General features: G+C 70.5%; 95 protein-coding genes, 1 other RNA gene and 2 pseudogenes (2 of these 98 only partly in view). 37 read left to right on the top strand and 61 right to left on the bottom strand.

Annotated elements, in window-relative coordinates; genetic code table 11:
- Positions 1 to 8, bottom strand: the start of a protein-coding gene (locus T336_RS0102535) for a class I SAM-dependent rRNA methyltransferase (RefSeq protein WP_026431380.1). Its footprint begins 1,180 nt before the window's first position; the window shows 8 of its 1,188 coding nt (coding positions 1-8); it begins with the start codon at positions 6 to 8; the stop codon falls past the left edge of the window.
- Positions 9 to 64: 56 nt separating this feature from the next.
- On the bottom strand, positions 65 to 2,512 hold the full coding sequence (locus T336_RS0102530) for a hypothetical protein (RefSeq protein WP_051647035.1): 2,448 nt from the start codon (positions 2,510 to 2,512) through the stop codon (positions 65 to 67).
- A 262-nt stretch (positions 2,513 to 2,774) separates the two neighbouring features.
- On the opposite strand from T336_RS0102530, the gene T336_RS0102525 reads away from it, so the two are divergent.
- Positions 2,775 to 4,400, top strand: coding sequence for a methyl-accepting chemotaxis protein (locus T336_RS0102525; protein ID WP_026431378.1), 1,626 nt, complete (start codon positions 2,775 to 2,777; stop codon positions 4,398 to 4,400).
- Between the two features lie 18 nt (positions 4,401 to 4,418).
- Here T336_RS0102525 and T336_RS0102520 read toward each other — a convergent pair whose 3' ends face one another.
- The 4 genes from T336_RS0102520 to dapF all read right to left on the bottom strand — a co-directional run bounded on the left by T336_RS0102520 (position 4,419) and on the right by dapF (position 8,405).
- Positions 4,419 to 5,762 carry a glycoside hydrolase family 10-like protein gene (locus T336_RS0102520; RefSeq protein WP_026431377.1) on the bottom strand — a complete coding sequence of 448 codons (1,344 nt, stop codon included), beginning with the start codon at positions 5,760 to 5,762 and terminating at the stop codon, positions 4,419 to 4,421.
- Between the two features lie 75 nt (positions 5,763 to 5,837).
- Complete coding sequence (locus tag T336_RS0102515; protein WP_026431376.1) at positions 5,838 to 6,821, bottom strand: tyrosine-type recombinase/integrase; 984 nt, start codon at positions 6,819 to 6,821, stop codon at positions 5,838 to 5,840.
- A 7-nt stretch (positions 6,822 to 6,828) separates the two neighbouring features.
- Entirely contained in the window at positions 6,829 to 7,530 is a 702-nt protein-coding gene (locus T336_RS0102510; RefSeq protein ID WP_026431375.1) for a DUF484 family protein, read from the bottom strand.
- Positions 7,527 to 8,405 (bottom strand): diaminopimelate epimerase, encoded by an 879-nt coding sequence (gene dapF, locus T336_RS0102505; protein ID WP_019700854.1) that lies wholly within the window; start codon positions 8,403 to 8,405, stop codon positions 7,527 to 7,529. The genes T336_RS0102510 and dapF overlap by 4 nt, the downstream gene beginning before the upstream one ends.
- Positions 8,406 to 8,527: 122 nt before the next feature.
- Between dapF and T336_RS0102500 the strand changes: the two genes are divergently transcribed.
- On the top strand, positions 8,528 to 9,247 hold the full coding sequence (locus T336_RS0102500; RefSeq protein ID WP_026431374.1) for a glutathione S-transferase N-terminal domain-containing protein: 720 nt from the start codon (positions 8,528 to 8,530) through the stop codon (positions 9,245 to 9,247).
- Positions 9,248 to 9,281: 34 nt separating this feature from the next.
- On the opposite strand, the gene chrA is transcribed toward T336_RS0102500, so the two are convergent.
- The 3 genes from chrA to T336_RS0102485 all read right to left on the bottom strand — a co-directional run bounded on the left by chrA (position 9,282) and on the right by T336_RS0102485 (position 12,329).
- Entirely contained in the window at positions 9,282 to 10,640 is a 1,359-nt protein-coding gene (chrA, locus tag T336_RS0102495; RefSeq protein WP_026431373.1) for a chromate efflux transporter, read from the bottom strand.
- A 58-nt stretch (positions 10,641 to 10,698) separates the two neighbouring features.
- Positions 10,699 to 11,721, bottom strand: coding sequence for a Bug family tripartite tricarboxylate transporter substrate binding protein (locus T336_RS0102490; RefSeq protein ID WP_026431372.1), 1,023 nt, complete (start codon positions 11,719 to 11,721; stop codon positions 10,699 to 10,701).
- A 68-nt stretch (positions 11,722 to 11,789) separates the two neighbouring features.
- Positions 11,790 to 12,329: a MarR family winged helix-turn-helix transcriptional regulator gene (locus T336_RS0102485; protein ID WP_026431371.1), complete on the bottom strand. Its 540-nt coding sequence runs from the start codon at positions 12,327 to 12,329 to the stop codon at positions 11,790 to 11,792.
- Positions 12,330 to 12,393: 64 nt separating this feature from the next.
- Between T336_RS0102485 and T336_RS0102480 the strand changes: the two genes are divergently transcribed.
- The 5 genes from T336_RS0102480 to T336_RS0102460 all read left to right on the top strand — a co-directional run bounded on the left by T336_RS0102480 (position 12,394) and on the right by T336_RS0102460 (position 18,884).
- Positions 12,394 to 13,704, top strand: coding sequence for a flavin-dependent oxidoreductase (locus T336_RS0102480; protein ID WP_026431370.1), 1,311 nt, complete (start codon positions 12,394 to 12,396; stop codon positions 13,702 to 13,704).
- Positions 13,705 to 13,777: 73 nt separating this feature from the next.
- Positions 13,778 to 15,448, top strand: coding sequence for an MBL fold metallo-hydrolase (locus tag T336_RS0102475; RefSeq protein WP_026431369.1), 1,671 nt, complete (start codon positions 13,778 to 13,780; stop codon positions 15,446 to 15,448).
- Entirely contained in the window at positions 15,441 to 16,241 is an 801-nt protein-coding gene (locus tag T336_RS0102470) for an rRNA pseudouridine synthase (protein ID WP_026431368.1), read from the top strand. The genes T336_RS0102475 and T336_RS0102470 overlap by 8 nt, the downstream gene beginning before the upstream one ends.
- 50 nt (positions 16,242 to 16,291) lie before the next feature.
- Positions 16,292 to 17,533, top strand: a complete 1,242-nt coding sequence (locus T336_RS0102465; RefSeq protein WP_026431367.1) for a YjgN family protein — start codon at positions 16,292 to 16,294, stop codon at positions 17,531 to 17,533.
- A 16-nt stretch (positions 17,534 to 17,549) separates the two neighbouring features.
- The gene (locus T336_RS0102460; protein WP_026431366.1) at positions 17,550 to 18,884 is read left to right on the top strand and encodes a M48 family metallopeptidase; all 1,335 of its coding nucleotides are present in this window, start codon (positions 17,550 to 17,552) and stop codon (positions 18,882 to 18,884) included.
- Positions 18,885 to 18,982: 98 nt separating this feature from the next.
- On the opposite strand, the gene rnpB is transcribed toward T336_RS0102460, so the two are convergent.
- The 3 genes from rnpB to T336_RS0102450 all read right to left on the bottom strand — a co-directional run bounded on the left by rnpB (position 18,983) and on the right by T336_RS0102450 (position 21,935).
- Positions 18,983 to 19,320, bottom strand: an RNA gene (gene rnpB / locus T336_RS25705) — RNase P RNA component class A.
- 92 nt (positions 19,321 to 19,412) lie between these two features.
- The gene (locus T336_RS24705) at positions 19,413 to 20,213 is read right to left on the bottom strand and encodes a general secretion pathway protein GspB (RefSeq protein WP_035225194.1); all 801 of its coding nucleotides are present in this window, start codon (positions 20,211 to 20,213) and stop codon (positions 19,413 to 19,415) included.
- Between the two features lie 18 nt (positions 20,214 to 20,231).
- Entirely contained in the window at positions 20,232 to 21,935 is a 1,704-nt protein-coding gene (locus tag T336_RS0102450; RefSeq protein ID WP_026431365.1) for an ExeA family protein, read from the bottom strand.
- 216 nt (positions 21,936 to 22,151) lie between these two features.
- Here T336_RS0102450 and T336_RS0102445 point away from each other — a divergent pair, with 216 nt between their 5' ends.
- The 8 genes from T336_RS0102445 to T336_RS0102410 all read left to right on the top strand — a co-directional run bounded on the left by T336_RS0102445 (position 22,152) and on the right by T336_RS0102410 (position 32,088).
- Positions 22,152 to 24,098 (top strand): AMP-dependent synthetase/ligase, encoded by a 1,947-nt coding sequence (locus T336_RS0102445; protein ID WP_026431364.1) that lies wholly within the window; start codon positions 22,152 to 22,154, stop codon positions 24,096 to 24,098.
- 29 nt (positions 24,099 to 24,127) lie between these two features.
- Complete coding sequence (locus T336_RS0102440; protein ID WP_026431363.1) at positions 24,128 to 24,919, top strand: ABC transporter ATP-binding protein; 792 nt, start codon at positions 24,128 to 24,130, stop codon at positions 24,917 to 24,919.
- Positions 24,920 to 24,946: 27 nt separating this feature from the next.
- On the top strand, positions 24,947 to 25,876 hold the full coding sequence (locus T336_RS0102435; protein WP_011793943.1) for a branched-chain amino acid ABC transporter permease: 930 nt from the start codon (positions 24,947 to 24,949) through the stop codon (positions 25,874 to 25,876).
- Between the two features lie 22 nt (positions 25,877 to 25,898).
- Positions 25,899 to 26,963, top strand: coding sequence for a branched-chain amino acid ABC transporter permease (locus tag T336_RS0102430; protein ID WP_026431362.1), 1,065 nt, complete (start codon positions 25,899 to 25,901; stop codon positions 26,961 to 26,963).
- Positions 26,964 to 27,031: 68 nt separating this feature from the next.
- Entirely contained in the window at positions 27,032 to 28,354 is a 1,323-nt protein-coding gene (locus tag T336_RS0102425; RefSeq protein ID WP_026431361.1) for an ABC transporter substrate-binding protein, read from the top strand.
- A gap of 196 nt (positions 28,355 to 28,550) precedes the next feature.
- Entirely contained in the window at positions 28,551 to 29,375 is an 825-nt protein-coding gene (locus T336_RS0102420) for an ABC transporter ATP-binding protein (RefSeq protein ID WP_026431360.1), read from the top strand.
- A gap of 265 nt (positions 29,376 to 29,640) precedes the next feature.
- Positions 29,641 to 30,888, top strand: a complete 1,248-nt coding sequence (locus tag T336_RS0102415) for a phenylacetate--CoA ligase family protein (RefSeq protein ID WP_026431359.1) — start codon at positions 29,641 to 29,643, stop codon at positions 30,886 to 30,888.
- A 207-nt stretch (positions 30,889 to 31,095) separates the two neighbouring features.
- Complete coding sequence (locus T336_RS0102410) at positions 31,096 to 32,088, top strand: tripartite tricarboxylate transporter substrate-binding protein (protein WP_019700155.1); 993 nt, start codon at positions 31,096 to 31,098, stop codon at positions 32,086 to 32,088.
- Between the two features lie 6 nt (positions 32,089 to 32,094).
- Here the strand turns inward: T336_RS0102410 and T336_RS24700 are convergent, their stop codons facing one another.
- Positions 32,095 to 34,545, bottom strand: coding sequence for a PAS domain-containing hybrid sensor histidine kinase/response regulator family protein (locus T336_RS24700; RefSeq protein ID WP_051647034.1), 2,451 nt, complete (start codon positions 34,543 to 34,545; stop codon positions 32,095 to 32,097).
- Between the two features lie 189 nt (positions 34,546 to 34,734).
- Here T336_RS24700 and T336_RS0102400 point away from each other — a divergent pair, with 189 nt between their 5' ends.
- Positions 34,735 to 35,817: a Bug family tripartite tricarboxylate transporter substrate binding protein gene (locus T336_RS0102400; protein ID WP_026431358.1), complete on the top strand. Its 1,083-nt coding sequence runs from the start codon at positions 34,735 to 34,737 to the stop codon at positions 35,815 to 35,817.
- A 12-nt stretch (positions 35,818 to 35,829) separates the two neighbouring features.
- On the opposite strand, the gene T336_RS0102395 is transcribed toward T336_RS0102400, so the two are convergent.
- Both T336_RS0102395 and T336_RS0102390 read right to left on the bottom strand, forming a co-directional pair.
- Positions 35,830 to 36,165 (bottom strand): DUF1840 domain-containing protein, encoded by a 336-nt coding sequence (locus T336_RS0102395; protein WP_019700152.1) that lies wholly within the window; start codon positions 36,163 to 36,165, stop codon positions 35,830 to 35,832.
- Positions 36,166 to 36,202: 37 nt separating this feature from the next.
- The gene (locus T336_RS0102390) at positions 36,203 to 37,489 is read right to left on the bottom strand and encodes a class I SAM-dependent methyltransferase (RefSeq protein ID WP_026431357.1); all 1,287 of its coding nucleotides are present in this window, start codon (positions 37,487 to 37,489) and stop codon (positions 36,203 to 36,205) included.
- A gap of 135 nt (positions 37,490 to 37,624) precedes the next feature.
- Here T336_RS0102390 and T336_RS27090 point away from each other — a divergent pair, with 135 nt between their 5' ends.
- Entirely contained in the window at positions 37,625 to 37,795 is a 171-nt protein-coding gene (locus T336_RS27090) for a hypothetical protein (protein WP_011793934.1), read from the top strand.
- Positions 37,796 to 37,883: 88 nt separating this feature from the next.
- Here T336_RS27090 and T336_RS0102380 read toward each other — a convergent pair whose 3' ends face one another.
- Entirely contained in the window at positions 37,884 to 38,591 is a 708-nt protein-coding gene (locus T336_RS0102380; RefSeq protein WP_026431356.1) for a DNA-3-methyladenine glycosylase I, read from the bottom strand.
- A 103-nt stretch (positions 38,592 to 38,694) separates the two neighbouring features.
- Here T336_RS0102380 and T336_RS0102375 point away from each other — a divergent pair, with 103 nt between their 5' ends.
- Positions 38,695 to 39,852, top strand: a complete 1,158-nt coding sequence (locus T336_RS0102375; protein WP_026431355.1) for an aminopeptidase — start codon at positions 38,695 to 38,697, stop codon at positions 39,850 to 39,852.
- Between the two features lie 27 nt (positions 39,853 to 39,879).
- Here T336_RS0102375 and T336_RS0102370 read toward each other — a convergent pair whose 3' ends face one another.
- The 4 genes from T336_RS0102370 to T336_RS0102355 form a co-directional block, all read right to left on the bottom strand.
- Positions 39,880 to 40,134, bottom strand: coding sequence for an acyl-CoA-binding protein (locus tag T336_RS0102370; RefSeq protein WP_019700148.1), 255 nt, complete (start codon positions 40,132 to 40,134; stop codon positions 39,880 to 39,882).
- Positions 40,135 to 40,183: 49 nt separating this feature from the next.
- On the bottom strand, positions 40,184 to 42,010 hold the full coding sequence (locus T336_RS0102365; protein WP_026431354.1) for a methyl-accepting chemotaxis protein: 1,827 nt from the start codon (positions 42,008 to 42,010) through the stop codon (positions 40,184 to 40,186).
- Positions 42,011 to 42,222: 212 nt separating this feature from the next.
- Positions 42,223 to 43,326: a M14 family metallopeptidase gene (locus T336_RS0102360; protein ID WP_026431353.1), complete on the bottom strand. Its 1,104-nt coding sequence runs from the start codon at positions 43,324 to 43,326 to the stop codon at positions 42,223 to 42,225.
- Positions 43,327 to 43,489: 163 nt separating this feature from the next.
- Positions 43,490 to 44,701 carry a M20 aminoacylase family protein gene (locus tag T336_RS0102355; protein ID WP_019699944.1) on the bottom strand — a complete coding sequence of 404 codons (1,212 nt, stop codon included), beginning with the start codon at positions 44,699 to 44,701 and terminating at the stop codon, positions 43,490 to 43,492.
- Positions 44,702 to 44,779: 78 nt separating this feature from the next.
- Between T336_RS0102355 and argE the strand changes: the two genes are divergently transcribed.
- A complete protein-coding gene (gene argE, locus T336_RS0102350; protein ID WP_019699943.1) occupies positions 44,780 to 45,943 on the top strand; it encodes an acetylornithine deacetylase in 1,164 nt (387 codons plus the stop codon).
- 7 nt (positions 45,944 to 45,950) lie between these two features.
- On the opposite strand, the gene T336_RS0102345 is transcribed toward argE, so the two are convergent.
- A complete protein-coding gene (locus T336_RS0102345; RefSeq protein WP_026431352.1) occupies positions 45,951 to 47,093 on the bottom strand; it encodes an ABC transporter substrate-binding protein in 1,143 nt (380 codons plus the stop codon).
- A 141-nt stretch (positions 47,094 to 47,234) separates the two neighbouring features.
- On the opposite strand from T336_RS0102345, the gene T336_RS0102340 reads away from it, so the two are divergent.
- The gene (locus tag T336_RS0102340) at positions 47,235 to 49,313 is read left to right on the top strand and encodes a molybdopterin-containing oxidoreductase family protein (protein ID WP_026431351.1); all 2,079 of its coding nucleotides are present in this window, start codon (positions 47,235 to 47,237) and stop codon (positions 49,311 to 49,313) included.
- 7 nt (positions 49,314 to 49,320) lie between these two features.
- Here T336_RS0102340 and T336_RS0102335 read toward each other — a convergent pair whose 3' ends face one another.
- The 22 genes from T336_RS0102335 to T336_RS0102230 form a co-directional block, all read right to left on the bottom strand.
- Positions 49,321 to 50,043 (bottom strand): type II secretion system protein, encoded by a 723-nt coding sequence (locus tag T336_RS0102335; protein ID WP_019699940.1) that lies wholly within the window; start codon positions 50,041 to 50,043, stop codon positions 49,321 to 49,323.
- A 3-nt stretch (positions 50,044 to 50,046) separates the two neighbouring features.
- Positions 50,047 to 51,255, bottom strand: coding sequence for a prepilin-type N-terminal cleavage/methylation domain-containing protein (locus T336_RS0102330; RefSeq protein ID WP_035225189.1), 1,209 nt, complete (start codon positions 51,253 to 51,255; stop codon positions 50,047 to 50,049).
- Positions 51,252 to 52,346, bottom strand: a complete 1,095-nt coding sequence (locus T336_RS0102325; protein ID WP_026431350.1) for a hypothetical protein — start codon at positions 52,344 to 52,346, stop codon at positions 51,252 to 51,254. The genes T336_RS0102330 and T336_RS0102325 overlap by 4 nt, the downstream gene beginning before the upstream one ends.
- On the bottom strand, positions 52,343 to 54,640 hold the full coding sequence (locus T336_RS0102320; RefSeq protein ID WP_026431349.1) for a GumC domain-containing protein: 2,298 nt from the start codon (positions 54,638 to 54,640) through the stop codon (positions 52,343 to 52,345). The genes T336_RS0102325 and T336_RS0102320 overlap by 4 nt, the downstream gene beginning before the upstream one ends.
- Entirely contained in the window at positions 54,640 to 55,911 is a 1,272-nt protein-coding gene (locus T336_RS0102315; protein ID WP_244883860.1) for a type II secretion system F family protein, read from the bottom strand. Before T336_RS0102315 ends, T336_RS0102320 begins: the two co-directional genes overlap by 1 nt.
- Before the next feature lie 11 nt (positions 55,912 to 55,922).
- Entirely contained in the window at positions 55,923 to 57,620 is a 1,698-nt protein-coding gene (locus T336_RS0102310; protein ID WP_084151353.1) for a GspE/PulE family protein, read from the bottom strand.
- Positions 57,586 to 59,193, bottom strand: a complete 1,608-nt coding sequence (locus T336_RS25700; protein ID WP_051647033.1) for an ExeA family protein — start codon at positions 59,191 to 59,193, stop codon at positions 57,586 to 57,588. Before T336_RS25700 ends, T336_RS0102310 begins: the two co-directional genes overlap by 35 nt.
- Positions 59,193 to 60,071: a tetratricopeptide repeat protein gene (locus T336_RS25695; RefSeq protein ID WP_167333632.1), complete on the bottom strand. Its 879-nt coding sequence runs from the start codon at positions 60,069 to 60,071 to the stop codon at positions 59,193 to 59,195. The genes T336_RS25700 and T336_RS25695 overlap by 1 nt, the downstream gene beginning before the upstream one ends.
- Positions 60,072 to 60,097: 26 nt before the next feature.
- A complete protein-coding gene (mshL, locus tag T336_RS0102295; RefSeq protein ID WP_035225228.1) occupies positions 60,098 to 61,846 on the bottom strand; it encodes a pilus (MSHA type) biogenesis protein MshL in 1,749 nt (582 codons plus the stop codon).
- Positions 61,847 to 61,865: 19 nt separating this feature from the next.
- Positions 61,866 to 62,627 carry a prepilin-type N-terminal cleavage/methylation domain-containing protein gene (locus tag T336_RS0102290; RefSeq protein WP_035225185.1) on the bottom strand — a complete coding sequence of 254 codons (762 nt, stop codon included), beginning with the start codon at positions 62,625 to 62,627 and terminating at the stop codon, positions 61,866 to 61,868.
- The gene (locus T336_RS0102285; protein WP_026431344.1) at positions 62,627 to 63,268 is read right to left on the bottom strand and encodes a hypothetical protein; all 642 of its coding nucleotides are present in this window, start codon (positions 63,266 to 63,268) and stop codon (positions 62,627 to 62,629) included. The genes T336_RS0102290 and T336_RS0102285 overlap by 1 nt, the downstream gene beginning before the upstream one ends.
- Positions 63,265 to 63,831, bottom strand: coding sequence for a hypothetical protein (locus tag T336_RS26475; RefSeq protein WP_156957780.1), 567 nt, complete (start codon positions 63,829 to 63,831; stop codon positions 63,265 to 63,267). Before T336_RS26475 ends, T336_RS0102285 begins: the two co-directional genes overlap by 4 nt.
- Positions 63,832 to 63,851: 20 nt before the next feature.
- On the bottom strand, positions 63,852 to 65,132 hold the full coding sequence (locus T336_RS0102275) for a hypothetical protein (protein ID WP_026431343.1): 1,281 nt from the start codon (positions 65,130 to 65,132) through the stop codon (positions 63,852 to 63,854).
- Positions 65,129 to 65,614 carry a hypothetical protein gene (locus tag T336_RS0102270; protein ID WP_035225225.1) on the bottom strand — a complete coding sequence of 162 codons (486 nt, stop codon included), beginning with the start codon at positions 65,612 to 65,614 and terminating at the stop codon, positions 65,129 to 65,131. The genes T336_RS0102275 and T336_RS0102270 overlap by 4 nt, the downstream gene beginning before the upstream one ends.
- 2 nt (positions 65,615 to 65,616) lie before the next feature.
- Positions 65,617 to 66,501 carry a prepilin-type N-terminal cleavage/methylation domain-containing protein gene (locus T336_RS0102265; RefSeq protein WP_026431341.1) on the bottom strand — a complete coding sequence of 295 codons (885 nt, stop codon included), beginning with the start codon at positions 66,499 to 66,501 and terminating at the stop codon, positions 65,617 to 65,619.
- 26 nt (positions 66,502 to 66,527) lie between these two features.
- Positions 66,528 to 67,385 (bottom strand): prepilin-type N-terminal cleavage/methylation domain-containing protein, encoded by an 858-nt coding sequence (locus T336_RS24675; RefSeq protein WP_084151350.1) that lies wholly within the window; start codon positions 67,383 to 67,385, stop codon positions 66,528 to 66,530.
- A gap of 179 nt (positions 67,386 to 67,564) precedes the next feature.
- A complete protein-coding gene (locus T336_RS27085; protein ID WP_167333631.1) occupies positions 67,565 to 70,870 on the bottom strand; it encodes an AAA family ATPase in 3,306 nt (1,101 codons plus the stop codon).
- A gap of 235 nt (positions 70,871 to 71,105) precedes the next feature.
- The gene (locus T336_RS24670; protein WP_035225180.1) at positions 71,106 to 72,782 is read right to left on the bottom strand and encodes an MFS transporter; all 1,677 of its coding nucleotides are present in this window, start codon (positions 72,780 to 72,782) and stop codon (positions 71,106 to 71,108) included.
- Positions 72,772 to 73,173, bottom strand: a complete 402-nt coding sequence (locus tag T336_RS0102245) for a DoxX family membrane protein (RefSeq protein WP_026431339.1) — start codon at positions 73,171 to 73,173, stop codon at positions 72,772 to 72,774. Before T336_RS0102245 ends, T336_RS24670 begins: the two co-directional genes overlap by 11 nt.
- A gap of 10 nt (positions 73,174 to 73,183) precedes the next feature.
- Positions 73,184 to 75,076, bottom strand: coding sequence for an amidohydrolase (locus T336_RS0102240; RefSeq protein WP_026431338.1), 1,893 nt, complete (start codon positions 75,074 to 75,076; stop codon positions 73,184 to 73,186).
- A 48-nt stretch (positions 75,077 to 75,124) separates the two neighbouring features.
- The gene (locus T336_RS0102235) at positions 75,125 to 75,802 is read right to left on the bottom strand and encodes an isochorismatase family protein (protein WP_026431337.1); all 678 of its coding nucleotides are present in this window, start codon (positions 75,800 to 75,802) and stop codon (positions 75,125 to 75,127) included.
- Positions 75,803 to 75,869: 67 nt separating this feature from the next.
- Positions 75,870 to 76,595, bottom strand: coding sequence for a pirin family protein (locus tag T336_RS0102230; protein WP_026431336.1), 726 nt, complete (start codon positions 76,593 to 76,595; stop codon positions 75,870 to 75,872).
- 182 nt (positions 76,596 to 76,777) lie between these two features.
- Between T336_RS0102230 and T336_RS0102220 the strand changes: the two genes are divergently transcribed.
- On the top strand, positions 76,778 to 77,680 hold the full coding sequence (locus T336_RS0102220) for a LysR family transcriptional regulator (protein ID WP_026431335.1): 903 nt from the start codon (positions 76,778 to 76,780) through the stop codon (positions 77,678 to 77,680).
- A gap of 28 nt (positions 77,681 to 77,708) precedes the next feature.
- On the opposite strand, the gene T336_RS0102215 is transcribed toward T336_RS0102220, so the two are convergent.
- A complete protein-coding gene (locus T336_RS0102215) occupies positions 77,709 to 78,668 on the bottom strand; it encodes a LysR substrate-binding domain-containing protein (RefSeq protein WP_026431334.1) in 960 nt (319 codons plus the stop codon).
- 122 nt (positions 78,669 to 78,790) lie between these two features.
- On the opposite strand from T336_RS0102215, the gene T336_RS0102210 reads away from it, so the two are divergent.
- From T336_RS0102210 to T336_RS0102190, 5 genes are read left to right on the top strand one after another with little or no spacing between them, the layout of a single operon-like run.
- The gene (locus T336_RS0102210; protein WP_026431333.1) at positions 78,791 to 79,807 is read left to right on the top strand and encodes a TRAP transporter substrate-binding protein; all 1,017 of its coding nucleotides are present in this window, start codon (positions 78,791 to 78,793) and stop codon (positions 79,805 to 79,807) included.
- An 11-nt stretch (positions 79,808 to 79,818) separates the two neighbouring features.
- A complete protein-coding gene (locus T336_RS0102205; RefSeq protein WP_026431332.1) occupies positions 79,819 to 81,603 on the top strand; it encodes an IlvD/Edd family dehydratase in 1,785 nt (594 codons plus the stop codon).
- A gap of 51 nt (positions 81,604 to 81,654) precedes the next feature.
- On the top strand, positions 81,655 to 82,842 hold the full coding sequence (locus T336_RS0102200; RefSeq protein ID WP_026431331.1) for a fumarylacetoacetate hydrolase family protein: 1,188 nt from the start codon (positions 81,655 to 81,657) through the stop codon (positions 82,840 to 82,842).
- A gap of 60 nt (positions 82,843 to 82,902) precedes the next feature.
- Positions 82,903 to 83,517, top strand: a complete 615-nt coding sequence (locus T336_RS0102195; RefSeq protein ID WP_019702414.1) for a TRAP transporter small permease — start codon at positions 82,903 to 82,905, stop codon at positions 83,515 to 83,517.
- Between the two features lie 13 nt (positions 83,518 to 83,530).
- Positions 83,531 to 84,811, top strand: coding sequence for a TRAP transporter large permease subunit (locus tag T336_RS0102190; RefSeq protein ID WP_026431330.1), 1,281 nt, complete (start codon positions 83,531 to 83,533; stop codon positions 84,809 to 84,811).
- 110 nt (positions 84,812 to 84,921) lie between these two features.
- Here T336_RS0102190 and T336_RS0102185 read toward each other — a convergent pair whose 3' ends face one another.
- From T336_RS0102185 to T336_RS26460, 3 genes and pseudogenes are all read right to left on the bottom strand, one after another.
- A complete protein-coding gene (locus T336_RS0102185) occupies positions 84,922 to 85,533 on the bottom strand; it encodes a hypothetical protein (RefSeq protein WP_026431329.1) in 612 nt (203 codons plus the stop codon).
- A gap of 588 nt (positions 85,534 to 86,121) precedes the next feature.
- Positions 86,122 to 86,373 carry a hypothetical protein gene (locus T336_RS0102180; RefSeq protein WP_156957778.1) on the bottom strand — a complete coding sequence of 84 codons (252 nt, stop codon included), beginning with the start codon at positions 86,371 to 86,373 and terminating at the stop codon, positions 86,122 to 86,124.
- 464 nt (positions 86,374 to 86,837) lie between these two features.
- Positions 86,838 to 87,224: pseudogene (locus T336_RS26460) on the bottom strand (type 1 glutamine amidotransferase domain-containing protein); the annotation flags it as partial.
- Here T336_RS26460 and T336_RS26455 point away from each other — a divergent pair.
- Both T336_RS26455 and trhA read left to right on the top strand, forming a co-directional pair.
- Positions 87,223 to 87,447: pseudogene (locus T336_RS26455) on the top strand (TRAP transporter large permease subunit); the annotation flags it as partial. The pseudogenes T336_RS26460 and T336_RS26455 sit on opposite strands and share 2 nt — an antisense overlap.
- A gap of 122 nt (positions 87,448 to 87,569) precedes the next feature.
- Entirely contained in the window at positions 87,570 to 88,181 is a 612-nt protein-coding gene (trhA, locus tag T336_RS0102165; protein ID WP_026431326.1) for a PAQR family membrane homeostasis protein TrhA, read from the top strand.
- A gap of 34 nt (positions 88,182 to 88,215) precedes the next feature.
- Here trhA and T336_RS0102160 read toward each other — a convergent pair whose 3' ends face one another.
- Positions 88,216 to 88,785: a helix-turn-helix domain-containing protein gene (locus T336_RS0102160; protein WP_026431325.1), complete on the bottom strand. Its 570-nt coding sequence runs from the start codon at positions 88,783 to 88,785 to the stop codon at positions 88,216 to 88,218.
- Positions 88,786 to 88,800: 15 nt separating this feature from the next.
- On the opposite strand from T336_RS0102160, the gene T336_RS0102155 reads away from it, so the two are divergent.
- On the top strand, positions 88,801 to 89,691 hold the full coding sequence (locus T336_RS0102155) for a DMT family transporter (protein WP_035225223.1): 891 nt from the start codon (positions 88,801 to 88,803) through the stop codon (positions 89,689 to 89,691).
- A gap of 505 nt (positions 89,692 to 90,196) precedes the next feature.
- On the opposite strand, the gene T336_RS0102145 is transcribed toward T336_RS0102155, so the two are convergent.
- The 5 genes from T336_RS0102145 to T336_RS0102125 form a co-directional block, all read right to left on the bottom strand.
- On the bottom strand, positions 90,197 to 90,877 hold the full coding sequence (locus tag T336_RS0102145) for a type 1 glutamine amidotransferase domain-containing protein (protein ID WP_026431323.1): 681 nt from the start codon (positions 90,875 to 90,877) through the stop codon (positions 90,197 to 90,199).
- A 161-nt stretch (positions 90,878 to 91,038) separates the two neighbouring features.
- Entirely contained in the window at positions 91,039 to 91,683 is a 645-nt protein-coding gene (locus T336_RS0102140; RefSeq protein ID WP_026431322.1) for a LysE family translocator, read from the bottom strand.
- A 99-nt stretch (positions 91,684 to 91,782) separates the two neighbouring features.
- Entirely contained in the window at positions 91,783 to 92,760 is a 978-nt protein-coding gene (locus tag T336_RS0102135; RefSeq protein WP_026431321.1) for a Bug family tripartite tricarboxylate transporter substrate binding protein, read from the bottom strand.
- Between the two features lie 30 nt (positions 92,761 to 92,790).
- A complete protein-coding gene (locus tag T336_RS0102130) occupies positions 92,791 to 93,882 on the bottom strand; it encodes a TraB/GumN family protein (RefSeq protein ID WP_026431320.1) in 1,092 nt (363 codons plus the stop codon).
- Positions 93,883 to 93,886: 4 nt separating this feature from the next.
- Positions 93,887 to 94,897: a fumarylacetoacetate hydrolase family protein gene (locus T336_RS0102125; protein ID WP_019700213.1), complete on the bottom strand. Its 1,011-nt coding sequence runs from the start codon at positions 94,895 to 94,897 to the stop codon at positions 93,887 to 93,889.
- A gap of 107 nt (positions 94,898 to 95,004) precedes the next feature.
- Between T336_RS0102125 and T336_RS0102120 the strand changes: the two genes are divergently transcribed.
- The 3 genes from T336_RS0102120 (at position 95,005) to T336_RS0102110 (ending at position 97,664) form a co-directional block, all read left to right on the top strand.
- Positions 95,005 to 95,787, top strand: coding sequence for an IclR family transcriptional regulator (locus tag T336_RS0102120; RefSeq protein WP_019700212.1), 783 nt, complete (start codon positions 95,005 to 95,007; stop codon positions 95,785 to 95,787).
- A gap of 37 nt (positions 95,788 to 95,824) precedes the next feature.
- Entirely contained in the window at positions 95,825 to 97,090 is a 1,266-nt protein-coding gene (locus tag T336_RS0102115) for a DUF3108 domain-containing protein (RefSeq protein ID WP_026431319.1), read from the top strand.
- Positions 97,091 to 97,376: 286 nt separating this feature from the next.
- Positions 97,377 to 97,664 (top strand): BTH_I0359 family protein, encoded by a 288-nt coding sequence (locus tag T336_RS0102110; RefSeq protein WP_026431318.1) that lies wholly within the window; start codon positions 97,377 to 97,379, stop codon positions 97,662 to 97,664.
- Between the two features lie 66 nt (positions 97,665 to 97,730).
- On the opposite strand, the gene T336_RS0102105 is transcribed toward T336_RS0102110, so the two are convergent.
- The 3 genes from T336_RS0102105 to T336_RS0102095 all read right to left on the bottom strand — a co-directional run bounded on the left by T336_RS0102105 (position 97,731) and on the right by T336_RS0102095 (position 100,628).
- Complete coding sequence (locus tag T336_RS0102105) at positions 97,731 to 99,197, bottom strand: MFS transporter (RefSeq protein WP_026431317.1); 1,467 nt, start codon at positions 99,195 to 99,197, stop codon at positions 97,731 to 97,733.
- 78 nt (positions 99,198 to 99,275) lie between these two features.
- A complete protein-coding gene (locus tag T336_RS0102100; RefSeq protein WP_026431316.1) occupies positions 99,276 to 99,899 on the bottom strand; it encodes a cupin domain-containing protein in 624 nt (207 codons plus the stop codon).
- Positions 99,900 to 100,112: 213 nt separating this feature from the next.
- The gene (locus T336_RS0102095) at positions 100,113 to 100,628 is read right to left on the bottom strand and encodes a hypothetical protein (RefSeq protein ID WP_035225174.1); all 516 of its coding nucleotides are present in this window, start codon (positions 100,626 to 100,628) and stop codon (positions 100,113 to 100,115) included.
- Between the two features lie 96 nt (positions 100,629 to 100,724).
- On the opposite strand from T336_RS0102095, the gene T336_RS24660 reads away from it, so the two are divergent.
- Together T336_RS24660 and T336_RS24655 are read left to right on the top strand one after the other, a co-directional pair.
- Positions 100,725 to 101,642 (top strand): LysR family transcriptional regulator, encoded by a 918-nt coding sequence (locus T336_RS24660; RefSeq protein ID WP_035225171.1) that lies wholly within the window; start codon positions 100,725 to 100,727, stop codon positions 101,640 to 101,642.
- 1 nt (position 101,643) lies between these two features.
- Positions 101,644 to 102,228: an RNA 2'-phosphotransferase gene (locus tag T336_RS24655; RefSeq protein WP_051647029.1), complete on the top strand. Its 585-nt coding sequence runs from the start codon at positions 101,644 to 101,646 to the stop codon at positions 102,226 to 102,228.
- Positions 102,229 to 102,268: 40 nt separating this feature from the next.
- Here T336_RS24655 and T336_RS0102080 read toward each other — a convergent pair whose 3' ends face one another.
- From T336_RS0102080 to T336_RS0102070, 3 genes are read right to left on the bottom strand one after another with little or no spacing between them, the layout of a single operon-like run.
- Positions 102,269 to 102,865, bottom strand: coding sequence for a hemerythrin domain-containing protein (locus T336_RS0102080; protein ID WP_051647028.1), 597 nt, complete (start codon positions 102,863 to 102,865; stop codon positions 102,269 to 102,271).
- Entirely contained in the window at positions 102,862 to 104,427 is a 1,566-nt protein-coding gene (locus T336_RS24650; protein WP_084151349.1) for a TIGR01777 family oxidoreductase, read from the bottom strand. Before T336_RS24650 ends, T336_RS0102080 begins: the two co-directional genes overlap by 4 nt.
- Positions 104,424 to 105,071, bottom strand: a complete 648-nt coding sequence (locus tag T336_RS0102070; protein WP_026431313.1) for a DUF4166 domain-containing protein — start codon at positions 105,069 to 105,071, stop codon at positions 104,424 to 104,426. The genes T336_RS24650 and T336_RS0102070 overlap by 4 nt, the downstream gene beginning before the upstream one ends.
- Before the next feature lie 127 nt (positions 105,072 to 105,198).
- Between T336_RS0102070 and T336_RS0102065 the strand changes: the two genes are divergently transcribed.
- The 3 genes from T336_RS0102065 to T336_RS0102055 are packed head-to-tail and all read left to right on the top strand — an operon-like array spanning position 105,199 to position 108,802.
- A complete protein-coding gene (locus T336_RS0102065; protein WP_026431312.1) occupies positions 105,199 to 107,004 on the top strand; it encodes a sensor histidine kinase in 1,806 nt (601 codons plus the stop codon).
- Entirely contained in the window at positions 107,001 to 108,416 is a 1,416-nt protein-coding gene (locus T336_RS0102060) for a sigma-54-dependent transcriptional regulator (RefSeq protein ID WP_026431311.1), read from the top strand. Before T336_RS0102065 ends, T336_RS0102060 begins: the two co-directional genes overlap by 4 nt.
- Positions 108,413 to 108,802 (top strand): VOC family protein, encoded by a 390-nt coding sequence (locus T336_RS0102055; protein WP_026431310.1) that lies wholly within the window; start codon positions 108,413 to 108,415, stop codon positions 108,800 to 108,802. The genes T336_RS0102060 and T336_RS0102055 overlap by 4 nt, the downstream gene beginning before the upstream one ends.
- 39 nt (positions 108,803 to 108,841) lie before the next feature.
- On the opposite strand, the gene T336_RS0102050 is transcribed toward T336_RS0102055, so the two are convergent.
- Positions 108,842 to 111,301 carry a hypothetical protein gene (locus T336_RS0102050; protein WP_026431309.1) on the bottom strand — a complete coding sequence of 820 codons (2,460 nt, stop codon included), beginning with the start codon at positions 111,299 to 111,301 and terminating at the stop codon, positions 108,842 to 108,844.
- Between the two features lie 848 nt (positions 111,302 to 112,149).
- A protein-coding gene (locus T336_RS24645; RefSeq protein ID WP_035225165.1) for a ribonucleotide reductase barrel domain-containing protein crosses the window boundary here: on the bottom strand, positions 112,150 to 113,621 show its end. Its footprint extends 2,164 nt past the window's final position; 1,472 of the gene's 3,636 nt are visible here — the last part of the coding sequence; its start codon lies beyond the right edge, outside the window; its stop codon occupies positions 112,150 to 112,152.

Genomic DNA, 113,621 nt, shown 5'->3' with positions numbered 1-113,621 from the left:
GTTTTCATGGAGCGTATTGTCCTTCCGCCAGCCGCGAGGGCGCCCGGACCGGCGCCGCGGCGTCTCAGCGGACGGCGGGCTCCACGGCGGCCACGCGCGGCGCCGGGTAGAGCGCCACGAGGGCGAGGTCCACGGCGGCGCCGGGCCGGCCATGCCAGACGAGCCGCAGCCGGTCGAAAGCCACCGCATCCGGGGCGGCAGCCACCGGCAGCGGGATGCGGAATCCCGCGCTGCGCCGCTCGCGCTGCCGCAGGGGGGCCTCGGCCACCAGCGGCTGCCAGGCGCCGCCTGCGGCCTGCACGTCCACCGCCAGCCTCAGGTCTTCGCCGCCGCCGTCGGCCTGCACGACCAGTGCGTCGAACGCGCCGGGGCGGACCGCCAGTTCCGCGGGCGACACCACGCTGGCGCGGCCCTGGCCATCCAGCACCACGCGCAGCCCCTTCGGGGTGGCTGCGATCCGGGAGCCGCCCTCGGCCTGCCACTGGTCCGTGTCGTCATGGGTGCCGGCACCGAACGTCCACAGCCGCGCACTGCGGGGCAGGTCGTAGCGGACCATCATGAATTGCATGATGGCCTGCTCCAGGGGCGCGCGGCGCAGCGAGGTGTAGCCGACGTAGTCCCGGGTGCCCGCAGCCTCCCCCGGACTGCCGTTCCAGGCCATCGGGGAGACGAAGCGCGCGCCATAGTTCGCGATATCGCGCAGCGAGCGATAGGCCTGGCCGTATCCCGCCATCTTCGCAGGCGTGTTCAGATCGGCCGTGTTGTATTCCACCACCGCCCATTCCGGGCTGTAGCGGCGGAACTCGTCGAACAGCGAGGCATGGCCTTCCATGCGGATCGCGTTGATGGCGCTGTCGCCATAGATGATCGCGCCCAGGCGCCCCTCGACCGGCACCGAGCCTTCGATCGACATGCCGCCGGAGTCATAGTTCTTGGCGGGGCTGTCCAGACGCACGGCGAAGGGATCAATCAGTTTCCCGGGCGGCATGAAGCCTTGCGACGAATAGATGCGGCTGGCCGGTATGCCCGTCTGGGCGACCCACTGCGAAAGTTCGTCGTAATGCAGTTTGACCAGGTGGCGGCGGAAGTGCTCCCACTCCTGGGTCCAGGGGTCCTTCCAGAACTGCGAGATCTGCGTGGGAAACTCCCGTGGCGGATCGACTTCCTCCCAGTTGGCATGGCGCCTGCCGGTCAGCCGGTCCACGTCTGCCAGGGTGAGGACGCGCGCGCGGCGATAGGCGGAGAGATCGGGAACGCCGGCCCCCCCGGCATTCGCATAGGGCCCGGTGCCGCGCAGCCAGTCCCTGAACTGGCGCAAGGTCTGAGGGTTGTAGTCGTACCACTGCTTGCCCTCGAAGAACGGGTTGACGTAGACGTCCGGATCGAGGTTGATCCCGATGAAGAGATCAGGATGCTCCGACGCGAAACGCCGGATCAGGGCCGACGCCTGCTGGAGGTTGCGCCTCTTGTAGAAGCGGGCGCGTTCGGCGAACACGTTGAGGCTCAGGGAGCGGCCCAGTTCCGGCGATTCGAACGACCCGGGCTGTCCCGATAGGGCCGCGTCGGGCATGACCTGGTTCTTCTCGTTCCACTGACACAGTCCTTCATCCTTCTCCAGGACGTCGTTGATGTCCCATTGGGGCGCATCGCAGGGCGCGTCGGCCCATATGCCGCCATTGAGCGTGAACAGGACCGGGACATTCTTTTCGATGGCGTAGCGCATCACGCGGTTCAAGCTGTCTTCCGCGATGAACCGCTGCCCGCATTTCTTGTCCGGTACGAAATCCGGGTCGAAGGCATAGTCGCCCCGTGCCCCCACGGTCGTGCGCATGTAGAGGATCTGGACCCGGATTCCGGCCTTCACGGTACGGCTCTCGTACGAGGCGAACGTTTCACGGATGCCGTCCGCCCCCCCTTCGCCCACGTGGCTCGTGGCGATCGGGAAATAGAACACTTCGTCCGGGGCCACCCCACGCTCCGGCAGGTAGCTGCTCCAGCGGCTTTTGTAGTCGTCCGGATACAACACCTGCTGCTGCAAGATGGTCTTCTGCCCCTTTCGGTCTATGGCCACTACCTCGACGGAGCTGATCCGGCGGTCAAGGGATCCCAGCGCCACCCGCCCCTCGAACCCCGCGTTCGAAGCCCCAGGCAACCCGGGATGCTCGGCATGCACGTCCGGCCTCTGGAGCCCGTAGGGCAGCACTGCCTCGGTACGGCCGTTGACCAGAACCTCGACGCTCCCGATCTCGTCCGGACTGAGCGTCCACCCCCGTATGTGGAGCATGCTTCCGGGGGTCTGCGCGAAGTCTTCCACATAACCGATGGCGCGCCCCGGCGTTGCAACCTGTGCCTTGGTCTGGGGCGCCGGATTCGCGGCAGCCACCGAATGCAACTGGCCGCGGGCCCACATCCCGCCGCCGCCTGCGAGACACGCCAGCAGCGCCAGAGCCAAAGCCCCCGTCGCGCGGGCCACGCTCGATTCCATACGCCCACGCTGGTGTCTCTGGGTCATGCGTCCTGGCGTACTCGGACGCCCCTTGTGATATTCAACAGCCATTCTCGACGATCGCGCGCCCTCCCACGGGCAAATCCCGGGGGCCGCAATGCACGAAAGAGCGGGATTGTCCAGTTCACAACAGAAGTGCCGTGTCAGACAAAGAAGATTTGAGGATTGTTGAGAAAGCCGGCGCCGGGCTTTCCTAGGATCCGTTCCTGCAGTTGCCCGTGCGGCCCGCACAAGAACAGATCCACCATCCACTACAGAGGGAATTTCCATGCACTACCTACACCGGCTCAAGGTCTCGACCCGTCTCGGCTGGCTCCTGGCCGCCCTTTGCCTGCTGGCTGCCGGTGTCGGCGCCGCCGGGCTGCTGGGCATGGCCCGCTCCAATGCCGGCCTGGTATCCGTCTACCACGACCGGGTGGTGCCGCTGCAGCAGATCAAGCGGGTGGCCGACGCCTACGCGGTGAACATCGTGGACACCGCCCACAAGGTGCGCGACGGCGCGCTGACGCCGCAACAGGGCCTGGAGTCGGTCAATGCGGCGCGCAAGGAGGTGCACGAGCAGTGGGCCGCCTACCTGGCGACCGGCCTGCATGCCGAGGAGCACCGGCTGCTCGAGGAATTCGGGCCGCTGCAGGCGCGTGCCGACGCCGCCGTGCAGGCCCTGGAGGAACTGCTGCGCGCCCGGGACATCCCCGGCCTGACGGCATTCGCCGCCCGTGAGATGTATCCGGCCCTCGACCCGCTGCAGGCCGTGCTCGCCGCCCTCACGCAGGTGCAGCTGGATACCGCGCGCAGCACCTACGAGGCGGCCGAGACCCGCTACGCCGAGACCCGCGCGGGCGTCATCGCGGCGGTGCTGGCGGGCATGGCGTTCGCCATCGGCTTCGGCGCCCTGGTGGTGCGCGGCATCCTGCGGGAGCTCGGCGCGGAACCCGGCGCCGCCGCGGCCGTGGCACGCAGCGTGGCGCAGGGCGACCTCACCATCGAGATTCCCGCGCGCCAGGGCGACGCGACGAGCCTGATGGCCCAGCTCCGAAGCATGCGCGACCAGCTCGCCGCCATGGTGGCGGCCATCCACGAGAGCGCCGAGAGCGTGTCTTCTGCCGCGCTGCAGATCGCCCAGGGCAACAGCGACCTCTCTGCGCGTACCGAAGGCCAGGCGGGCGCGCTGCAGCAGACGGCGGCCTCCATGGAGCAATTGAACGGCACCGTGCGGCAGAACGCGGGCAATGCGCTGGAGGCCGACCGCGTGGCGCAGGCCGCGTCCCGCGTGGCCGCCCAGGGTGGCGCGGTGGTGACCGAGGTGGTGGACACCATGCAGCAGATCCAGGACAGCAGCCGGCGCATCGCGGACATCACCGGCATCATCGACAGCATCGCCTTCCAGACCAACCTGCTCGCGCTCAACGCCGCGGTGGAGGCCGCCCGCGCGGGCGAACAGGGCCGGGGTTTCGCGGTGGTCGCGGGAGAGGTACGCCAGCTCGCCCAACGCGCGGGCCAGGCGGCCGGCGAGATCAAGGGCCTGGTCGGCGCCAGCATGGACCGCGTGGCCGCGGGCACCGCGCTGGCGGGCCGCGCCGGCCAGACCATGTCGAGCGTGGTGCAGTCGATCCAGGGACTGTCGCAGCTGGTGGGGGAAATCACCGCCGCCAGCCAGGAGCAGAGCCAGGGCGTGGACCAGATCAACGACGCGGTGAACGACATGGACCGCTCCACCCAGCACAACGCGGCGCTGGTCGAGGAGATGGCCGCCGCTGCCGCCGCGCTGAGCCAGCGCGCCCGGGAACTGGTCGGCACGGTGGCCAGTTTCCGGCTGCCCGTCGAAAGATTCGCCCTGGCCGGAGCGGCGCTGCCTCCCGCCTCCGCTCCCCGGGCACTGCTGCGGCACGGGTGAGCCAACGGGGAGACTGCCTCAGGGCGCGGGCGCCCACCGCTGCCGCAGCCAGGCCGCGACGGCCGCTGCCGCAGGGTCCCGCAGGAAGGCGTGGCGGAACAGCACACTGCCGTGGATGCCGGGCGTGGATTCGTTGAGGTCGATCTGGCGGCGGATTTCCGGCACGCCGCCCTCCACGCCCCAGTCGGGCTCCTGGGCCGTGGGCCGGCCTGCCTTGTAGAGCGCCATGCCGATGTGGACCTGCACGCCGGGAGAGGCCAGCGCCACGTCCGCCCACCAGCGCGCGATGGTGCCGTAGCCCACCGCCTGCCGCGCGAAGGGCCAGTACACCTGGGGCACGAGGTCGTCCACCAGGCCATCGAGCACCCACTGGCGCGTATCGGCGAAGGCCGCGTCGTAGCTGGGCGCCCCGGCCTGCGTGTCCGAGCCGCGCGGATCATCGGCCCGGTTGCGCCAGACACCCGCGGGGCTGACCCCGAAACGCACCCCGGGGCTGGTGGCGCGCAGTTGCTCCGACAGCCCCTGCACCAGCAGCCGGGTGCTGTGGCGGCGCCAGTCGCCCTTGTCCGCGAAGCCCTGGCCGTAGGTGGCGAAGGTCTGTGCGTCGTCCAGGCGCGAGTCGGCGGTTTCGTAATAGAAGTAGTCGTCGAAGTGGATGGCATCCACGGCATAGCGCGACGTGATCTCGGCCACCACGCTGCCCAGCCAGGCCCGCACCTCGGGCAGCCCCGGGTCCAGCACGAAGCGCCGGGCGGCCGTGCGGATCCAGCCGGGCCGGGTGCGGTAGATGCTGGGCGGGCCGTCGGCGGGCGCGCTGTCCAGCATGCGCACCGTGTCCGCGCCCACGTCCATCGACACGCGGTACGGATTGAGCCAGGCGTGCAGCTCCAGCCCCCTCGCATGCGCCTGCTCCACGGCGAAGGCCAGGGGGTCGAATCCGGGATGCCGGCCCAGCGTGCCGGTCAGGTAGGGCGACCAGGGCAGGAGGTCGGAGGCATAGAGCGCATCCGCGCACGGCTTGGCCTGGAAGATCACCGCGTTGAGGCCGGTGGCCACCGCCTCGTCCAGGATGCGCAGCAGTTCCGCCTGCTGCACGGCGACGCGCTGCGCATCGTCGGCGATCCGGGCGGACTCCGCGGAGGGCCAGTCCAGGTTCAGGACCGTGGAGACCCAGCTGGCCCGCAGGGGCCGGGCCCGCGTGAAGGACGGCTCCGGGCCGGCACCCGCGCTGGCCCCTCCGCCACAGCCTTCCAGCAGGAGCGGCGCTGCCAGCAGGGACGACAGCCCGGCCGCCTGGGCGAGCAGGCGCCGGCGGCGTGGATCGGTGGGGAAGGAAAACAACGTGGCATGGGGAGAAGGCATGGGCCGGATTCTGCAGCACGGAAATTCCCTGCCGCCATGGAAGGACGGGCCCCCGCGAATGCCTGCGACCGGCCGTCAGCCGCCAGGCTTGCGGCGCGCCCGCGGATGGGCGGCGTCGTACACCTTGGCGAGGTGCTGGAAATCCAGGCGCGTATAGACCTGGGTGGTGGTGATGTTGGCATGGCCCAGCAGCTCCTGCACCGCCCGCAGGTCGCCGCTGGACTGCAGCAGGTGGCTGGCGAAGGAGTGCCGCAGCATGTGCGGGTGCACCGGCGTGGACAGCCCGGCGAGCTGGCTGCGCTGCCGCAGGCGCGACCAGATGGACTGCCCCGTGAGCCGTGCGCCGCGCCGGCCCAGGAAAAGCGCAGCATCCGCGCGGCCGGAGGCCGCGCTGCCGAAGGGCTGCAGCCGCACCTCCAGCCAGGCGCGCAGGGCCGCCAGCGCGGCCGATCCGACCGGCACGCTGCGCCGCTTCGAACCCTTGCCGAAGACGTGCGCCTCGGCGGCATCGAGGTCGATCCAGCCCCGGCCCTGGCGCTGCGTGTCCGGCCCCGGCACGGCGTCCAGGCCGGCCAGTTCCCCCACGCGCAGGCCGCAGCCGTAGAGCAGCTCGACCATCGCCGCATCGCGCGCTTCCAGCCACGGGTCGCTGCCCGAGGAGCCCTCGAACTCCGCGAGCCGCACCGCGTCGTCCACGCCCAGCGCCTTGGGCAGCGGCTTGGGCGCGCGCGGCGCGCGCACGCCCTGCACGGGGTTGTGGGGCACGAGTCCCTGCCGTGCCGCCCAGGTGAAGAAGCCGCGCCAGCCCGACAGGATCAGCGCGATGCCCCGCCCGCCGCGCCCGCCCGCGTGCATCTGCGCCACGAAGCGGCGGATGTGCGCGGCCTGCAGTTGCAGCAGCGGCACGCCCGCGTCGCGCGCGCTGGCGGCCAGCTTCGCCAGGTCGAGCGTGTAGAGCGTGACGGTGCGCTGCGCCAGGCGCTTTTCCACGCGCACGTGCTCCAGGTAGCGCAGCACGTCGGGATCGGTGGGCACCACCGGCTGCGGGCCGTCCGCCATGGCCGGGTCAGCGCAGGCGCGAGAGCGCCGAGCTGGCCAGTTCGGCCATGCGCACGAGGAAGTCGGTGCCCATGTCGGCGCCGAAGCGCTGCGGGTCGGGCGAGCCCAGCACCAGCAGGCCGAAAGCCGGCGCGTCGTCATCGAGCGCCCCCTGGCGCAGCGGCAGCAGGGCGATCGACTGCACCGAGGCAGGCTCGGGCAGCCAGCCCGCGGGCTCGAAGCCGAGGTTGGGGCCGCAGAACGGCTGCGTGAGCGAGGTGGCGAACGAGCGCGCATCGGCGCTCGCGCCCTGCGCGAAGGCGGCACCCGCGTACGGGCCGCCCACGTCCCAGAGGCGCAGCGCCGCCTGCGGCACGTCGAACAGCCGGCGGATGCCCTGCTCCACCAGGCCCGGCAGCAGCGCCGGGTCGCCGGCCTGCGCCAGCTCGCGCGTCCACTGGTGGATCTTCTGCGCGATGGCGGTGTTCTCGTGGCTGTGGCGCACCATTTCCATGATGCGCTGCTCCAGGCCCTTGATCTTCTCGCGCAGCATCTCGGCCTGGCGCTCCTGCAGGCTGACGGCGCGCTGCCCGTGCGGGCTGGTGAGGACCACGCCGGTCAGCAGCTCGGCGTGGCGCTCGAAGAAGCCCGGTGTGTTGGCGAGGAATTCGGCGATGTCTTCTTCCGTGATGGGAGGCACGGCCTGGGCGGGGGTATGCGGATGGGTCATGGTGCGTCGGGAATGTCGATCTGGCCTTCGAAGACGGTGGTCGCCGGTCCGGTCATGAAGACGGACTCGGACGGGTCGCCGCTCCAGGCGATGGTGAGCAGGCCGCCGCGCGTGCGGACATCGACGCGCGTGTCCAGCAGGCCCAGGCGGATGCCCGCGGCCACGGCGGCGCAGGCGCCCGTGCCGCAGGCCAGGGTTTCGCCGGCGCCGCGTTCATGCACGCGCAGGCGCACGTGGGCACGGTCCTCGATCTGCAGGTAGCCCGCGTTCACGCGCTGCGGAAAGCGCGCGTGGCCTTCGATGAGCGGACCGGTGCGCGCCACCGGCGCCGCGTCCACGTCCTCGACCAGTTGCACGGCATGCGGGTTGCCCATGGAGACCACCGCCACGTCGACCACCTGCGCGTCGGCGCCGGCGCCGAGAGGCAGCGGCCACGTCTGTCCCGCCCCGCGGGCCGCGGGTGCGAGGCCAGAGGCATCGAAAGGCACCTCGGCAGGGTCGAAGCGCGGGCGGCCCATGTCCACGGTGACGCGGCCGTCCGGCGTCAGGCGCGGGGCGATCACGCCGGCCAGGGTCTGAACGCGGATGGTGTCCCGGTCGGTGAGGCCCTTGTCGCGCACGTAGCGGGCGAAGCAGCGCGCGCCGTTGCCGCACTGCTCGACCTCGCCGCCGTCGGCGTTGTGGATGACGTATTCGAAATCGATGCCGTCGGCCGGCGACGGACGCACGGTGAGGATCTGGTCGGCGCCGACCCCGAAGTGGCGGTCGGCGAGGTAGCGGTACTGCGCGGGCGTGAGGCCCAGGCGCCCCTGCGTTTCGTCGAGCACGACGAAATCGTTGCCGGCACCCTGCATTTTGGTGAAGCGGATCTGCATCCGCAGGATTATCGTTGCCCGGCAGGCGCGGCATGGCCCCTCGCCGGCAGGGGCCGGCCGGGCGCGCGATGATGGCCCCCTCCGTCCCTAGCGCCCATCCCTTAGCCCCGAGAGGAATTCCGATGACCGACGACGTGCTCGCCGCCTTCCCCATCACGCGCAAATGGCCCGCCCGCCATCCCGACCGGCTGCAGCTTTATTCGCTGCCCACGCCCAACGGCGTGAAGGCCTCCATCATGCTCGAGGAGACCGGCCTGCCCTACGAGCCGCACCTCGTGCGCTTCGACCAGGACGACCAGACCTCGCCGGAGTTCCTCTCGCTCAACCCCAACAACAAGATCCCGGCCATCCTGGATCCCAACGGCCCGGGCGGCCAGCCCCTGGCGCTGTTCGAGTCCGGCGCCATCCTGGTCTACCTGGCCGACAAGACGGGCCGCTTCCTGGCCCCCGCGGGCGCGCAGCGCTATGCGGCGCTGCAGTGGCTGATGTGGCAGATGGGCGGCGTCGGCCCCATGTTCGGCCAGCTCGGCTTCTTCCACAAGTTCGCCGGCAGGGACTACGAGGACAAGCGCCCGCGCGACCGCTACGTGGCCGAGTGCTGCCGCCTGCTGGGCGTGCTGGACCGGCACCTGGCCGACGGCCGCCCCTGGATGGTGGGCGAGGACTACACCATCGCCGACATCGCGGTGTTCCCCTGGGTGCGCAACCTCGTGGGCTTCTACGAGGCAGGCGAACTGGTGGAGTTCGACCGGTTCACCCACGTGCGGCGGGTGCTGGACGCCTTCGTGGCCCGGCCCGCGGTGGCGCGCGGGCTGGAGATTCCCGCGAGGAACCCGGACTGACGGTCTTTAGTGCGGGCCCCTGCCCTCGCTCGGCTCACAGCCCCATCGCGAGCCCGGCAAGCCCCGCGGCGATGATGACGGGGATGACACCCACCCGCCAGCGCATCAGCGCCACCGCCGATGCCGCCCCGATGACCAGCATGCGCACATCGGGGCCTGCGTGCAGGCCCTGCGGCCAGAACACGTGGAGGGCGAAGAACACCGCCAGGTTGGCGATCACCCCGACCACGGCCGCCGCGATGCCCGCCAGCGGCGCCGCGAGCCGGAGGTTGCCGCGCGTGGACTCGATGAACGGGCCGCCCAGCAGGATGAAGACGAAGGACGGCAGGAAGGTGAAGAACGTCACCACGGCCGCGGCCGTGGCGCCCGCGAGCGGCAGCGCGTCCGGCCCGAAGAGCGCCCGCGCCCATCCGCCCACGAAGGCGACGAACGACACCACCATGATGAGCGGCCCCGGCGTGGTTTCGCCCAGCGCCAGGCCGTCCATCATCTGCGCCGGGGTCATCCACTGGAAGTGCTCGACCGCGCCCTGGTACACATAGGGCAGCACCGCGTACGCGCCCCCGAAGGTCATCAGCGCCGCCTTGGTGAAGAACCAGGCCATGTGCACCAGGACGGCATCGCGGCCGAACGCGGCCCACAGCGCGCCCATGGCCAGCAGCCAGAGGGCCGTGCCGGCCAGCAGCACGGCGCACGCGCGCCGCCAGGAAAAGCGCGCATGGGCGGGCACCGGCGTGTCGTCGTCGATGAGCGCACGGCCCTGTGCCCGGGACATTTCCGCTGGAGGGGCAGTGGCCGCCGCGGCGCCGAACGCCGCCGGGCGCAGCCTGCCGCCGACATGCCCCGCCACCGCCGCAGCCGCCACGATGGCCGGGAACGGAGCATCGAAGGCGAAGAGCGCGACGAACGCCGCGATGGCGATGGACCACAGCCAGCCGCTGCGCAGCGACCGGCCCCCGATCCGCAGGGCGGCCTGCGCCACGATGGCCGTCACGGCCGGCTTGATGCCGTGGAAGACGCCCGCCACCGCGGGCGCATCGCCGTGCGCCATGTACAGCCAGGCCAGGGCCACCAGGATGAACAGCGACGGCAGCACGAAAAGCACGCCCGCCAGGATGCCGCCCCACGTGCGGTGCAGCAGCCATCCGAGGTAGGTGGCGAGCTGCTGCGCCTCGGGACCGGGCAGCAGCATGCAGTAGTTCAGCGCATGCAGGAAGCGCTTTTCGGAGATCCAGCGGCGCCGGTCCACCAGCTCGTCGTGCATGAGCGCGATCTGCCCGGCGGGCCCGCCGAACCCGATGAAGCCGAGCTTCAGCCAGAAGCGCAGGGCCTGCGCGAGGGACACGGTGGACGGGCGAACGCCCTCGGCGGCGGGAGTTGGCATGGGGTCCATCGCGAGGAAAGGTGCGTGATTTTCCTCGGATTCCGTGGCTGCCGCGTGCCCTTCGCCGCTACTCCTCCGACGAGAAACCCGAGGCGGCGACCACCGGTGCCCAGCGATCGCGCTCCTGGGCGAGCTGGCGGGCGTACTCTTCGGGCGTTCCCGACGCGGGCTCGAAGCCGAGCTTGGCCAGTGCCTCCACGACCGCCGGCTCGCCCACGGCCTGGCGGGCAGCCTCGGCCCAGCGCTCGGCCACCGCCGCGGGCGCGCGGGCGGGCAGGTAGAGCCCGTAGCTCTCCACGCCCTGGATGCCCGCGAAGCCCTGCTCGGCGAAGGTGGGCACGTCGGGCAGGAAGCGCGACCGCTGTCTGTCGCTTACCGCGAGCACGCGCACGCGGCCGGTGGGCACGTGCGGCAGGCAGTCGCCGACGCTGAAGCAGCCCGAGGCCACCTGCCCACCCATGAGGTCCTGCAGGCCGGGCGCCGCGCCACGGTAGGGCACGTGCGTGAGCGAGATGCCCGCGGCGCGCGCGAACTGGTTGCCGAGGAAGTGCGGCATGGCGCCCGCGGCGGGTGAGGCATAGCCCTCGGGCTCGGGCCTGCCCTTGGCCCACTCCGCGAACTGCTTGAGCGTCTTCACCGAATCGGGCACCTTGGGCCCCACCATGAAGCCGCAGGTGGACAGCGCCACCGGCGCCACGGCGATGAAATCCGTGGCGGGCCTGTACTGCAGCCGCTTGTACACGTGCGGATAGATCGTGAGCATGGACGAGGGGCTGAGCACCATGGTGAGCCCGTCGGGCGGCGCGTCCTTCAGCGCCGTGAGCGCGATGCGCCCGCCCGCGCCGGAGCGGGATTCGACCACCACGGTCGTGCCGCTGCGTGCGCGCCAGCTCTCGGCCAGGCGCCGCGCCACCACATCGACCGAGCCCCCCGCGGGAAAACCCACCAGGATGCGCTGCACGCTTTGCTGCGCCGCCGCGGGCCCGCCGGCACCGAAGCACAGCGCGGCCAGGGCCAGGCCGGCATCGCGCCGGCGGATACCCTGCGGCGCAAGAGCGCGGGAGGTGCCCCGCGGGATGAAATGGGTCATGGTGCTTGTCTCCTGGAAGGGTTCGAATCATGCCGGACTGCGTCGCCCGTACCGGCGGGGGCGTATCTTCACTCGGGGCCGGGCGCCATGCGGGCCAGGCGCTCCAGCAGCGGATGCAGGGTTTCGCCGCCGGGCCCCAGGGAGGCGACCAGCGCGGCATCGTGCGCCCGCACCCGGGCCGACAGCGCCTCCAGCGCGGCGCGGCCCTGCGGGGTGGGATGGAGCAGCCAGGAACGCCGGTCCTGCGGATCGGCCTCGCGCAGCACCCAGCCCTGGGCGTGCAGCCAGTCCACCAGGCGCATGCCGCCGCTGCGGTGCAGGCCCATCGCCTCGGCCAGCAGGCCCTGGCGCAGGCCCGGATTGCCCACCACCAGCACCAGGGCGGCGAAGCGCTGCGGGCTCACGTCATCGCCCACGGCGCGCTGGAAATCGAGGTAGAGCGCGTTCTGCGCACGGCGCAGCGCATAGCCCATGAGCTGGTCGAGCACGCCGTAGCGCAGCCCGGGCAGCGGCCGCAGGGGGCCCTCGGGCGCATCGGACGCCCGGGCGGCCGCAGGGGTGCGTGCGCCGGGACTGCGGGTTTCTGCGGAGCGCTCTTTTTGTTGCATGGCGCAACAATAGGGGGGCACATTGATCCGCGTCAAGCGGCATTAACCCGGAGAACGCACAGCCATGACCTCGCCCTCCCCCGCCTCCCTGCAGCCCACGCCGCGACCGCTGGACATCGTGATCGCCGGCGGCGGCATCGGCGGCCTCGCCGCCGCGCTCGCCCTCTGCGCCCAGGGGCACCGCGTCACCGTCTGCGAGGCCGCGGCGCGGCCCCAGCCGCTGGGCGTGGGCATCAACCTGCTGCCGCACGCGGTGGAGGTGCTGGACGGCCTGGGCCTGCTGCCCGCGCTCGACGCCATGGGCGTGCGCACGCGCGCCCTGGTGTTCGCCAACCGGCACGGCCAGCCGATCTACGAAGACCTGCGCGGCACCGAGGCGGGCTACAGCCACCCGCAATACAGCGTGCACCGCGGCGAGCTGCAGATGCTGCTGTGGAACACCTGCCTGCAGCGCCTGGGCGAGGACCGGGTGCGCGCCGGCACCCGCATCACCGGCTGCACCGAGGAAGCCGGCGGCCGGGTGCTGGCGCAGGCCGAGCTCGCCGACGGGGGCACCGCCACGCTGCGCTGCGACCTGCTCATCGGGGCGGACGGCATCCATTCGGCGCTGCGGCGCCAGTTCCATCCCCATGAGGGCGCGCCCCGCTGGAACGGCATGATGATGTGGCGCGGCACCACCTGGGCGAAGCCCTTCATGGACGGCCGCACCATGGTGCAGGCCGGCCACCGCCGCGCGAAATTCGTCGTCTATCCCATCGCACCGCCGCGCGCGGACGGGCTGCAGCTGGTCAACTGGGTGGCCGACCGCCGGCTGCGCGAGGACGGCTTCGGCGGCGGCCTCACGGCCCCGGGCCGGGAGGACTGGAGCCGCCCGGGCTCGGTGGACGACCTGCTGCCCACCTTCGGCACCTGGCGCTTCGGCTTCGTGGACGTGCCGGGCCTGATCGCGCAGGCCACGCAGATCCTCGAATGGCCCATGGTGGACCGCGATCCGCTGCCGCGCTGGCGCCAGGGCCGCGGCGTGACGCTGCTGGGCGATGCGGCCCATCCCATGTACCCGATCGGCTCCAACGGCGCGACCCAGGCGCTGCTGGACGCGCGCGCCATCGCCGACGCGCTGGCCGCCCGCCCGCACGACCTGCCCGCTGCGCTCGATGCCTATGAGGACGGCCGCCGGCCCATGACCGCGCGCATCGTGGAACTCAACCGCGCGGAGGGCCTGGACGCCATCCTCGACATGGTGGAAGAGCGCGCGCCCGATGGTTTCGAGCGCATCGGCGACGTGCTCGATCCCGCGCTGCTGGCCGACTGGGTGCGCACCTACAAGACCGCGGCGGGCCACCGGCAGTCGGTGCCGGTGGTGCCCGCGGCCTGAACCGGGGCCGGCCGCGGCAAGCGCGGGAAGCCCCTCTGCCGGCAGGCAGGGGGGCGCTGCCGATAATCCCCGGATGCCCCGCCCTTCCCAACAACTCCATCCCCACCGCGAGCCCGCCGCCACGCGCGCGGCCGCCACCGTGCTGCTGCTGCGCGACGCGCCCGGCGGCGGACTCGAAGTGCTCATGACGCGGCGCTCGCCCCAGGCCAGCTTCGCGCCGGGGGCCTACGTCTTCCCCGGCGGCGCCATCGACCCGCAGGACGCCGAACCCGCCACCCATGCGCAGGCCGACCGGCGCCCCGCGCAGGCGCCGGACCGCGTCACCCAGGCCGTCGCCGCCATCCGCGAAAGCTTCGAGGAACTGGGCGTGCTGCTCGCGCGGCGCCCGGACGGCCGCTTCGCCACCGCAGAAGACATCGCCGCGCTCGACCGTGGCGCGCCCTTCATCGCCCAGTGCGCCGCGCGCGGCCTGCGCCTGGCGGCCGACGCGGTCTTCCTGCTCGCGCACTGGACGGCCGACCGCGACCTGCCCAGGCGCTTCGACGTGCCCTTCCTGGTCGCGCGCATGCCACAGGGGCAGGAGCCGGTGGCCGACGAGACCGAGCAGTTCGAGCCCGTCTGGGTGCGCCCGCGGGACGCGCTGGACCGGCATGCGGCCGGCCAGTTCTTCATGATCTTCCCGACCATCCGCACGCTGGAGCGCCTGGCGGAATTCGCCAGCGCCGACGCGGTGCTCGCCGCCGTGGCCCACGAGCAGCCGCTGTGGACCAGTTGCCCGCGCGCCGGCTTGCTCGCGGGCCGCGAGGCGCGCTACATGGAGCACGAGGCCCCCTACGGCGAACTGGCCCTGGTCTGCCCCGACGGGCAGATCGTGCATCCGCTCGACTGGCAGCCCGAGCGGCCCGTGCCGCTGCTGCGCAACCTGCAGCGGCTCACCGCGGCCAACCCCGGCGCCATGACCGGCCCGGGCACCAACAGCTACCTGGTGGGCGACCCGTCCACCGGCTACGTCGCCATCGACCCCGGCCCGGCCGACGAGGCGCATCTCGAACGGCTCTGGCATGCGGCGGGCGGCGACATCCGCGCCATCGTGTGCACGCACTCCCATGCCGACCACGCGCCGGGCGCCGCCCCGCTGGCCGCACGCGTGGCTGCGGCCGGCCGCCCGCGCCCGCCCGTGCTGGGCCTGCCCTCCGCACCCACGGCACGCGCGGCCAGCCGGTTCACGCCCGACCGGGCATTGGCCGACGGCGAACGCATCACCTTGAGCGGCCGGCAATTGGAAGGCGACGTCACCCACACCCTCGAAGTGGTCCACACCCCGGGCCATGCCGCGAACCACCTGTGCCTGCTGCTGCGCGAGGACGGCCTGCTGTTCAGTGGCGACCACATCCTCAACGGCAGCACCACCGTGATCGACCCGCCGGACGGCAACATGGACGACTACCTCGCCTCGCTCGACCGGCTGGACGCGCTGTGCGAACGCCACGGCGTGGAATTCATCCTGCCCGCCCACGGCCACGCGATCGCCGGTGCGCGCGGGGCGATCGCCCGGCTGAAGGCGCACCGGCTCGCGCGCGAGGCCAAAGTGCTCGCGGCCATGCAGGCCCTGCCGGACGGCAGCATGGACGACTGGGTGCGCCACGCCTATGCCGACGTGCCCGAGCGGCTGTGGCCCGTGGCGCAGCGCTCCCTGCTCGCCCACGTCGAACGCCTGCGCGCGCTGGAGGCCGGCCATGCATGATCTTTCCCAAAACGCCGGTGCGGCAGACACCGGCCACATCCGCCTGTCGAAGCGCGTGGCGGACATGCGCGGCTGCTCCCGCCGCGAGGCCGAGTGGCTCATCGAAGGCGGCTGGGTGCAGGTGGACGGCCGGATGACCGAAGCGCCGGGCGCCCGTGTCCGCCCGGACCAGGACGTCGTGGTCGCGCAGAACGCGAAGGCCGAGGAGGCACCGCCCGTCACCCTCCTGCTGCACAAGCCCGCCGGCTGGGAGGCCGGCATCGGCCAGGGCCCCGCCGGCGATCCGCGCCAGGCGCGCAGCGGCGGGGCACCCGACGCCGGCACGCTGCTGGAGCCCGGCAACCGGTACGTGGGCGACAGCCCGCCCGTGCGGGTGCTGCAGCGGCATTTCCGGCAGCAGGAGTGCTTCACGCCGCTGGCCGACGCGGCCAGCGGGCTCGTGGTCTATACGCAGGACCGCCGCATGGCGCGCCGCCTGGCCGAAGACATCGAGCTGCTCGAGCAGGAATGCATCGCCACCGTGGAAGGGCGCATCGCCGAGGGCGGCCTCGAGCGCCTCTGCCGGGGCCTGGAGTTCAACGGCCGGCCGCTGCCGCCCGCCAAGGTGAGCTGGCAGAGCGAAACGCGGCTGCGCTTCGCGCTCAAGGGCATCCGCCCCGGGCAGATTCCCGCGATGTGCGAGGCCGTGGGACTGCAGGTGACGGCGCTCAAGCGGCTGCGCATCGGCCGCGTCTCGCTCGCCAGGGTGCCCGAAGGCCAGTGGCGCTACCTGCTGCCCTGGGAGCGCTTCTGATCCCCGCGCCGCCGCGATAAACTGCCGGGCTCTTCGAGGGAGGCACATCCATGGATCAGCGCGTCGAGCCCCACGTGGCACGCATGGCATCGTCGTTCACGTCGCACGGCATCGAGCCGCATCCGCTGGAGTTCACCGGCAGCGGCGGCGAGTATTTCCGCGTCTGGATCGTCAACGTGCTGCTGGGCATCCTGACGCTGGGCCTCTACACGCCCTGGGCGCGCCGCCGCACCGTGCAGTACTTCTACGGCCACACGCTCGTGGCCGGCAGCCCGCTCGAATTCACCGCGCAGCAGCGCCGCATGGTCTTCGGCTTCATCGTGCTGCTGGTGCTCACCGCCGCCTACCAGATCGCCGTGCGCACCGGGCAGGACACCGCGGTGGGCCTCTTCATCCTCGCGGGCGCGGCGCTCGCCCCGCTCATCTGGGGCAGCGCCATGCGCTTCCGGCTCGGCAACACGCGCTGGCGCGGGCTGCGGCTGCAGTTCACCGCCGGCTGGCGGCAGGTCTATGCGGCGAGCTGGCCCGTGTTCGCCATCGCCGCCCTGTGGCTGGCCGCGTTCTACGGGCTGCAGGCGCTGGCGCCGGAACCCGTGGCCGGCGCCTCCGGACGGAAGCTGCCACAGGTCACGGGGGCCATGTGGGGGCTGCTCGCGCTGACGTTCGTGCTCACCGTGCTGTGCGCCATCCGCCTCGAATACAACTACCGCAGCATGTTGGTGCTCCATTCGCGCCTGGGCACCGAGCCCGGCCGCTGGAAGCCCGTGTACTCGGACTTCGTGAAGGTGTGGCTCGCCACCCTGGGCGTATTCCTGCTCACCGTGGCGGTCATGGGCGCCATCGTGGGCGCCGCCTTCGGCGGATCGCTGGCGCTGCTGTCCGGCAAGATGCAGCACATGGGGATGTGGCTGGCCCTGCTCTTCATCGTGGGCATCGTCTTCTTCGGCTTCATGGCGCTGCTGGTCTCGGCACCGGCGCGCGCCTACCGCGAGGCACGCATGTTCCAGATCACCTGGAACCAGATCGGCGTGAGCCACATGGCCCGCTTCAAATGCCACTTGCGCGCGAGCCGCTTCGTCGGCCTGCGCATCAGGAACCTGCTGCTCACCCTGCTCACGCTGGGCTTCTACCGCCCGTTCGCCCGCGTGAACGAATACCGCATGAAGCTGGAATCCGTGACCCTGCACGTCAAGGGTGGTGTGGACCAGCTGGCGGGGCAGCTCCAGCGGCAGCAGCAGAACGGCGTGGGCGACGCCCTGGCGGATGCCGCAGGGCTCGACCTGATCGGCTGAACGGCACCCGTCCGCCATGACCTCCACCGCGGCGTCGCCACCGCTACCGGACTCCCCGCCCCGCACGGCCCCGCAGCCCGTACCCGCGCGCTGGTTCGACGGGCGCAGCAGCCAGGGCCGGGCCGTGCTCGCGGCCATCGCCCCCGGCCCCCGCGGCCCCGAACTCACGCTGCACCCCGTGGGCGCCGAGGGCGGGGCCCCCGAGCACTTCGCGCACGATGCGGTGGACTGGCCCGAGGCCTGGAACCCGCGCCGCCCTCCCCCGCGGCTGGCGGTGGACCTGGGCGAGAGCGGCAGCCTGGAGATCGCGGGCGATGGCATCGCGCGCTGGCACGCCGCGCTGCAGGCGGCCGGCCACCGCGCCGGCATCGCCCAGCGCATGCAGACCCGCTGGGGCGTGCTGGCGGCCGTGCTGCTCGCCTCCGTGCTGGTGCTGGCGCTCTTCTACCGTTACGGCACGCCCTGGCTGGCCACCCAGCTGACCCGGGCCGTGCCCCTGGGGTGGGAGACCTCCCTCGCGCGGGAAACGCTGGAGCGCATGGACGGCGACCTGCTGCGCCCCTCGCGCCTCGCGCCCGAGCGCCAGCAGCAACTGCGCGCCCGCTTCGACACCCTCGTGCAGGGCATGCCGTCGGCACCGCAGCGCTATGCGGGCTACGCGCCCGCGCTGCGCCTGGAGTTCCGGCGCGGCATGGGCGCCAATGCCTTCGCCCTGCCGGGCGGCACCGTGGTCATCACCGACGGCCTCGCGGAAACCGCGTCCCGCCGCGGCCTGGGCGACGATGCGCTGGTCGGCGTGATCGCGCACGAGATCGGCCACGTCGTGTACCGCCACACCACGCGCACCGTGGTCGAACAGGGCGTGCTCAACATCGGCCTGGGCCTGGCGCTGGGGGATGTCTCCAGCCTGCTGTCCACCGGCGGCGCCCTCGTCACCGGCCTGGCCTACAGCCGTGCGCACGAGCGCGAGGCCGACTGCTACGCCCTCGCGCTCATGGGCCATGCGCGCCTGCCCACCGCGCCCATGGCCGACCTGCTGCTGGCCATCGCGCAGGAGCAGCGGGAGGCGCCACGCCGCGGCAAGGCGCCCGCAGGCGACCGCACGAAGGATGGCCGCGAGGGAAAAGACGATGCGGATGGAGCCGCGAACCAGGGCGGCGAAGCCGGCACGGCTGCGAAGCCTCCCGAAGCCCGGGGCAGCAGCCCGGCTGCGCGCGGGACAAGCGAGGAGCCCCCGCACAAGGGAAGCGGCGACAGCGCATGGATGGGCCTGCTCGCCACCCACCCCGGCACGGAACAGCGCGCCGCGGAACTGCGCGCCGGCCATGCGCCGCACTGCGCGCGGCCTTGAATGCAATGCAATGCGATGCGATGCGATGCGATGAAGGATGCGGGTGCCGCCAGGCGTGCGGCGGCGCCTCCAGGACGCAGGCGCACGAAAAAACAAAAGTGTGAAGCGCGCCGATAAGCCGGATTCTGTGCATGCGGTTGCCCGCATGTGACCGCCATTACTCTGGGCCGGGGGTCGCCCACCCGGCTCGATGCTACCTACCCGCCAGCTCCGCGGAACCACGTCAACGCTGGCCTACTTGGTATTGCTGCGCGTAGAGATTGCCCGTTTCACCCCGGCTGGTCTGCCTTGCGGCACTCCTTCCGGACTCGTCTCTGTTGCTCTGATCCTCACCTCGCGGTGGACAGCCGTTAGCTGCTACGCCGTCCTGTGCAGTCCGGACGTTCCTCCAGTGCGGCCTTTCGGCACTTGCACCAGCGGCGGTCTGGCGCGCTTCACGGGGGGATTATCGCCGAGCGCGGTCCGGGCCTCGGCCCGGGCCATCGAAACCCGGTCCTTCGCACACCCTCGCGCCCAGCCCTGCTCCCGCTACCTCGCCGGCTGCGCAATCCGGTAGTCACGGAACTTCCACACCACGCGCTCGGGCTCGATCACCTCCAGCACCACCCCCTGCGCGGCCGCATCGCCTTCGTGCAGCACCTGTCCGTTGACGATGGCCATGCGGTAGAGGGGGTTGGACGAGTACGTGACTCCGCTGACCTGCAGCGCAGGAAACTGGGCGCGCACGCTGTCCGGCAAGTCCCGCAGGGCCACAGCCGCGGGGGCCGGGGGGCGCGGGGCAGACGCCGCCGTCTCGTGCCGCGCGGGGGCGACCGCTGCGACCGGGGCCGGGGCGGAAGCCAGACGCGCCGGGGTCTGTGCCGGTGCTGGTGCCGACGCAGGGGTCCGGGGTGTTGCCGGGGGAGCGCGATGCGGTGCAGGCGCAGGCGCAGGCGCAGGCGCAGGCGCAGGCGCAGGTGCAGGTGCAGGTGCAGGTGCAGGTGCCTGTGTCGCAGTCACCGTGGATGGCGGGGCGGGAACGGCAGGTGGCACCGGCACGGGCGTGGCACGTTCCGCCTGTGCCACGGCGACCGCGGCCGCCGCGGTGCCGGTGCCAGCCGCCGAAACGTCGGGCACCGCCCGCGAGGACGCGGCCCACCAGGCCAGTGCGGCCGCGCCCGCGGCGAACAGCAGGGCGGCGGCCAGGGCCACCGGCGCGCGGCGCGCGCCACCGGGCTGCATAGGCGTGGGCCCCGGGGACGGGGACGGGCCGGGCGTGTGCAGGCCGGGAACGGCGCCGCGGCCGCGCTCGGCTTCGGCGCGCCGCAGGGCATCGAGGATGTAGGACATACGGGAAAGGGTTCCGGGTCAGGAAGTCTTCAGGCGGGGCTCGTCCACGCCCGCGGCGCGGTTGAGCAGCATGAGCGTGAGCGGGCCGGCCACGCCATCGGGCACCAGGCCCTGGGCCACCTGGAAGCGGTAGATGCGGGCGCGCCGCTGCGCGGCCGTGGCGGGGGTGGTCGCCGCCTGCCCGGCCGCCGGGGAAGCGCCCGCGCCGGCACGCGCGAGCTGGGCATCCAGCCAGGCCTGGGCCTGGGGAGGGCCGGACTCCATCCGCCCGCCAACGGGCCATTCCGCGGGGGCGCGCCACAGGGTCGCGAATTCGCCGCGCCAGGCCTGGGCGAGGTCCGCCGCGGTCACCTCCAGGCGCCGGCCGCCGGACCCTTCCAGCAGCGCCGTCTGCCGCACGGGATCGAAGCCGGCCAGGAGCACCGGGACCGGCGCATCCGCGGACGGATAGAGGGTCAGCCAGCCGGGGCGGTCCAGCTGGCGCACCAGGGCCAGGCTGGCGCGCCGCTGGCGGTAGCAGCGCAGGCCCTGGCGCTGCAGGGCGTCGCAGGCGTCGCCGCCTTCCAGCCCGCCCTTCACGCCCCAGGCGGCGGCCAGCGCACGCCAGGCGGCGTCCTCGCCGGAGGGCTGTGCGGCCAGGAAATCCTGCAGGGCCGAATGCACGGGCTGCGGAGCCGCCGCCGCGCTGGCGGCCGATGCGGCCATGGCCGGCACCGGCGCCACAGCCGCCGCCACGGTTCCGGGGACGTGCGGCGCCGCCGGTGACCCAGGGGGTGGGCGGGAGGCCGGCCCCCATCCCAGGCCCCAGCCCGCGGCGGCGATGGCCGCGGCGCCCACCAGCGCTCCGGCGCCCGCGGCGGCCCAGCGCGGCCGGCGGGCCGTGGGTGCCGGGCCTGCGGCCCCGGGGCCAAACACTTCTGCCGCTGCCCGCTCCACGATGGCCTCGTCCACCGCGTGCAGCCCGCCGGCATAGGCGCCCAGCAGCGCGCGGTCGCACAGCAGGTTGATGCGCCGCGGGATGCCCCGCGCGCGCTGGTGGATGCGCACCAGCGCGCGCGCGGTGAACGGCAGCGGTCCTTTCAGGCCCGCCACGGCCATGCGGTGCGCGACGTACTGGCGGGTTTCCTCGGGCGTGAGCGCATCCAGGTGGTAGCGCGCGATCACGCGCTGCGCCAGCTGCTCCAGCGCCGGGTCGGCCACCATGGCGCGCAGCTCGGGCTGGCCGATGAGCACGATCTGCAGCAGCTTGCGCTCGCTGGTCTCCAGGTTGGTGAGCAGGCGCAGCTGCTCCAGCACCTCGGGCGCGAGGCTCTGGGCCTCGTCGATGATGAGCACGTTGTTGCGGCCCGCGGCATGCTCGCGCAGCAGGAAGGCGTTGAGCGGATCGAGGCAGTCCTTGACGGTCTCCGCGCCCGGCACGGCGGGCGCATGGACCACGCCGAACTCGTCGCAGATGGAGCGCAGCAGCTCGCCCACGGTGAGCTTGGGGTTGAACACGTAGGCCACGTTGCAGTGCGACGGGATCTGCTCCAGGAAGCAGCGGCACACCGTGGTCTTGCCGGTGCCGATCTCGCCGGTGAGCAGCACGAAGCCGCCGCCGGCCTCCAGCCCGTAGAGCAGGTGCGCGAGCGCCTCGCGGTGGCGATCGCTCATGAACAGGTAGCGCGGGTCGGGAGCGATGGAAAACGGCGCGTGCTCGAGGCCGAAGAACGGGGCGTACATGGCGCGAGGATACCGCCCGGGCATGGCCGGCTCCGTGCGGGGGCCGGCGGGGCGGCACGCAGGGTTACACCCGTCAGGAGTTTCCCCGAAATTGTCGTCGGCAAGACAGGATGGCGTCAAAGCGGTTCCTACCATCCGGTGCATTCCCGCGGATGGCGCGCCTGCCGACAGGCTCCGCCCCCTCCCGCTTCCTCCACCCTTCGGCAGGAACCCGGCATGAGCGATACCTTTCCCCGACTGCTGTTGCGCCACGCGGCCGAGCGCCCCCAGGCCGCCGCGCTGCGCGAGAAGGAATACGGCATCTGGCAGACCACCACCTGGGCGCGCCTCGCGCAGCTGGTGGAGCGCCTCGCCGCGGGCCTGGACGCCGCGGGCCTCGCGCGCGGCGAGCACCTGGTGGTGATCGGCGCGAACCGCCCGCGGCTCTATGCCACGATGCTCGCGGCGCAGTCGCTGGGCGCCATTCCCGTCCCGCTCTACCAGGACGCCGTGGCGGCCGAATGCGTCTATCCTCTGAACAACGCCGAGGTGCGCTTCTGCGTGGTGGAAGACCAGGAGCAGGTGGACAAGCTGCTGGAGATCCGCGCTGACTGCCCCGCCATCGCCGGCATCTTCTATGACGACCCGCGCGGCCTGCGCAACTACGCCGAGCCGGGCCTGCAATCGATCGACACGCTGCTGGAAGACGGCGAGCGCATCGTGGGTGCCGCGCCGGGCTGGCTCGCCGCACGTGCCGGATCCGTGCAACCCGATGACGTGGCCGCGATGTTCTTCACCTCCGGCACCACGGGCAACCCGAAGGGCGTGGTGCACACGCACGCCACCCTGCTGGACCGTGCCACGGCCGGTGCCGAGTTCGACCGGCTCACCGCGGCAGAGGACGTGCTCGCCTACCTGCCGCCCGCCTGGATCGGGCAGAACATCTTCAGCTATGCGCAGTGGCTGGCCTGCGGCTACGTGGTGAACTGCCCCGAGTCGGCGGCCACGGTGTCGATCGACCTCAAGGAGATCGGGCCCACCTACTACTTCGCGCCGCCGCGCATCTTCGAAGGACTGCTCACGAGCGTCACGATCCGCATGGAGGACGCGGGCGCCTTCAAGCGCTGGCTGTTCCGCACCTGCATGGCGCATGCGCGCCGCGTGGGCCCGGCGCTGCAGAGCGGCCAGGCGGTGGGCTGGTGGGACCGGCTGCGCTACGCAGCGGGCGACCTGCTGGTCTATGGCCCGCTGCGCAACACGCTGGGATTTTCGCGGGTGCGCGTGGCCTACACGGCGGGCGAGGCGATCGGGCCGGACCTGTTCACCTTCTACCGTTCGATCGGCATCAACCTCAAGCAGCTCTACGGCTCCACCGAGACGGCGGTGTTCGTGTGCCTGCAGCCCGACGACGCGGTGCATGCCGACACCGTGGGCGTTCCGATCCGCGGGGTGGAGATCAAGGTGGACGGCAACGGCGAGATCCTCGTGAAGTCCGCGGGCCTGCTGCGCGGCTACTACAAGAACCCCGAGGCGACGGCGGAAGTGCTCACGCCGGACGGCTGGTACCGCACGAGCGATGCGGGTTTCCTGGACGCGAGCGGTCAGCTCAAGATCATCGACCGCGTGAAGGATGTGGGGCGCCTCGCGGGCGGCGCGCACGACGGAGCGATGTTCGCGCCCAAGTACGTGGAGAACAAGCTCAAGTTCTTCCCGCACATCAAGGAGGCCGTGGCGCTCGGTAACGGCCGCGACAAGGTCTGCGCGCTGATCAACATCGATTTCGAGGCCGTGGGCAACTGGGCCGAGCGGCAGAACCTGCCGTACGCGGGCTACACCGATCTTGCCGCCAAGCCCGAGGTGCTGGCGCTGGTCCGCGACTGCGTGGAGAAGGTGAACGCCGACCTCGCGGCCGACGGCCTGCTCGCGGGCAGCCAGGTCGCCCGCTTCCTGGTGCTGCACAAGGAGCTGGACGCCGACGACGGCGAGCTCACGCGCACCAACAAGGTCCGCCGCGGCTTCATCGCCGACAAGTACGGCGTGCTGGTCGATGCGCTCTACGCGGGCCGCACGGAGCAGTTCATCGAGACGCAGGTGAAGTTCGAGGACGGGCGCACGGGCCGCGTGAGCGCCACCCTGCGCATCGAGGACGCGAAGACCTTCCCGCCCGTGCGGCAGGCCGCCTGACCCCGCGCCGCAGCGCAACGTACAACGCCATGACCACTCCCCACAAGAAGACCGGCGACGTGATCCTCGACGTGCGCAACATCAGCCTGCGCTTCGGCGGGGTGAAGGCGCTCACCGACATCTCGTTCGACGTGCGCGAGCACGAGATCCGCTCCATCATCGGCCCGAACGGCGCCGGCAAGAGCTCGATGCTCAACTGCATCAACGGCGTCTATGCGCCGCAGGAAGGCTCCATCACCTTCCGGGGCAAGACCTTCGCGCACATGAACAGCCGCCAGGTGGCCGAGATGGGCGTGGCGCGCACCTTCCAGAACCTGGCGCTTTTCAAGGGCATGAGCGTGCTCGACAACATCATGTCCGGCCGCAACCTGAAGATCCGGAGCAACCTGCTGATGCAGGCCCTGCGCCTGGGTCCGGCGGTGGCCGAGGAGATCCGCCACCGCGAGGTGGTGGAGCGCATCATCGACTTTCTGGAGATCCAGGCCTGGCGCAAGGCGCCCGTGGGCCAGTTGCCCTACGGCCTGCAAAAGCGCGTGGACCTGGGCCGGGCCCTGGCCATGGAGCCGCAGGTGCTGCTGCTCGACGAGCCCATGGCCGGCATGAACGTGGAGGAGAAGCAGGACATGTGCCGCTTCATCCTCGACGTGAACGATGAATTCGGCACCACCATCGTGCTGATCGAGCACGACATGGGTGTGGTGATGGACATCTCCGACCGCGTCGTGGTGCTCGACTACGGCAAGAAGATCGGCGATGGCACGCCGCAGGCCGTGCGCGAGAACGAGGACGTCATCCGCGCCTACCTCGGCGCTGGCCACTAGACACGCAGGACATCGGAGGCATACGCCATGGGTTTCTTTCTCGAAACGGTGTTCGGCGGCCTGATGGCCGGCATGCTCTACGCGCTCGTGGCGCTGGGGTTCGTGCTGATCTTCAAGGCCTCGGGCGTGTTCAATTTCGCGCAGGGCGCGATGGTGCTGTTCGCGGCGCTCGCGATGGCGCGCTTCGCCGAATGGCTGCCGCGCTGGCTGGGCTTCGACAGCCTGCTGCTCGCGAACGTGCTGGCCTTCTGCGCGGCGGTGGCGTGCATGGTGGGCGTGGCCTGGCTGGTGGAGCGGCTGGCGCTGCGCCACCTCGTGAACCAGGAGCCGATCGCGCTGCTGATGGCCACGCTGGGCATCACCTACTTCCTCGACGGCGCGGGCCAGCTCATCTTCGGCAGCAGCACCTACAAGATCGACGTGGGCATGCCCAAGGATCCGATGATCGTGCTGGAGAACGTCTTCGAGGGCGGCCTGCTGCTCTCCAAGGAGGACCTCTACGCCGCCGTGGTGGCCGCCGCGCTCGTGGCGCTGCTCTCGCTCTTCTTCCAGAAGACGCGCACCGGCCGCGCGCTGCGCGCCGTGGCGGACGACCACCAGGCCGCGCAGTCCATCGGCATCCCGCTCTCGCGCATCTGGGTGATCGTGTGGTCGGTGGGCGGCATCGTCGCGCTTGTGGCCGGGATCATCTGGGGCAGCAAGCTGGGCGTGCAGTTCTCCATCTCGCTCGTGGCGCTCAAGGCCTTCCCGGTGGTGATCCTCGGCGGGCTCACCTCGGTGCCCGGCGCCATCGTGGGCGGCCTGCTGATCGGCGTGGGCGAGAAGGTGTCCGAGATCTATCTCGGGCCGTTCCTCGGCGGCGGCATCGAGAACTGGTTCGCCTATGTGCTCGCACTGGGCTTCCTCCTCATCCGGCCGCAAGGGTTGTTTGGGGACAAGATCATCGACCGCGTGTAACCGGTAGAAGGAGGCAGGCACCATGTTCTACCGCGAAAACGGCCAGTTCAAGACCAGCTACCAGGCCGACCTGGCGCTGTTCCCCATCGCCCAGGACCGCTGGGCCCTGCTCGCCCTGCTGGCGGTGGCCTTCGTCGGCGTGCCGCTGGCGGGCAGCGACTATTTCTTCCGCGCCGTCGCGGTGCCGTTCCTGATCCTGTCGCTCGCGGCGATCGGGCTCAACATCCTCGTGGGCTACTGCGGGCAGATCTCGCTGGGCACCGGCGCCTTCATGGCCGTCGGCGCCTATGCGGCCTACAACCTGCAGGTGCGCATCGAGGGCATGCCGCTGCTGCTCGCGCTGCTGGGCGGCGGGCTCTGCGCCACGGTGTTCGGCGTGCTGTTCGGCATACCGAGCCTGCGCATCCGCGGGCTCTACCTGGCGGTGGCGACGCTGGCCGCGCAGTTCTTCACCGACTGGTTCACCAACCGCGTGAAGTGGGTGACCAACGATTCGTCGTCGGGCTCTGTGAGCGTGGGCAACCTGCAGATCCTGGGCTTCGGCATCGAGACGCCCGTGCAGAAGTACCTGCTGTGCCTGGGGTTCGTCGCCGTGTTCGCGCTGCTCGCCAAGAACCTCGTGCGCGGCGCCGTGGGCCGCGAGTGGATGGCCATGCGCGACATGGACGTGGCCGCGGCCGTGATCGGCATCCGCCCGGTGTACGCCAAGCTCAGCGCCTTCGCCGTGAGCAGCTTCATCGTCGGCGTGGCCGGCGGGCTCTGGGGCTTCGTGCACCTGGGATCGTGGGAGCCCGCGGCCTTCGGCATCGACCGCTCGTTCCAGCTGCTGTTCATGGTGATCATCGGCGGGCTGGGCTCCATCGCGGGCAGCTTCTTCGGCGCGGCCTTCATCGTGCTGCTGCCGCTGCTGCTGAACTACGTGCCCCACTGGCTGGGGCTGCCGCTGTCCACCGGCACGGCCACGCACCTGGAGCACATGATCTTCGGCGCGCTGATCGTGTTCTTCCTCATCGTCGAGCCGCACGGCCTCGCGCGGCTGTGGTCCACCGCGCGGCAGAAGCTGCGCATCTGGCCGTTCCCGCACTGAGCACGACCCGTTTCTATTCCGTTCCGCCAACGCACCACCCGAGTGCCCACATCCCAAGGAGACAAGCCATGCAACCCAGGAAGATCGCATCGATCGCCGCCGCCATCGCGGCCGGCCTCTCGGTATGGAGCGCCGCGCCACTGGCGCAGGCGCAGGCCGCGGGCGAGCAGTTCGTGCCGCTGCTCGTCTACCGCACCGGGCAGTTCGCGCCGCTCGGCATTCCCTGGGCGGACGGCAAGCAGGACTACCTGAAGCTCGTGAACGCGCGCGACGGCGGCGTGAACGGCGTGAAGCTCTCGTTCGAGGAGTGCGAGACCGCCTACGACGCGGCCAAGGGCGTGGAGTGCTACGAGCGCCTCAAGGGCAAGGGCGGCGGCGCCTCCGGCTTCGACACGCAGTCCACCGGCATCACTTTCGCGGTGACCGACAAGGCCTTCGTGGACAAGATTCCCGTCGAGACCCCCGGCTACGGCCTCTCGCAATCGGCAGACGGCACGGTGTTCGAGTGGAACTTCCCGCTGCTGGGCACCTACTGGACCGCCGCCGACGTGATGCTGCAGGACATCGCCAAGAAGGAAAAGGGCAGCCTCAAGGGCAAGAAGATCGCGCTGGTCTACCACGACAGCCCCTACGGCAAGGAGCCGATCCCTCTGCTGCAAAAGCGCGCCGAGGCCGACGGCTTCACGCTCAGCACCTTCCCCGTCACGCCGCCCGGCGTGGAGCAGAAATCCACCTGGCTGCAGATCCGCCAGCAGAAGCCCGACTACGTGCTGTTCTGGTCGGCCGGCGTGATGACGCCCGCCGGCATCCGCGAGGCACAGGCCAGCGGCTACCCGCGCGAGAAGATCTACGGCATCTGGTGGGCCGGCTCCGACCATGACGTGAAGGACATCGGCGCGGGCGCCAAGGGCTACAACGCCATCACCATCCACAACAGCGCCGCGAAGGACAAGGTGCACGACGACCTGAAGAAGTTCGTCTATGACAAGGGCCAGGGCACGGGTGCGCCCACGGGCGTGGGCACGCTGGCGCACACGCGCGGGATGATGATCTCCATGCTGCAGGTGGAGGCGATCCGCGCCGCGCAGGAGAAGTACGGCAAGGGCAAGGTGCTCACGCCCGAGCAGGTGCGCTGGGGCTTCGAGAACCTGGACCTCTCGGCCGACAAGCTCAAGGCCCTGGGCTTCGGCGAGATCATGCGCCCCGTGAAGACCTCGTGCCAGAACCACATGGGCACCGACTGGGCGCGCATCGTGCAGTGGGACGGGGGCAAGTGGAACATCCAGTCCGACTGGTACCAGGCCGACAAGACGCACATCGATCCGCTGGTGAAGGAGTACGCGGCGAAGTATGCGAAGGACAAGAACATCAAGCCGAGAACCTGTAGCTAACTCCCCCCTGAGCGGCTGCGCCGCTTCCCCCCTCTCTCGGCCCGCTGCGCGTTCCGGGAGGGGGGACGACACCCTCGGTGCGGGGCGGCCCTTCCTCGGTGTCCCTCGTACCCCTTGGCAGAGGCCTCGCTTCCATTACCGATGCGCCAGGCCTCGAACTGCACGGACCACTCACATCATGCCCATGGAGCCAGCCATGTCCACAGCCCCTCCGTCCACCGGTGAGCCCCTGCTCGTCGTCAACGGCATCGAGGTGATCTACCACCATGTGATCCTCGTGCTCAAGGGCGTGTCGCTTTCCGTGCCCGAGGGCGCCATCGTGGCCCTGCTGGGCGGGAATGGCGCGGGCAAGACGACCACGCTGCGCGCGGTCTCCAACCTGCTGGCGGGCGAGCGCGGGGAGGTCACGAAGGGCAGCATCGAACTGCGCGGCGAGCGCATCGAGCGGCTGTCGCCCGCTGCGCTGGTGGACCGCGGCGTGGTGCAGGTGATGGAGGGCCGGCACTGTTTTGCCCACCTCACGATCGAGGAGAACCTGCTCACGGGCGCCTACACGCGGCGCGACCGCGGCGAGGTCGCGGCCAACCTGGAGAAGGTGTATGCCTACTTCCCGCGCCTGAAGACGCGGCGCACCAGCCAGGCGGCCTATACCTCGGGCGGCGAGCAGCAGATGTGCGCCATCGGCCGCGCGCTCATGGCCAACCCGCGCATGGTGCTGCTCGACGAACCCTCGATGGGCCTGGCGCCCCAGATCGTGGACGAGGTCTTCCACATCGTGCGCGACCTCAACACGCGCGAGAAGGTCACCTTCCTGCTGGCCGAGCAGAACACGCACATGGCGCTGAAGTACGCCGACTACGGCTACATCCTCGAAAGCGGCCGCGTGGTGATGGACGGCGCGGCCGCCGACCTGGCCAACAACGAGGACGTCAAGGAGTTCTACCTGGGCATGGGCGGGGGGGAGCGCAAGAGTTTCAAGGATGCGAAGAGCTACAAGCGGCGCAAGCGCTGGCTGGCCTGATATGGAGGTCACCCCCTGAGCGGCTGCGCCGCTTCCCCCCGCTCTCGCCGCGCTGCGCACGGCGGGCAGGGGGACGACGCCAGTGGCCCGGCGAAGCCGGTTCCACGGCGTCTGCTGGTGTGGCCTGCTCCGCGGCCATTGGACGGGTGGCGCTCTGCGGGTTCCGGGGCCGCGCGCGAGGCTTTTGGCATGGATGCGAAGCCTGGCTGCACCCCTGTTTCGCATTGAAGATGAATTGCACAACCGCATGGATGAAGGCATGAGCATGATGGATTCCTACGACGCCCTCGAAACCCGCGCGCCCGAGGAGCGCGAGGCTGCGCTGATGGCGGCGCTGCCGGCGCAGGTGGCGCATGCGCGGTCGGCCACGGCGGCTTTCGGCGAGATCCTGGCGGGGGTGGATCCGCGGGCCGTGGCCAGCCGGGATGCGCTGGCCGCGCTGCCGGTGACGCGCAAGCACGAGCTGCTGGAGCGGCAGCAGGCGGGCCGTGCCGCGAACCCGTTCGGGGGTTTCAGCGCGCTGGCGTTCGGCCCGGCGATGCCGCGGGTGTTCGCGAGCCCGGGCACGCTCTACGAGCCGGAAGGCCGGCGGGCGGATTACTGGCGCATGGCGCGCGCGATCCATGCCGCGGGGTTCCGGCCGGGCGAGCTGGTGCACAACTGCTTCAGCTACCACTTCGTGCCCGCGGGCGCCATGATGGAAGGGGGCGCGCAGGCCGTGGGCTGCACGGTGTTCGCGGGCGGCACGGGGCAGACGGAGCAGCAGGTGCAGGCCATGGCCGAGCTGCGCCCGGCGGGCTATATCGGCACGCCGAGCTTCCTGCGCATCCTGCTGGAGAAAGCGGCGGAGACGGGCACGGCGCTGCCGCACCTGGGCAAGGCGCTGGTGTCGGGCGAGGCGCTGCCGCCCTCGCTGCGCGAGTGGTTCGCGGAGCGCGGCGTCGCGGCCTACCAGTGCTATGCCACGGCCGACCTGGGCCTGATCGCCTACGAGACGCGCGCCCGCGAGGGCCTGGTGCTGGGCGAGGACGTGATCGTGGAGATCGTGCGGCCCGGCACCGGAGACCCGGTGCCCGACGGCGAGGTGGGCGAGGTGGTCGTGACCACGCTCAACCCCGACTACCCCCTGGTGCGCTTCGGCACGGGCGATCTGTCGGCCGTGCTGCCCGGCCCCTGCCCCACCGGCCGCACAAACCGCCGCATCCGTGGCTGGATGGGCCGGGCCGACCAGACCACCAAGGTCCGCGGCATGTTCGTGCACCCCGGCCAGGTGGCCGAGGTGGCGCGGCGCTTCCCGCAGGTGGCGCGCGCGCGCCTCGTCGTGGGCGGTGAGATGGCCAGCGACACCCTGGTGCTGCGCGTGGAGACGTCGGAGACCGCCGGCGGGCTGGCCGACCAGCTGGCGGCCGCGGTGCGCGAGGTCACCAAGCTGCGCGCCGAGGTGGAGATGCTGCCGCCGGGCAGCCTGCCCAACGACGGCCGCGTGATCGAGGATGCGCGCAGCTACCGGTGACCGCGCGCAGCCACGATGCCCGCCGGCGCATGCCACAGGTGGATTGCACGGGGCTTACACTCACATTTCCATAGCAAATGATCCTTGATAGTCAATGGATCCAGCGCAAAAAAATTGAAAACCCTGCATCCCCGCGCCTCAGTGATTACCTTGATGTAGGCCCGAAAGCCCATGACTATCATGGCGCCTCTTCACGTAAGGAGCACCATGAAATCACTGTTCAAGACCGCCCTGCTGGCCGCTGCCGCATCCGCCGCTTTCGGCGTCCAGGCGCAGCAAGCCTTCCCCTCCAAGGACAAGACGGTGACCATCGTCGTGCCCTTCGCGGCCGGCGGTCCCACCGACCGCGTGGCACGCGACCTGGCCGAGGCCATGCGCAAGCCGCTGGGCGGGGTGAGCGTGGTGATCGACAACGCCGCCGGCGCCGGCAGCAGCATCGGCACCGCCAAGGTGGCGCGCGCCAACCCCGACGGCTACACCCTGCTGCTCAACCACATCGCCATGGCCACGATGCCGGCGCTCTACCGCAAGCTGCCGTTCAACGTGGCCACCGACTTCGAGTACCTGGGCATCGTGAACGACGTGCCCATGACGCTCATCGGCCGCCCCTCGCTGCCCGCCAACAACTACAAGGAACTCGCGACCTGGATCGAGCAGAACAAGGGCAAGATCAACCTGGGCCACGCCGGCCTGGGCGCCGCCTCGCACCTGTGCGGCCTGCTCTACCAGAACGCGCTCAAGGTCGAGATGACCACCGTCGCCTACAAGGGCACGGCCCCTGCCATCACCGACCTGATCGGCGGCCAGATCGACCTGCTGTGCGACCAGACGACCAACACCACCTCGCAGATCGAGGCCAAGAAGGTCAAGGCCTATGCGGTCACCACGGCCAAGCGCCTGACCACGCCCTCGCTCAAGGACCTGCCCACGCTGGCCGAGTCCGGCGTGAAGGACTTCCAGGTCACCATCTGGCACGGCCTCTACGCCCCCAAGGGCACGCCCGCCGAAGTGGTGGCCAAGCTGAACGAAGCCCTCAAGGCCGCCCTGAAGGACCCCGACTTCATCAAGAAGCAGGAAGGCCTGGGCGCCGTGGTGGCCGCCGACCAGCGCGTCGAGCCGGCCGAGCACAAGAAGTTCGTGCAGGCCGAGATCAACAAGTGGGGCCCGATCATCAAGGCCGCGGGCACCTACGCGGATTGACGACGGTCAATCCAGCATCTGCCGGACCTTGCAGGCCAGTGCCTCGATCGTGAACGGCTTGGCCATCATGTCCATGCCGGGCCCGAGGAACTCGCTGCGGACGTTCGCCTGGTTGGCGTAGCCGGTGATGAACAGCACCTTCAGGCCGGGGCGGAGCTGGCGGGCGACGTCGGCCAGTTGCCTGCCGCTCATGCCCGGCAGGCCCACGTCCGTGATCAGCAGGTCCAGGCCATCGAGCGCCTCCATCACCTCCAGCGCCGAGGGCGCATCGACGGCCTCGTGCGCCACGTACTCCAGGTCCGCCAGCACTTCCCCCAATATGGCCCGCAGGCCCGGCTCGTCCTCGACGAACAGGAGGGTTTCGCCGCGGCCGCGCGGCAGGTCGGCACTGGCCGTCGGCGCGGCGGGCTCGGGTGACGCGCCATCCGCCACGGTGGGCAGGTAGAGGCTCACGGACGTGCCTTCGCCCACGCGCGATTCGATCGCCACGTGCCCGCCGGTCTGGCGGGAGAACCCGTAGATCATCGACAGCCCCAGCCCCGTGCCCTGCCCGATGGGCTTGGTCGTGAAGAAAGGATCGAAAGCCTTCGCCGCCACTTCCGGCGGCATTCCGGTGCCGCTGTCGGTCACGGTGAGCCGGGCGTAGCGCCCGGGCTCCAGGTGCGGATGCTGCTTGACATAGAGGCGGTCCAGCACGACCGGGGAGGTCTCGATGGTCATGCGGCCGCCATGCTCCATCGCGTCGCGTGCGTTGATGCAGAGGTTGAGCAGGGCGTTCTCGAGCTGGTTGCGGTCGCTGCGGACCATGCCGAGCCCCGGCGCCAGCGACAGCCCGAGCCGGATGCTCTCGCCCAGCGTGCGCCGCAGCATCTCCTCCATGCCCAGCACCAGCGCATTGGCATCCACGTGCTGCAGATCGAGTGTCTGCTTGCGCGAGAACGCCAGCAGGCGGTGGACCAGCGATGCCGCGCGCTGGGCAGCCGTGCCGGCCATCGCGATGTAGCGCTCCGCCCCCTTCGCCTCGGGGACTGCGGCGAGCTTGCGCTGCAGCAGTTGCAGGCTGGAGATGATGGTGGCCAGCAGGTTGTTGAAATCGTGCGCGATGCCACCGGTGAGCTGGCCGATGGCTTCCATCTTCTGGCTCTGCCGGAGCTGGTCCTCGACCCTGCGCTGCTCGGTGACATCGCGCCCGGTGGCATAGCAGCGCTGCTCGAACGGCCGGGCCACCCAGGAGATGACGCGGTAGCTGCCGTCGCGACAGCGCAAGCGGTTCTCGAAGCGCATGGTCGTGTGGCCGTCTTCGAGCCGGCGCAGCTCGGCGATGGTCGGCTCGCGGTCGTCCGGATGCACCAGGTCGAGGAAGTTGGTCCGCAGCAGCACCTCCTCGGTCCAGCCGAGCGTCGAACCCCAGGCGTCGTTGACCGCCAGCAGCCGGCCGTTGGCATCGCAGACGTCCATCAGGTCGGTCGACAGGTGCCAGATCCGGTCACGGTCGGCCGCCTGTTCGGCCACCCGTGCCTTCAGGCTGTCGTTGAGCAGGCCGAGTTCCCGCACGGCATTGTCGCGCTCGCTGTTCAGGCGCTCGTGCTCCGTGCGGTCGCGCAGGATCTTGACGAATCCCTGCACCCGGCCCGCTTCGTCCTTCAGCGGTGTCATCTCCCCACTGGCCCAGAAGCGCCGGCCGTCCTTGCGCAGGTGCCAGCGCTCGTCGCTGGCATGGCCCCGGGCAAGCGCCAGGCGCATTTCCTCGCGCGGAAAATCCTGCGCGTTGTCCTCGGGCGTGAAGAACCGGTCCGGGGGCTGGCCGAGCATTTCCGCTTCCGTCCAGCCGAGCACCGCGCAGGCGCCCTCGTTCCAGCTGGTGACCAGGCCATCGAGCGAGAAGCTGATGATGGCGTAGTCGCGCGCGCTGTCGAGGATCTGGCGGTTGCGGCGCTCCTCGCGGATGCGCCCCTGCTCGGCAAGCACGATACGGGTGGTCTCGGTCACCACGAGGAAGATGCCCCGCACGCGCCCCTCGTCGTCCCAGATCGGGCTGTGGCAATGCGTGAAATAGGCCTCGCGCGCCGCTCCGTCGCGGTCGGGCGTGTAGCGGGCGTCCTCGGTGTAGAAGCTCTCTCCGGCCAGCACCTTCGAGAAGAACGGCTCCAGCTGGTCCCACATCTCGGACCACCAGTCGAAAGCCGGCTCCCCGAGATGCCCCGGGTGCTTGCGGCCCAGGCTCGCGGCATACGCGTCGTTGTAGAAGGTGTGCAGCCGGTCGCCCCAGTGGACCATCATCGGGAACCGGGAACTGAGCGTGGTGCGCACGGCCGCCTTGAGCTCCGGCGGCCAGCCATGGGGATCGCCGAGCGCATGGCGGCTCCAGTCGATGGCACGCAACAGCCGGGCGCACTCCCCTCCGGTAGAGGGAAACGGGCTGCGCGGGTCGGTATCGGATGCAGGAGGGGCGGACATGGGCGTTCTCGGGACGCAGGGCGGCTCCGGGAATTTCCAGGGGTACGTACGCCGGGCGGTCCCGGATTTTCTCAAAGAGTGCCGGCCAGGGCACATTCCACGCCGTTTCAGGGTTATCCATCTGCCGCCGCCGCGCCCCCCGGCCTACAACGAAACCACCGATCCACGGTTTCCGAAAGGCCCTCCCCCATGCCCCTGCCTGCCGACGCATCGCCTTCCCGCCGCCCACGCGCCCATGCCGCTGCCGCCGTGCAGGAGGCCGCCGTGCGCCGCCGCCGCACCATCGCCCTGGGTTGCGCGCTGCTCGCGGGCGCCGCGCTCGCGGCCTGGCAATCCCCCGCGCGCGCCGACACGTGGCCGTCCAAGCCCGTGCGCATCGTCGTGCCCTTCGCCCCCGGCGGCACCACCGACATCCTCGCGCGGGCCGTCGCGCCCGAGCTGAGCCGCTCCTTCGGGCAGCAGTTCGTGGTGGACAACCGCGCGGGCGCGGGCGGCAACATCGGCGCGGAGATCGTCGCCAAGTCGCCGGCCGACGGCTACACGCTGCTCATGGGCACCGTGGGCACGCACGGCATCAACCGCGCGCTCTACGGCAAGCTGCCCTACGACCCCATCAAGGACTTCGTGCCGATCACCCTGGTGGCCGCGGTGCCGAACGTGATGGAGGTCAACGCCGAGAAGGCGCGCGCGCAGGGCATATCGAGCGTGCAGGACTTCATCCGCTACGCCAAGGCCCACCCCGGCCAGCTGAACATGGCCTCCAGCGGCAACGGCACCTCCATCCACCTCGCGGGCGAACTGTTCAAGAGCATGACCGGCACCTACATGCTGCACATGCCCTACCGCGGCTCGGGCCCGGCCCTGCTGGACATGGTGGGCGGCAACATGGACGTGATGTTCGACAACCTGCCCTCCTCCATGGCGCAGATCAAGGCCGGCAAGCTCAAGGCGCTGGCGGTGACCAGCGCGACCCGCTCGCCTGCGCTGCCGGACGTGCCCACCGTGGAAGAGGCCGGCGGCCCGGCGCTCAAGGGCTACGAAGCCAGCTCGTGGTTCGGCCTGCTGGCCCCGGCGGGCACGCCCGCCGACATCGTGAACCGCATCCAGCAGGAAACCGCCAAGGCGCTGGCATCGCCCGCGGTGAAGGAGCGCATGCTGGCGCAGGGCGCCATTCCCGGCGGCAACACGCCGGCCGAGTTCGCGCGGCACATCCAGGCCGAGCACGCCAAGTGGGCCCGCGTGGTGCAGGCCTCGGGCGCCAAGGTGGACTGAGCCGCGGCGCTGCTACCAGGTGACCTCGCGGCCCTCGGCGGCGCTGCGGCGCAGCATGTCGATGAAGGGGGCCGCGCGCTGGCGCAGGCGCACCGCCTCGGCAGGATCGCCGCGCTCCTCGCGGCCCTCGGCGGCCGCATCGTCCTGCGCCTCGCCGCCCTCGGCGCGGCGGGCCTCGTCGGCGGCCACCGCGGCCTCCAGCGACTGGATGGCCGCGGGGATCTGCTCGGCCGTGATGATGCCGTGCGCATCGTCGGGGGACTTGCCGATCGCCTGCAGGATCTGGCGGCCGTGGGGCTGCAGCATGATGATGTCGGCCGTGGCCCGGGACTTGAATTTGTAGAGCATGGATCGGGAAGAGGACAGGTAGGAAAACGGGAGCGGGTCAGGAAGTGCGCGGCAGCCCCTCGTACATGTAGCCGCGCTGGAAAGGGTAGCCGGATTGCGCGCCCGGCATGGGGCCGGAATCGGTGCGGCCGTCGGGCCGGATGGCGAGCATCTGGTGCAGCGCCATCCATCCGCGCTCGAACCCCATGGCGCTGCCGGCCAGGTAGAGGCGGTAGGCGCGCAGCGCCCTGGCGCCGCGATCGGCTCCGGCCTCTTCCGACAGGATGGCCTCGGCCTCGGCCAGGCGCTCTTCCAGCGCGTCCGACCAGGCCCAGAGCGTGCGCGCGTAATGGGGGCGCAGGTTCTCGGTATCGACCATCTCCAGGCCGGCGCCGGCCATGTCGTGCAGCACGGCGCCCACGTGCACCAGCTCGCCGCCGGGAAAGATGTATTTCTCGATAAAATCGCCCATGCCGGCACCGAGCTGGTCGTTGTCCACGCCGCCCGCGGTGATGCCATGGTTGAGCAGCAGCCCGCCGGGGCGCAGCAGGCCCTGCACGCAGGCGAAATATTCCGGCAGGCGCGCCCTCCCCACGTGCTCGAACATGCCCACGGAGGCGATCTTGTCGAACGGCCGCTGTGCGGTGCGCGGCAGGTCGCGGTAGTCGCACAGCAGCATGCGCACCCGGCCCGACAGGCCCTTCTCCTCGATGAGCCGCGTCACATGGGCATGCTGGTTGCGCGAGAGCGTGATGCCGGTGCCTTCCACGCCGTAATGCTCCGCGGCCCAGAGCAGCAGCCCGCCCCAGCCCGCGCCGATGTCGAGGAAGCGGTCGCCGGGTGCGAGGCGCAACTTGCGGCAGATGTGGTCCAGCTTGGCCTCCTGCGCCCGGGCGAGGGCCATGCCCGCGTCGCGGTAGTAGGCGCAGGAATACACGCGGCGCGGATCGAGCCACAGCGCGTAGAAGCGGTCGGAGAGGTCGTAGTGGAACTGGATCTGCCGCGCGTCCCGGCCCAGCGTGTGCAGGCGGTAGGAGCGGATCCGGTGTGCCAGCGCGGCACCCCAGCGGGACGACCCGTGCGCCGGATCACCCCGCAGCAAGGCGCCGGCCGCGGCCATCAGGTCGCGCACGCGCCCTTCCATGGCCACGCGACCCTCCACGATGGCTGCGCCCACGTCGCCCACCTTGCCCCGCGCCAGGGCGGCGAGCGCCATCGCGTCGCGAAAGCGCAGCACCACGCGCGCGTCGCGCACGCCCAGCCGCTCGCCACCGGGCAGCTCCAGCGCGAGCCCGACCGGCGACGCGGCCAGCCGCTCTTCCAGGGCGCGCAGCAGGGGATTCATGGGGCGGATGTTGGACCTCGCCATGGCGAGCGTCAATGGCAACTGTCTTACAAACCCGGCCGCCAGAACGCCCTGCGGCCCGTCTATGGCTTAATAGAGGGTTTTCACAGCACGTTCCAGCAGGAGTCTCACACCATGGGCAACAAGATCGTTACCGAAGCCGACCGCAAGCGCACCCCCCAGCCGAAGCCGCTGCCTGGCATGTCCCTGCCCACGGGCGGCCGCGGCCAGCGCGTGAGCCTGGAGCGCGGCGTCGCCACGCGCAGCAAGAAGAACCCCGGCAAGCGCTCCAAGAAGGGCGGCTGAGCCCCCCTTTTCCAGCGGCGGCGCCCCGTGCGGCCGCCCTGCGCCCCCGAGCCCTCCTGCGCGAGGGCTTTTTTGTGCGCGGTGCCGTTCAGCGCGCGGGCCCGGGCACCTGGAACGCGGCACGCGCGGCCTGCGCCGCCTCACGCGTGGCGCAGCCCTCGATGTGGTCGTTGACCAGGCCCATGGCCTGCATGAAGGCGTACATCGTGGTCGGCCCGACGAAGCCGAAGCCGCGCTTCTTCAGGTCCTTCGACAGGGCCACGGCGGCCGGCGCGGTGGTGAGCGACTTCGCGGCCGCCAGCGTGAGCCGCTCGGGCCGCCCCTCGGCCGCGGCCGGTGCGAAGCGCCACACGTAGTGCGCCAGGCTGCCGAATTCACGGCGCAGCTCCAGCACGCGGCGCGCATTGCGGATGGCCGACTCGATCTTGCCGCGGTGGCGCACGATGCCCGGGTCGGCCAGCAGGCGCGCCACGTCGGCCTCGTCGAAATCCGCCATGCGCTCGGCATCGAAGTTCGCGAACCCCGCGCGGAAGGCTTCGCGCTTGTTGAGGATGGTGATCCAGCTCAGGCCCGCCTGGAAGCCCTCCAGGCAGAGCTTTTCGAACAGGCGCCGGTCGTCGCTCACCGGGAAACCCCATTCATGGTCATGGTAGTGGCGGTAGAGCGGCGTGGCGCGGCACCAGAAGCAGCGTGCGGGCTCGGCGGGGCCATCCGCGAACAGCCCTTCGGGCAATGCGGGGGCGGCGGCCACGGTGGCCGCCGGCTCGGCAGCGGGCGCAAGGGGAGCATGGGGCATGGCGCCATTCTAGGGAGCCGCAGCCGGGAACCGGCCGCCGCTCCGTACACTCCACCGTGCTCCTGCGGGCCGTTTCCCGTCCGTTTCGCCCGCCTCCTCGCCCATGACCTCCCTGATCCCCTCCACTGCCCGCACTGCGCGCCTCGCGGCCGCCGGCCTCGCAGGCGCCCTGCTCGCGGGCTGCGCCCATACCGGCGACACGCTGGGCTACTACTGGCAATCGGTGCGCGGCCACCTGCAGATCATGCGCGCCGCGGAACCGGTGGACGACTGGATCGCGCGGCCGGGCACCGCCGCGCCGCTGCGGGCCCGGCTGGAACTCGCGCAGCAGGCACGTGCGTTCGCGGTCGCGGAACTGCACCTGCCCGACAACGCCAGCTACCGCCGCTATGCCGACCTGGGCCGCCGCGCCGCCGTCTGGAACGTGGTGGCCGCACCGCCCGATTCGCTCACGCTGCACACCTGGTGCTTTCCGATCACCGGCTGCATCGGGTACCGGGGCTACTTCGCGGAAGGCGACGCACGGGCGGAAGCCGCGCGCCTCGCCGCCGGCGGGCTGGAGACGGCCGTGTACGGCGTGCCCGCCTATTCCACGCTGGGCTATACCAACTGGCTGGGCGGGGACCCGCTGCTCAATACGTTCATCGGCTGGCCCGAGGGGGATTTCGTGCGGCTGCTGTTCCACGAACTGGCGCACCAGGTGGTGTATGCCAACGGCGACACGATGTTCAACGAATCGTTCGCCACGGCGGTGGAGCGGCTCGGCGTGGCCCGCTGGCTGGCCGAGCGGGCCACGCCGCAGGCCCGGGCCGAATACGCGCTGGGCGAGGAACGGCGCGCCGCGTTCCGGGCGCTGGCCCGCGGCGCGCGCGAGCAGTTGGCGGAACTGTATGCACGGTCTGCCGGGGAAGGGGGCCAGCCCGGGCTGCAGGAGCACAAGCGCGAGGCGATGGAGCGATTCCGCACCCGGTACGCCAGGCTGCGTGCCGGCTGGCTGGCGCAGGGCACGCAGCCCGCGCAGATCGCGGGCTACGACCGCTGGGTGGCCGAAGCCAACAACGCGGCCTTTGGGGCGCAGGCGGCCTATGACGACCTCGTGCCCGCGTTCGAGGAGCTGTTCCGGCGGGAGGGGGGCGACTGGCCGCGGTTCTACCAGGCCGTGCGCCGGCTGGCCGCGCTGCCGCCGGACGAGCGGAAGCGGGAGTTGCGTGCCGCGCTGCCGGCGTCCGGGGACGCCGCGCCCCCGCCGGCCGCGGATTGAAGCGGGGCGGACGCCGCGCGGCGGCGGTCAGCTCAGGGTTTCGATCAGGTCGATGTACTGCTGCTTCGCGGCATCGCCGTCCGTGCCCTTGAGCTTGGTCCAGGCGTCCCACTTGGCGCGGCCCACGACGTCGGAGAAGCCGGGGCGGGCCTCCGCGTTGTCGCCCGCGGTGGCCTGCTTGTAGAGTGCGTAGATCTTGAGCAGCGTCGGGTTGTCGGGGCGCTCGCTGAGGTTCTTGGACTGGGCCACGGCGGCTTCGAAAGCGGCGTTCAGGTCGGACATGGGAAAGCGTGTCTCCGGGTGGATGGAGTGGGTATCTTAGACGCCCCTGTCAAAACATCTCCCAGTCGTCCGAGCCACCCGCAGCGGGGCTGGCGGCCGGGGCCGGGCGGGCAGCGGGCGCCGGAGGGGCGGAGGCGGCCGGCGGCTTGCCCGCCGTCCGGCCGGGCAGGGACGGCACGGGCCGTGGCGGATGCACCGCCCGTGCCGCGGAAGGGGCCGGCACCGCCACCGGACTGCGCGGCGCGGCCGGCGCGGCTCGGGGGGAGGCTGCCGGCGGCCCGGCGGGCGGTGCATGGTGCGGCGCCACGGCCGATGCGCGCGCCAGCTGGAACACCTCCACGGCACGCACCAGTTCGGCCGCCTGGGTGCTCAGGCTGCTGGCCGCTGCGGCCATCTGCTCCACCAGGGCGGCGTTCTGCTGCGTGGCCTGGTCCACGTGGGTGATGGCTTCGGCGATCTGGTCCACGCCCTGGCTCTGCTCGGCGCTGGAGGCGCTGATCTCGCCCATCAGGTCGGTGGCACGGCGGATCGAGGCGACGACTTCCGTCATGGTGGCCCCCGCCCGGTCCACGAGCTCGCTGCCGCGGCCCACGCGCTCGACGCTGCCGGTGATGAGCTCCTTGATTTCCTTGGCCGCCGTGGCGCTGCGCTGCGCGAGGGTGCGCACCTCGGCCGCCACCACGGCGAATCCGCGGCCCTGCTCGCCGGCGCGCGCGGCCTCCACGGCCGCGTTCAGCGCGAGGATGTTGGTCTGGAAGGCGATGCCGTCGATCACGCCGATGATGTCGCCGATCTGCCGGCTGCTGTCCTGGATCTCCTTCATCGTGTCCACCACCTGCGCGACGACGGTACCGCCATCGGCCGCCACGCTGGAGGCGGCCTGGGCCAGTTCGTTGGCGCGGCGCGCGCTGTCGGCGTTGCGGCGCACGGTCGAGCCGAGCTCTTCCATGGATGCGGCGGTCTGCTCGAGTGCGGAGGCCTGCCGCTCGGTGCGGGCGGACAGGTCGTGGTTGCCCGCCGCGATCTCGCGGCTGGCGGAGGAGACGCTCTCGGAACTGGACCGCACGGTGGTCACGACGGCCGCGAGGCGGTCGCGCATCGAGCCCAGGCCGGCCATCACGCTGGCGCCGTCCCGCGCGCGCACCGGCACGTCCACGGCCAGGTTGCCCCCCGCCACGGCCAGGGCCACCCGCTTGAGGTCGGGCGGGTCCGCACCCAGCTGGCGCACGACGGATCTCAGGTACCAGCTCAGCCCGGCGAGACAGGCCACCACGATCAGCACCGCGATCGTGGCGAGGTTGCGGTCGGTCTTGGCCAGTTCCTGCACGTCGTTGATGCGGTCGGTCAGGCGTTCGCCCTGGCGCTCCTTCTCCTTCCCGAGCGGCGCCAGCAGGCGGTTGCGCGCGGGGATCGTGCGGTCCACGAGCATGGCGAACGCCTCATCCTTGCGGCCGGCCTGGATGAGCTGGATGTTGTCGGTGCCGGTGGCCCAGAACTCGTCCATGAGCGCCGGTATCGGGGCATAGGCCTGGCGACCGTCGTCGGAGATCATGTTGTCCCCGAAATCCTTCAGCGTCTTCTGCAGCAGGGTGCGCTTTGCCGCGATGTCGGCCAGGGTGGCGTTGAGTTCCTCGGGCGTGCGCGAGAGGATGGCGTGCCGCAGCTGCAGCGAGACCCGCGTGACGTTCAGCTCCAGCTCGGCGATGCGCTGCAGCTGGGGAACGTTGTACGCGCGGACCACCTCGGCATCGTGGCTGAGCCGCTCCATCATGGTCCAGATCGAGACGGCCGCGACCGCCAGCAGTACGAAGATGAGCGCGTTGATCGCCGCCAGACGTCGCGCCATTGTCCAGCCGCCCCTTGCTTGCCCTGCCATGGATGCTCCTCCCGTCACGGTGAACGGCCGTGTGGTGTTCCGGAGCGCCCTCTCCCGCCCCGGTCACTGCCGATATGGTTGGTGTTTCGACATTGTTTGCAAGAATTTGCGAAAAAACCAGGGGGGCATGCGCGACACGGCGGCAGGCGCGTGACGAAAATCGCTGTAGGCCGTGCCTTTCGCCCATCCCGCGGGACAGGGCCGCGCAGCCGTCAGGGCCGGCCGGCCAGGCCGTCGGCGGCCTGCAGCAGCGCCTCGCGCGCCTGCTCGACAATGCGCGCCTTCCACGCCGGCGTGTCGGTGTAGAACGCGGCCAGCACCTGCTGCCGGATCGCCTCCGCCTGGCCGGAGGGCGCCTCGGGGTGCTGGTGCAGCCAGTGGTCGGCACGCAGGGCCTGCAGCACCTCCAGGATGGGCACGGTGCCGTATTCGAGCGCGATGCCGGTCATTTCGGCCTGCGGGCACTCTTCGTACACGCTGTTCCACATGAGCCCGGTGAGGAGGGCTGAGCTCGACGAGCCATCGTAGATCGACGTGACCGGCGTGGTGCCGCCCCCGCCCCACCAGGCCCGTGCACGCGCGATGGCGGAGGCCTCGTTGCGGCCGGCGTAGATGCGCTCGCCATGGCCGCTCGGCCCGAGGCCCGTGTGCAGGTCGATCCAGCCGATGTGCCGCGCGCCCGCACCGTGCGCGCGCAGCACGCGCCGCAGGGTGCGGTTGCTCCAGGTGGGCCCGGTGCCGCCGAAGAACAGGCCTTGCGGGAACTCGTGCTGCCCCGCGGTGATGGCGGCCTGCCAGGCCGCTTTGCCGCGCTCGGCGATGAACGCGGCCACGGCGCGCTCGTTCTCCGGCGACGGAGGCCACCGGGCCGGCAGCAGCAGCGGCGCGACATCGCGGTAGGCCTCGTTGACCGGCAGGGGGCGGCCGAAATCCTGGAAATTGCGGTTCAGGTCCACGTTCTCGTGCGTGGCGCGGCGCGTGTGCGAGAAGCCGTGCGGATTCAGCCCGTGGATGTAGAGCACCGCCAGCCCCGCATCCCGGGCCCGCGCGCGCCACGCCGCGTCGTGCAGCGCGACCACCTGCACCCCGCTGCCGCAATGGCCTTCCACGCCGTGGCAGGCGCTGCTCAGGATGAGCAGGCGGTGCGCATCGGCCGGCCCGTCGCGCACCACGTCCATCGCCAGCGCCTCGCCTTCGCGGCCCGGCAGCGGATGTGGATGCGACTCCACCGCGAGGCCGGCCGTGGCCGCCGCATCGAGGAACCGTGCGCGGGCCTGCGCATAGGTGGAAGAAAACGCGTGCGCAGGGACGATCATCCTGGGAGATTCCTGGGGAAATATGACGGACGGAAGAGGCGGCAGGAGCGGAAAGCGCAGGCACTGCCCGCAGCCGCGGCAGGAAAGGGGCGACGGGGGAGGCGGGCCGAAAGAGACGCGCCGCGGCCCGGCATGCAGGCCGTGGCGCGCCCGGTGCCAGGCGTCAGGCGGCGGGCCGCGGCGACGACAGCCACTGCCGGGCCAGTTCCACCCAGTAGGTGGCGCCCAGCGGGAGCAGGTCGTCGTTGAAGTCGTAGCTCGGGTTGTGCAGCGTGCAGGGGCCGCCGCCATGGCCCATCTCGCGGTGCGTGCCTTCGCCGTTGCCGATGAAGCAGTAGGCGCCGGGCCTGGCCTGCAGCATGAACGCGAAATCCTCCGCGCCCATGGTGGGCTCCTGCGGGGAGACGTGCTCCGCGCCCACGATGCCTTCCATCACGCGGCGCGCGAACGCGGCCTCGGCCGGCGCGTTCACGGTGGGCGGGTAGTTGCGGTGGAACTCGAACTCGCAGGTGGCTTCGTGGGCGGCGCAGGTGTGCTCGGCCACCTGCTTCATGCGTTGCTCGATCATGTCGAGCACTTCCAGCGTGAAGGTGCGCACCGTGCCCTGCAGTTCGCAGCTGTCGGGCACCACGTTGGTGGCCTCGCCGGTGTGGATCATGGTGACCGAGATCACGCCGGCATCGACCGGCTTCTTGTTGCGGCTGATGATGTTCTGGAACGCCTGCACCATCTGGCAGGCCACGGGCACCGGGTCGATGCCCATGTGCGGCATGGCGGCATGGCTGCCCTTGCCGCGGATGACGATCCTGAACTCGTTGGACGAGGCCATGACGGGGCCGGGGCTGACCGCGAACTGGCCGGCGCGCATGCCGGGCCAGTTGTGCATGCCGAACACGGCCTCCATCGGGAACTGGGTGAAGAGCCCGTCCTCGATCATCACGCGCGCGCCGCCGCCGCCCTCTTCCGCCGGCTGGAAGATCAGGTACACGGTGCCGTCGAAATCGCGGTGCTTCGCGAAATGCTGGGCCGCGCCGAGCAGCATGGCCGTGTGGCCGTCGTGCCCGCAGGCGTGCATCTTGCCGGGGTGGGTGCTGGCGTGCGAGAAGGTGTTGAACTCGGTGATGGGCAGCGCGTCCATGTCGGCGCGCAGGCCCACCGCGCGGCCCGAGGCGCCGCCGTCGCGGCCGTGCACGATGCCCACCACGCCCGTCTTGCCCAGCCCACGATGCATCGGGATGCCCCATTCGGCGAGCTTGGCGGCCACGATGTCGGCCGTGCGCACTTCCTCGAAGCACAGCTCGGGGTGCGCATGGATGTCGCGGCGCACGGCGGCGATGGATGCCGCCTCGGTGACGATGGAGTCGATGAGTTTCATAATGGGTGCTTCCTTGGTCCGGAGAGTCTAGCCCTGCCTCCGCACGTGCACCAGACAGGGTTATTCCACACCCCCACGATGCTGTCAGAACACGCCCTCTCGCTCGCCCAGGCCCTGGTGCGCATGAACACCGTGAGCCACCGCTCCAACCTGGAGCTCATCGATTTCATCCGCACGGAATTGGATCGCCTCGGCGTGAAGTGCCGGCTGACCTACGACGCAAGCAAGACCAAGGCCAATCTGTTCGCCACCCTGGGCGAGGGCAAGCCCGCGGGCATCATCCTCTCGGGCCACACCGACACCGTGCCCTGGGATGGCCAGGACTGGAGCATGGACCCGCTCTCGGCCACGGTGCAGGACGGCCGGCTCTACGGCCGGGGCAGCGCCGACATGAAGGCCTTCATCGCCATCGCGCTGTCGCAGGCGCGCCAGTTCCTGGAGAGCGACGCGCCCTTCGCCATCCACTACGCCTTCAGCTACGACGAGGAAGTGGGCTGCTTCGGCGCGCGCGAGCTCATCGCCGACCTGCGCGATGCCGGCGTGCGGCCCCTGGCCTGCATCGTGGGCGAACCCACCGACATGGTGCCGGCCATCGCGCACAAGGGGGTGTACCGCTACCGCTGCTGCGTGCGCGGCAAGGAGGCGCACTCCTCGCTCACGCCGCATTCGGTGAATGCGATCGAGATGGCCGCGCGCGTGGTGGGCCGCGTGCGCGACATGGCCGAGGGCTTCGAGCGCGAGGAGCCACGTTTCGACGGCTTCGACGTGCCCTTCTCCACCGCCAGCGTGGGCCAGTTCCACGGCGGCATCGCCGACAACGTGGTGCCGCGCGACGCGGAGTTCCGCTACGAATTCCGCGACCTGCCCACGGCCGACGCGGCCCGCATGCAGGCCGAGGTGGTGGCCTATGCGCGCTCGCTGGAGCCCGCGATGCAGGCCGTGGCGCCGCAGACGGGCATCACCTTCGACACCATCTGCGAGATCCCGAGCTTCCTGGGCAGCGCGCAGGCCCCCGTCACGCGCCTGGCCCAGCGCCTCGCGGGCGAGGCCGGCACCACGCTGGTCGCCTTCGGCACCGAGGCCGGCCTCTTCAAGAACGCCGGCATCTCCACCGTGGTCTGCGGCCCGGGCAGCATCCGGCAGGCCCACCAGCCCGACGAATACGTGAGCCTGGAGCAACTGGCCCGCTGCGAGGCCTTCATGCGCGGGCTGGCGCAGACGCGGGAGTTCGAGGGTCTCTGAGGAGGCTTCAGACCATCACCCGGCCGTCGCCGGTCAGCATCGACATCTCGACGAAGCGCGAGCCGGCGTGGCTGCCGCTGCTGAGGCTGATCGGATAGCCCGATACCGTCGCGGTGCCGATGGCTTCCAGGCCGGCGACGAGCGACTCGCGCGTGGACTTGCCGCCACCCTGCCGCAGGCCTTCGGCGAACACCCGGGCGGCCACGAAGCCTTCCATGCTTGAATAGTTGGCCTGCACCTTCCCGCCGCCCTTCTTGATCGCGTCCTGGAACTCCCGGGCGATCTGCCGCGTGGTCTGGTAGGGCGAAGGCATCACCTGCGAGACGACCACGCCCGCGCCGTCCCGGCCCAGCGCGTCGGCCAGGGCCTGCGTGCCCACGAAGGAGAGGTTGTAGAAGGTGCCGCCATAGCCCGCCTTGCGCGCCGCGCGCACGAAGGCGGCGCTCGCCGCATAGGTGGTGACCAGCACGATGGACTCGGGACGGGCGGCCACGAGCTTGTCCACGGCCGGGGCCACTTCCACCGAATTGCGGGGCACGGTCGCCGTGGCGTGCGGCTTGAGCTGGTCCTGCGCCAGGGCCAGGGTGACGCCATCCAGCCCCGCCTTGCCGTAGGCGTCGTCCTGGTAGAGCACGGCGATCCTGCGCAGTCCCAGGTGCGTGAGCTGCCGCACGATCACGGCCGTCTCGTCGTTGTAGGAGGCACGCACGTGGAAGATCAGGCGGTTGAAGGGCTGGCGCAGCGCCTCCGCCCCGGTGAAGGGCGCGAAGAAGGGTACCTTGGCCTGGTTGAACAGCGGCAGCGCCGCGAGGCTGGTGGGCGTGCCCACGTAGCCGAAGAGGGCCAGCACGTCCTGCTCGATGAACTTGCGGGTGTTGGCCGCGCACCGGTCGGGCTCGTAGCCGTCGTCCAGGGTGCGCAGCTCCACCGGCCGCCGGCCGATGCCGCCCTGGGCATTGAGCGCGTCGAAATACAGCTTCGCACCCGCGTGGAACTGCACGCCCAGCTGGGCGGACGGCCCGGAGAACGGCGCCGACTGGCCAAGCACGATGGGCCCTTCGGACTGCGAGCGCGCCGGCCCGAACCCCGCGACCGCGGCCATGCCCAGGCCGATGGAAAACCGCCTGCGCCCCAGAACTGCCTGCTTCATGGTGAAATCCCCCCTGGGGCTCGACAGCCGGCTCGCGGCAGATCCGGCCCCGATGTTGTTGAAACCTGGAAAGACCGCGCAGTGCCTGCCCAGTCCCGCCTGCGCGCGCAGTGTATCGCCCCGCCCCGCACGATGCCCACGATGGAAACCATTTCGCACACTCCCGCGCCGTCCGGCGCGCCCCTGCAGGTGCGCGGCGCATGCCCGCACGACTGCCCCGATACCTGCGCCCTGGTCACCACGGTGGAAAACGGCGTGGCCGTGCGGGTGCAGGGCAACCCGGCCCATGGCCACACCGACGGCGTGCTCTGCGCCAAGGTGTCGCGCTACGCCGAGCGCACCAACCACCCCGACCGCATCCTCACGCCGCTGCGCCGCGTCGGCCCCAAGGGCAGCGGGCAATTCGAGCCCGTGGGCTGGGACGAGGCGCTTTCGGATATCGCGTCGCGCCTCTCCGCCATCGCGGCGCGCGATCCGCAGGCCATCCTGCCCTACAGCTATGCCGGCACCATGGGGCTCGTGCAGGGCGAGAGCATGGACCGGCGGTTCTTCCACCGACTGGGCGCCTCGCTGCTGGGGCGCACCATCTGCGCCGCGGCCGGCGGCGAGGGCCTGAACCAGACGCTGGGCGGCAAGGTGGGCATGAAGGTGGAGCATTTCGCCGAGTCGCAGCTGATCCTGATCTGGGGCAGCAACTCCATCGGCAGCAACCTGCACTTCTGGCGCTATGCGCAGCAGGCCAAGCGCGCAGGCGCCCGGCTGGTGTGCATCGACCCGCGCAGGACCGAGACGGCCGACAAGTGCCACGAGCACCTGCAGCTGCTGCCCGGCACCGACGCCGCGCTGGCGCTCGCGCTGATGCACGAGCTGATCGCGAACGACTGGCTGGACCACGACTACATCGCACGCCACACCGTGGGCTGGGAAGGCCTGCGCGCGCGCGCACTGGCCTGGCCGCCCGAGCGCGCGGCGGCGGTGTGCGGGCTGCCGGTGGAGCAGATCCGGCAACTGGCGCGCGACTACGGCACCACGCGGCCGGCCGCCATCCGCCTCAACTACGGCATGCAGCGCGCGCGCGGCGGCGGCAATGCCACGCGCGCCGTGGCCTGCCTGCCGGCGCTCGTGGGCGCCTGGCGGCACCGCGCAGGCGGGCTGCTGCTGTCGAGCTCGGGGCAGTTCCCCGTGCAGCGGCAGGCGCTGCACCGGCCGGACCTGCTGCCCGGCGGCCGGATGCCGCGCACGGTGAACATGTCCACCATCGGCGACGACCTGCTGCGCGATGCGTCCGCCGGGTTCGGCCCGCGCATCGAGGCACTGGTGGTCTACAACAGCAATCCCGTGGCCGTGGCGCCGGATTCGGCGAAGGTCGTGCGCGGCTTCGCGCGGGACGACCTGTTCACCGTGGTGCTGGAGCACTTCCAGACCGACACGGCCGATTACGCGGACTACGTGCTGCCCGCCACCACGCAGCTGGAGCACTGGGACGTGCACGTGGCCTACGGCCACACCGACGTGCTGCTGAACCGGCCGGCCGTGGCACCGGTCGGCCAGTCCAGGCCCAACACGCAGGTGTTCCGCGAACTGGCCGCGCGCATGGGCTTCACCGAGCCCTGCTTCGCCGACAGCGACGAGGACCTGTGCCGGCAGGCCTATGGCGGCCACGTGGACTTCCAGCAGCTGCTGGACACGGGCTTCGCCACGCTGGCCATCCCCGACGCGCCGTTCGCGGAAGGCGGCTTCCCGACGCCCTCGGGCCGCTGCGAGTTCCACAGCGAGCGGCTGGCCGCGCAGGGGCTGGATCCGCTGCCGGACTACCTGCCCAACCACGAGCCGGCGCAGCCCGGTGGCCGCTACCCGCTGGCGATGATTTCGCCGCCCGCGCGCAACTTCCTGAATTCCACCTTCGTGAACGTGAAGAGCCTGCGGCAGATCGAGGGCGAGCCGCTGCTGGAGATGCACCCCGACGACGCCGCAGCGCGCGGCATCGCGGACGGCGCCACGGTGCGCGTGTTCAACGACCGCGGCAGCTACGCCTGCCGCGTGGCGCTCAACGGCCGCGCGCGGGCGGGCGTGGTCCATGGCCTGGGCATCTGGTGGCGCAAGTTCGGCCTGCAGGGCACGAACGTGAACGAGGTCACCGGCCAGGCCCTGACCGATTTGGGGGCTGCGCCGACGTTCTACGACTGCGCGGTGGAAGTCGAGACCTTGGCCGCCCCCTGAGCCGCCTTCAGCGGTTCATCACCACCCAGCCCGTCACCACCGCCACCTGGCTTTCGTCGAGCGTGGTGGCCGTGGTGCTGCCAAAGGCCATGCGCTCGTCCACGCTCCAGGGCACGCCGGTGGTCACGGCCACCAGGGCGGCCTGGGAATTCTCCCGCATGCGGCCGAAGCGCGCGTCCGCGCTGCCGTCGATCTGCGCGTCCAGCAGGGAGGCCAGCGCCGGGGTCATGCGCTTGAGCACCATCACGTTGCGCGGTCGCGAGACATAGGTGCCGACGGCCGTCCCCGGCTCGGCCCAGGCCACGTTCTGGAAGCACACCTCCACCTCCTGCGGGTTGCCGTTGGAGTCCAGGTAGGCGTAGCGGCTGGCCTGCCCTTCGGCGCGGCCCTGCGGCAGGCGGATGCCGGCGGCCAGGAACACGTTGAGCAGGTCGTTGCCGCACAGCTCGTTCGTGTTGCCGTTGACCAGGCCGGTGGGGGCCGTGGCCGAATCGCCGGGCACGATGCCGGTGCCCGCGACGTAGGCGTCGTAGGCCATCAGCCATCCCTGCACGAAGCTGGAAGAGATGCGCTGGTAGCTGGCGTTGCGCTGCAGGTCGCGGCCCACGGCCACGGCGCCGATGATCAGGCCGATGACGACCAGCGCGATGGACAGCTCCAGCATGCTGAAGCCGCGTTGCGCGGCAGCACGGCGGCGGGGGGCCGGGCGGTGGATGGGAAGAAGGCGCATGTGTCAGAAACCCAGGTTGTCGGCGGTGCGGGCGTCCGCATCGATGGCGGTGGCCTGCGCGGCGCTGTCGGTGACCAGGGGCGCCACCTCGGTGACGCGGCGGTCGGCCTCCTGCTTGGCCAGCACGGACTTGGCCAGCGTGGCGGCCGAGGCCACGACGGCGGCGGTGTTGGCGACCACGGAGGCGACGGCCGGCGCCATCACGCCCGCGGCCGAGCCATAGGTGAGGATGGTGAATGCCACCGCGTTGGCCGAGTCCGCCACGGCGGAGGACAGCCCCGCCGACGCGCTGAGCACCCCGGCCGTGGCGGAGGCCACGCCGGCACCCGCGAGCAGCGCGGCGATCTCCAGCTGGCGCTGGTAATCGACCATCGCCTGCTGCATGGAGGCCGCGGCCGTCGCCGCATTCACATGGGAATGGCTGACCGCCGAGAGCGCCTGGCCGCACTGCATCTGCGCGAACAGCGCGTTGAAGGGCACGGCCAGCACCCGGTCGTCGTAACCACCGGAGACCGGGCGGTTGGCGGCGTCGAAGGTGGGAGACGTGTTCGACGCGCTGGCCTGGCGGCCATCGAAGGGATTGCCGTCGCCGTCGGCGTCCAGCAGCCCGGGTGCAGCGACCGTGAAGGCGACCGCGCGGCGCGCGGCGCCTGCATTGGCATCGACCACGCCCAGGGCCGAGGCGTTGGCGGGCGCGTTGGAGGCCAGGGTCAGGGCATAGCAGAAGTCCAGCAGGTTCACGTTGGCCGGGTTGAGCGCGAGCGGCGTGGCGGGCAGCACGGGCGGCAGGCCCACCGTGAACGAGGGGCGCAGGCGGTCCTGGGCCTGGGCCAGGTCCATGTCGCGCCAGGGCTGGCCGGTGTCGGGCGCGCGGTAGGCGCCGTACATCAGCGTGCCCGCGCGCGCATCGGGGACGCCCAGGGTGCGCCAGGGCAGGAAGCCGACCTGGCGGCCGCCGGTGCAGTCCTCGTTGCCGGCGGAGTCGCCGGCCGGGCATGGGAGGCGGAAGCGGGCATGCGCGAAACCGACCACCGCGCGCTCGGTCACCGCCAGCAGGTCGCGGTCGGCCACGCTCGTCTTCTCCTGCGCCGACATGCGCCAGTAGGCCACGAAGGCCAGCGCCAGCAGGCCCAGCAGCACCAGCGCCACGCCCAACTCCACAAGGGAGAAGCCTGCCTGGCGGCGGTCTCCGGGACGATGGGTCTTCCTCATGGCAACAATCCCTTGGTGTCCTGCTGGGCGGCGGCAGCGACGGCGGCGTCGCGCGCGAGCCGCATGCGCTCCTTCACCACCGTCGAATCCGCAGCCTGCTTGCCGGCCTTGGCCTCCGCCGTGACGGCCGATGCGAGCTGGACGCTGGCCACCACCAGCGCGGCCGACGCGGCACCGATGGCCCCCACGGCACCGATGACCGTGCCGGCGCCGATGCCGACGCTGTTCGCCGCCAGCGATACGGCACTGGCGGTCGTGCCGATGGCGATCAGCATGTCCAGGGAGGCCAGCCCCAGGTTGGCCTCGGCGAACTTGCGGTCGGTAATGCGCACCTGGTAGGCGAACCCGCGGAAGCGGTCGAACATGTCCGCATCGCGGTAGATATCGAACGCCGCGTAGGCCGAGCGGGCCGCGGCCTGGGCCTCGCCCAGGCGGGTCACGCACGACAGCCGCGCGGACAGCTCGCCCAGCCCGGTGGCGGCGATGCGGTCGTCGAATTCCGGCGTGGAGGCCGCTCCCGGCAGCGGGAAGGTCCCGCTATAGGGCAGGTTGAAGACCCGGTCGGCCCCCGCGTCGGCCACCGCGTAGGCGACCGGCACGCCGCCGGCCTGCAGGCCGGTGGGCGCGGCCGTGGCCACGCGCAGGGCCTGGCAGAAGTCCAGGCCGTTGATTTGCGCCGCGTTGTAGCCGGCCACCACGGGCAGGGGCGGCAGGTTCGGGCTGAACTTCGCCACGGCGGTGGCCAGGTCGGCCGCGGGCGTGCGGTACACCCCGTAGCGCAGCGGCACGTTGGCGCGCGGCAGCCCCAGGGTGCGCCACGGCAGTTCGCCCAGCGCATCCGCGCCGCAGACCTCGCTGCCGCTGCCGCCGACGGGCGACGGGCAGGGCAGGCGGTGGCTGCGCAGGACGAAGCCTTCCACGGCATCCTGGGCCTGGCGCAGGCGCAGCTGCGCCGGGTCGCCCTGCGCCACGCCGCGGCTGGCCGGCAGCAGTTGCCAGGCCGCCAGGCCCGCCACGCCGACCACCGCCAGGGCGACGGCCAATTCCACGACGGAGAAACCCGCGCTCCGGCGCCATGCATTGCGTGTCATCGGATACCTCCGCGCAGGTCCACCTGCTTCAGGATGGTCTCGGCGCCCTTCCAGATCGCGTTGGGCATCGCCTCGCCGCTGGAGCCGCCGGTGGCCATGCCGGCCAGTTGTTCGTACTGGGATTTGGCGCTGGCCTCCTGGCTCACGCTGCGGTCGTAAACCTGCTGCGCGGACTTGACGTTCTCGTTGCGGGTCCACCAGATGAAGTACTTGCCGTTGCTGGTGTCGTAGAGCGCATTGAGCTTGTCGAGCACGCGCTGGCGGCCATTGAAGGTGTAGTTCACGTCCTTGCAGGTCTGGACTTCCTTCTTGTCCACGATCTGCGTGGTGCATTCCCGCACCACGTAGGGCAGTGCCTTGAACTTGTCGGCGGCACTGTCCCGCGCGGAGTCGAGCGCGGTCCTGGCCGCGGAGAGCGCGGCCTGCGCCGCGTCCTTGTTGGCCTGGGCCGAAGCCACCGTGAGGGAGAGGCTAGCGAGCTGGGTGCCGAGGTCGTCCTTCTGCGCCTGGAGCGTGGCGCGGCGCTGCTGCAGCGCGGCGCGTGCGTCCGGATCGGTTTCGGCGGCGATCTGGGTGTCCAGGTTGGCGATCTCGGTGCTCAGCCCGTCCATCTGCTGGCGCAGGCGCTGGATCTGGGCGGCGTTGTTGCTGGTGCTGCCCTGTGCGCGCAGGGTATCCAGGGCCTTCTGCAGTTCCGCCTTCCTGGCCGGGTCGGTCTCCGCGTCGATCTGCGCCTGCAGCGCCGCGATGGCCGCGTCGTTCTGCGTGGTGGTCGTGTTGGAGCCGGCCGACGTCTGCTCCGCCTGCTTGAGGGCATCCACGGCGTTGTTGTAGTTCTGCAGGGCCAGGATCCACGCATCGGCCTTGTCCCGGACGGCGGCGAGATCGGCATCGAAGGCGGTGATGCTGGTGGTTCCCTTGTTGGGGGAGCCCTTGTTGTTCGCCTCGGTGATGACGTTGTGGGCCTCGGTGTAGAGCGCCGAGTTGGCCGCGTCGCGCTCGCTGGTGGCCGTGGCCAGTTGCGACTGCGCCGTGCCCAGGTCCGCCAGCGCCTTCACGCGCGTGGCCGTGGCCTTGTCCCAGGTCCCCTTCGCGGCAGTGACCGAGGCGGAGATGTCCATGGTCACGGTCTGGGCCTGGCCGGCCTGGACCGTCGCGGCCACGCCGATGCCGAAGGCCACCAGCGAGGAGGCGAGCGCGGCGGCATTGAGCCCGATCGCCACGGCCGATGCCGCGATCGCCACGCCGGCCGCGGCGACCGATGCCGCAGCGTGGGGGATCTCCGCACATCCGACGAGGAACACGCAGGTCGCGATCGCGGTGGCCAGCAGGCTGCTGGCCGTGGCCATGTAGCCCGAGGCTGTCGCCATGGTGCCCGCGGAGACGGCGATCTTGATGCCGCTGACAATGGCCTTCACACCGTTGACGGAGGTGATGACCGCCGCCACCGCCAGGCCGTTGGAGCGCTGGGAGTCCACCTCCTCCACGACCTCGGTGGCAAGGGACATGACGTTGAGCGAGGCGATCAGGCGGTCGCAGTCCAGCATGCGGCCCAGGCCGGCATAGGTGCGCGCGACCACCCGGTCGTCGTAGCTGCCCAGGACGGAGCCGGCGTTGGGCAGTTCCATCGCGGCGGTCGTGCCGGCATTGAGACCGTCGAAGAGCTGGCCGTCGCCATCGGCGTCCTTGCGGCCCGGGTGGGCCAGCGCATACGCCACGGGATAGCCGCCGGAAGCCGGCCCCACGCGGGCCTGCGCAGGCTGCACGGAGGCCGCGGCCCCCTTGGCCAGGGTCTGGCAGAAGTCGGCGGTCGTGCCCGGGTTGCCCAGCGCGCGGCGGGCGTTGTAGGTGTCACCGCCGAAGGCGATGGGCTCGAAGTCGTTGTTGCCGCTCGCTGCCCGGGCCAGATCGACCGCGCTGCGCTGCACCTCGTAGCCCAGCTGGCCGATGCCGGCCGCGGCCATCGATCCCTCCAGGCCGAGGGTGCGGTAGGGCAGCCGACCCTTCTGCGCGAGGGAGGCACAGTCCTCGAGGCCGGTGTCGCCCGTCGCCGGGCAGGGCAGGCGGTTGTATGCCGCCACGAAGCTGGCCAGGAAGCGGTCGGCCTGGGCCAGCGCCGCCATCTCGTCCTCGGCGGCGATCGAGGCCTGCCGGGACTTGATCGCGATCGCGCCCGCCACGAGCGCACCCGCCACCACCAGGAGCAGCAGCATGGCCTCCAGCAGGCCCAGGCCGCGCTGGCGGCGGCCCGGTGCGGTGCCGGGATGGCGGCGCAGGCGGCGGGACTGGCCCATCAGCGGGCTCCCAGCGATTGCTGCACCGACTGCTGGACCAGGTCATAGACCGGCAGCAGCAGCGCCACGATGAGGAACAGGAACAGCCCGCCGGCCACCAGGATGATGGCAGGCTTGATGATTTCCGAGAGCGACTTGATGAGCGTGTCCAGCCGCTTGCGGTATTCCACCGCCAGGTGGGTGAGCTGCTGGTCCAGGCTGCCGGACTCCTCGCCCACCGCGATCATCCGCACGGCCATGGCCGGGAAGCCGCCCACGCGGCGCATGGCCAGGGAAATGCGCTCCCCCCGTGCCACGGCCTCGCGCACGCGGCGCAGCCGGTGGCGGTAGTATCGGTCGCGCGTGGAGCGCTCCAGGATGTCGAGGCAGGACACGAACTCCAGCCCGGCGCGCACGAGGATGGCCAGGTGCTCGGTGAGGTGCGCCATGCCGGACGCGGTCATCAGCACCCGGGTGATCGGCAGCCGGTGCAGCACCTCGTGCAGCACCACCTTGGCGCGTGGCACCCGCACGAAGACATAGGCGGTCGCCGCCGCCAGTACCACCACCAGCAGCGCGGCCACCAGGGCATGCTCCGCCAGCGCGTCGGAAAAGCGCACCAGCCCCTCGGTGATCGGGGGCAGCTTGGCGTTGAGCTGGCGGAAGAGCCGCGCCATGTTGGGCACGACGTAATAGACCCAGAACGCGGCCACCGCGAAGATCGTCGCGAACACGAAGATCGGGTAGATCATCGCCGTGCGGATGTCGCGCCGGATCGAGACCATCCGCTCCACGTGCTCCGCTGCTTCGGCCAGCATGCGGTCGAGCGTGCCGGACTGGTCGCCGATGGCCACGAGGTTGCGCACGGTTTCGGGGAACACGTCGGGCTGGCGCTCGAACGCCGCCGCCATCGGTATGCCGCTCATCAGGTCGTCGGCGAGCCGCTTGGCGACGCGCCCGGCCGCGTGCTGTCCGGTCTGGCCGCCCTCCTCCACCAGCGTGCGCAGCGCCTCGATGGCGGGCACGCCGGCGGCCAGCATCAGGCTCAGGTCGCGCAGCAGGCCGGCCAGGTCTTCCATGCGCAGGCCCCGCCCGCCCACGCGGCGCAGCACGCTGCCGGCATCGAGCATCCAGCCCGGCAGGCGCCGCAGCGTGAGCACGGTGCCCTCGGTCTCCTGCTCGATCCGCAGCCGCGCGGAGTGGTCCCGCTCCACCATGAGCTGCAGCAGGCCCTGCTTGAGGGCGCCGTGCGGCAGCAGCACGCGGTAGTAGTAGAGGCGCATCTGGCTCATGGGAATCCGCTTCAATGGCCGCCGACGGCGCGCTCGATCTCTTCGACCGTGGTCTCGCCGGCCAGCACGCGGTGGCGCGAGAGGTCCAGGATGGGCCGCAGGCCGCCGCGCTCGGCGATCTCCCGCAGCACGCCGCGCGGGGCATCGGCCGCGATCGCATCGGCCAGTTCGCGCTGCACGATCAGCATTTCATAGACCGGCAGGCGCTCCAGGAATCCCGTGCCGCGGCAATGCCTGCAGCCCGCGCCGTGGAAGAGCCGCGCGGTGGGTTGGCCCAGCCAGCGCTGTTCCTCTTCGGTCGCGTCGCGCTCGGTGCGGCAGTCGGGGCAGATGCGGCGCACCAGCCGCTGGTTGATGACGGCCACCAGGTTCTCGGCGATGGTGTCGGCATCCACGCCCAGCAGCTTGAGCCGTGGCACCACGCCGAAGATGCCGCCCACGTGCAGCGTGGACAGCACCAGGTGGCCGGTGGACGAGGCATCCAGCGCGGCGCGCGCGGTTTCTCCGTCGCGGATTTCACCCACCAGGATGATGTCCGGATCGTGCCGCAGGAAGTGCCGCATCGCGGTGGAGAAGTCGTAGCCGGCGCGCCGGTTGACCTCGGTCTGGCAGGCCACGGGCACGCGGTATTCCACCGGGTCTTCCACGGTGACCACGTTGCGCTCCACCACCGGCTGCATGCGCAGCGCGGCATGCAGCGTGGTGCTCTTGCCCGAGCCGGTCGGGCCGGTGATCAGGATCAGGCCGTGCGGGCGCGCGAACACGCGGGCCATGCGCTGCACGTCCTCGGGCAGGAAGCCCAGGTCCTCGAGCTTGTCGAGGTCGCCGCGCTCGGGCAGCAGGCGCATGACCATGCGCTCGCCCTGCTCGGAGATGAGCGTGGAGACGCGCACCGTGTAGGCGGCCTCGAGCACCGTGGCGGTGAAGCTGCCGTCCTGCGGCAGGCGCTGCTCGCTGGCGTCCATCTCGGCCTGCAGCTTGACGAAGCTCACCAGCCGGTCGAGCGCGCGCGAGAGCGCGAACATCGGGCGCATCACGCCGTCGATGCGCATCAGCACCGTGCTGCTGTGCGCCGTGGGGGCGATGTGGATGTCGGTGGCGCGCTCGCGCACGCCCAGGTGCAGCACGTAGTCGAGCAGCCGGGCCGGGCTGTAGGCGCGGTCCACGTCGGCGGCGAGCCGGCGCACCTCGCTGGCGATCAGCTTGTCCGCGGGGTTCTCCGCGAAGTAGTAGTGCTGCTGGGTGGCGCGCGCCACCTTGTCGAACTCGCCCTGCAGGAAGCGCACGCCCATGCCGGTGCGGCGGTCCACCACGTCGGCCACAGCGCCGGGAACGGCATCGCCCAGCACCACCTCCACCACATCCCCGTCACGGCGCAGCGGGAGGAAGGCGTGGGTCAGGCACACGTTGCGGTTGAAGGCCGCTGCCACGTCGGGGTCCGGAGCGGGCAGGTCGGCGATGTTCACGAACGGGATGCCGCGCTGGCGCGACAGGTAGCGCGCGATCTCCTTGCCGCTGGCGAAGCCCAGCTCCATCAGCAGCCGGCCCAGCGGAACGCCTTCGATCTTCTGCTTGTGCAGCGCGTACTCGATCACCACCGGCGTCACCACGCCGTCGGCGATCAGCTGCTCGCCGATCAGCAGCGCCGTGCCGCTGTCGGGGGACAGCAGGCCTTCACTCAACGCGGGCGCCGGAAGCGGGGGCTGCATTCATCTTCTCCAGGAGCATGTAGGTCAATTCGTCGGGAACGGCGGTGGCCGGCAGGCCCATCCGTCCCTGGAAGGCGGCGAGCGCCGCCACGGTCTGCGGGCCGTAGAAGCCGTCCACCCGGGCCGCGTCGAACACGCCCTGGCGCACCAGCGCCTTCTGCAGCGCGGTGCCGGCAGGCGTGGCCAGCGGCGTGGGAACGTAGGCGGAGCGGTCCAGCGTGTCGCGCCAGAAGGCCCAGTGCTGCCCGTCGCGGTCGAACAGGCACAGGCCTTCCGACGGCTGCAGGCGGCCGGCCGCCGCGGCGGGAAGCAGGCGGCGCACCATGGGCCGGCTCTGCGACTCAGCCGCGATGCGCGCCAGGCAGCGCTGCTCGTCCTGGCCCGGGCCGGCCTCCGCAGTGGCCTGCACGGCGGAAGGCATGGAAGACACGGCAGGCGCGGCCGGCAGGGGCGCAGACGCGGGGGCCGAAGACGCTGCCACCGGGGGCGCGGAGGGCTCGTCCAGGGTGGCCGAGGGCACGCTGGCGGCGGGCCGTGCGCCCGCGTCCGGTGCCGGCGATGCCGGCGATGCCTGCGATGGCTCTGCGGCAGCTCGCACGGGGGCCGCGGCGGACGGGCGAGCCACCACGGCAGCCGGTGCCGCGGGCGCAGGCTCCACCGGCCACACATAGGCCGCCCCGACGCCGATGGCGGCCATTCCCAGGCCGCCGAGAGCCAGCAGCGCATGCCAGCCGGGACGGCGGCCCGCCGGCTGTCCGCCGCCGTCCAGGTCGTCCAGGGCCGCGCGCAGCAGCCGGCCGTCGATGGCGCCGCCGCCCTGCGCGGCCAGCCCGTACATGCAGCGGTCCAGCACCAGGTGGATGCGGCGCAGGTTGCCCCCCGTGGCGCGGTGCAGCTGCCGCGCGGCGCGGGGCTGCAGGGCGATGCGGCCCGCGGCCCCGGCGGCCGAGACGCGCATCTCGAAATAGCGCAGCACCTGGCCGGCCTCCAGGCCGCGCAGGCGCGCATGCTTGACGATGCGGCTCTTGAGCTGGCGCAGGTCCTGCCCGTCGAGCATCGCCTCCAGCTCGGGCTGGCCCGACAGCACGATCTGCAGCAGCTTTTCCTGGCCGGTCTCCAGGTTGCACAGCAGCCGCACCAGTTCCAGCGATGCGGGCTGCAGGTTCTGCGCATCGTCGATCACCAGCAGGCAGGTACGGCCCGCGCGGTGCTCGTCCAGCAGGAAGCGGTTGAGCCGCGTGAGCGCCTCGTCCATGTCGCCCGAGGGCTCCAGCCCGAAGTCGCGCAGGATGGCCGACAGCAGCGACTCGCGCTGCAGGAAGGTGTTGAACACCAGCGCGGAACGCACCTCGCCCTCAGGCAGGGTGTCGAGCAGGCGCCGCACGAAGGTGGTCTTGCCCAGCCCGACCTCGCCGGTCAGCAGCACGAAGCCCTTGCGCGCCTGGATGCAGTGCATCACCTCGACGAACTGCTCCTCCAGCGCCGTGGTGAAGAAGTACGCGCTGGCATCGGGCGTGGGCGGGAATGGATTGCGGACCAGACCCAGCCGCGCATGGAGTGCGGCGAGCGCCATCAGGACTTCGCCTGGAAGCGCGCCAGGGCGGCCTTCAGGCTCTCCGATTCGGGATGCAGGCGCACGGCATCGGCCAGGATTTTTCGCGCGGATTCCGCACGGTCGCGCCGCGCCTCGATGCTGGCGAGATTGATGCTGGCTTCCTCGTCGCCGGGCAGGCGGTCCAGGATGTCCTGGTAGATGCGCGCGGCGGCAGACGCGTCGCCGCCCGCCAGGGCATGCCAGCCCTCGGCGCGCAGCAGCGACACGCTGCCGGGCGGAAGCTCCCGCCGCAGCGCAGCGAGGTGCTGGCCGGCACCCGGCAGATCGCCCGTCCGCATGGCCTGCAGGAACGCATTGAACCGCTGCTCGACCGGCATGGCGGCCGGGGCAGAGGCCGGGGCGGCGGGCGGGACGGCGACCCGTGCGGCCGCCGGCTGGACCGGCGCTGGGTGGGCCGGGGGCGTCGCGGCACGGCTGGCGCGCGGCCGTTCGGTGGATGCCTGGGCAGAAGCACGGGCGGGCACGGGCCTCAGGACCGGCGCGGCATCGGCCTGGTGAGCGGGCGCGGGCGCGGGCGCAAGCGCAGGCGCGGCGGTCGCATCCGCCACGGCGGGTGCCGGGGAAGCGGATGGCAGGGGTGCCTGTGCCGATGCGGCAGGGGCCGGTGGCAGCGGGGCCGCCACGGCGGATGCGATGACCGCCGGCGGCGTGGCCGCGGGCGCCGCGGCAGCCGGCAGCGGCCGGCCCGTGCGCAGCGCATGCCAGCCGGCCAGCCCCGCGCCCGCGACGGCCAGGGCCGCCACCAGCGCCAGCAGCGGGCCCCGGCGCCCGCGCGCGGGGGCCGGCGCGGCACGGGGTGCCAGCGCGGCCGCGTCGGCCGCGAGGGGCGGGTCCATGTCCCGCAGGGCTTGGTGGATGAGGCTCATAGCTTGCGCACCCGCATCACGATCACCAGTTCGCGGCTGGCATGGGTGTCGGACTGGTTGCCGACCAGCTTGCCCAGCACGGGCACGTCGGACAGGCCGGGCGCGCCGCGGTCGCGGTCCGTGGTGCGCTGGTCGATCAGGCCGCCCACCACCACCACGTCGCCGTCGCCCACGTTGAGGGTGGTCGTCAGGCCCTTGTAGCTCACCACCGGCAGCGTCACGCGGTTGTCGGAGTTCACCTGCACCAGCGCCAGGCTGGCCGGGTCCACCTCGCTCTGCATCGGGTTGACCAGCAGCTCGATGCGGCCGTCTTCGCGCATGTAGGGCAGCACGCCCACCATGACGCCGGAGAAGACGGAGTCGGTCTGCACGTCCGAGGTCGTGGTGCTGGCACCGCCGCCGGGAACGACCTGCGTCGAGGACGAGCGCGACACGTAGCGGATGCTGTTGCCCACCGACAGCATCGCGGGCGTGCCGTTGCGCACCTGCACGTTGGGGTTGGAGAGCACCTTCAGGTTGCCGAAGGACCGCAGGGCATTGAGCACCACGCTCGACGTGCTTCCCTGGTAGCCCACGCCCAGCGCGGGGCCGGTCAGGCTGCCGATCAGCGCCGCCGGCAGCGTCACCGTGCGCGCCAGGGCCGGCCCCGTGTTGGGCAGCGAACCCTGGACGCCCGACAGGGAGATCGGCGAGGTGCCGAAGCCCGAGGCGAGACGCCCGCGCAGGATGCTCCAGTCCACGCCGAATTCATAGCTGTCGGACAGCTGCACGTCGATCAGCTGCGCCTCGATATAGACCTGCTGGCGCAACATGCCCTGCACCTTGGCCAGCATCTTCTCCACCGCGCGCATCTTGGCGGGCCGCGCCTTCACGTAGAGCGTGCCGGTCAGCCGGTTGACGCTGAAGCCCGCGTCCGTGCCCGCCCCTTCGGCCAGGTCGGCGCTGAAGGGGGCCATGGCCGGCGCAGCGCCGGGCTGCGCGGCCGGAATGGGGGCCTGCGCGGACGGCTGGGCCGTGGGGCGGCGCATGTCTTCGCCCAGGATGACGCGCAGGTTGTTCTCGACTTCCTGGTAGGGGTCGGCCTTCACGCCGCCGGTGCCGGTGATCGCCAGGTTGCCGCGCAGCGCGTTGGAAGCGCCGCCGCCCGCGCCGCCCGTCGAATTGCCGAACACGTTGCCGCCCGACGACAGGTCCAGCGTGGTGCTGCTGTTGAGGAAGTCCAGGTTGAAGAACTTCTCTTCGTTGAGCGTCACGCGCAGCGTGTTGCCCTGGATCTCGCCCGCGACGTTGTAGGAGCGCAGCACCTCGGTGAACGCCTCGCGCAGGGAGACTTCGCGCAGGTACATGTCGGAGAGCTGGCCCGCGCGCACCACCGCCGGGTCCACGATCAGGTTGATCCGCGCGCTGTCGGCGAAGGCCGCCAGGATCTGGCTGATCGTGGCGCGCGACATGGCGACCGTGATGACCTTGCCCTCCAGCGGATCGAACTTCGGCGCCACGGGCGCGATCTCCGGCGCGGGCGCCGCCTGGCGCAGCTGCTGGTTCAGCGCCAGCTGGTGGGCCAGCAGCTTCTGCGACTCGGCCACCATCTGCTCGCGCAGCCTGTCCGGCGTTTCCAGGTCGGCGGGGCGCAGGCTCTGCAGGCTGCGCGGCGCGGGCGGGCTGGCGCAGCCGGCCAGCATCGCGGCGGCGGCGAGCGCCAGCAGCGCGCATCGGGGACGGAAGTGGTGCGGCAGGGAAGGCATGTCGGGTTCCATATCTTTTCTAAGGGGCGCGCGCGCCGATCCAGCCGGCCAGCGCCGCCATGGATTCGGCGGCGACCACGTCGTCGCGGTCGCTGCGCAGCGCGGTGCCGGGGCTGTAGGCGCAAGGGATTCCGGCGGCATGGGGCACATCGAAGCGGTTGCCGTCGTTGTCGCGGTCTTCGAGCGGCACGACGATGAAAAAGGCCGGGTGCGAGCGGGCGTTGTTGCGACAATCGACGGCGCCTTCGCCGGCGTCGTCCCCGGTCAGCCGGGCATGGGTGGTTGCCACGGCCTGCCGGCCGGCGATCACCAGTCCCGCGACCAGGTCGCGGGCATTGCGGTAGCCGGGCGTGCCGGGCGCGTCGCCCGTGCGCTCGGTGGCCACGGCAAGGTCCGCATCGCCCCCGGTGGCGGCCTCGTTGCGATAGACGCCATAGGCCGCGCGCAGCGCAGCCTGCGGCACGTCCAGGCCGAGGGTGCGGTAGGGCAGCCAGCCGGCCTCCACGCCATCGGCGCAGGCGCCGGAGGCATCGCCCTCCCAGCCTGTGCCACCGGAATCCGGACACGGCAGCCGGCCGTTGCGCAGCGCGAACGCGCGCAGCGCCTCGCGCAGCGTCTCGGCCGTCTGCACGGCACCGTCGCGGTCGCGCACGGCTCCCGCATTGCCGTAGCTGCCGGCCACGGCCCATCCCAGCACGCCCAGGGCGAGCAGGACGATGGACAGCTCGACCAGCGAGAAGCCGCGCTGCCGTGCGGTCCGTCCACGGCCGGGGCGACACATCACCGTGCCGCTCCCGCGGGCACCGCCACATTGCCGGTCATGCCGGCCTGCAGGCGCTGGATCTCCGCCATGCGGGACTGCAGCTGCGCGGGCACGTCCGGCCCCGGCTTCGACGCCAGCGCCTGCATCTCCACCGAAATCTGCCGGATGCGTTCACTGCGCGCGAGGTTGTCGCGCACCGCCTGCAGATCGACGCCGGACACCACGGTGCTGCCCTGGTTGCGCTGCAGGTCGGCCAGCACCGCATCGACTTCGCGCACGTCCGGCTGCGGCTGGGCCAGCATGGCCTGGAGCCGCTTCTGGATGTCGTCCAGCGACGGTGCTCCCGCGCGGCCGGCCGCCATGGACGGCGCGCCGCCGGGCGCGGAAGCCCGTGCGCCGGTGGAGCCGAGCCACGGCGCCGCGGACGGATCGGCCGGCACACGGCCGGCGCCATCGGCCGCCACGGGCGGCACGGAGGCACCGGGCGGCACGGCCACCGGCGCGGCTCCGGCGCCGGGCTGCGCCGGGGGCATGGCGGTCACCGGCGCGGTGGCCTGCGGCCCCTGCACGGCAGCGGGGTCGCTGCGCACCAGCAGCGCGGCGGCGACCGCGATCAGCGCCACGCCCGCGGCCAGGCCGGCGACGACACCGCGGTTCATGGCGCCTCTCCCACGCGGGCCGGCGCATTGAACTGGCGGCGTGCCGCCGTGGTGTCGGGGGCGGCGGCCGAGCGCAGCGTACCCACGCGCAGCCGGTCCACGGGAATCGTCAGCGTCTGGCGGCCGCTGGTTTCGCGCACCACCACCTGGCTGCGGTCGATCTTCAGCACCCGGCCGCCGCCGTCGAGGCGATCGCCCTGGCGCACCAGCCGGTCATCGACCATGGCCACGTAGCCGTCGCCCTGCCGCATCAGCATCGTGACGGAACGTTGCGGCATCGTGGGGCCTTCCGCGCCGGGCGTGCCCAGCGCGGGCACGGCGACCAGCGGCCGGTCCGATACCGGTGCCAGCGTGTGCATGCGCTGGTTGATCTGCGCGATGGCGTCCAGCGTGGCGGCCACCTGCCTGCGGTCCGTCGCCGCCCGGGGCGGCGGGGAGCCGAGCTCCACCATCGGGACGCGGGCCACCGGCGCGCGCGGCGTCAGCAGGCCGTACAGGGCGAAAAGCCCCCAGCCCAGAAGCATCAACGCCAGGGCGTTGAGCAGGAGCGCTGCATATTTCATGGGGTATTGCCGTTTCTTCTTCAACCACGCGGCCCGGGGACCGCGGTGAGGCGGTACGAGAACGCGCCTGGAGCAGCGTCCAGCGCATTCACCGGCTGGGCCGTCCAGCCGGCAGCGCGCAGGCTGGTCAGCAGGCGGCCGATGGCGCCCACGCCGCCGGAATCCGCCACGCCATCGACCTGGAAACCCGGCGCCACGCTTCCGCTGGCACCGCTGTCGAATCGCACGCGCAGGATGCGGGTGCCCGGGGCCGCCGAGTCGCGCAGCAGCGCCAGCATGGCAACGGGGTCGTAGCGCGCGCCGTCGCCCAGCTTGCGGGCCATGTCCGCGACCGGCGCGAAATCCTGCGGCGCCTCCGCCTTGTTGACCGCGGCGATGCGTGCCTCCAGCGCGGCGGCTTCGCGGCGGGTCTCGGCCGCGTTGGCCCGCGTGGCCTGCGCCTCGCCCTGCACCACCATGCCCAGGCCCGCGAGGCCCACGGCCAGCACCCCGGTCAGCGTGGCCACGCCCGCGACGAGCCGCTCGCTCCACCAGGCCATGCGCGCCACCGGCGGATTGATCGCGGCGCGCGCGCCGGCGCGGCGCACCAGCGCCGGGAGCACCGAAGCGCCCGTGCCCGCCGCGGCGGCCGGCAGCGGCTCGGCGGGGATGTCCGACAGCGCGGTCCACTGCTGCGCCGTCTGCGCGTCTTCACCGGCCATGGCAGCCCACAGGCTGCCCCACTCCACCGGGTGCGTGATCCCGTTGGCGATGCCGGCCCGGCTCTGGCCCGAGAGCACGCGCACGGCGGCCTGCAGGTCGTCCGTGCCGCGCCCCATCGCATTCGTGCTCTGGTAATGCAGCCCGGCCTTCGACTCGCCGAAGAAATGCAGCGTGCGCCCGGCCCGGAGCATCCGTGCATGGCCCTGCCCCACGCCAGCCGCCAGCAGCGCGCCCAGCGGCAGCACAATGCAATGGTCACGCTGCTGCGCGGACCACTGCAGCATGCGCTGCCAGAACTCCAGCGGCACCACCGTGTGGAAGGTCTGCAGCCCGCCGCGCACCGACACCACGCGGTGCACGACCACGTGCGCCGCGCCGTCGGTCAGCCCTTCCGCGCGGGCGCGCTTCTCGACCAGGGCCGCGGCATAGGCCGGCTTGCCGCCGTCGAAGCGGTAGCTGCCCATCGGGGCTTCCTCGAAATCCGTAACCACGATGGCGGGTGCGTCGAGCACCGGCCAGGGCGCCACGTCGGACACCGCACCGCCGGACAGCTGCCGCCACCCGTCGCGGGTCACCAGGAGAATGTTGTCGATGCTCATGGCTTGGGCGCCAGGGGGAAATACAGCGTGCCGTTGACCGCGAGCACGAAGCCCTTGTCGTCCGCGGCAGGCGGGGTGAAAAGGCCGGCCTCGCGCGACAGCACCGCCAGCTCGAAGCTATCGGCCGCGAAGAAGCGCTCGCCGCCGCCCGAGCCCATCTGGCGCAGCAGTTCCGCGGCCTCGGTGCGCGATACCGGCGTGGCGCCGCGGTTGATGCGCCGCTCGGCCCATCCCGCCGGATCGAAGCCCAGTTGGGCGGCAGCCTGCCGCGCCTGTACGGCCAGGCGGGCGTATTCCTCGCGCTTGAGCACCTCGGGCATCGCGTTGCGCAGGGCGCCCACGCGCGCAGCCGCCGTGGCGGCCTCGCGCCGCTCGAAGGCCAGCTGCTGGAGCCCGTCGCGGGCCACCCAGACCCCCACGGCCAGCAATACCGTGGCGCATGCCAGGGCGGCCAGGCGGGCCGCACGCTTGGACGTCGGCACGCTCACTCTTCCATGATCCAGTGGGCCGTCAGCAGCACCACGCGGTCCTCGTCGTACTGGCGGCCCGTCGTGGTGGCGGCACCGGCATTGGCCGGGCCCGTGGCGGTGTCCTGCGCCTGGATTTTGCTGGCGATCGTGTTGTTGGCCTCCCAGGCGGTGCCGGGTGCATTGGCATCGCCCGCGGCGGCGTGCGCCGTGCGCCCCTGGATGCGGAAGCGGCCTTCGCGCGAGTCCGGCTTGCCGTCGATCACCTGGTCCAGGAAGCGGGCCAGGTCGGGCGTGAGCCCGCGCAGCACCATCACGTTGCCGGCGCCGCTGGCGGTGCCCGGCGGGTTCCACTGGAAGCAGACCTGCAGCTCGGCCGCGTTGCCGTTGCTGTCCTGGTACAGATAGCGGTCTTCCTGCCCCTCGCCGCGGCCGGGCGGCATGCGCACGCCGATGCGGTTGAACAGCTCGCGCAGGTTCTGCGTGGCGAGGGCTGCGTCGCCATCGCCCACCTGGTCCTTGGCATAGCCCTGGCCGTTGCAGACCTTCAGGCCGGTGTTGGTGAAGTTCTCGGGAATGCCGGCCTTGGCGGCCCCGCCCGCGCGGTTGCACACGGCGGCCGCACCGCCGAAAGAGGTTTCCGAGCCGTTGACCATGTAGGTCGGCGCCTGCTGGCAGTCGCCGATCACACCGCCGTTGCGCTGGTAGTACTGGTCGTAGGCCGCCTTCCACTGGTAGGCGAACTTGTTGGCGATCTTCTGGTATTCGGCGTTGCGCTGCACATCCTTGGCGATGGCGATGGCGCCGATGATCAGGCCGATGACGGCCAGCACGATGGCCATTTCGACCAGCGTGAAACCGCGCTGGATGCGGCGGGCGAGCGGGGAGCGGCAGGGGCGCATGATGGGTCCTCGGGCGGTGGCGTGCATCACTGGTTCATCTTGTAGATGGCGACCATGCGGATCACCTGGTCTTCGTCCTGCGTACGGCCGGCGGCGGTGGCGGTCGCTCCCGTCGCACCATCCTGGTAGGTGTTGTTGGCGCCCCATTCCACGCCGGCGGTGTTGGCCGTGCCGTTGCCGATGCCCTGCTGGCGGAATCGCCCTTCCTGCGCGTCCGGCTTGCCGTCGATCATCTGGTCCAGCATGCGGGCCAGGTCGGGCGTGAGGCCCGTGATCACCATCACGTTGCCCGAGTTCTCGGGGCTTCCGGGCCTGTTCCACTGGAAGCAGACCTGGATTTCCTGCGGGTTGCCGTTGGTGTCGAGGTATACGTAACGGTCTTCGGACCCTTCCGCGCGGCCGGGCGGCATGCGCACGCCGGCCTGGTTCATCAGCAGGCGCAGGTCGAAGGGATTGGCAACCCCCTCGGCGGCGCCAGCGCCCTGCATGGTCCGCGTCATGTTCGGACCAGCCGCACCGTGGCAGATGGCTCCAGGTGCCGTCACGCCCGACATGTCGCCACCGGACATCACCCCCGAGGCACCGGCATAGTTCGCCCCATTGACCATCAGCCGCGGCGCGGTCTGCGAATCGCCCGGCACCACGCCTGTGCGCTGGTAGTAGGCGTTGTACGCCTGCTCCCACTGGTCGATGAACTTGTTTTTGATCTTGGTGTACTCGGCGTTGCGCTGGACGTCCTTGCCGATGGCGATGGCGCCGATGATCAGGCCGATGACGGCCAGGACGATGGCCATTTCCACCAGGGTGAAACCCTGCTGGAGGCGATGGGGAAGGCCCGCACGGGCGGCACGGCCGGCGCGGCGGGAAATAAGGTGTGCAGACATGCGTACCCTCTGGTCGGGATGGATCGGCATCCCGAAAAGCCGGGACGGGTCGCATGCTAGGAGGGCACCGTTAGCAGACCGTTAGAACAGTTTCAAAGTGTTATTTGTAGGCCACAGCCGCGTTTTGCCGTAATCCCTTGCAATTGCCTGGCCTTGCATCGCCAGGCGACAAGTACGGGTCAGGGCCGGCTTGGTGGGGGCAGCGTGCCGCCCCATTGCGCGAGCCACCCGTGCGCTCCTGCCTGCCGGGCCAGCGCCGCCGCCTGCCGGCCCGCTGCCACGGCCTCTTCCGGCCGGCCCAGCCCCGACAGGGCCTCGGCCTTGAGCCGCCAGATGTCCATGCAGCAATACTGGTGTTCGCTCAGGTGCGCGGCGGCCAGCGCCTGCTCGGCCAGGGCCAGCGCGCCGGACGGGTTGCCGGTCGCGCAGAGCACGGAGATGCCGAACCAGGCCTCCGTGGTGGCTGCGGCCCGGTAGCCGACCTGCAGGGCCGTCGTGCCGGAGGTCACCGCCGCGAGATCCACCGGCAGACCGGCGTGGGCCCGCGCCAGCACGATCAGCATGCCGGCCAGTCCGTACCAGAATTGCAGGCCCTCGAGCTCGGCCACCGTCCAGGCGACTTCGGCCGTCGCCAGCATGGCCGGCGGGTCCCGGCGGCACCAGGCCACCAGGGCATGGAAGCACTGGACGATGCACAGGTCCTGCCGCGTGGCCGACTGCAGCGCCTCCGCCCGGGCCTGCTCGATGGTCTCGCGCGACAGGGCGTCCTCGCCGACGAACCACAGCAGCCAGGCCAGCTGGGCGCCAGAGAACACGGCCAGGTCGGACATGAGGTGCGCCATGCGCTCGTGCAGCTCCAGCGCCCGGCCCATGCGCCGGTTGGCCTCGAACCAGCCGCGCGCCTCCTCGAAGCGCCCCAGCCAGAACAGCGTGTTGCCCATCGCCCAGGCGGCGGCGAAATGCTGCGCGGGGCTGCGGGCCATCGCCTGCAGCCGGTGCGCATGGTCCAGCCCATGGACATAGCCCTGCGAGCTGGACCCGAGATAGGCCAGCATCTGCATGTCGAACATCAGCTCCGGATCGAGCGAGGGGGGCAGCGGAATGCGGCCGAGCTCCTGCACCACCGCATGCGCCTGGTCCGAGCCGTAGCCGTGGCGCGCGATCAGGCAGCGCCCGTGCAGGATGCGCGCCTCGATGCCGGCCGGCCCGGGAAAGTACCCCAGTGCCGCCAGGCGGGCGCAGCTGTCGCAGGCGGCGGCCATGTCGTCCTCGGCCACGGCCTGCCGCGCCGCGCGGTACCAGGCTTCGGCAGCGGCCGCGGGGTCGCCGGCCTGCTCCAGCAGCCCTGCCGCGCGGGCATGCTGGCCCTGCTGCGCCGCGCGGCCGGCCGCTCGGCGGGCATGGCGCTGCAACTGTTCGGGCCGCATGGCCGACAGCACGTATTCGCGCAGCCGCGCATGGAAGAAGGCCGCATGGCCCAGCCCCCGCGCAACGACAAGCCCCGCGCGGATGCCGCCTTCCAAGGCGTCGGCCGCCAGGGCCTCGCCGCACAGGTGCGCCAGGTCGTCGCGCGAGAACAGCATGCCCAGCACGGCCGCCACCTCCATGCCCTCGCGCAGCGGGCCCAGCCGGTTGAGCAGGGCGTGGCAGAACTCGTTGAAATGGCTGGCGCCGTCCGGGTGGATCGACCCCGCCAGCAGGTACAGAGGCAGCCCGCGCGCGCTGGCGACGCGCCCGCGCACGGCTTCGGGCGTGAGGCCCGGGCCGTCCGGCAGGCTGCGCAGCACCTCGCGCGCGGCGTCGTCGTCCAGCGGGGCGAGCGCGATCTCCTGCAGGCCCGGGATGGGCAGCGGCTGGGGCGTATCCGCACGGCGGTTCAGCAGCCAGCGCAGTTGCGGCTGCTGCTGCGCCAGCGGCAGCAAAAATTCGGCCGAGGCGGGATCGAGCCATTGCGCGTCGTCCACCACGACCAGCACCGGCCCCGCGCCCTGGCCCGGCAGCAGCCGGCCCAGCCCGTCGGCCAGGTCGGCGCGCTGTCGCCGGCCCACGTTGCGCGTTTCCAGGAAGGCCATCAGCGCCTGCCGTGCCGGTGGCGGAAGATCCACGCCGCCCGCATCGTCGCGGCCCGCGAGCATGCCGGCCAGCAGGTCGTGCAGGGCGCGCCACGGCGTGCCGGCGCCTTCCGGCAGGGCCGCCATCCACACCACGCCGCCCTGCTCCAGCCAGCACCGGGCGCACTCCCACGCGGTGCGCGTCTTGCCGACGCCCGGCTCGCCGCTCAGGCAGACCGCCAGCGGACCGGCGCCTGCAGGGGCCCGGAGGGTCTGCAGCAGCGAGGCGACGAGCGCCTGCCGCCCGAAAAAGCTGCTGCCGGCGAAATCACCCCCGGGTGGCAGCCGCGCTTCCCGCTGGTCCAGCCGGCAGCCGAAAAGCGTGAATTCACGGCCCATGCCGCGAAAGCGCTGGGTGCCCAGGGGCCGGCACCCGAAGCTGGGCGCCATGTCGGCCATGCTCTCGTCGCAGACGATTTCGCCCGGCTCGGCCCGCTGGGCCAGCCGCTCGGCCAGGCGCATGCGCCAGCCCACGGCGTGCCACTGCGGCGCGCGGTCCAGCAGCACCCAGCCATGGGTGGCGCCCGCGCTCAAAGCGCGGCCGGGGGGCATCATGGCCGCCAGAGCGGCCGCGCAGCGCAGCGCCTGCCAGCGCTGCCCGGTGTGGCGGCTGTCCACGCCGAAGCCCAGCGTGCAGCCGGCATCGTCGGTCGCCAGCACCACGCCGTCGAAGCGCTGCACCTCCGCCTTCAGGGCATCGACCAGGGCGTCCATTTCGGGCGTGCTGGGGTGGCGGTCGCTGGCATCCACGTCCGCCAGTTGCACGCGCAGCAGCGTGATCGCGGCCACATCGGCGCATCCCTCGGCCCCGCTGCCGGCCGGCACGGCGGGCAGCGCGGCCGCCGCCGGGGCGGGCACCTCCCGGTCGCTGCGGACCGCCTCCATCCGCTGGCGCTGCACGCCGAGCCACTCGCGGAACTCCTCCGACGCGCCCTCGTCGGCCCCCGCCAGCCAGTCGGCGGGCTCGGACTGCAGGGCGAAGATCCAGTCCGCGGGCAGCTCTCCCTCGATGGCGTCGAGCAGGTGCGGCGACGTGCGGATCTCCAGGTCGGCACACAGCCCCGCAGCGGGCTGGTACATGATCCAGTCGCGCTCCACGCGGATCGTCCCGGGCAGCGCCAGCTGCCGCCACTGGGCCTGCAGGTCGGCCAGCACCACCCGCAGGTTGGCTCGCCCGGCCTGCGTATCGAGATCGGGCCACAGCCATTGCGCCAGCAGTTCCCGCCGCACCTCGCGCCGGGCCTGCCCGATCAGATAGCCCAGCAGGGCGGTGCTCTTGCGGTATTTGAACTGGAGCGGCCTGGCCCCGTCCCAGTCCAGCACCATCGGGCGCCCGGACAGGGCGATCAGCAATCTATCGGCGGGGGGCGTCACAAAAAAATGAAGGCAATGTGATGGAAACGGCAGATTCTGCATGTTTCAATCGCTGCTCGGGTGAAGGATTCATGAAGCGCCGCCTCTGCGGGCACAGTTTTCGGCGGGCGGATTATGTCGTTACCAAATGGCGACACATCCGCAGGCCCCGGACTGCACGCCCGGCTCCGGACCGTGTTTCCGGACGGCCGGGCAACCGCAAGCAAGAAAAGGTCCAGCTCCGTCTCAAGACCGGTCAGCCCGCCCCGCCGCTGCCGGCATGGCCGTGGCCGTGCCCGTCCGTGGCCAGGTCTTGCGGCACCGGAGCACCGGGACGGCGTGGGTCCAGCGCCAGGAAGTGGTGCACCACCGGGGCCTCCGGCCCGATGTGGAAGCGCCGTGCCTCGGCCTGCTGGTCGGCGTCGGCCCGCGAGACGCGGCGGTGCTGCCGCAAATGCTCCGCCCACGATTCGACCAGGAACCACTCGATCACCCGCCCCGGCTCCCCGCTGTGCTCGGCCACGCCCCAGGCATAGGCCCCGTCGCGGCGGCGCTCGCGGGCCACGTGCTGCATGGCCTGCAGGAAGGCGGGCAGGTCGTGCCGCCGCACGCGGTATTCGACCTGCACCATCACGGGGCCGCGGTCATGCGCCACGGGCTCGGCCAACAGCGGCTCGGGCCAGTGGTTGGACGGCTGCAGGTCGGCTTCGCCCGTGGGCAGCTTCACGCGGTGGAAGACCAGCGACACCACCACCAGCCCGGCCGCCCCGGCCAGCAGCGTGGCCGGCAGGCCCAGCCGGCCCGCCACCAGGCCCCAGCCCAGGCTGCCCAGCGCCATGGCGCCGTTGAACACCATCAGGTAGATGGCCAGCCCGCGGCCCCGCACCCAGTTGGGCAGCACCGCCTGGGCCACGCCGTTGAGCGTGGTCAGCGCGATGATCCAGCCCAGGCCCAGCACCAGCATCAGCGCCACGGCGGCCCACTGCGGCGGCGCCAGGGCCAGCACGCCCATCACCACCGCCGTGACGGCCGAGGCCAGCAGCACCAGCCCGTCGGTGTCCAGGCGCCTGCGCAACTGCGGCAGCAGCACCGCGCCCAGGATGGCGCCCGCCCCCACGGCGCCCAGCATCACGCCGTAGAAGCCGGCCGTGCCGCCCAGCATGCGGCGCGCCACCAGCGGCAGCAGCGCCCAGACGGAACTGGCGAACAGGAAGAACACCGCTGCGCGCAGCAACACCACCTGCAGCTCGCGGCTGGCGCGGGTATAGCGCACGCCGGCCCGGAAGGCGCCGAAGAACTGCTCGTTCAGCGCCGAGGCCTCGGCCTGCGGGCGCTTCCACCACAGCAGCGCGGCGATCACGAACACATAGCTCAGCACGTCGAGCCCGTAGGCTGCCGCCGCGCCGAAGCTCGCCAGCAGCAGGCCCCCCGCGGCCGGCCCGATGGCGCGGGCGATGTTGATGCCCAGCGAATTCAGCGCCACGGCGCTCTTGAGCTCGCTGCGCGGCACCAGCTCGGGCACGATGGACTGCCAGGTCGGGCCCATCAGCGCCGCGCCGATGCCGCCCACGAAGGTGAGCGCCACCAGCCACTCCACCGTCAGCGCCTGCGTGTGGGCCAGCACCAGCAGCGTGCCGCTGACGGCGCCCAGCAGCACCTGCACGCCGATCAGGAAGCGGCGGCGGTCCAGGATGTCGGACAGCACGCCCGCGGGAATCGCCAGCAGGAAGACGGGCAGCGTGGCCGCCGTCTGGATCAGCGCCACGGCCGCGGGGCTGGAGGACAGCTCCGTCACCATCCAGGCGCTGGCCACGTCGCGCATGAAGCTGCCGATGTTGCCCAGCACCGTGGCGGCCCACAGCACGGCGAAGACGGGAATGGCGAGCGGCGCGAAGCTGCCCGATGCTTTGGCGGTCGTGTGGTTATCCGGCATGGTGGCCTCCCAGGTCGTGCCAGGCGACGAGCAGCATGCCGCCCACCAGGCCCCAGTGTTCGAAGAATGCATTGGCGCTGCGCTGCCGCTCGGGCTGCGCCTGCGTCCAGAAACGGTCCGCCAGAAAAGCCGCGGCGGCGGTGAAACCGGCCAGCGCCAGCGCCCCCGCCCAGCGGTACCAGCCCGACAGGATCAGGGCCGGTGCGCCGAACTGCAGCGCGATGGTGGCCAGGGCGATGGGCCCGGCCGGCGCCAGGCCGAAGCGGCGCATTTCGGCCACCGCGCCGCGGAAGTCGCGGGCCTTGTCCCATCCGCCCTGCAGGTAGGCCGCGCACAGGCACAGCAGGGCCAGCGGCTGCACCCAGGAGGCGGCGGCCGCGGCATGCAGCATCCCGCCCACCTCACACCGCCCAGCAGGCGCAGCCCAGCGCGCCCCAGAAGCCCTTCAGGTCGGACACGGGCAGCTTGCTGCTCCAGGCCGTGGCATGCGCGTGGCCGTGCAGGTGGCAGTTGCTGGCACAGCCGCAGCTCGCCGCCGCGTTGCGCATCACCGCCTGCAGCGGCGCGCCCTCCTGCACGCCCCATGCGCCGTAGCCGCGGAAGGTGCGCACCGGCGACCAGTCGGGCATGGCCGGCGGCGGCGCGCCTTCGTCGAAGCGGGCGAAATCACCCGCGCCATAGACCACCTTGCCGCCCACCACGGTGAGCAGGGCCGTGGTGTCGGCGATCTCGGATTCGGCGCAGGCGAAGAAGTCGCGGTCGGGAACGACCAGGTCCGCCAGCTGGCCCGCCTCGATGCGGCCCTTCTTGCCGACCTCATTGCTGAACCAGGTGACGTTCTCGGTCCACATGCGCAGCGCCTGGTCGCGGGTCAGGCAGTTGCGCTGCGGCGTGATCTGCAGGCCGCCCACCGTCTTGCCGGTCACCAGCCACGACAGCGACACCCAGGGGTTGTAGCTCGCGACGCGGGTGGCATCGGTGCCGGCGGAGACTTGAACGCCCTTCTCCAGCATGCGCCGGACCGGCGGCGTGGCCTCGGCCGCGGCCGCGCCGTAGCGCTCCACGAAATACTCGCCCTGGTAGGCCATGCGGTGCTGCACGGCCACGCCGCCGCCCAGGGCCGCGATGCGGTCGATGGACTTCTCCGAGATGGTCTCGGCGTGGTCGAAGAACCAGTTCAGGCCGGCCAGCGGCGTGTCCTGGTTGACCTTCTCGAACACATCGAGCGCGCGGTCGATGGTCTCGTCGTAGGTGGCGTGCATGCGCCAGGGCCAGCGGTTCTGCGCCAGGATGCGCACCACCTCTTCCAGTTCGCCCTCCATCTCCGGCGCCAGCTCGGGGCGCGGCTGCCGGAAATCCTCGAAATCCGCGGCAGAGAACACCAGCATCTCACCCGCGCCGTTGTGGCGGAAGTAATCCGTGCCCTGCTTGTACTGGGACGTGGCCGTCCAGTGCAGGAAGTCGGCCTTCTCCTCTTTGGCCTTCTGCGTGAACAGGTTGTAGGCCAGGCGGATCGTGAGCTGATCGGCATCGGCCAGCTCCTGGATCACCGCGTAGTCGTCGGGATAGTTCTGCATGCCGCCGCCCGCGTCGATCGCGCCGGTCACGCCCAGGCGGTTGAGCTCGCGCATGAAATGCCGCGTGGAATTCACCTGGTACTCGTGCGGCAGCTTCGGCCCCTTGGCCAGCGTGGCGTACAGGATGGCCGCATTCGGCTTGGCCAGCAGCAGGCCCGTCGGGTTGCCCGCGCTGTCGCGCACGATCTCGCCGCCGGGCGGCGCGGGCGTGTCGCGGCCGTAGCCCACGGCGCGCAACGCGGCGCCGTTGAGCAGCGCGCGGTCGTACAGGTGCAGGATGAACACCGGCGTGTCCGGCGCCACCGCGTTCAGCTCCGCCAGCGTGGGCAGGCGCTTTTCCACGAACTGGTGCTCGGTGAAGCCGCCCACCACCCGCACCCACTGCGGCGCGGGCGTCACGTCCACCTGCCGCTTGAGCATCGCCATCGCATCGGCCAGGCTCTTCACCCCGTCCCAGCGCAACTCCATGTTGAAGTTCAGCCCGCCGCGGATGATGTGCAGGTGGTTGTCGATCAGCCCCGGCAGCACGCTGCGCCCGCCCAGGTCGATCACCCGCGTCTGCGGCCCGGCCAGCGCCATCACCTCGCGGTCGCCGCCGACCTGCGTGAAGCGTCCCTGGGCGATGGCGACGGCGCTCGCCGTCGGGTTGGCGCGGTCCAGCGTGGTGAAGCGGCCGTTGCGCAGGATCAGGTCGGGGGTGGCGGTGGATGGAGTCATGGTGTGCGGACCTTCAAAGGGGTTTGACGATGGCAGGGCGCCCTGCCTTCAGCCTTCGTGGGCGTTGAACATGGTCTTGGCGTAGGTGATGCCCAGGCCGTAGCCGCCGCCGAACTTCTTCGCGATGCCCGTCGTCATGTCGTACGTCTCGCCGCGCGCCCAGTCGCGCTGCATCTCCAGCAGGTACTGCAGCGCGGTGATGGGCTGCGCGCCGGCCTGCACCATGCGCTCCATGGCGCGGTTGTGGGCCTCCACCGAGATGTCGCCGCAGGCATCGGCGATCACGAACACCTCGAATCCCTGGTCCAGCGCCGACAGCGCCGGGCCCACGATGCACACGCTGGTCCACAGGCCGGCCAGCACGATGCGCGGCTTGCCGATCTCGTTCACGCGGCGGATCACGGCCTCGTCTTCCCAGGTGTTCATGGACGTGCGGTCCAGCAGGGCCTGGCCGGGAAACGGCGCGGTCACTTCATCGAACATGGGGCCCGAGAAGCTCTTCTCGGCCACCGTGGTGAGGATGGTCGAGGCGCCGAAGCCGGCGGCGGCCGACGCCACCAGCGCGGCATTGGAGCGCAGCTGCACCGGATCGATCGAGTGCGTGGCGAAGGCCATCTGCGACTGGAAGTCGATCATGATCAGCGTGTGGTCCTGCGGGTCGAGCAGGCGGGCTCCGGGGCGGGCGACGGCGACGGGACGGGCGGCGGAAGCGTTGGCGTTTTGCATGGGAATCTCCTGGAACGTGGGTGGATGGCGGAATGGACGAAACGACGGAAGAACCTGCCGTGCCCGGTCAATGGGGCATCATGGGCAGCTCGTTGGGGCGCAGGTCGAACACCAGCACCTCGGCGTCCTGGCCCTTGGCGAAGTGCAGATCGCCGACGTTGCGGATGCGGGCGCCGTCGCCTTCGTCCAGCCGCTCGCCGTTCACCTCGACGCTGCCGCGGGCCACATGCACATAGACGTTGCGGTGGGCACCCACGGCCAGGTCGGCAGACTCGTCCCCGTCGAACAGGCCGGCATAGACACGGGCGTCCTGGTGCACGGCCAGCGATCCGTCCGTGCCCTCCGGCGAGATGATCTGGCGCAGCTGGCCGCGCTTGTCCGCCTCGGTGAAGTGCACCTGCTGGTAGCGCGGCTGGACACCGACCTTGTTCGGCACGATCCAGATCTGCAGGAAGTGCACCGGCTCTTCGGCCGAGTGGTTGAACTCGCTGTGCTGCACGCCGCTGCCGGCGCTCATCATCTGCACGTCGCCAGGGCGGATCACCGAGCCGGTGCCCATCGAATCCTTGTGCTCCAGTGCGCCTTCGAGCACATAGGAGAAGATTTCCATGTCGCGGTGGCCATGGGTGCCGAAGCCCTTCGAAGGCGCCACGCGGTCGTCGTTGATGACCAGCAGGTCGGAGAAACCCTGCTGGTTCGCGTCGCGGTAGTGGCCGAACGAAAACGTATGGCGGGAATGCAGCCAGCCGTGGTTGGCGTTGCCGCGGTGTTGGGCCTTGCGGATGTCGAGCATGGTTTCGGTCCTTCTTCAATCGATGGAATTCACACTGCGCCCCGGAGGGCCTTCCCCGGGTTTTTCCTGGGAATTCAGTGCTGCGGTGAAGGAAGTATCCGGCGCCTTGATGCGCATCAGGTTGAAAGGTTTGGCCTTCCATCATCGATAATTTCGATGATCCAGATCAAGCCATCCCGACCATGCTGAAACTCTCCCTGGAAGCCATCGAACTGGTGGACGCCATCGCCCGGCACGGCTCGTTCGCCGGGGCTTCCGAACGGCTGCACAAGGTGCCGTCCACCATTTCGTACGCCATCGCCCGGCTGGAAGAGCAACTGGGCTTTGCCCTGTTCACCCGCAACGGCCCGCGCGTGACGCTCACCCCCGCGGGGCAGGAAATGATCAAGGAGGGCCGCTGGCTGCTGGCCGGCGCCAGGCAGCTGGAATCGCGCATGCGGCAGATCGCCACGGGCTTCGAATCCGAGGTGCGGCTGGTGCACGATTCCCTGATTCCCACGCATGCCTTCAACCAGGACATCTGCGCCTTCGAAGACCTGAACTGCGGCACGCGGCTGCGCATCGGCTGCGACGTGATGACGGGCACCTGGGAAGCCCTGCGCGAGAGGCGCGCCGACATCGTGGTGGCCGCCGGCGAGGGCCCGGCCGGCGGCGGCTACAAGGCCGTGCCGGTGGGCACGCTGCAGTTCGTGTTCTGCGTGACGGCCACGCACCCGCTGGCCCGGCTCCAGCGCCCGCTCACGCGGGGCGACCTGCTGGAGCACACGGCCGTGGTGGTGGGCGACGGCGCACGGTCGTCGAACGACCGCACCATCGGCCTGCTGTCGGGCCAGCGCCGCATCATCGTGCCGCACATGCACGCCAAGATCGCCGCGCAGGCCGCGGGCCTGGGCCATGGCTTCGTGCCCCGCGCCTGCGTGCGCACGGAACTGGAGACCGGCATCCTGGTGGAACTGGAAGTGGAAACGCCGCGCCCGGAAGAGCCCTTCTTCCTGGCCTGGCGGCCTGACCACATGGGCGAGGCGCTCAAGTGGTGGCGGCAGCGGCTGGACCGGGAACTGCTGCCGGGGATCCTGCCGTACTGACCCAGGCACCATCCGGCGCCTGCGGTGCCTACCGCCGGGCCGCCACCACCTTCCCGCCCGCCACGTCGCGCAGCACCTCCATGAACGCCTGCGCCGCCGGTGTCGGTGTCTCGCCCTGGCGCACCAGCATGCCGTAGTCGGGCATCGCCCGGGGCACATCCACGTGGATGGGGGCGAGCAGGCCTTTGGCGATGTACCGGTCGGCCAGCGCGCTGGGCTGCAGCGAGAGCATGTCGGTGATGCGCAGCGATTCCAGCGCGAACAGGAAAGACTGCGTCTCCATCACGCCCGAGGTCGGCGTCATGCCGATGGCCCGGAAGATGTCGTCGGACACCTTGCGCAGCGCCGTCGATTCCGGGTAGAGCAGCCAGGGCCAGTGCGCGAGGCGGCCCACCTCCAGCCCCAGGATGCCGCGCAGCGGATGGTGCGGCCCGCCCACCACCTGCAGCGTCTCGCCGGACAGGCGCTCGTACTGGAAGTCCGCCTGCTGCGCCTCGTCGGTGAAGCGGCCGATCATCAGGTCGATCCGGCGCTCGCCCAGCCAGGCGATGAGCTGGTCGCTGCTCTGCTCGCGCACCTTCAGCACCAGCATCGGCCGGCGCCGCTGCATCTCGGCGATGGCCGTGGTCAGCAGCCGCGCGGCCGAGCCGGAAATCGCCCCGATGGACAGCTGGCCGTGGCCACCCTGCTTGAGCGCATTGAATTCGTCCACGAACTTCGCCTGGCCCGCCAGCGCGGAGGCGGCATAGCCCAGCGCGAACAGGCCCAGCTCGGTGGGCCGCATCTCGCGCGGCAGGCGCTCGAACAGGCGCGCATCGAAGATTTCCTCCAGGTCCAGCAGGATCTTCGTGGCGGCCGGCTGCGTCACATGCATCTGCTCGGCCGTGAGCCGCAGGTTGCGCGTCCGCCCCAGGATGTCGAGGAACTGCAGGTGCCTGGCGCGCAGGCGGCTGCAGGCGGTGGCGATGGATAAGGGTTTGCCCGGCATTTTGGGGTGACCGATAACTGGAAGGAATGTCCCGTGGAAAAACACTGATTGGACGCCACGGGCACCGCCCCCTAGTCTGCACCCCCGCGCCCCCCAAGAACATCCACAGGAGACAAGACATCATGCAATTCCACGCAGCTTTCAAGACGTTCGCGCTGGCCACCGCCCTGGCCGCCGTGCTGGCCACGCCCGCCATGGCGCAGGTGCGCGAGCGCACCTTCAAGATCGGCACCGGCATTACCGACGACCATCCGCAGGCCCAGGCCTCGCGGCACTTCGACGAGGTGCTGGCGGCCAGGAGCGGCGGCAAGATGCGCGCCAAGCTCTTCGCCAACGGCACGCTGGGCAACGACGTCACCATGATCTCCGCCCTGCGCGGCGGCACGCTGGAGATGACGGTGCCCGACAGCTCCACCCTGGTGTCGGTGGTGAAGGACTTCGGCGTGCTCAACCTGCCGCTCACCTTCAACACCAGCGAGGAAGCCGACGCGGTGCTCGACAGCGCCTTCGGCCAGAAGCTGCTCGCCAAACTGCCCGAGAAGGGCCTGGTCGGCCTGGGCTACTGGGAGAACGGCTTCCGCCAGACCACCAACTCGCGCCGCCCGATCCAGAAGGCCGAAGACTTCGCCGGGCTGAAGCTGCGGGTGATCCAGAACCAACTCTTCATCGACAGTTTCAACGCCCTGGGCGCCAACGCCACGCCCATGCCCTTCACCGAACTCTATTCGGCGATGGAACAGAAAGCGGTGGACGGCCAGGAGAACCCGACCGCGACCATCCTCACCAGCAAGTTCTACGAAGTGCAGAAGCACCTGGTGCTGTCGCGCCACATCTACAGCACCTGGGTGCTCCTCATGTCCAGGAAGGCCTGGGACAGCCTGTCTGCCGAAGAGCAGAAGATCGTGCAGGAGGCCGCGAAGGAGGCCACCGCGTTCGAACGCAAGGCCATCCGTGCGCTGGAGGCCAAGGCGCTCGGCGAGTTGAAGAAGCTCGGCATGCAGGTCACCGAACTTCCACCCGCGGAGCAGGCCAAACTGCGTGACAAGCTCCAGCCCGTGGTCGCGAAGTACAGCAAGGAATTCGGCGAGGACACCACCCGCGAAATGATGGCCGAGCTGGAAAAGGCCCGTCGCAAGTGACCGAGAACGACATGTCCCCACCCGAAGGCGAAGGCCGCCGCTTCCGCTCGCGCGACTGGTTCGCCGACCCGGCGCGCTCCGACATGACCGCGCTCTACCTCGAGCGCTTCATGAACTACGGGCTCACGCCCGAGGAGCTGCGCTCGGGCCGGCCGATCATCGGCATCGCCCAGACCGGCAGCGACCTCTCGCCCTGCAACCGCATCCACCTGGAACTGGCCCGCCGGGTGCGCGACGGCATCCGCGACGCGGGCGGCATCCCGATCGAATTCCCGGTCCACCCGATCTTCGAGAACTGCCGCCGCCCCTCCGCCGCGCTGGACCGCAACCTCGCCTACCTGGGCCTGGTCGAGATCCTCTACGGCTACCCCATCGACGCGGTGGTGCTGACCACCGGCTGCGACAAGACCACGCCGGCCGGCATCATGGCCGCCTCCACCGTCGATATCCCCGCCATCGTGCTCTCGGGCGGGCCGATGCTCGACGGCTGGCACGACAACGAACTGGTGGGCTCGGGCACCGTCATCTGGCGCAGCCGCCGCATGCTGGCCGCCGGCGAGATCGACGAGGAAGAATTCCTGCAGCGCGCCTGCGACAGCGCCCCCTCGGCCGGCCACTGCAACACCATGGGCACGGCCTCCACGATGAATGCGGTGGCCGAGGCGCTGGGCCTGTCGCTGCCCGGCTGCGCCGCCATCCCCGCGCCCTACCGCGAGCGCGGCCAGATGGCCTATGCCACCGGCCGCCGCATCGTCGAGATGGCGCACGAAGACCTGCGACCCTCGCGCGTGCTCACCCGCGAGAGCTTCCTCAACGCGCTGGCGGTGGTCAGCTGCGCGGGCGGCTCCAGCAACGCGCAGGTGCACATCCAGGCCATGGCGCGCCATGCCGGCGTCGAACTGCAGCCGCGCGACTGGACGGACCACGCCTACGACCTGCCGCTGCTTGTGAACATGCAGCCCGCCGGCAAGTACCTGGGCGAGCGCTTCTTCCGCGCCGGCGGCGTGCCCGCGGTGATGTGGGAACTGCTGCAGGCCGGCCGGCTGCACGGCGGCTGCGCCAGCGTCACCGGCCGCAGCATCGCCGAGAACCTGCAGGGCCGCGAGGCGACGGACCGCGAGGTGATCCGCCCTTTCGCCGACCCGCTGATGGACAAGGCCGGCTTCCTGGTGCTCTCGGGCAACCTGTTCGACTTCGGCATCATGAAAACCTCGGTGATCTCCGAGGCCTTCCGCGCGCGCTACCTCTGCCGGCCGGGCCACGAAGACGTGTTCACGGCCCGGGCCATCGTCTTCGACGGTGCCGAGGACTACCACGCGCGCATCAACGATCCGGCGCTCGGCATCGACGAGGACTGCATCCTGGTCATGCGCGGCGCCGGCCCGCTGGGCTGGCCCGGCTCGGCCGAGGTGGTCAACATGCAGCCGCCCGACGCACTGATCCAGCGCGGCATCCGGGCCCTGCCCACGCTGGGCGACGGCCGGCAATCCGGCACCGCCGACAGTCCCTCGATCCTCAACGCCTCGCCCGAGAGCGCGGCGGGCGGGGGCCTCGCCTGGCTGCAGACCGGCGACCTGATCCTGATCGACCTCAAACAGGGCCGCTGCGACGCGCTGGTGCCGCCCGAGGAGATCGCCCGCCGCCGCGAACTGCCTCCGCCCCCCGTGCCCGCCAGCCGCTCGCCCTGGGAGGCGCTCTATCGCGAGAAAACCGGCCAGCTGGCCGACGGCGCCACGCTGGATTTCGCGCTGCAGTTCCGCCGCATCGCCGAGCAGACGCCCCGCCACAACCACTGAGCGCCGGGGCCGTTCCTTCGGCCCGCGCATTCCATTTCGAGGACGAGAAGCATGAACGACGACGACAAGAACCACCTGCTGCCCGAAGACGGCCTGGCCGGCACGCTGGTGGCCCGGGCCTGGACGCCCGGCCCGCAGGGCGGCCCCGCGGTGGTGGCGCTGCGCACCGAAGGCGTGTTCGACATCAGCCGCGCCTTCCCCACCATGAGCACCCTGCTCGACGCCGCCCGGCCCGCCGAGGCCGCGCGCCAGGCCCCCGGCGAGCGCCTGTGCGCGGTGGATGAACTGCTGGGCAACAGCCGGCCCGGCACCCGCGATGCCGCCCTGCCCTTCCTGCTCGCGCCCTGCGACCTGCAGGTGGTCAAGGCCGCCGGCGTGACCTTCGCCGCCAGCATGGTGGAACGCGTGATCGAGGAACAGGCGCGCGGCGACGCATCGCGCGCGCAGGAGCTGCGCGGCAAGGTGCAGGCGCTGATCGGCGAGAACCTGGCGGATATCCGACCCGGCTCCGACAAGGCGATGGCGCTGAAGGCCCTGTTGCAGCAGCAGGGCCTCTGGTCCCAGTACCTGGAGGTCGGCATCGGCCCCGACGCCGAAGTCTTCACCAAGGCGCCCGTGCTGGCCTCCGTCGGCACCGGGCAGGAGATCGGCATCCGCGCCGACTCGGCCTGGAACAACCCCGAGCCCGAGGTGGTGCTGGCCGTGAACGGCCGCGGCGACATCGTGGGCGCCACGCTGGGCAACGACGTCAACCTGCGCGACATCGAGGGCCGCAGCGCCCTGCTGCTCGGCAAGGCCAAGGACAACAACGCCTCCTGCGCCATCGGCCCCTTCATCCGGCTGTTCGACGCCAGCTTCGGCCTGGACGACGTGCGCCGCGAGACGGTGCACCTGGAGGTGCGCGGCACCGACGGCTTCACGATGCGCGGCATCAACACCATGGCCAGCATCAGCCGCGACCCGGCCGACATCGTCGCGCAGACCCTGGCCGCGCACCAGTACCCGGACGGTTTCATGCTCTTCCTGGGCACGCTCTTCGCGCCCATCGAAGACCGGGGCGAACCCGGCGCCGGCTTCACCCACCACCTGGGCGACGAGGTCACCATCCGCAGCGCCCGGCTGGGCGTGCTGCGCAACCGCGTCACCCACAGCGAGACCGCGCCGCCCTGGCAGTTCGGCCTGCGCGCCTTCATCAACCACCTGGCCGCGCGCGGCCTGCTGGACGGCCGTAGCCTCTGAAGCGCGCACAAAACCATAACGACACGCGAATCGACAACCGTCGATCAAGGAGACAAGACCATGAAGCGGTGGATGGATCGCTATTGCCGGATGCTGGACTTCCTCATGGCCGGCGCGCTGGCCGTAATGGTGGTGATGGTGTTCGGCAACGTCGTGCTGCGCTACGCCTTCAACACCGGCATCACCGTGTCGGAAGAAGTATCGCGCTGGCTCTTCGTCTGGCTCACCTTCCTGGGCGCGGTGGTCGCCATGAAGGACCACGCCCACCTGGGCGTGGACATGCTGCTCGGCCGCCTGCCGGACTGGGGCAAGAAAGCCTGCGTCGTCACCGGCCAGGTGCTGATGCTCTGGGCCTGCTGGCTGGTCTTCTCGGGCAGCTGGACGCAGACGCAGCTGAACATGGACGTCACCGCCCCCACCACCGGCTGGTCGATGGGGTACTTCTACTTCGCGGGCGTGGTCTTCGCCGTCTCCGCCGCGGTCTTTCTGCTCTACGACCTCTGGCGCGTGCTGAGCGGCCAGCTGCGCGGCGATGCGCTGGTCATGGTCAAGGATTCGGAAGAGACCGCGGAATTCGACGCCCTGCAGGCACGGCTGGCCGAAGAGGACCGGCTGGCCGCCGCCCAGGCCGGATCTCCCGCCTCCGGCCCGTCGAACAAGAAAGACAACGGCTGAGGAGCCCCGCACCATGACCATCGCCGTCTTCCTCCTCTCGCTGCTGGGCGCCATGGCGATCGGCATCCCGATCGCGTTCTCGCTGCTGCTGTGCGGCGTGGCGCTCATGTGGCACCTCGACATGTTCGACGCGCAGATCCTCGCGCAGAACCTGATCAACGGCGCCGACAGCTTCCCGCTGCTGGCCGTGCCCTTTTTCATGCTGGCCGGCGAGATCATGAACACCGGCGGCCTCTCCAAGCGCATCGTCGATCTGGCGCTCACCCTCGTCGGCCACGTGCGCGGCGGGCTGGGCTACGTCGCCATCGTCGCGGCCTGCGTGCTGTCGGCGCTGTCGGGCTCGGCGGTGGCCGACGCGGCGGCGCTCTCGGCCCTGCTGGTCCCGATGATGGTGGCCGCCGGCCACGACAAGGCGCGCTCCGGCGGCCTGATCGCCGCGGCCGGCGTGATCGGCCCCATCATCCCGCCCTCCATCGGCTTCGTGATCTTCGGCGTGGCCGCCAACCTGTCGATCAGCAAGCTCTTCCTGGCCGGCATCTTCCCCGGCATCCTCATCGCCGGATCCCTCTGGGTCACCTGGTGGTGGCAGGTGCGCAAGGAACACGTCGTGCCGCCGCCGCGCCGCTCGCGCAAGGAAGTCTGGCTCGCATTCCGCCAGGCCGGCTGGGCGCTGATGCTGCCGCTCATCATCCTGGTAGGCCTGCGCTTCGGCGTCTTCACGCCCACCGAGGCGGCCGTGGTCGCGGCGGTGTACTCGCTCTTCGTGGCCGTGGTCATCTACCGCGAACTCAAGCCCTCGCAGATCTACGGTGTCTTCGTCACCGCCGCGCGCACCACCGGCGTGGTGATGTTCCTGGTGGCCGCCGCACTGGTCTCGGCCTGGCTCATCACCGTGGCCGACCTGCCGGGCAAGGTGGTCACGCTGCTGGAGCCCTTCATCGGCAGCCCCATCCTGCTGATGGCGATGATCATGCTGCTGGTGATCGTCGTCGGCACCGCCATGGACATGACGCCCACCATCCTGATCCTGACGCCCGTGCTCATGCCCGTGGTCAAGGCCGCGGGCATCGACCCGATCTACTTCGGGGTGCTGTTCATCATCAACAACTCCATCGGCCTCGTCACGCCGCCGGTGGGCACGGTGCTGAACGTGGTGGCCGGGGTCGCGCGCATCCGCATGGACGACGTGATCCGCGGCGTGTGGCCATTCATGCTGGCCGAGTTCGCGATGATGTTCTTGATGGTGGCGTTTCCGGTGCTGGTGACATGGCCGGCGAGGTTGCTGTACGGATGAGACGGAACAACTGCTCGTCGGATCACTGATCGGCAGTTGGGGAGGCGTGCCGCACGTCTGGGCATTCCGGTATACGGGAGCCCGCAACATAAAGCCCCTCCAGGGGGCCATCAGGGCGGCGTCACGGACGCTTCGGCAGTCTCAGACGCCGTAGCGATGGGCAGCGGATAGCGCCTTAATACTTCCCTTATCTCCTTACGACACCTTACCTGCGTCCCTGTGAGCTCTCCGATTTGCTGATCCAGCAACGCGATTCGATCCAATGCTGCGTCGACTGAACCGCTATTCAGATCACCTCGCTTCGCATAAGTCATCAGAGAATCCCGTCGCTGTTGAAGGTCGATCAGATCGTCGCCTGCCATCGCATTTGCTGCCACCAACGCATCCAACCGAACGGCGATTCGGCTCTGCTCAGCCTGCTGCTTCTGAGCCTCGGAAGACGCTTCTAGCGCAAGTCGGGTGTCTTCCAGCTCCTTTTTCTGGAGCTGCACCGATCGGGTTAGCCAGTAGAACGCAGCAAAGGCCACGAGCGGATTGAGCAGGCCACCGAGGAAGTCACCGAACTCGCCCCAACTGCCCGCCGCGTCCGCAAGCGGCAGCGCCTTCCACCATCCGAACCATACGGCGTACGCCACCACAGCGATCAGTGCCGCCCCTGCGACGCCCCACTTCCATTGGTTGATCTCCTGCTGCAGGCTCTTAGCCTTGCCTTCGCTGTGCATCCTACGTCCTCCTTTTTCTTGGGATCGTAGCTGCTCTGCGGCAATGTGAGGCAAGGTACAAAGGAAGAAGCCCACGGTTGTTGCCGCGGGGCTTGTAGAGCGCAGTCAAGCACGCATCAGAGGGGAAACATTCACCAACCAGCGCAGCAAGATGTTGCAGCCAGCGTCCATGCCATCTCACGCCTCGCCAATCCATCGCTTGAGCTCAGGGTCGGTAGTCAACGCTAGCTTATCGTGCGTCGCAACTAGCGTTAGATCGAACACTCTTAGGAAAGCCAACCCAATGAGCGGATGAGAGTCGCTCTGCGTCACAAGAGCGACGCCAGGTCGGGTGCAAGTCGCGAAACCAACATTCACGCGCGCCAGGGGCATCACTTGTCTAGAACCATTGGCGAATGTAGCCATGGTCGAACCTGCAGCCTCCAGCCCGTGAGGTTCAGCAAGAGAGAAAGGAAGGGACAAGAAGCCACTGAAGCCCGTGTCTACAGCTACCACCACCTCCGCCGGATGTCCTTGTGTTCCGGCGATGTTCAGTGAAACACATAGCTGATTGTTGCGTTTTATACCTACCAGCTTTTGCATGCCGGATCAGGTGAGCATCGACCCCATGCTGTAAGCGCTATCACAGCCAATTTTCACGAGGTGGATGTGAGGTTGTGCTACCTCATCAAAGGCTTTTCCTATCGCAACGTCAGGGTACTCGCCGATGAATGCCTGTTGCGACAGCACGTCGATTGCCACGAACTGGTTCGGGTACAGGCGCTCAAACGCCTTTTGGTACCGCTGGCGGTAGATCTCCTCGCCCTTCGCAGCCACTTGGCTGATCTCTTCAAATGCCATTGACATATGCGTCCTCCACACGTTCATGCTCGCATTAAATGTCAGTAGAAAAATTCAGCAAGCTTAATTTGCTCCCAACTTATACACAGAATTATCCACAGAAATTTGTGTTCAGCCTTGACAAAAGATGGCTCCAGGCGATCAGTGTAGCCAAATCTGGGGATAAGTTTATGATTAACATGTTGACATCCTGTTTGTAAGAATCAACTGGTTTTACATTGTTTGTGTTCTGTATCCTCCGACCTACAGGCACAGCAGCGTTTGAGCGACGGCACTTGGCAGCCCTTTCGGCCGACTTTGTCTGACATGCCTTCGGCGGCGAAATGGCGCTCGAACTCCACAAGTAAGTGGTAGTCCAATGCGAAGTGCCACCAGCATGGTTTGCACCAGTCTCGCCTCGGTTGAGATGGGGAACAGCGCGGCTTCCGTCCGGGACGCTCAACCAGTTCACTCTATGGCGAACCTCACCCCGGCAACTGCAGCAGCGCCTTCGCCGCCGGCTCCGCCGACGCCGGATTCTGCCTCGTCACCAACTGCCCTTCCGTCAGCACGAACGGCGCCAAGTCCGAGTCCTTCCCGTACAGCCCGCCGTTCGCCTTGAGCATGTCCTCCACCAGGAACGGCACCACCTGCGTGAGCTGGACCGACTCTTCCTCGCTGTTGGTCAAGCCCGTCACCTTGCGGCCCGTCACCAGCGGCTCGCCGCCCGGCGCCTTGGCGTGGCGCAGCACGCCGGGTACGTCGCAGACCAGGGCCAGCGGCTACTTCGCGGCGAAGGTCTTCTCGATCAGCGCGATGGATTGCGCGTCCTCGGCCAGGTCCCACAGCGGGCCGTGGCCGCCAGGGTAGAACCCGATCTATTTTGGAGTGCTGTTCATCACCAACAACTCCACCGGCCTCGTCACGCCGCCGATGGGCACCGTGCTCAACGTCGTGGCCGGCGTGGCGCGCATCCGCATGGACGACGTGATCCGCGGCGTCTGGCCGCTCATGCTGGCGGAGTTCGCGATGATGTTCCTGATGGTGGCATTTCCGGTGTTGGTGACGTGGCCGGCGAGGTTGTTGTATGGGTGAGGCGGCGTGGCCTGTTCGGCGGATCACTCATCGGCGGTTGAGATGAAGAACTCCCTCTTTTCTTCATCCCCATGTCACGCCCGGCTGATCCACTGGCGCCAATCCACCGCTGCTCCATCGGAATGCGCCCCGGCGAACGATTCAACACCTGCACCCACCTGCTGGGGTTCGCGCTGGCTGTTCCAGGCGTTCCCCTCATGCTCATCGTCAGCCTGCCCACCGGGGACGCGGGCAAGATCGCCGGGGGGCTGGTTTTCGCGCTGTCCTGCGTGGCACTGTATGCCGCATCCACCTTCTTCCACAGCGCTCATGGGCAGGCGAAGCTGTGGTGGCAACGGGCGGACCACTGCGCCATCTACCTGCTCATTGCCGGCAGCTACACGCCCTTCGCCCTGGTCGCGGCGCGGGGTGCCTGGGACTGGGCCGTCCTGGGGGCGGTGTGGAGCATCGCCTTGCTGGGCATGGTGCGCGAACTGGGCGTCGCGTCTCCGGCACCGCCCCTGCCGCTCTACGTTGCCATGGGCTGGGCCATGGTGGTCGCCGCCGTGCCGCTGCTGGCCCGGATCGACGCTGGAGGGCTGCTGTGGCTGCTCACCGGCGCCGCCTTCTACACGGTGGGCACGGTCTTCTACGTCAATCGCGCCGGCTATCGCCATGCGCATGGGGTCTGGCACCTGTTTGTGCTGGGTGGAACGGCGAGCCACTATGCAGCGGTGGCCAGCGTCGTGACCTGACCCGATGCGGCCTCCTGCGCTGCGGCCAGCCCCATCAGCACACCACGTTCTTCACGAACCGCAGCATCTCAGCCCCGGCGTTCTGGCACACATAGTTCTGGGCGCTGCTGTAGATGCAGTAGTCCCCGGCAGCCACCGTGACCACCTCGTGTTCGAACCGGAGTGTCAGCGTGCCCGCCACCACGAAGACCATCTCGTGCCATCCGGCGGGGTCGGCCTGTCCGCGGTAGCTCTCTCCAGGCGCCAGGGCCCATGACCACAGCTGCGCCTCCCGGGTCGCGGGGACATAGCCCAGGAGCACGCCGCGGCTGTCCTTGCTTTTTCCCTTCCAGGCCAGCGCATCGACCCGCTGGCTCCTGGCCGAGGGATCACTGACCAGCGCAACGAACCCGACGCCGAGTGCCGCAGCCAGGCGATCCAGGCTGGCCAGGCTGATGTTCGTATCCCCGGCCTCCAGGCTGGAAATCATCCGGCGGCTCAACCCCGCCGCTTCCGCGAGTGCCAATTGGCTCAAGCCCGCCTCCGTTCTCAGGCGGCGCAGGTTCTCGCTCACGAAGGCGAGTACGTTTCCGTCCGTCGTTTGACTGTGCAATATATTGCTCATATGATGATGTGCAGTATGTTGCACACATTGTCTCATCGATGCTCCCTGCGGCGCCAGGAAGTGGCCTTGCTGCTCATCACCATGGTGTGGGGCGCAGCGTTCCTCATCATCCACGTCGGGCTGGCGCACAGCGGCCCGCTATTCTTTGTCGGGCTGCGTTTCGCCGTGGCGGGGGCCATCAGCCTGCTGGTCTTTCGAGGATGCATGCGGCATCTGACCTGGCTTGAAGTGAGGGGCGGATGCGCCATCGGCATGGCCATCTTCCTGGGCTACAGCCTGCAGACCTGCGGGTTGAAGTTCATCACCATCAGCCAGTCGGCTTTCATCACCGCGCTGTATGTGCCGGCGGTTCCGTTGTTCCAGTGGCTGGTGATGCGCAGCGTTCCCCATCCCATGGCGTGGATCGGGGTGGCCCTGGCCCTGTCGGGCTTGCTCCTGCTGAGCGGCGTGGATCGGCTGGACACCCTGGCGCCGGGGACTGGTGAGCTGCTCACATTCCTGGGGGCGCTGGCCATCGCCGCGGAGATCGTGCTGATCAGCAAGTACGCCGGGCACGTCGATCTCAGGCGGGTGACCGTGGTCCAGCTGGTCACCGCCAGCGTGCTGGCTTTCGCGGCGATGCCTGCGGCGAACGAGGGGATTCCGGCGTTCTCGTGGGTTGGGCTGGCATGCGCGGGCGGCCTTGGCGTGGCCAGCGTACTGATCCAGTGGGTGATGAACTGGGCGCAACGCGAGGTATCTCCCACCAGGGCCACGCTCATTTACGCCAGTGAACCGATCTGGGGTGCCGCCATCGGCCGGCTTGTCGGCGAGCGGCTTCCTCCGTTGGTATTGTTGGGCGGGATGCTGGTGGTGCTGGCAGTGCTCGTGAGTGAATGGCGTCCGGGGCGGCGTCAAGCCAACTGATTCTGGCCAGCGCCTGCCTCGGGCCCATGGCTGGCGCCAGCCTCGGCAAAATGCTGAAGCAAACTACCATCCCATCCCCCAGGACAAGGCGGCGCTGCGCCGTGCATTGGCAGACAAGGCCACGGGCGTCGTGTGCGAAGCCCTCGTGTCTGCGGCGCTCCATGAGCCTGAAGATGCTTTGGACGACATTGCGCAGTTTTCTCGAGGCCCAGGCAGGCTGCCATCATTTGCCGCCAGCATCGCTCACAAACCAGCATTCCGGAGATTACCTATGGCGTGGGCCTGGATGGTGTTCGGACTGATGCTGCCGGGGCTGGGAGCGGGAATCGCTCAAGGGGCGCGGCGCAAAGGATCTGCCTCCGGCACTGGAAGACATGGCTCGCATCCAATGGATGATTCAAGGCGATTCGCTCGCCCTCATCCTCGCGGTGCTCCACGTGGTCGCAGGCGCCCTGGGTGTGAACCCGTAGCAGTCACCCGCTGCCGGTTCACACCATGGTGAAGTTCACCCCAGCAACTGCAGCAACGCCTTCGCCGCCGGCTCCGACGACGCCGGATTCTGCCCCGTCACCAGCGTCCCATCGGTCAGCACGAACGGCGCCCAATCCGCGCCCTTGGCGTACTCGCCGCCGTTGGCCTTGAGCATGTCCTCCACCAGGAACGGCACCACCTGCGTGAGCTGCACGCCCTCTTCCTCGCTGTTGGTGAAGCCCGTCACCTTGCGGCCCTTGACCAGCGGCTCACCGCCCGGGGCCTTGGCGTGGCGCAGCACGCCAGGTGCGTGGCAGACCAGGGCCAGCGGTTTCTTCGCGGCAAACGTTTTTTCGATCAACGCGATGGATTGCGCGTCCTCGGCCAGGTCCCACAGCGGGCCGTGGCCGCCAGGGTAGAACACGGCGTCGAAATCCCCGGCGCGCACGCTGGCGAGCGGCACGGTGGTGGCCAGTTGCTGCTGCGCCCCGGCATCGGCCTTGAAGCGGCGCGTGGCATCGGTCTGGGCGCTCTCGTCGTCGCTCTTGGGATCCAGCGGTGGCTGGCCGCCCTGGGGGGATGCGAGGGTGATCTCCGCGCCCGCGTCCTTGAACACGTAGTACGGCGCGGCGAATTCCTCGAGCCAGAAGCCGGTCTTCTTGCCGGTGTCGCCGAGGCGGTCATGGGACGTGAGAACCATCAGGATGCGGGCCATGGGGTGTCGCTTTCGTAGGGAAGTCGAGGGGAAGGACGAAGGTGCCGGCAAGGCACCGAACGCCGCACCGTAGCGCAATTTCCCACCGCGGCCCCTCCGCACGGCCCGGTTCGCGGCGGCGGCCTACAGCAGCGCGTTTCCACGCGCCCGGCCACCGGCCCTCAGGCCGGGCGGCGTGCCATCAGTGCCCAGATGCCTGCTGCTCCCAGCAGCGAACCACCCGCCAGGTGGAAGCGCCGCTGCGCTCGGGGCGAGGCCAGCAGCCGGCCGGCCGCGCTGGCGAACACCGCGTAGGCCGTGGCGTTGACCGTAGCCAGGGTGACGAAGGTGGCGGCCAGGATCCAGAGCTGCTGGGTGATGGGCGCGCCGGGCCGGATGAACTGGGGCAGGAAGGCGACGAAGAACACGATGCCCTTGGGGTTGAGGGCCGTGACCAGGTAGGTGTTGGCGAACAGCCGCCAGCGCGATCCGGGCGCCTTGGGCGCGGCGGTGTCGGCTGGGGCAGCACCGCCGGGCGCGCGCAGGCCCGCGCGCAGCATCTTCGCGGCGAGGTAGAGCAGGTAGAGGCCGCCGGCCCACTTGACCACGGTGAACCAGAAGGCCGAGGCGGCCAGCAGCGAGCCCAGCCCCAGCAGCGATACGGCGAGCGCCGTCGAATCGCCGAGCGCCACGGCGGCCACCAGCGGCACGTTGGCCCGGCGCCCGTGCGCCATGGAATAGCTGATGACGGTGAGGATGGTAGGCCCCGGGATGACGAGCATCACGGAGCAGGCGGCGACGAAGGCGAACCAGATTTCCAGCGACATGGACAACGCTCCTGCGGCGGCAACAAGCTGCGCCGCCCGGGAGCAGTATGGCAAGAAAAGCCGGATCCGGCGATGGCTCGGCGATCGCGCCGCAGGCGGTCAGTCCAGCTTCACGCCGGCTGCCTGGATGATCGGCCCCCAGCGTTTCGCCTCGCCGCGCGCCATCGCGCGGAACTGCTCGGGCGTGCCGGGCAGCGCCTCCATACCGAAATCCTGCATGCGCTGGACCACGGTGGGCGTGGCCAGGGCCTTGTTGATCTCGCCGTTCAGGCGGCCGACGATGGCCGGCGGCAGGCCGGCCGGGCCGAGCACGCCCTGGAAGGCATAGACCTCGGCATCGGGCACGCCCACTTCGGCCAGCGTGGGCACCTGGGGCAGGCGGGCGGCGCGGCGGCCCGAGCCGATGGCGAGCGCACGCACCTTGCCCGACTGGATCACCGGCAGGCCGGCGGCCAGGTCCAGGAACATGCACGGCACCTGCCCACCCATCACGTCCTGCAGCGCGGGGGCCGCGCCACGGTAGGGGATGTGCGTCAGGAAGGTCTGGGTGCGGTTCTTGAACATCTCCATCGCCAGGTGGTGGGGCGATCCATTGCCCGGCGATGCGTAGTTCAGCTTGCCGGGGTTGGCGCGCGCGTACGCGATGAATTCCTGGAAGTTGCGCGCCTCGAAGCCCGGATGCACCACCAGCGCGAGGGGGAAGCGCGAGAGGCCGCCGATGTAGGTGAAATCCTTGTCGGGGCTGAACGGCAGCTTGCTGAACAGGTGCTCGTTGAACGCCAGCAGGGCGTTGTCGGCCGACATCAGCGTGTAGCCGTCCGGCTTGGCGGTGGCGACGATCTGCGCGCCGATGTTGGTGGAGGCGCCGGGGCGGTTGTCCACCACGATCTGCTGGCCCAGCGGGGTGCGCAACGCCTCGGCCACGGTGCGGGCGAGCACGTCGGTGCCGCCGCCGGGCGGGTACGGCACGACCCAGCGGATGGGCTGGGCGGGGTAGTCGGACTGGGCGCGCGCCCAGGGCTGTACGGCCAGGGCGGCCGCGGCGGCGGCGCTCCCCAGCAGGGTTCTGCGGTGCATGTTGTCTCCTGTTGTTGTCTTCGCTAAAAATCAGGGCCGCGCGGGCCATTCCACGCGCTCGACCCGGAAACCCTCGCGGGCCAGCAGGGTCGGCAGGCCCTCGGGGCCCACCATGTGCAGTGCGCCCACGGCCGCGAACACGGCGTGGCCCGCGCGGTGCTCGGCCACGATGGCGCGCGCCATGCCCGGGTTGCGCGCCACCACCAGCTGATCGAAGGCCTGGCGCTCTTCCGGGGTGCGCTGGCAGCCGCACCACTGGCCGTAGGTTTCCAGCAGGTTGGCGCGGCCGTCGGACCAGGCCGTGGCGAGCGTGGTCAGGGTCTCGCGCGCTGAATGGTTTTCCAGCTGGTCGAGCCCGGAGGCGACGGCGGCGGCGGTTTCCTTCGGGTCGTCGGACGCCAGCGTCTGCACCTGCAGATCGACGGACTCCAGCGACACCACGGGCTTGTGCAGCCCGCGGGCCAGCCCGGCCAGCACGAAGTCGATGCCATAGGCCGGATCGAAGCCCTCGCGCCGAGCGGACATCACCACCAGCGAGGACACCTGCAGCTCGGGCCGCATCTCCGGCATGGAGGGGTCGGCGCAGGCAGCATCGCGTTGCGCGGCCAGGCGGCGCTCCAGCTCAGGCGGCAGCGGCGGGGCGTCCGCCGGCTTGCGCAGGGCGGCCTGCAGCTTCTGCATCACGGTGGGGTCCAGCAGGTCCATCTCCAGCGCCACGCGGTCGCTGGCGCGGACGGCGGCCATCACCGTGGGGCCGGGCAGCATCCAGCCGCGCCGGGCGGCATGCACCGTGCCGTAGAGCCAGCTGGTGCGTCCGTCTTTTTCCACGCGCCACAGCAGCCCGCGGTCGCGGGCCTTCTGCAGCGCCTGGGGAATGCCGGCGGGATCGAGCGGCTTCGGCAACGGGGGGCAGTCGGCCCGCCGGGCCGCATGGGCCGGTGCGGGCGCGGAGGCGGTGGGGCGGGCGGCGGAGGCCGATGCGGAAGCGGGTGCAGACGCCGGCACGGCGGCGGGCACGGTCGATGGCAGGGTCGCCGGAGCGGGCTGCGCCGGGACCACGGCCGGCGCCAGGCAGAGAAGCCCGGCGGCGGCCAGCCGGCGCAAGGCGGCGGGCAGCGTCATGGCGTCAGGCAGCGGGGCTGGCGATCGCCTGGTCGATGGCGCCGAAAAGGCTCTGGCCGGCCTTGTTCTTCATCTCGATGCGGATGGTGTCGCCGAATTGCATGAACCCGGTGGAGGGCTTGCCGTCCTGGATGGTCTCGATGCAGCGCTTCTCGGCGATGCAGCTGTAGCCCCTGGGCCACTCCATGCGGCCGTTCTGCTCCACGCCACGGTTGCTGACCGTGCCGCTGCCCACGATGGAGCCGGCGCGCACGTTGCGGGTCTTGCAGATGTGGGCGATCAGCTGCCCGAAGTGGAAGGTCATCTCGGGGCCGGCGTCGCACATGCCGACCTTGCGGCCGTTCCAGGTGGACTGCAGCGTGAGGTGCAGGCGGCCCCCCTCCCAGGCGTCGCCCAGTTCGTCCAGCGTGACGGCCACGGGGCTGAAGGCGGTGGCAGGCTTGGACTGGAAGAAGCCGAAGCCCTTGGCCAGCTCGGCCGGGATCAGGTTGCGCAGCGAGACATCGTTGGCCAGCATCACCAGCCGGATGCCGTCGAGGGCCTGCTCGGGCGTGGCGCCCATCTTCACGTCGCCGGTCACCACCGCGATCTCGGCCTCGAAATCGATGCCCATGGCCTCGCTGGGCACCACCACATCGTCGCAGGGGCCCAGGAAATCATCGCTGCCGCCCTGGTACATGAGCGGATCGGTGTAGAAGCTCTCGGGCACTTCGGCGTTGCGCGCCTTGCGCACCAGCTCCACGTGGTTGATGTAGGCGGAGCCGTCCGCCCACTGGTAGGCGCGCGGCAGCGGGGCCATGCAGCGCTCGGGCTCGAAGGGGAAGGCATGCGGCGCGCGGCCGGCGTTGAGCTGCTCGTAGAGGTCCTGCAGCTGCGGGGCGAGGAAGCCCCAGTCGTCGAGCACCTGCTGCAGGCGGCTCGCGATGCCGGTCGCATAATGGGCCGTGCCCAGGTCGCGGGAAACGACGACCAGCTGGCCGTCGCGGGAACCATCTTTGTAGGTGGCGAGTTTCATGGGGCTCAGACCTTGTTGTCTCCGCAGCGAGCCGGTACGCTGCCTGACACAAATTACGAATGGTTAAATTGATTTAACTAAACAAAACTCCGGGAATTCTATTGCAGATGGACAAGGAAAGGGCGGGCATTCAATCGGTGGAGGTGGGCTTCTCGCTGCTGGAGGGCCTGACGCGCAGCCGGGGACCGCTGATGCTCAAGGACCTCGCCGCCGCCGCCGGCATGAGCGCCGCCAAGGCACACCGCTACCTCGTGAGCTTCCAGCGCATGGGCCTGGTCGCGCAGGATCCGCGCACCGCCCGCTACGACCTGGGCCCGGCGGCCCTGAAGCTGGGCCTGGCCTCCCTGGCCCGGCTGGACCCGGTACGGCTCGCCCGCGAGCGCCTGCCGGCCCTCATGGAAGACATCCAGCAGACCCTGGCCCTGGCCGTCTGGGGCAACCGCGGGCCGACCATCGTCCACTGGGAGGAATCGCACCAGTCGGTGACCGCCAATCTGCGGCTGGGCGACGTGATGCCGCTGCTGTCCTCCGCCACGGGCCGCTGCTTTGCCGCGCACCTGGCGCCCGACGTGACGGCCGGGCTCATCGCCGAGGAACTGGCCGAAGCCGCCCGGCGCGGCCGCAAGGACATTCCCGCCACGCCCGAGGCCCTGCAACCCATGCTGGAGGAAGTGCGCCAGCGCGGCTCCGCGCGCGTGGTGGACACCCTGCTGCCGGGCATCGTGGCCTTCTGCGCGCCGGTGTTCGATGCGGACGGCCACCTGGCCCTGGGCATCACCACGCTGGGCTCCGTCGCCACCTTCGACCCGCAATGGGGCGGCGCCATCGATGCGCCACTGCGCGCCATGGCGGGCCGGCTGTCGGCCGACCTGGGCTACGGGCAGGCATGAGCGTGGCCGCTGCCTGCCGCCGCGGGGGCCGCCGCTGATGCCGCGCCGCGTCCTGGCGGCGCTCACCGCCCTGGTGGCCGCCCTGCATGCACTCGTGCTGTTCGGCCTGCCGCGCTGGACCGGCGGCGCGGACGCGAGCCGGCCCGAAGCGCTGGCCTTCCACACACGCATGCTGTCGCCGCCGCCGGCTCCACCGGCCCCGGAGCCCGCCACCGCGCCGGAACCGCCTGCGGCGCAGCCGGCCGTGCCCCCACCGCCACCACCACCGCCCAGGCCGGCGAAGGTCCGCAAGCCGCGCCCGGCGCCGCCGGCTCCAGCACCCGCGCCCGTTCCCCCGCCCGCCGAAGAGGCCGCGCCATCCACCCCGCCTGCCCCTGCCGATGCGGGCGAGGCGCCGTCCGCGCCGCCGATGGCGGAGGCCCCCGCTTCCCCTACGGAAGCGGCAGCGGACGCGGCCCAGGCGGCGCGGAACGCCGCACAGGCCGCCGCGGCCCTGGCCAGCGCGCCCTCTTCTGCGGCTTCCTCCTCGGCCTCCAGCGCCACCGCGGCCGCAGCCGCGGTGCCCGCCGCCGACGCCAGCGATCCCGCCGACACCCGCAATGCGGGCGTGGAGATCCTGCCGCCGAACGGGCCCGCCATCGATGCCAGCGCCAAGCCGCCGCCCGTGCAGCTGCCGCCCTCGCTGCGCCTGGCGTTCGACGTGAGCGGGGAGGTGAAGAAGTTCGCCTACCGGGCCAACGCCACGCTGGTGTGGCGCCACGACGATGCGGGCTACGAGGCCCGGCAGGAGGCCAAGGCCTTCCTGCTCGGCTCGCGCTCGCAGACCAGCAGCGGGGTGGTCACGCCCGCGGGCCTGCAGCCCAGGCGTTTCGGCGACCAGGCCCGCAAGGAGCAGACGGCGGATTTCGACTTCGGTGCGGGCCGTGCCACCTTCAGCGGGGGCTCCGCCCCGGCCGCCATCGCCGCGGGCGCGCAGGACCGGCTGAGCGTGTTCATCCAGCTCGGCGCCCTGCTGGCGGCCGCGCCGGAACGCTATCCCGACGGCACCCGCATCACCTTCACCACCGTGGGGGCCCGCAACGCCGACCGCTGGACCTTCACCATCGACGGCACCGAGACGCTCGACCTGCCGATAGGCCCCACCCCGGCGCTGAAGCTCGAACGCCTGCCGCGCCGCGATGCCGACGAGAAGGCGGAGCTGTGGCTGGCCCCCTCGCTGGGCTTCCTGCCCGCCCGCATCCGCCTCAGCAAGGGCAATGGCGACTACGTGGACCTGCAGTTGTCAGGCCGCAGCAGCCCATGAGCGGGATGGCCGCCCCCTGCGTGCGGGCAGGCGCCCATGCCAGGGCGGTGTGCGGTTTCGCCCACAGCTTCGTGGGACGGTGGCGTGACTTCGCCCCGCAGCCTGCACGGCCGCGCTTTTCATGAAATACTGGGTTCACGCATCCGCTTCGGGCGCGCCGTCCGGGCTCCGGCCCGGGAGGGCTGGCACGGCGTATGCGAGGACGGGTTTCCGAGGGTCTTGAACTTCGGGGCCCGGGTGGCCATCTGACCCAAGTAAACGATTGTTTGACCGACAGGGGAACACCATGCACATGCTCTACGACTCCGACTCCTTCGTGGTGGTCCACATGCAGCCCGACACCGGCGACGCCGAGGCACCCGCGGGCGCGCCGCCCGTGCACCAGCTGGTGCGCCACGGCTTCGAGATCGTGGACAAGCGTTCCGGCAAGGAGGTGTACCTCGACGGATCCTGGGCCGAGATGTTCCAGCAGCAGATCCTGGCCTGGCAGCGCGACACGCCCACCCAGGAAGAGGTGGACGATACGCTCGACGGATACGTGGGGCTGGCGCAGAACCCGGTAGTGGTGCACTGAAGCGGCCACCGCCGCCCCGGATCGACAAAGCACCCTTGCCGGGTGCTTTTTTATTGGTGCAGGCAGTCAGGCCGACGCGGGCCGGAGACTCCCTGCCAGCAAGGCCGCCGCGGCAAGGCACGCGCCGATGAGCGCGGAGGTGACGGAGAACCCGACCTGTACCGCATGGGCTCCGGCCCCCTCGGGCGCCAGGACGAAGAACAGCCCCCCGATCACGGCCACGGAAATCGCCGCGCCGACCTGCAGGGTGGCATGGACCAGGCCCGCGGAGAGTCCTGCCCATCGGACATCGACCTGGTCCATGTTCAGGCGCACCAGGGCAGGCATCGCCATGCCCTGGCCCAGGCCGATGGCGAACAGCGGCAGCACGAGCCACGGGGCATGGTGGGCAATGGCCAGGGTCGAGGCCCCGAACATGCCCAGCAGCTCCACCACGATGCCGAAGGCGGCCGTTCCCGCGCCCAGCCGCAGGGCGGCCCTGCGGCTGCACAGCGAGCCGCACAGGAATCCCACGCCCATCGGCATGAGCGCCAGCCCCGCGGCGAGAGGGCCGCGGCCCAGGCCCGCCTGCTGGTAGATGGCGAAGATCAGGAAGAACGGCGCGATGGAATAAAAGCACAGCGTGGCGGCCAGGCTGCAGCGCAGCCCCCGCTGGCCCAGCAGCGACGGCGCGATCAAAGGCGCGCCCCCCGCACGCTCCAGGTTTTGCTCGAAGCGCCAGAACGCCCGCAGCAGCGGCACGCACGATGCCAGCAGCCCCCAGCACCACCAGGGCCACCCGTGCTCGCGGCCCTCGATCAGGGGAACCAGCAGCGCCAGCAGGCCGGCCGCCAGCAGGAGCGCGCCGCGCACGTCCAGCTGGACGGCATGGGGCGAGCGGCTCTCCTGCACCAGCGCCAGGGCTGCGGGCACGGCCAGGGCGACGACAGGCAGGTTGACGAGGAAGACGGTGCGCCAGCCCAGGCTGAACCAGTCAGCCACCACCAGCGCGCCCCCCAGCCCCTGCCCGGCCACGGCGGCGAGCCCGAAGACGGCCCCGTACAGGCCCAGGGCGCGGTTCTTTTCGTGCGCGGGGAACAGGGCATGGATGGTCGCCAGCGGCTGCGGCGCCATCACGGCAGCGGCCAGCCCCTGCAGCAGGCGACCGGCCACCAGCACCTCCGGCGACGTGGCCAGCCCGCACAGCACCGACGACGCACCGAAGCCCAGCATGCCGCAGACGAACACGCGCCGGCGACCGTACAGGTCACCGAGCCGGCCGCCCAGGATCAGCGTGACGGCATAGGCAACGGCATATACCGAAATGACCAGCTGCGCCATGGCGGCATCGGCCGCCAGGTCGGTGCGCATGGCCGGCAGCGCGACGTTGACGATGAAGAAATCCAGTGGCGGCAACAGGGCCCCGGTGAGCAGCACGGCGAGCGCCAGCCAGCGGCGCGCATCGGGGCGGATCCCCGCTCCGGCATGCCCCTGCGACAAGGCGGCGGGTTCAGCCAGGAGGGCCCCCTGGCTGGACAATATTCTTTCGGGCATGGAAAAGCCCTCCTTTTTTGCAGAATGCGGAGGTCGCACGCCCTCAGGCCGCGATACGGTGGAAAACGCCTGCGGCGCTCATGGCCTGGAACGTTCGGAATTGGCGATGGCGGGCGGCGATGCCTCGGTGGGATAGGCAGCCAGATCGCCCCCGCCCAGCTCGATATGCCCGCGATACCGCTGGCGGATGGCGGCGAGTTCGTCGCCCCCCAGGGGCTTGGCCGCAGCGCCGGCGGGCACGGACGTGGCCCTGACATATTCCTCGAAGCCCGGCCGGGGGAATACCCAGATGACGGTCGCCGTCGTATTGCCGGTGTTTTCAAAACCCATCCAGGTTCCGGCCGGGGCGTAGGCCATGCCCCCCGGCCCGACAACACGGTGCTGGTCGCCGACGTGCGCGAGCAGGGTGCCCGACTGCACGATGACGAGTTCCTCCACGTGCGGATGCCGGTGCAGGGGTATCTTCCTTCCGGGAGCGATGTCTTCGGTGCCGGCAGAAAAATCGCGCGCCCCCGCCGTCACGGGATCGACCTTGATGGTCATGGGATAGCCCCATCGCCGCGTGAGCTGCTCGCCTTCGCTGGCCTGGAGCAACAGGGGAATCGGCTCTCGCGCCCAACCGCTGGCAGCGTGGAACAGCGAGAGGACGCAAAGGGAAGTGATGGCGGGTACTCTGAATACCGCGCGAAGGGCGAAGATCATGGGTGGATTCCGGCAGTTGACGCTCCGGACACGAAGAGCCCGGCACCCCTGGATTTTCAGAACCCACCGCTATCGAAACAATAAGTAACGGCAACTGCACTGCATAGCGTCCCACGATGCTTTGCACGGGAAAAAGGGCAACTTTTTAGAGAGAAACAGGCACCATGCACTTCCGAATCCAATGGGGCGGATGCGCTTCACACCAGAAACACGTCAACTGCAATTCAGTGTCGCCAAGACTTCCCGAGACGCGGCCGTCCAGGTGCGCACCAGCCTCAATGACGGATCCCTTGCGCCGGCTCGCCGGGGCCCGAACAGGAAGCGATGCGCTACCAAGCCGTCCAGGTGCTGCAGCACATCCTCACGGTCGTCGATGAAATGCGTGATGCCCAGGTCTCGGCAATGGTCCGCCTTCTCGGGCCGGTGCTTGCAGAACCGGACGTTCGCCTCGGAAATGCCCGTGCGTGCATGGAAGCGGTGGTGCGCCAACCACTGCAGCGTCTTTTCCTGAACGCGGGTTCCCGCTTTGGACACCAGCCAGACGCGGCCCTGGAAGCGATCCACCAGCGCAGGCACGTATTCAAACATGCCCTCGTAAGGAGGTGTCGACAGGGCATCTGCCAGCGAGCCTCCGATGAAAGAAGTGTCGGAGCCGTCCGCACCGTCCGGCGCGATGATGACGCGCCCGATGTCGATGCCCAACCTGGGAGATGAAAGATTCGATTCCATGTTCAGAGATCCTGTGATTCGATGGGTCGAATGCTAAAAAATCGAGAATTCATCCGGAACTACTATGTTCTTATGGTCTATCCATAGAATGGATAGATGGCCCTGGTTCCCACGACCCACCTGGACGCACTGCAGTCCTTCGCCGTCTTCGCCGATACGCTGAACCTCAGCGAGTCCGCGAGGCAGTTGCACATCAGCCAGCCCGCGTTGCACGCAAAGCTCAGAAAGCTGGGGGAGCAGTTGCGCGTGCCGCTCTACGTAAGGCAGGGGCGCCAGCTCAAGCTCACTACAGAGGGGTTGGAGGTGGCCCGCCATGCAAGGGAACTGCTGGCCTTCAACCAGCGTTTCATGCAGGACATGTCGGGCTCCGCAGGCACGGATACGGTGTCGCTGGTGGCGGGCGACGGTGCATATCTGCACTTGATCGGAAAGGCCCTGACCCGCTTCCGCTCATCCTCAAAAACGACGGCACTGAAGCTGCTGGCAGGCGACCGGGAGCGCACCATTGCCGCAGTGGAGCACGGAGAAGCACAGTTGGGCGTTGCACCGCTCGGCGAGATGTCGTGCGCCTTCGACAGCCAGCCGCTGACCTCGGTGGGCCAGGTGCTCATCGTGCCCCGCAGCCATCCCCTGGCTGTGCAGCGCTTCGTGTCGCTCAAGGATCTGCGGGACGAACCCCTGGTCGTTCCGCACGCAGGGCGCCCGCACCGGGAACTGCTAGGGCAGTTGCTGGAAGCCAAGGGCATTCGATGGCACGTTGCGATGGAGACCAACAGCTGGGCCCTGATGCTGCAGCTCTCGGCATGGGGCGTAGGGCTTGCGGTCGTCAATGCCTTCTGCCCGGCCCCACGCGGGACAGTGGCCATTCCGCTCAAGGGCTATCCTCCTCTGACCTACCATGTCTTCCACCGCAACGGGCAGCGGCTGGGCCCGGCCGCCTCGCGGCTGCGCGACAGCTTGCTGGCCCACGCCGAACAGTGGCGCACTGATCTTTCACTGCCCCAGTGGAGCTGACATGGACTCCGAAACGGAAAACACCAGCAAGCTGCTTGCCTTCATCCTGCGCCACAAGCCCGAATCGATCGGACTCCAACTCGATCCTGAAGGCTGGGCACGGATTTCCTGCCTGGTCGAGCAGGGCCGGGCTGCCGGGCACCTCCTGAACCTGGGCTGCGTGATGCAGGCAATCCATGCCGGCACCAAGCGCCGGTACGAAGTGTCTGAAGACGGACTGTTCATCCGTGCCATCCAGGGCCATTCGTCCTTGCAGGTGCAGCGGCAATTGCAAGCAGCGCATCCTCCAGAATGGCTGTTCCACGGGACAGCCACGCGCTTCCTGCCCAGTATTCAGGAACAGGGCCTGGTCCCGTCAGGACGCCACCATGTGCATCTCTCCAGCGATCAGGCGACCGCCATCGAGGTGGGCCGCCGCCACGGCGAACCCGTGGTCCTGCGGATCGCTGCGCAGCGCCTGCATGCGGGCGGGCACATGTTCCACCAAGTGGAGAACGGTGTCTGGCTGACCTCATCGGTGCCCCCCGGGTTCCTGTCTCTCGCGCACGAAGGATTCCGGTCCGCCTGTCGAGAATCCGGCGCGTGACGCCGTGCCGGCGTCCCGGGCGCGAGAACAATGCTTTGGACTACGCGGCACCCCGCCGCCGCGCCATCTCCTGCCCCATGCCACCCAGCGAGGCCTCCTGCAGCAACCCCTGAGCCGCCGGATAGGCCACCGCTTCCTCGCGGTCGATGTGCCCGGCATACAGGCTGGCGAAGTCGTCCAGCGTCCGCTCCTGCTCCGGGGACAGGGGCGCCGCGCCAGGCGCTCCCTGGGCCACGGCGGCCAGCGGAACGCGTGCCTGCGACCACAGCCGTGCCATGGCGCCATGCTCCCGCTGCAGCTGCCGCACGAGGTCCACCACCGGGGTGCTCCCCTGCGCCAGCAGCGGCGGAAAGACGTGCAGTTCCTCGTCCTCGTGGTGCAGCGGCGCGGCGATGTCGAAGTAGCGCAGCACGTCGCGCGCGGCCTCGCGGGCCTGCGCGTCGCAGCCCTGCGCGCGCAGGTGGGCGCGCAGTCGCTCCAGCAGTCCCAGCGTGCGCTGCACGCGCTCGTGGCAGGCGTGCAGCATCTCGAAGGGCTGGTCGAAGCCGGCGGCGGGGCTGCGCAGGCCGGGGACGGAAGCGTCGGCGGCGCGAGCGCCGGAAGACAGGGGTGGAAAGGGGACGGACGAGCGGATCATCTGGCGGCGGGGGAAGACCGGGGTGTTCCGGCATTGTCCTCTCGGGCCACGGACCGGCCGCTCGCACCGCGGCCCGCACCATTGACATGGGGCAACCGCCGCGACATCGGATCCGACTGCGCGCCGGGCTGGGCCAGCGATGCCAGCGCCCCTTCCAGGGTGGGGTGCCGGAAGGCATAGCCGCTCGCGGCGGCCCGCGCGGGCAGCACCCGCTGCCCGCACAGCAGCAACTCCGACATCTCGCCCAGCGCCAGGTGCAGGGGCCATGCGGGGATGCGCATGCGCACCGTCCTGCCGAAGGAGGCCGCCAGGGTCCGCGCGAACGCCTGCTGGTCCGGTGCCGCCGGGGCGACCGCGTTCACGGCGCCCGACAACCGGGGCTGCGCGCAGGCATGCAGGATGAGCCCCACGGCATCGTCGAGGTGGATCCACGGCACCGGCTGGCTTCCGCGGCCCAGCACCGCACCCAGGCCCCAGCGCGCGGCGAGGGCCTGTGCGGGATAGGCACCTCCATCCGGCCCCAGCACGATGCCCAAACGCAGGCAGACCACGCGCATGCCCAGGGCGCCGGCCCTGGCAGCCTCCTGCTCGATGCGCACGCACAGGTCCGACTGGAAGCGGCCCGGCTCGGGCCCCTGGTCCTCCCGAAGGAACGCGCGGCCTTCCGGCAGGCCGTAGAAGCCCACGGCGGATGCGCTGACGAGCACATCGGGACACCGGTCCAGGCGGCCCATGAGGGCGAGCAGCGCCTGCGCCGCCTCCACGCGGCTGCCCACCAGGCGCTCGCGACGCCGGCGCGTCCACGGCAGGCCCAGGATGGGGGCACCGGCCAGGTTCACGACGGCGTCGATGGCGGTTTCCGGCGGGATATCGTCCAGACGGTCCACCGCCCACACGCCCGGCCCGAAAGCCGCCCGCGCCTGCAGCGGATCGCGCGTATGGACGATCACGCGGCGGCCTTCCCGCTGCAGCCTGCGCACCAGGGCGGACCCGATGAAGCCAGTGCCACCGGCCACCAGTACCGCAGGCCCGTGCCGGGACGCCGCAGGTGCAGCATCGGCCTGCGCCACGCCACGCAGCCGGACGACGGCGACCGCATTGCGCAGGCTCCAGGCCAGCACCACGGCCCCGCCCAGAGTGAAGAACACGGACCACGCGCCGTGCCCTTCGACGGCCACGCCGGTGGGCAGCGCCGCCAGTGCGGCGAACATGGGAGCGACCGCGCCCACCAGGACGCCATAGCTCACGGCCAGCAGGGTGTGCAGTACGCGCTCGGCGGGCGGAAGGCGCCGGCTGCGGTCTTCCTCCAGGAAGTCCGCCGCCGTGATGACGACCTCCACAGCAAGCAGGGCCGAAGGCAGCAGTACCCACCAGCCCTGCCACCGCACCCAGGCAAACCCCAGGAAGAGCAATCCGTAGATCGCTTCGCGCAGCGCATGCAGCAAAAGTTCGTGGCGCGCGGAGGCGCGTTGCGGCAGGCGGGCCTGCCATTCGTGGTGCCAGAGGTTGTCGAAGGCACCCATCAGGGCCTGCACGGCAAGAATGATGAAGATGGCTGTCATGGCAGAAGCTCCCCGGGGTCGGCGAATACGCCGGTCTGGCGGAAGGTGCACCCCCACAGCGGGTGGTGCATTTCCAGGGTGAAAACGAATAGCCCCGCGCCCAGGTCGCGGTGCTCTACACGGCAGGTGCCGGGCGTCAGCACGGACGGGATGGGGATGCGCAGCGGGCCCACGGCGAGGAAGTAGCGCCGGCTGGAGAACACCAGCGCCCCGGACTCCTCGCGCACGTCCAGCGCCATCGACAGGCCGCCATCGGTGCGCTCCTGCAGCCCACCGCCGGTACCGACCGACTTCGTGGAACGCACGACGTGGACGCGCCGACCCGGAATGCGCAAATGCCGCTCCCACACCACGCCGCCTTGCCCATCGCCATACACGCGGACCTGTACGGGCACGCCGGACCGGCGCAGCGGCGACAGCGGGCTGCGCAGGCACGCTGCGAGCCAGGCAAAGCAGCGCCCGGCTGGCGAGCACTGCAGGTCCATCACGCCCTCATAGACAGTGGCGGCGTGGCCTGCGGCGAAGCGGCGTCGGATGGCCGGGGCGAGGCGAGCCCAGCCGGCCGGCCCCAGCAGGGCCGAAAGATCGAGCGCGGCGGCTGGCCGCGGTGCGGTGTCGGAGGGGTGGGGTGCGGCGATGTCCATGCCCTGCCTGTCTGCACGTCGCATACCAGCTCGCAAACCATTGATTCAAAAGGATTTTTCCGCCAACCTGCCAACGAAGTGGACAGGCCGCTCCGGCAGGGGTGTCCACTGCGTTTACAGTCCGGCGATGGTCATCCATGCCGTTCTCGCCCTGGCCCTGATGGAGACGCTGGCGCTGTCGGCGGCGCTTCTCGTCTGGGCGCGCCAGGTGGAGGGCGCGCGCCTGCTGGCCGTGTTCCTCCTGGGGGTTGGTACCTGGATCGTCGGCAATGAACTGCCGAACTGGGCCGGCATCGCATCGGCCCCGTGGGCGCTGGCACTGCTGGCCACCGTTCCCCTCACGTCCGCGGCCTTCCTGCACTTCTGCGCGCTCTTCACGGGCTGGCGCCCTTCGCGCGGCCTGCTGGCGGCCGCCTATGGGGCGGCGGCGGCAGCGGTGGCGATTTCCCTCTACCGCTCGCCCGGCACGTTCGTGCATTTCCCGGCATTCACGGGCGTGCAGTGGGTGGTGGTTCCGAACCGCATAGGCTGGACCACCAGCCTCGTGTGGGCGGGCCTGGCCGCAGGGGGGCTGCTGCTGCTGGCGCGTGCGTTCTGGCGCAGCACGTCTGCAGCCCATCGCCGCCAGATCGCCGCGGTGGCACTGTCGTGCGGCTGGGGGCTGATGTGCATCTCGGGCTATGGGTTCGCCGCGCTGGGCATCGCGCAGTATCCCTGGCAGGTGCTGGCCTTCCCGGCCTATCCGGTGATCCTCGTATACGGAATCCTGCGCTACCGCGTCTTCGTGGCCAACGCCTGGGCGCGCAAGGCGCTGGCCTGGGCGCTGCTGACCGGCCTGGGCTTGCTGGCCGTCCCGCTGTCACTGCTGCTGCCGCTCGAATCGCGCTGGGTCACGGCGGCCGTGGTCGCCGCCGTCTGCCTTTCGCTGGGAGGCCCGGTGCGCCGCCTGGCCGAACGCATCGTCTATCCCGGCGGCACGCCCACGGCCGACGATCTGCAGGCGTGGCGTCACGGGTTGTCCTCCGCCGATTCCCTGGCGCAACTGGCGCAGCAGGCAACCGCCCTGCTGTCCGGCCGCATGGGTCTCGCGGTGCAGGTGCGCGTCGAGGCGCATCCTGCGGCAGCCGCCGATCCGCCCGGGCCGGAACTGGTCTGCACGCGCGACCAGCTGGGCCGTTGGCAAACGGCCCTGCGCGGCTTCGAGCAGGCGCCTCCCGGGCCGCGGCACCTCGCAGAATTGTTTGGCAGCGTGCTGGCCGACGCTGCGGGGCAGGTGGAACGGGCCGCTGCCGCAGGGCAGCGCGAGCGCGAGCGGCAGACCCAGGCCCGCCTGGCCGAACTGGGTGCGCTGGCCGCAAGCGTCGCGCACGACGTGCGCAATCCGCTCAACATCATCGCCATGGCGGCAGCGTTCGCCGCGCCCGAGCCCCGGCAGGAAATCCAGGCGCAAATCGCCCGCATCGCCCGCCTGGCGGACGACCTGCTCGACTACGCACGCCCCTGGCAGATCCGCCCCGAGCCCATGGACCTGGGCACCTGCCTGCGCGATGCGCTGCGACACCTGCCGGATGTGGAGCATGGTCCCGGACTGGCGCAACCGCTGCCCGCCGTCGCCGACCTCGCGCGGGTGGACCAGGCCATCACCAACCTGCTGGCAAACGCGCGCACCGCGGCCTCGGGCCGGCGGGTGCATGTCGATGCGGAACGCACGCCCACGGGCGTGCTGGTGCATGTCTGCGACGACGGCCCCGGGGTGCCGCCGGACCTGCGCGAACGCATCTTCGAGCCCTTTGCGTCCCGCAGCCCCGGTGGGACCGGCCTGGGCCTGGCGATCGTGGCGCGCATCATGGCGGCCCACGGCGGCTCGGTCACACTCGCCGAACGCGCGCCCTGGACCACCTGTTTCACCCTCACCTTCCCCGCCTCCGCATGACCACCCGCCCTGCCATCGGCCACGTGCTTCTCGTGGATGACGAGCCTTCCTACCAGCGACTGGGCAGCTCCTTCCTGCGTGAATTGGGGCACCGCGTCAGCGTGGCGGGCGATGCCGACGAGGCGCTGCGCACCTTCGATGCCGATCCCGCCCATGTGGTGCTGCTGGACCTGGCCATGCCGCCCCGCATGGACCCGCAGGCCGGGCTGGCGCTCATCCCGCGCTTCGCCAATGCCGTGGTCGTGGTGGTGAGCGGCCACGGCGAGCGGGCCCTGGCGCTGCAGGCTGCGGAGCACGGGGCCTGGGATTTCCTCACCAAGCCCATCGATCCGGACATGCTCCGGTTCGTCGTTTCACGCGCCATGCACAAGGCCCGCCTGGATACCGAGTTGCGCACGCTGCGTGCCGGCGCATCGCCCGGCGAGGACATGGGCATCGTGGGCCAGACGCAGGCCGCGCAGCAACTGCGCGCGATCGTGCGGCGCGTGGCAGGCACCTCGGTGAATGTGATGGTGCTCGGGCCTACCGGTACGGGCAAGGAGCTCGTGGCACGGGCACTGCACCAGTGCAGCGCACGCAGCGGGGGTCCGCTGGCGGTGATCCACTGCGGCGCACTGTCGGCCGAACTGCTGGAGAGCGAGCTGTTCGGCCACCTCAAGGGCAGCTTCACGGGAGCCCACCGCGACCAGCCGGGATTGCTGGAGACTGCGCACGGCGGCACGCTGTTCCTCGACGAAGTGGGCGAAATGCCACCGCCGATGCAGGTGAAGCTGCTCAGATTCCTGCAGGAAGGCACGTTCCTGCCCGTGGGCGGCCGCGAAATGCGGCGCGCGGATGTGCGCGTGGTCTCGGCCACGCACCGCGACCTGGAGGCCATGGCGCGCGAAGGCCACTTCCGCGAAGACCTTTTCTACCGGCTCAAGGGAGTGGTGCTGCGCCTTCCTGCGCTGGCCGAGCGCCAGGCCGACGTGCCCCTGCTCGCCGCCCACTTCCTGCACCGCGCCGCGCCAGGCGCCGTCTTCACCCCCGATGCGCAGACCTGGCTGGCCACCGCACCCTGGCCCGGCAATGTGCGGCAACTGCGCGCGGTCGTCGAGTCCGCCGCTGCGCTGATCGCGCCCGGCCCGGCCTGCGTCGATGCAGGACTGCTGCGCTTCGCGAGCGGGGAAACGGCCGAGCTTCCGGAACCGCTGGCGGCCGGGCAGGCGGATCACGACACGGGAACGCCGCCGGGTGCGCTCGATGCGGCCATCCAGTCGCTGGAAACCCGCATGCTGCAGGAAGCCCTGCAGGCCAGCGGCGGCAACCAGTCGGAGGCTTCGCGGCGACTCGGCATCTCGCGCATGGGACTCATCAAGAAGATGACCCGGCTCGGGCTGCGTTCAACCACAGGCAAGGAGGAACCAAAATGATCGACCACACCGGCATCGCCGTCACCGACTACGGGCAAAGCAAGGCGTTCTACACCCACGCGCTCGCGCCCCTGGGCTACCGCCTTCTCATGGAAGTGAGCGCGGAATTGACAGGCAGCCACGACATGGCCGGCTTCGGCGAGCCGCCGAAGACCGACTTCTGGATCAGCAGCGGCGGCCCCAACCGGCCGGCCATCCACGTGGCCTTCCGCGCCGCCACGCGCGCGGCGGTGGATGCCTTCCATGCCGCGGCCCTGGCGGCGGGCGGCACCGACAACGGGGCGCCCGGCCTGCGGCCTCACTACCACCCGAACTACTACGGCGCCTTCGTGCGCGACCCGGACGGGCACAACATCGAGGCGGTGTGCCACTCGGCACCAGCGTGAGCGGCTGCCGCTGCCGGACCGGCCCGAAGGCTGGAGAGATTAGGCGCGGCGCGTACCGGCAGGCCCCTGCGGCAGCCATGCGTTGAAGGAGAACTCCCCAGCCTGGGGCGCAACGGCCTCTGCGGCGCGCTGCGGCATCCGGGGCGGGGCAGGCTCAGCAGCACGCTGCCGCACCTCGGACGCCTCGTGGTTCAGGCGGTCCTGCACCAGCTGGCCCGCCAGCCGTTTCGCGGCCAGCGCATAGCCCTGGTGCATGACTTGCTGGTGGTTGGAGAGATCGTGCCCTTGGGCCGCCACCTCCCGCAGGGCGCTCTCGGCCGCCTCGGCGAGGCGTTCGTCGACGCCTTCCAGCCGAACCGGGCCCGGGGAAGCCGACGGCCTGGCGCGCTGCAGGTCTTTCATGAATTCCCTTTCCAGCAAGCGCATCGCTGCCGGGCCGGCATTCGGAGAGTCCAGGCCCTGCGGATCGTTCTCAAGCAGGTCGGCAAGCATCACTGCCGCACGCGTTTCAAGCGGCAGCTGTGGTCGCGGGGCCGAAGTCCAGGAAGCCGGGCCCATCTGGTAGTTTTGCGAGTCGCGCATCAGGTGCTTATAGACGAGGTCTTCCGTCACCTTGGCGGACGCCTGCCGCAGCGCTTTCTCCATCGCCAGGGGGTTGTTGGCCAGGCGGTTGCCCTGGGCGCCCACCTCTTTCAAGGCGCTGGCGAACGCATCGGCGAGGCGCGCATCGACGCCTTGCAGCCGGACAGAACCCGGCCGGGATTGCCGCATGCCCTCCTCCAGGTCCGACAGGATCCTGGTCCGGATGGACGCTTTCGCCTTGTCATAATCGAGCCAGACAGGCCCCCTCCCGTCCCGCGGGTACATCTTGGCGCCCTCGATGAAGTGGGCGGCCAGCTGTTCGATTGGAAGCCGGGATGGCTGCGCCGGGCTGGCCCGCCCCGCGTCGTGCATTTCCTTCTTCCGCTGTTCCTGGATCAGCTGGCTCGCCACTTTCCTCGCTGCCAGCGCGCGCGCTTTCCGCATGGCGCCGTCGTGCCGGGAGAGCTGGTAGCCGTCGGCCGCAGCCTCCTTCAGGGTGCTTTCGAAGGCTTCTGCAAGACGCTCGTCGACCCCCTCCAGCTGGATGCGCCCCTGGGATACCGACAGCTTGGCTTTCTCCAGATCGCGCGAAAGCTGCTGAGCCAGTGCGGCGGTCGCCACGTCGAGGGCGCTTGGCTGGACCGACCTCCCGGGGATGTCGGGATTGTCCAACCGGGCTTCCGCGAGCAGGGCAGAGGCCCGCTCCGAGAGGGAAGGCAGCGGGCGCGGGAACACACGGGATTCGACCAGTTCAGCGTCCCTGGGACCGCGCGCCACCTGCTCCGCGAGCATCTGGTTCGCCATCCTGCCGGATGCCCGCTGCAGCGCGGTCTCCGTCAATAGCGGATTGTCCGGGAGGCGGTCTCCACGGACTCCGAGTTCTTCCAGGGCTTGGCCGAAAGCGTCGGCGAGGCGCCCATCGATGCCTTCCAGCCGGACCGAACCCGCCGGGGCCTGCAGCATGGCGAGCTTGAGATCCACCTGCAGCCGGGTATCCATGTCGTGCAACGCCTTGCCGAAATCGATCCGGACCGGACCGCGCCCTGTCCGCGGGGCATCCCTGGCGTCCTGCAGGAAGGAGGCAGCGAGATCTTCGAGAGGAACCTGCAGGTGCGGCACCGCACCCGCGGGCCGCTGGGCTTGCGCGGCCGGCCTGTGCCCAGCCGCGGCCTGCGGTGCCGCGGGCTTCTCTTGCATGAGGTCGCCCATCAGACTTTCGGCCACCAGCACCGCGGCCCGCGCGCGCGCAGTCCGCATGGCCTCGTGGTGGTTGGCGAGCCCGTAGCCGGATTGCGTCATCTGCTGCAGTGCGCTCTCGAACGCCGCGGCGAGGCGATCGTCGATACCTTTGAGCACCACTCGCCCTCCGGAAACCGACAGCTCGGCATGCTTGAGTTCGTCCGCCAATTGCGAAGCCAGGTTTTCCGACGCTGCGATGACCGGATTCCTGGCACGCGGATTCGCCTGCTTTTCCGCCCGCCCGGCATCGAGCAGGGAGGCAGCGCGCGCTTCGAGCGAAGGTGGCGGTTCCTTGAACATGAACCCATAGGACTCATTCAACTCCGTGCCCGCGGGCTCGTTCGCTGCCTGTTCCATGAGCAGTTGGCGCGCGAATGCACGGGACGCCTGTTGCAGCGCCTTCTCCGTCACCAAGGGCTCGCTGGGAAGACGGCCATCCCGGGCCCCGAGTTCCTTCAGGGCACCGGCGAACGCATCGGCCAGGCGCACATCGACGCCTTCGAGCCGCGCCGAGCCTGGAGGGACGCTCCGCATGCCGCGGCGCATGTCCGCCTGCAGCTGAGTCTCCATGGCGCCGAGCGCCTTGCGGAGATCGATCTGGGCGGGCCCGCCCCCGGCCGAAGGGGCCTGCCTGGCTTCCCGGAGGCAAGAGGCGGCCAGGCGGTCGAGGGGCGCCATCTGGCGGGGCGCCGGCGCGGTGTGGTGTCCGGCGGGCCGCGCCGGTGGTGACATCGGCCTTTGCAACGCAGGCCCGGCACCGGAGTGCGGGGCGTGGTCCGGCAATTCCGGCCGCCAGGCATTGAAGGAGAACGCCTCGGGTGGCGCGGGGGGGGACGCCGGCGGGAAGGCGGATGGGCGCGCGGGGCGGCCCATCGCCCGGTCGTCACGGTTCGCGATCCAGTCGTGCAGGTCGCCCCCTCCGCGACGGGATGTTCCATGCATGCCATAAGGATCGGACACATGCGTCGCGCGATGAGGGAAGGCTGCCGGCGGCATGGGATGCCCCATCGCCTGGTGGTCCCGGCCGGCAATCCACTGGTCCAGGGACAAGGACGGCAGCACCTGGTGCAACTGGTCGGTCCAATGGGATATCGGCTGCGGGGGCAGGTCGGTCCAGTGCGCGCCTGCGCGCGGCGGGCTGGGATCCCTGCCGAATACCGGTGAAGCCTGGCGCGGCGGGGAGGAATACCCCCCCAGGTAGTCACCGGCCCGCTGCGAAGGCCGCAGGCCAGCCAGCGCACCGTCCCCCTGGAGAGTCGCCCCCCGCCGGGCAGGCCGCGCCTCGGGGCCGTGGCGATCAGGGGATTCCGGACGCGGAAGATCCGCCGTGCGGCCGGTGCGGGAAGTGCCCAGGTGTCTGTGGTTCGGTAGCATGGGAAGTCCTTGGTGCAGCGCCGCAACGCAATGCAGCCAGCCGGGGAGGCAGGAGGCGGCGCGGCAGATGGACTGGTTTTAGCGCCGCAGCGGCCTGGGTGGCGGCCGCGATACGAAGCCGGGAACGCTGCAGCGAAATCGCCTGTCCCGGCCTATCCGCAGCTGCCCAGGTGCCCGCACTGCGTGCAGTAGTCGCAGCCATCCTTGCGGATCACGGCGTGCGCGCCGCACTCGGGGCACTTGCGTCCGGCCATCGCCGGCGGCAGGCCGGTGGGCACGGCGGGAGCGTCCAGCGGCAGCTCCTGCTGGCGCATGGGCCCGGCGGGCGCGGCGGCGCGCTGGGCCAGGATGTTCTGGATGGCGTAGGCGATGGCGGCCACTTCGGAGTCGTGCCAGAGCGGCACGCGGGCGCCATCGGCCCGGGTGTGGGTGCCCAGGCGCACCGGGCCGCGGTCCCAGGCGACCTTGCGCATGTCGCTGAGCGCGCGCTCCAGGAAGCCGCCGCGCGCGGCCAGCGAGAGCAGGCGCATGCTGGAGGTGATCCACTGCTGCGATTCGCCGCTCTGCCCCACCGGCATGAAGAACTCGATCGCGCGGTCCAGCGTGCCGCCGTGGCCGTCGGGCACGGGCAGGAAGGAGACGAGCAGGTAGAGCGTCTTGCGGCCCTCCTGCGTCCAGTACTCCACCTTCTCGGCCACGGCCGAGAGCGCGCCCTTGGGGCGGCTTTCGATCACCGAGCGCATCGGGTCCGCGGGCACGGCGGCGGGCACCACCGGTGCTGCAGGGACGGATGCTTCGCCGGCCTCCGGCGCGGCAGCCGGCGCCTCCAGCACGGCCCCGAGGATGGCATTGGGCCGGTAGGTGGCCAGGCCCTTGAGGCGTGCGCGCCAGGCATGCAGGTAGAGGTTCTTGAAATCCTCGTAGGGGTAGTCGGCCGGCACGTTCACGGTCTTGGAGATGGCCGTGTCGATGAAAGGCTGTACGGCCTCCATCATCGCGATGTGCCCGGCCGCAGGCATCTGCAGCGCGCTCACGAAGTAGCCGGGCAGCGCGTTCACGTCGCCGCCCAACGCGCGGTAGAGGCGCCAGGCATGGTCCTCCACCGCGTATTCGCTGGTGCTGCCGTCGGCCTCGCGCTTGCGGCGGGTGTACGTCCACGAGAACGGCGGCTCGATGCCGTTGGAGGCGTTGTCGGCGAAGGCCAGGCTCACGGTGCCGGTGGGCGCGATCGACAGCAGGTGGCTGTTGCGGATGCCGTGGGTGCGGATGGCCTCCCGCAGTGCGGCGGGCAGGCGGCTCGCGAAGGTGCCGGGCGCGAGATAGCCCGCGGCGTCGAACATCGGGAATACACCCTTCTCCTTGGCCAGTTCCACCGAGGCGGCGTAGGCGGCGTCGCGCATGCACTCGGCGATGCGCGTGGCCATGGCGCGGCCCGCATCGGTGTCGTAGCGCAGGCGCAGCATGGCGAGCGTATTGCCCAGGCCCGTGAAGCCCACGCCGATGCGCCGCTTGGCCGCGGACTCGGCGCGCTGCTGCGGCAGCGGCCAGAAGGTGACCTCCAGCACGTTGTCGAGCGCGCGCACCTGCGTGGCCACGCTGGCCGCGAACGCCTCGAAATCGAAGG

The organism is Paracidovorax oryzae ATCC 19882 (assembly GCF_000687165.1).
Lineage (GTDB): Bacteria > Pseudomonadota > Gammaproteobacteria > Burkholderiales > Burkholderiaceae_C > Paracidovorax > Paracidovorax oryzae.
Note: the sequence above shows the minus strand (reverse complement) of the source record. Positions and strands in the feature narration are given on the sequence as shown.

Coding starts and splice junctions, on each gene's coding strand:
- T336_RS0102390 (WP_026431357.1), bottom strand. CDS start 37,489: ATGAATCCCCTGCTGCGCGCCCTGGAAGAGCGGCTGGCCGCGTCGCCG.
- T336_RS24655 (WP_051647029.1), top strand. CDS start 101,644: ATGGACTCCGAAACGGAAAACACCAGCAAGCTGCTTGCCTTCATCCTG.
- T336_RS0102355 (WP_019699944.1), bottom strand. CDS start 44,701: ATGAAACTCATCGACTCCATCGTCACCGAGGCGGCATCCATCGCCGCC.
- T336_RS0102415 (WP_026431359.1), top strand. CDS start 29,641: ATGATGGATTCCTACGACGCCCTCGAAACCCGCGCGCCCGAGGAGCGC.
- T336_RS0102210 (WP_026431333.1), top strand. CDS start 78,791: ATGCAATTCCACGCAGCTTTCAAGACGTTCGCGCTGGCCACCGCCCTG.
- T336_RS0102480 (WP_026431370.1), top strand. CDS start 12,394: ATGACCTCGCCCTCCCCCGCCTCCCTGCAGCCCACGCCGCGACCGCTG.
- T336_RS24660 (WP_035225171.1), top strand. CDS start 100,725: ATGGCCCTGGTTCCCACGACCCACCTGGACGCACTGCAGTCCTTCGCC.
- T336_RS0102485 (WP_026431371.1), bottom strand. CDS start 12,329: ATGCAACAAAAAGAGCGCTCCGCAGAAACCCGCAGTCCCGGCGCACGC.
- T336_RS24705 (WP_035225194.1), bottom strand. CDS start 20,213: ATGTCCTACATCCTCGATGCCCTGCGGCGCGCCGAAGCCGAGCGCGGC.
- T336_RS0102205 (WP_026431332.1), top strand. CDS start 79,819: ATGTCCCCACCCGAAGGCGAAGGCCGCCGCTTCCGCTCGCGCGACTGG.
- T336_RS0102450 (WP_026431365.1), bottom strand. CDS start 21,935: ATGTACGCCCCGTTCTTCGGCCTCGAGCACGCGCCGTTTTCCATCGCT.
- T336_RS0102105 (WP_026431317.1), bottom strand. CDS start 99,197: ATGCCCGAAAGAATATTGTCCAGCCAGGGGGCCCTCCTGGCTGAACCC.
- T336_RS24650 (WP_084151349.1), bottom strand. CDS start 104,427: ATGACAGCCATCTTCATCATTCTTGCCGTGCAGGCCCTGATGGGTGCC.
- T336_RS26475 (WP_156957780.1), bottom strand. CDS start 63,831: ATGAAATATGCAGCGCTCCTGCTCAACGCCCTGGCGTTGATGCTTCTG.
- T336_RS0102360 (WP_026431353.1), bottom strand. CDS start 43,326: ATGATCGTCCCTGCGCACGCGTTTTCTTCCACCTATGCGCAGGCCCGC.
- T336_RS24700 (WP_051647034.1), bottom strand. CDS start 34,545: ATGTCCGCCCCTCCTGCATCCGATACCGACCCGCGCAGCCCGTTTCCC.
- T336_RS0102440 (WP_026431363.1), top strand. CDS start 24,128: ATGACCACTCCCCACAAGAAGACCGGCGACGTGATCCTCGACGTGCGC.
- T336_RS0102465 (WP_026431367.1), top strand. CDS start 16,292: ATGGATCAGCGCGTCGAGCCCCACGTGGCACGCATGGCATCGTCGTTC.
- T336_RS0102220 (WP_026431335.1), top strand. CDS start 76,778: ATGCTGAAACTCTCCCTGGAAGCCATCGAACTGGTGGACGCCATCGCC.
- T336_RS0102110 (WP_026431318.1), top strand. CDS start 97,377: ATGCACATGCTCTACGACTCCGACTCCTTCGTGGTGGTCCACATGCAG.
- T336_RS0102115 (WP_026431319.1), top strand. CDS start 95,825: ATGCCGCGCCGCGTCCTGGCGGCGCTCACCGCCCTGGTGGCCGCCCTG.
- T336_RS0102375 (WP_026431355.1), top strand. CDS start 38,695: ATGACCTCCCTGATCCCCTCCACTGCCCGCACTGCGCGCCTCGCGGCC.
- T336_RS0102370 (WP_019700148.1), bottom strand. CDS start 40,134: ATGTCCGACCTGAACGCCGCTTTCGAAGCCGCCGTGGCCCAGTCCAAG.
- T336_RS0102230 (WP_026431336.1), bottom strand. CDS start 76,595: ATGCTCGACATCCGCAAGGCCCAACACCGCGGCAACGCCAACCACGGC.
- T336_RS0102135 (WP_026431321.1), bottom strand. CDS start 92,760: ATGCACCGCAGAACCCTGCTGGGGAGCGCCGCCGCCGCGGCCGCCCTG.
- T336_RS0102340 (WP_026431351.1), top strand. CDS start 47,235: ATGGAAACCATTTCGCACACTCCCGCGCCGTCCGGCGCGCCCCTGCAG.
- T336_RS0102290 (WP_035225185.1), bottom strand. CDS start 62,627: ATGTGTCGCCCCGGCCGTGGACGGACCGCACGGCAGCGCGGCTTCTCG.
- T336_RS0102065 (WP_026431312.1), top strand. CDS start 105,199: ATGGTCATCCATGCCGTTCTCGCCCTGGCCCTGATGGAGACGCTGGCG.
- T336_RS0102325 (WP_026431350.1), bottom strand. CDS start 52,346: ATGACACGCAATGCATGGCGCCGGAGCGCGGGTTTCTCCGTCGTGGAA.
- T336_RS0102195 (WP_019702414.1), top strand. CDS start 82,903: ATGAAGCGGTGGATGGATCGCTATTGCCGGATGCTGGACTTCCTCATG.
- T336_RS25700 (WP_051647033.1), bottom strand. CDS start 59,193: ATGGCGCTCGCCGCACTCCATGCGCGGCTGGGTCTGGTCCGCAATCCA.
- T336_RS0102335 (WP_019699940.1), bottom strand. CDS start 50,043: ATGCGCCTTCTTCCCATCCACCGCCCGGCCCCCCGCCGCCGTGCTGCC.
- T336_RS0102080 (WP_051647028.1), bottom strand. CDS start 102,865: ATGATCCGCTCGTCCGTCCCCTTTCCACCCCTGTCTTCCGGCGCTCGC.
- T336_RS25695 (WP_167333632.1), bottom strand. CDS start 60,071: ATGGACCCGCCCCTCGCGGCCGACGCGGCCGCGCTGGCACCCCGTGCC.
- T336_RS0102380 (WP_026431356.1), bottom strand. CDS start 38,591: ATGCCCCATGCTCCCCTTGCGCCCGCTGCCGAGCCGGCGGCCACCGTG.
- T336_RS0102435 (WP_011793943.1), top strand. CDS start 24,947: ATGGGTTTCTTTCTCGAAACGGTGTTCGGCGGCCTGATGGCCGGCATG.
- T336_RS0102510 (WP_026431375.1), bottom strand. CDS start 7,530: ATGACCCATCCGCATACCCCCGCCCAGGCCGTGCCTCCCATCACGGAA.
- T336_RS0102425 (WP_026431361.1), top strand. CDS start 27,032: ATGCAACCCAGGAAGATCGCATCGATCGCCGCCGCCATCGCGGCCGGC.
- T336_RS24675 (WP_084151350.1), bottom strand. CDS start 67,385: ATGTCTGCACACCTTATTTCCCGCCGCGCCGGCCGTGCCGCCCGTGCG.
- T336_RS0102420 (WP_026431360.1), top strand. CDS start 28,551: ATGTCCACAGCCCCTCCGTCCACCGGTGAGCCCCTGCTCGTCGTCAAC.
- T336_RS0102515 (WP_026431376.1), bottom strand. CDS start 6,821: ATGGCGGACGGCCCGCAGCCGGTGGTGCCCACCGATCCCGACGTGCTG.
- T336_RS0102430 (WP_026431362.1), top strand. CDS start 25,899: ATGTTCTACCGCGAAAACGGCCAGTTCAAGACCAGCTACCAGGCCGAC.
- T336_RS0102395 (WP_019700152.1), bottom strand. CDS start 36,165: ATGCTCTACAAATTCAAGTCCCGGGCCACGGCCGACATCATCATGCTG.
- T336_RS0102315 (WP_244883860.1), bottom strand. CDS start 55,911: ATGAGCCAGATGCGCCTCTACTACTACCGCGTGCTGCTGCCGCACGGC.
- chrA (WP_026431373.1), bottom strand. CDS start 10,640: ATGGACCCCATGCCAACTCCCGCCGCCGAGGGCGTTCGCCCGTCCACC.
- T336_RS0102310 (WP_084151353.1), bottom strand. CDS start 57,620: ATGCAGCCCCCGCTTCCGGCGCCCGCGTTGAGTGAAGGCCTGCTGTCC.
- T336_RS0102190 (WP_026431330.1), top strand. CDS start 83,531: ATGACCATCGCCGTCTTCCTCCTCTCGCTGCTGGGCGCCATGGCGATC.
- T336_RS0102345 (WP_026431352.1), bottom strand. CDS start 47,093: ATGAAGCAGGCAGTTCTGGGGCGCAGGCGGTTTTCCATCGGCCTGGGC.
- T336_RS0102070 (WP_026431313.1), bottom strand. CDS start 105,071: ATGGACATCGCCGCACCCCACCCCTCCGACACCGCACCGCGGCCAGCC.
- T336_RS0102215 (WP_026431334.1), bottom strand. CDS start 78,668: ATGCCGGGCAAACCCTTATCCATCGCCACCGCCTGCAGCCGCCTGCGC.
- T336_RS0102145 (WP_026431323.1), bottom strand. CDS start 90,877: ATGGCCCGCATCCTGATGGTTCTCACGTCCCATGACCGCCTCGGCGAC.
- dapF (WP_019700854.1), bottom strand. CDS start 8,405: ATGCAGATCCGCTTCACCAAAATGCAGGGTGCCGGCAACGATTTCGTC.
- T336_RS0102445 (WP_026431364.1), top strand. CDS start 22,152: ATGAGCGATACCTTTCCCCGACTGCTGTTGCGCCACGCGGCCGAGCGC.
- T336_RS0102525 (WP_026431378.1), top strand. CDS start 2,775: ATGCACTACCTACACCGGCTCAAGGTCTCGACCCGTCTCGGCTGGCTC.
- T336_RS0102240 (WP_026431338.1), bottom strand. CDS start 75,076: ATGACTCCATCCACCGCCACCCCCGACCTGATCCTGCGCAACGGCCGC.
- T336_RS0102365 (WP_026431354.1), bottom strand. CDS start 42,010: ATGGCAGGGCAAGCAAGGGGCGGCTGGACAATGGCGCGACGTCTGGCG.
- T336_RS0102155 (WP_035225223.1), top strand. CDS start 88,801: ATGTTGCACACATTGTCTCATCGATGCTCCCTGCGGCGCCAGGAAGTG.
- T336_RS0102130 (WP_026431320.1), bottom strand. CDS start 93,882: ATGACGCTGCCCGCCGCCTTGCGCCGGCTGGCCGCCGCCGGGCTTCTC.
- T336_RS0102245 (WP_026431339.1), bottom strand. CDS start 73,173: ATGCTGCATGCCGCGGCCGCCGCCTCCTGGGTGCAGCCGCTGGCCCTG.
- T336_RS0102470 (WP_026431368.1), top strand. CDS start 15,441: ATGCATGATCTTTCCCAAAACGCCGGTGCGGCAGACACCGGCCACATC.
- T336_RS0102490 (WP_026431372.1), bottom strand. CDS start 11,721: ATGACCCATTTCATCCCGCGGGGCACCTCCCGCGCTCTTGCGCCGCAG.
- T336_RS0102275 (WP_026431343.1), bottom strand. CDS start 65,132: ATGAGCATCGACAACATTCTCCTGGTGACCCGCGACGGGTGGCGGCAG.
- argE (WP_019699943.1), top strand. CDS start 44,780: ATGCTGTCAGAACACGCCCTCTCGCTCGCCCAGGCCCTGGTGCGCATG.
- T336_RS0102265 (WP_026431341.1), bottom strand. CDS start 66,501: ATGCGCCCCTGCCGCTCCCCGCTCGCCCGCCGCATCCAGCGCGGTTTC.
- T336_RS0102160 (WP_026431325.1), bottom strand. CDS start 88,785: ATGAGCAATATATTGCACAGTCAAACGACGGACGGAAACGTACTCGCC.
- T336_RS0102120 (WP_019700212.1), top strand. CDS start 95,005: ATGGACAAGGAAAGGGCGGGCATTCAATCGGTGGAGGTGGGCTTCTCG.
- T336_RS0102520 (WP_026431377.1), bottom strand. CDS start 5,762: ATGCCTTCTCCCCATGCCACGTTGTTTTCCTTCCCCACCGATCCACGC.
- T336_RS0102410 (WP_019700155.1), top strand. CDS start 31,096: ATGAAATCACTGTTCAAGACCGCCCTGCTGGCCGCTGCCGCATCCGCC.
- T336_RS0102330 (WP_035225189.1), bottom strand. CDS start 51,255: ATGAGGAAGACCCATCGTCCCGGAGACCGCCGCCAGGCAGGCTTCTCC.
- T336_RS0102125 (WP_019700213.1), bottom strand. CDS start 94,897: ATGAAACTCGCCACCTACAAAGATGGTTCCCGCGACGGCCAGCTGGTC.
- trhA (WP_026431326.1), top strand. CDS start 87,570: ATGCGCCCCGGCGAACGATTCAACACCTGCACCCACCTGCTGGGGTTC.
- T336_RS0102400 (WP_026431358.1), top strand. CDS start 34,735: ATGCCCCTGCCTGCCGACGCATCGCCTTCCCGCCGCCCACGCGCCCAT.
- T336_RS27090 (WP_011793934.1), top strand. CDS start 37,625: ATGGGCAACAAGATCGTTACCGAAGCCGACCGCAAGCGCACCCCCCAG.
- T336_RS0102100 (WP_026431316.1), bottom strand. CDS start 99,899: ATGATCTTCGCCCTTCGCGCGGTATTCAGAGTACCCGCCATCACTTCC.
- T336_RS0102235 (WP_026431337.1), bottom strand. CDS start 75,802: ATGCAAAACGCCAACGCTTCCGCCGCCCGTCCCGTCGCCGTCGCCCGC.
- T336_RS24670 (WP_035225180.1), bottom strand. CDS start 72,782: ATGCCGGATAACCACACGACCGCCAAAGCATCGGGCAGCTTCGCGCCG.
- T336_RS0102460 (WP_026431366.1), top strand. CDS start 17,550: ATGACCTCCACCGCGGCGTCGCCACCGCTACCGGACTCCCCGCCCCGC.
- T336_RS0102285 (WP_026431344.1), bottom strand. CDS start 63,268: ATGAACCGCGGTGTCGTCGCCGGCCTGGCCGCGGGCGTGGCGCTGATC.
- T336_RS0102180 (WP_156957778.1), bottom strand. CDS start 86,373: ATGGCATTTGAAGAGATCAGCCAAGTGGCTGCGAAGGGCGAGGAGATC.
- T336_RS0102530 (WP_051647035.1), bottom strand. CDS start 2,512: ATGACCCAGAGACACCAGCGTGGGCGTATGGAATCGAGCGTGGCCCGC.
- T336_RS0102185 (WP_026431329.1), bottom strand. CDS start 85,533: ATGCACAGCGAAGGCAAGGCTAAGAGCCTGCAGCAGGAGATCAACCAA.
- T336_RS0102475 (WP_026431369.1), top strand. CDS start 13,778: ATGCCCCGCCCTTCCCAACAACTCCATCCCCACCGCGAGCCCGCCGCC.
- T336_RS0102055 (WP_026431310.1), top strand. CDS start 108,413: ATGATCGACCACACCGGCATCGCCGTCACCGACTACGGGCAAAGCAAG.
- mshL (WP_035225228.1), bottom strand. CDS start 61,846: ATGCCTTCCCTGCCGCACCACTTCCGTCCCCGATGCGCGCTGCTGGCG.
- T336_RS0102320 (WP_026431349.1), bottom strand. CDS start 54,640: ATGGGCCAGTCCCGCCGCCTGCGCCGCCATCCCGGCACCGCACCGGGC.
- T336_RS0102140 (WP_026431322.1), bottom strand. CDS start 91,683: ATGTCGCTGGAAATCTGGTTCGCCTTCGTCGCCGCCTGCTCCGTGATG.
- T336_RS0102060 (WP_026431311.1), top strand. CDS start 107,001: ATGACCACCCGCCCTGCCATCGGCCACGTGCTTCTCGTGGATGACGAG.
- T336_RS0102200 (WP_026431331.1), top strand. CDS start 81,655: ATGAACGACGACGACAAGAACCACCTGCTGCCCGAAGACGGCCTGGCC.
- T336_RS0102095 (WP_035225174.1), bottom strand. CDS start 100,628: ATGGAATCGAATCTTTCATCTCCCAGGTTGGGCATCGACATCGGGCGC.
- T336_RS0102500 (WP_026431374.1), top strand. CDS start 8,528: ATGACCGACGACGTGCTCGCCGCCTTCCCCATCACGCGCAAATGGCCC.
- T336_RS0102050 (WP_026431309.1), bottom strand. CDS start 111,301: ATGGCGCCCCTCGACCGCCTGGCCGCCTCTTGCCTCCGGGAAGCCAGG.